Genomic DNA, 80,998 nt, shown 5'->3' with positions numbered 1-80,998 from the left:
CCGACCTGTTGGGGCCGGTGCTGTCGGGGGGCGCGAGCGCGCCTCCCGCTTCCGCGCCAGTCGTCACCGCTGCCTGACTATGCACATAGGGCTGAAGCCGAGGCAGTGTACCCACAGTTGTCGACGCGTCTGCCGTCGGCTTGGCACTCGATGCGTGAGCCTGCTCCCTCGCGCTCGTGCGGATCATTCCATCGGAGGGCCGGTCACGAACGATTCTTCGTTGTCGCGACACAGTCTCAGATGTCCTCTGTGGGTCTGACCTCTGGTCCCCGAAGAGCGATGACACGGTCGCACCCGGTGTCAAGACGGTCGCCGCGCTGCGCGGGTTTCTGAGCGCCAGATGCACTTTTCCTTCCATTGATGCGAGTGACAGCCGCTCCGCCTCGTGGGGAGCCACCTCCAGGGTGACGACGGTCGGCGGGGTGCGCGAGGCCTTCCGGCCTGAGAGAAGCGACTCCTCCTCTTTGCCGGTCGACGCATCCAGTCCGGTCGACAGCACCATAATGTCGGCTAACACCAACTTCGTGGTCGGTTCACCGCCGTTGAGCACTCGAGACATGGTGGTTAGAACGTCCACGCGGTCGCCAGGTTTCAAAATCCCTCCGACTCCCGTGACATCATCCACTTTGATGGCCATGGCACGCTTCTCGGGATGGGTGACGGCCGCGATGCCGCCGGTCGTGACGTCGGTAGGCGCGAGTTTCGAGACAAGAATAGGTTCCTGCGAGGTAAGCGGCGTCAACAGCACGCGACCGATCAGTTCATCGCTCGACGGGAAGGTCCCATCAGGGACGCTCTCGGAGGGAAAAGACACCACACGGACGGCATCACTGGACAGCACGGTTCCCCAGGGAAGCGCGTGGGCAGCCACGGCGACGGACGTCATTCGATTGTTCGCGCTGAGCTCGGTTCGCGTCTCATCCAGTAGTTGCTGGACATAGCCATATGCGAGTAGGCTGCTCACCGCTCCGATCGTTCCCCCCAGCCCGATCACAAGGAGTGCCCGTTGCCGAGATGTCAGCGCCATATATATGCTCCTCGCGATACAACGTTGCCGCCTGCTGAATCCCGGAACATGCGCTCTCCCAGATTGCCGCTGCGATGTTCATCCGGCTTTCGCCCGACCGGGAAGGTGACAGGGTGCCACCGTCTCCCGGCTATTCATGCGATCCGTCAAGAGATCAACGACAGATCTCCTCGCCACCACAGTGTCAGTGCCGTCCCGAGCGCGATCACGATACCGTACCGGAGCAACGGTTCTGGAGCGGTCGACGTTGCAGAGGGCGCCGGACAACCGGTGAGCGCGATCGTCAGACACCCTGCATAGACGGACCGCAGCATCGTCCGCCATCCCCGGTGCCGGCAACTGACGCCCAGTGCATAGAGCCCGCCGAACAGGGCGATGGCCACGGCGGCCTGCATCACGCCGAACGGTCCTAAGCAGCTTCCGACCGCGCCAAGAAGTTTCACGTCTCCGGCCCCCATTCCTCCGCACGCATAGAACCCGATCAGCAGAGCGATGCCGACACAGTACCCGGCCAGACTACCGACCAGGCCACTCAGGCCATCGTGTGCGGTCTGTAAGGTGATGCCACCGCTCACACCTGCCATCGTGAGCCAATTCGGAATCAGGCCCCTGGCCGCGTCGCTGACCGCCCCGAGGATCACCACGACCAGAACGAATAGCATCATGTCCATCGTCACCTCGAAGGGAGATCCGACAAAGCCATGGGTTCAGCGAATCAGGCCGGCCAATCGCGTGAACATGTTCCTGATATTGCCGCCGAGCGTAAACGCTGCCGTGGCGATGACCACAGCGATCGCAGATGCGATCAATGCATACTCAATGGCCGCCGCACCGTCTTCGTCGTCGAAAAATCGTCGCATGACATTCAGCATGACCACTTTCTCCTTATTAGAAAGAACCGGAGTTCGCGGGCAGGTCCTCGGTGCCTGCCCCTTCCGATGACTGTATCGGAAGAATACCTGCAACACTTTAGCCCCGCCGCTCTGTTTTCGATGAGCGTCAGTCCCAGCTATAGATTGCCTCCACACAATTGCCGGCGCCATGGAATGTCACCGTCTGACACAGTGCCCGGACGAGCGCGATCCCGCGGCCGAACAGCGACTTGTTCGTGGACAAGGGGGCGGCCGGTTGGATCACATCGAATCCCGCTCCGCTGTCTTCGACACGCACGGTCAATCGGGCGCCGCTCGCAGATGGAGTATGCGTTAAGGAAATCTGTACGTAGCCGTCCTGCAATGCGGCCAGGCGCCGGTCTCGCTCCTGGTAATAGGCGTCGAATCCATCGGACGACGTTTTCAGACTCGATTGTATTCCCAGTACGCCATGGTCGATTGCATTCGAGAGAAGTTCCGTCAACACGGTGAAGAAGCGCTCCCGGTGTCGAGCATGACCGGGTAGCAGGCTCACCAGTTGCATCAAGTCCGGTAGCGGATCCTCCGCCCGCATCGCATCAGGCCCCAATCGGACCTCGATGTGCCAAGGAAGCTGCCATGAACGCTCCTGTGAGGGCGGCTGAGCCCGCACTACGGATCGCTCGAGAACGATATCGCACGGCACATCGACGACCGTAATATCGTCTTCTTGGACGCCTCCCTTGGCGAAGGCAGTGAGCGCGGCGACGAGTTCCTCGAAGACATGCGACGCTGGCCCTTGCGTGACAGCCTGGTGGACCCGAGGTTCGCCGAATAGCTCACCCGATGGGCTGCGTGTTTCAATCACGCCGTCCGTATACAGAATCGTTCGGTCGCCCGGCTGTAGGTCATACGTTTCTAGATTCGGCATGAACGCTTGGGCGTGCAGCACCCCTAGGGGAGGATGCTGCGACGCCCATTGCAACCGAACCCCGGCACTCGGATTGACGACCAGGACCGGTGGAAGTCCGCCGTTCCACACCGATGCCTGGCATCGGATCGGATTGATTTCGATGGCGCTGGCTGCACAGAAGATGCCGACCGGCATCGTGTGGTTCAATTTGCGGTTGATTTCACGAAGAATATCCTGTAACGCGTGTCCTCGTTCAGTCATTCGATAGAACACGTCGGCCACCGGGATGGCGCCGATTGCGGAGGACAAGCCATGGCCCGTGAAGTCGCCCACGAGGACATGGAGGATGCCGGTCGGAGTGGTCCCGGCTAATACGACATCGCCGCCAAGGGTGGTCGCAGGTGCCACATGGTAGTTGATGCCCATTCGCTCCATGCAGGGGTTTTTCAGGATTCTCGTGCAAATTTCATTGGCCACATCGATTTCATGGAGCGAGCGGTCACGGTACGCTTCAAGTTCCTCCTTCTGTTCCGTAACCCGCGCGTGGAGTTCCTGCACGCGCGACCAGGCCGAGAGCTTCGCCCGCAGGAGGGGAAGACTATACGGTTTTGTGAGCACGTCGTCTCCCCCGGAGGCAAGACATTCGGTCAGACCTGTTTCATCGGTCACGGCCGTCAAGAAAACAACCGGTACGAAGCGCGCGCCGGTTCGCTGTTTGATCAGCGACGCTGCCTCTCTGCCGTCCATCTCCGGCATCATCAAGTCCATAATGACCAATTCCGGCTGTTCCTTTTCAAACTGCGCGACAGCTTGTTTCCCGTTCTCAGCCAACACCACGCTGTGACCGTCCTTGCGCAGTAAGGCTTGCAAAATCTGCCTATTCACAACCGTATCGTCTGCGACAAGGACTTTCATAGGATGGTCACCAGCGATTGAAAATTTGCGATGGAGAGAATGCTTTTAATTTGCGGGGAACACCTCAGGAGATGGATACGGGCTTTTCCACCACCGGCAAACTCACGTAATTTCAACAGCATGCCCAGTCCTGTGCTATCGATATACTCCGTTTGAGCAAAGTCAACCACGTAATGACTCGACGGGACAGGCCGCGTTGTGTAGGCTTCCAGGAAAGTACGATGCATTCTAGCGTCAAAGCGTCCAACCGGTATGATCGTGAGCGTCGCTCCGTCGGCCGATTCCTCAATCTTGAACATGGCTCCCCCGTTTTGTATCAAAGGTCGTCTCCGGTATCGGTCATCTCTTCAGAAATCTGAAGAAAACAGTGCGGATGAGTTTAATTTCCTGTAGTTTGAGAAAGCGCGCGACGCGGCGTGACGCATCGGAGCTAAGGTTTTGGTTCCGGCAGACCGAAAGAAGAACCGGCAAACACACACAACGGTGAGAGACCGTTCCTTATGGCGATGATCGTTTCAATCGGCTCAGGCAAGGGTGGTGTAGGAAAAAGCGTGCTCGCTGCCAATCTGTCTATGTTGTTGGCCAAACAAGGCAAGCGGGTGGTTTTGGCGGATCTGGACGTGGGTGGCGCGGATGCCCATATTTTGTTCGGCATGCTCAACCCTCCCCGCACCTTGACGGATTTCATTGAACGAAGGGTTGAACGCCTGGACGATGTTCTTCAGCCGGTCTCGGCACACCCTTTTCTCCAGTTGATCCCCGGCACAGGCGATACGCTGGCCACGCGGATCCCACAAAAACGAGGGCATAAAAAAACCTTCGTTCCCGCAGGGGAACAAGAGGTCACATGCCAATAAGGCAGGAGAGCTCCTCCGTTACCACGCGGAGAATTGCAGACAAAATGTACGCACGCAACGCCTCGCTGCTGAATCAGATAGCAGACCAAATGGAAACCATGACTGGAGGTTCTGGCGTCGTTGCTCGTTTTGAAATTCCACAACCCACCATTCACACTGGAAATACGGTGCACAACATCAGAGTAGATAACAGCGTCATCGGAGCCATTAACACGGGGCAGATTAAAAGCCTGAATGTGGCGCTCGACAACGTTCAAAATGCTGGTTCACCTGAACTCGCCAACACTCTTCACGTACTCAGTGAAGCTGTACTCGCATCGTCAGACCTGTCACCGGAAAAGTAGAAAGCAGCCATCGAGCACTTGTCTCACCTTGCAAATCAGGCTGCTCTGCCAAGGAAAAAGCGCCAGGCCGCAATCGGCGTGACGATCCTTGAAGGTTTTGAGCGGATCATCAGCGCATCTTCTGGCTCGCTGGCAATCTGGGACACAGCCAAGTCACTCCTTCAAGCCCTCTTCTGATCCTTCACAATCCATAGCCTACTTATGTGGCTAAATTGTGGCAGGACTACCTTGCCAGATCGAGTCAGAGCGGTTCCTCTCCTGCCTCTGCCTCTACTGTAAGTGATTGAGAACGGTACGATGAGATAAGGTGTCAACTTACCAGTCTCGGGTGCTGTAGGGGTTTCAAATCTCACCCCCTTTGCCTGTCCCACCGAAGACTTGAGCCTGCTACCGTTTTGCTACCATAGCACCCTGCTCTAGCCTAACGAGCACCACCTATTCGAGGTCATGATTCGTTATTTTGCATAAGGATACATCATCCTCGTTCGTCACTTCGTTGGTTTGTAAACCGCCGGTTGGGGGTTCGATTCCTCTCGCCAGCTCCATAAATTCCACTGACGAATCAACCGGTTGGCGGCTTACAGAGCCACTACTCTCCCCTCGCAGTTCTGCGAGTGTAACCGTAAGTGTAACCGTCTGACGCTCAAAGTACGCAGAGAGTGAACGCGCTGCCTGTTCGAGGTCCCGCTCGTTCACAATGTTGTACCGATCAAACACGCTTCTGGTCTTGTGGCCGGAAATGGACATCGCCACCTTCTCTGGCACTCCGGCTCGCACCATGTTGCGGACAGCAGTGCGACGGAAGTCATGTGGGATTCTACCTACCCATACCAGATACTTTTTCTTCTCATCTTTCACCATCCCTCCGAGGCCGACCCTCTCGCATGCCTTCCGCCAAGAATGCTTCAAACTCTGTAGGCGAATCCCCCCACGGTGGCAGATCCAGGGACAACCAGGCCATTTGAGGTCGCAGCGAGTCTTCCAAGCCAAAAGCACCCGGTAAAGATCACCCGTCAGGTATAAAACCCTGGGCGTGTTGGTTTTAGTGTCCTGTGCTTGCAGAAACAGCTTCCCCTCCGTCCAATTGATTTGCCGCCATTGCAACGAACAGACCTCCCCCATTCGCATTCCGCTGTAGTAAGCAAGCGTTGCAGCTACCTGGGCATAGTCAGGTAAAGCACCCCGAAGGGCGAGAAAATCCTCGTGTTCGAAGAATCCTGATCGAATGTTGTATTCCTTGAGCTGGGGAATATGGGGAACCCGAGCGACCAGCTGGGGTGTTTGTTGAAAGCCCATTCGAAACATCCGCTTCAGAAATCCAGTTTCCCGATTGATGGTACCATTGGCCGCGCCTTCCCCTTGACGTTTCACGATATAGGCTTTGATTCGCTCAGTCGTAATGGCCGATATCCGCATCTTTCTGAAGTATGGCTCTAAATGGTGCTGATACTCACTGACCCGACGTCCAGTCTTACGCTTATTCAATTCGTAATCTTGTCTCACGAGCTCGGCCAGGTCCTCATAGTGTGTTCTGTCGATATTGGGCCCACGATATAGCCCTGCAGCGATCTCCCCTTCCTTAATTTTAAGAATCCGTTTTGCTCGGTCCTTATCACTCGTCCTTGTGCTTTCCTGGAACGGTCTGCCCTCAACGTAATACTTCATCCAATATGGGCCCTGTTCGGCCAAAGTCCCTGTCGTCGGATCGCGTTTCTTGCGTCGATAAATCATCCCCATGATGCCCCTCCCGCTTATTGTTCTCGATAAACCGGTCCATATCGTAAATATCGAATAGGACCCGCCGTCCCTGCCGCACACAGGGCAGTTTGCTGGACCAATTGAGGTGCCGGACTGCCCACTGGCTGATACCGAGGTATCGAGCCGCCTCTCTAACCGAATACAGCCGTTTGAATACTTCCTCTGACATTTCCATCACCCCCCTTCATTTAGAACTGGTTGTTTTCACACTGACGCCCGATCACGCCGCTAGGGTTTTAGTTTGGATTTCTTAAGATCAGGCGGATTCATGATTACTCCAAGGCCCTTTAACGCCTCCCCAGTCATTTTCTTCCATCCCTTCATCGCCTGATCCAGTTTTCCCGCTTTTGCCTGTTCCAACATCGTGGCCATATGTTCGAGAATTGGCTGCTGTTCGCTTAGGAGATCACGAATAATTTCAGCCCGTGGTTTTTCCATTGCAGCCGAAACGCGCGAGATCGTCTCGTAGAGATCGGTGGGCAACGACAACAGGACTCGATGTGGCGTATTTTTAGGTTTGGGACTCATTTATAGCCCTCCGTTATAGTAATTTGTTTATAGCGACCTGTTATATCAAAGTCAATCCTCAAACGGTTGTGAACTCCCGTTAACCACTACACTGTATGCTGAGGCTGGGAACTATCAGATGGCGCTCACACCCAGGCAAAGCGCGCTCCAGGCTCTTGCATCCCAGACCTTCTCACCATTCGAGTCACGGGCCTTTAGGAATAAACAGGTGACCTATGGTGGCGCCCCCCCTGATTTCTGTTTCCTCACAGATACCCACAGCGCGTCGGATAAGACCTACATACTCAAGCCCTCCCTCGATAGCAGAGTGCCTTCCCCCCTCCGACTACTAGTTGCCTTGATGCCGCTCGCAGTAGTCTCTTGCCAGCTTTGGAGGAGGGCTAGTTATGTTCACCATACGGTCTCTGAGTGGAGTTGTGTTGGTTCTCACGCTGGCATGGTCGGTACCTATTGCCTGCGCAGAAGACAACGGTCTCACACCTCAAGTCGATCCTTATATCGCACTGTTCGGCGGGATAACGTTGCCGTCGAAAACCGATGGGAAAGTCAATAATGCCGGAATGAATCTTACGGTCTTGGATCAAGACTTCGGCAGCTCAAAATCCTTGGGAGGAAAAGTCGGTGTCTGGTTTCCTGGACTGCGACGTTCCACCGGTCTGGATTTTGGTGTGGAGTTGGATGTCACGAATTATCAGCCAGACGTAAAGGCTGGGCGGTTCCAGGCAAACGGCACACTCAATGGAATTCCGATTATCGGAACAGCTAGCCGGAGTAGCAACATGGATGTGAATGCCACTATCGTTGCCACCAACCTCTTACTCCGTCTGCCGCTATATGTATCAGCTGAGTTTCCTCAGGGTCGGCTTTATCCATATCTCGGAGGAGGGCCAGGCGTTCAAAAATCGTCGTTCGGCTCCGACGGAAAATCAGACTATGATCTGGCACTTCAAGCCGTCGCCGGCATGCACGTCTTCCTTGCCAAACGCGTCTCCTTGTTCGCGGAGTATAAGTTTACGCACTCCACCCAAACCTTCGGCTTCACAAGCTCTACCGGTGCCACCCAGGATGAGCGATATACCTTCAATGTCAGTCATGTCGTGGGTGGGCTTGCCGTCCACTTTGGAAACTGACCCGCCTTGCAGAGAAATTATGAAAACATCAAGCACATTGATTCTCATCGGAGGCCCTATGAAACATTGGTCCACATTGTGCGCAATCCTTGTTCTTGGAGCTGCGTTGATGACCGGTTGTACGTCGGTCGGAAACTTAGGCATCGTCACGAAACCTTCGGCCAATAATGCAGACAGGCTTAAATCGGGTGTGAGTTTTGAGGAACTTGGGCCGGTGGAAGGATCTGGTTGTCGGCACTTCATCCTTGCCATCATTCCATTCGGTGATTCCAGTTTTTCAAAAGCTGTGGACGAAGCACTCAGTCAAAAAGGTGGTGATGCATTGATCAACGTGACCGTCTCCAGCAGCTTGTATGGTTTCATCCCGATCTACAATGTCTATAGCTTCACCTGCACATCAGTGAGCGGCATCGCCGTGAAATACAAATAAATGAAACACCTACTGCGAAAGGCCATAGAACGATGTTCCGCATGCGACTCACTCCGATACTAGCCGCCCTGACTCTTGTGCTCTTAGCAGGCTGTAGCACGCCTCGGCTGCCTGCACCATCTGAAGCCATTGCTGATCTAACAGCGAATGCCAAGGTGGCAGTGGTTCATTATGATCCTGAACAGTTTATGATTTGGACGGGAGAACCGAAAACACGCACGACTGCTTTAAGCATGTTTGGACTGATCGGTGCTGCTATCGAGGGTGGGATGCAGCAGACGGACGCCAAGGAGGTCGGAGCGAAATTCATCTCGTCAACTCAACTTCTCGACCCCATCACGCAAGTAGAAAATCGGTTCGTAGCGGCATGGCAACGAGAGCTAAAACTCACGGCAGTGGGGACATCCCATCTCGTGAAAAATGACAGCTCGCAGAAGCTTCGTCAGCAATTTGGCGAAGGTTACGTGATCGACTTCAAAACGGAACGATGGAGCGTCGATCCGATCATTGTAGGTGGATTTTCCTTTGAAACGATTACCTATCGCCCATCCTACACTGGACGGGCTCGATTGATCCGACTTGACGATCAAAAAACTCTTTGGCAAGGGACCTGCGAATATACGAAGGACGATTCCTTGACTCCAAAGTTGACTCATGCCGACATTCTTGGAGATGACCACGGTGTAGCCGTGAAAGCGGGAATACAGACTTTGGCAGATGCCTGCGCCGACTATCTGTGGAGACAGTTCTTTGGTCGGGAGTCTGGTCCTGACTTCCCATCAACCACCGTGGCGGAAGAGACCAAGTAGGCGACGGACCGCTCCGGGGGGAGTCTCCGACACCCCCCATACCCTCAGCTGAGTGCGTCCGCGCTTCTGCAAGCGCCGACGCAGTGAGTCACGGGCTCGGAGTAATCGGCACCGGTTCAGGCTTTCCTGTAACCCATCGTATCGAGCTATCTTCAAACCCCGCCATCCAACCATAAGTGCCCGATCCACCCATCCATTCCGTAAGACGGCAGCAGACGCCGACGCGACGCAAGGCTTCTTGCCGAATGAGGCTGTACATTTTCCTTTCCACATCCGTTGCCCTTCGGTCTAGCACAAACTCATGCTTTTCCGTGGGCACCTTGACGCCTAAGGAGCAAAAGTATCGGTGTTCCTCAAACTCACGCGGCATGTTGTCAAAATCCTTGCTGATGTATTTCGACAGGTAGCGGGCAAGTTTCACCGGTGAACTGCCGGGACGAGGCCCTCTGACATTGACTTGTCCCTGGCCATTGCCGACGATCTTATACCAGCATCGTCGTAAGAGCCGAACATCCCGAAAGCCTTTTACGGCGAGATGGGGATGCAGCGCCCCACGTTGCTGCCGTTCCAGGACCGCCACATAGGGCATAGAGCAGCCGGAACGTGAGAGCGCACGTCGTAACCGTCCCAGATCGTGTAATACGCGCTCTCGATCCTCCACATTCGCTCGATAGGTCAAGGTCACGAGATGGTCGGCTCCGATAGTCAGACATTTCTTGCGAATTGTGCCTTTGGCCCGTCCTCGTGCCCGCGCCTCGTTCATCTTTCTATTCCGCGATGCGCCTTTCTCTCCTCTCTTGCCTTGAACCGGGTCTAACCTCCCCCATGACAGTTCGACCCATTGTTTTCCGAAATCATGAATCGTGACGGACCAGACATTCCCTGCGGGAGGTAGTGTGATGTGTGGCCAGGTGTGTTCGCCGAGAAATGTCCTCCTGTCAAGTTTAGGAGATGCCGCTGGCGCGGCTCCCGTGCGCGGGTGGCTCGCGCCACCCCGCGCACCGGCATCACCGGCCGAGCGGGACAGCCTCGATTGCTGCGTTGGTTCTTTCTCTGTCCTGTCCACGCTCGACCTCACCTCAAAAAGTGTAACCGTAAGTGTAACCGTAACGGCCCTTTTTATCCTTTTCGATGGCAACTCCACGCAACATGGCACTATCGCCTAACCCAATGGTGGATCAGGCGATTCTATTGGTTCTGATGCTGTAGAGTGATGGGATGAAAGAGGCTCAGGACTGGTTTGTAAACCGCCGGTTGGGGGTTCGATTCCTCTCGCCAGCTCCACAAATTCCACTGACGAATCTGTTAAGTACGTGAGAGCTCGCGAATTTACTCCTCGCGTCTCGGGTTCTTTCATTCTTCCTATTGTAATTCAGATTAGTCCGGAAGCTAGTCGAGCTCTCGTCGCTTCATGCCACAATGATCATAGAAGCAGAGCCGCAGTAAGATGCGCTAGTACACGTCTCAACCGGTTCCCCAGGACTCCAGAGCCATATAGAACCGCAACGATCAAGAATGAACGTCTTAACAGAGCCCTCCTAAAGAGTTACCGATTCTGAGGACTAGGCCTCCCACGAACCTTCGAATATAGTTGAGAACAAGAGTGACTCAACTTACCCGTGCCGGTCCCAGGGAGAGGCAAAGGAGGCGCGATGAAAAATCGATATAGCCAACGAGTATCAGTAGATTGTTCCGTCATGTTTGCCGGAGAAAACATGGTTGCCGAAGGACGGATTCTCGACCTCTCCCTACCGGGATGCCTCATGGAAAGCTCGAAAACACTGGCCGCCGGTGAGTATATCCAACTGCGGCTATTTCTGCCGGACCGGCAGGCTCCTCTGCATGTCGAACTTGCAGCCATCAGATGGGCCGAAGACTCGAAAGTTGGCATCGAGTTCATCCGCACATCCAAATATGAACAGCATCGACTCGAACAATTTGTGCGCCGGACCTCGGGACGCGATGTTTCCTCGACGCTGAACGATGAGGGTGTCTTTGCTGGAACAGCACGGAATGAGAAACAGTTGTAGCAATTTCCGCAGATTAATCCCTCGTGAAGTACTTGCCATGCCGAAACACTTCAAACTTCGTACTTACCAGAGAGCCATGATTTGCGGAATAGGATACTATCTCTCAGAAGATTTTCTAGGCAAAGGCACCGTTTGGGATATGTCGTTGGGAGGATGGCGAATCCAAGGGGACCATCAAGTCAAGATTGGCATGAGACTCACACTGCGGATGGACCTGACTGATGAACAGGTTCCATTGGAAATCGAACAGGCCGTCGTTCAGTGGGTCGGCGGACAGGACTTCGGAGTTCATATCGAGAGAATTCATCGCTCAGCGGCAATCAAGCTGGAACGTTTTATCGGACGCCATCTGTGCATACTTCCCCAGGTTGAGCACTAGGCATCCTTGACCTCCTCTGTTACTTCTTCCAAGTCACTCAACTCAAAATCCGAACGTTCTTTCAGCATGGACGGATGTAATCCATACTTTTTCAGCATCTTATAGAAATCTGCGCGATATCTGCCGGCAAATTGCGCCGCGCGAGAGATATTCCCACCTGTCATTTGAAGGACATTGCGCAAATAGGTCCGCTCAAAATCCTCCTTGGCCTCAGTCAATGGTTTCAGGCCAATGTCTGAGGTCGCCCCCGCCGTCGGAAGGAATTCTGGCAACACCATATCTTGCCGAGACATTACGACAGCTTTTTCGACAGCATTTTCAAGTTCTCGCACGTTACCCGGCCATGGATACACCATGAGGCGATGCATGGCTGCAGGGGTAAATCCACGAACATCCTTATTCGAACGTTTAGCGCTTTGTTTCAAAAAATGCTGCGCAAGAAGCGGAATATCGTCTTTTCGCTCCCGCAGCGGAGGGAGAGCTAGGGGGACAACGGATACTCGGTAGTAGAGGTCATGACGGAAGGTTCCGGCTTTTACGCTTTCTGCGAGATCCTTGTTCGTTGCTGCAATGATACGCACGTCTACCTTGGTTGCGTACTCCGCCCCCACCTCCCGCACTTCCCGCTCCTGTACCGCACGTAGAAGTTTCACCTGCATGGGCAAGGACATTTCGGCAATCTCGTCGAGAAAGAGAGTGCCCCCATTTGCACTTTGGAAGAGACCCCGCTTGGCCGCTACCGCATTGGTGAAGGCGCCGCGAATATGTCCGAACAATTCACTTTCAAAGAGAGTCTCGCTGATCGCCGCACAATTCAAGGCCACAAATGGACCTTTTGAACGACGACTATTGGCATGAAGTACGCGCGCGAGCACTTCTTTCCCAGTACCAGTCTCTCCAGTTAACAGAATGGTCGCATCTGAATCCGCAATCTGCGCAACTTGCTGGAACAATCGCTGCATTGCGGGACTTCTGGCAATGACGTTCTCCAGTCCGTACAACTCCTTCACTAAAGATTTGAGGCGCTGAATCTCACGCGTCATGCGTAGCTGAATTAAGGCCTTGTCGAGGGTCGCCTTGAGTTCTTTATCATCGAACGGTTTCGTCAGGTACCCGAAAGCTCCGCGTTGCATCGCTTCGACAGCATTGGGAATGCTTCCGTGGGCCGTGAGAATAATGACTGGCAGACCTGGCTGGATCTGCATGAGCTCCTCAGTCAAGGCCAACCCATCTTCAGCTCGCAACCTCAAGTCAGTAATCGCGATGTCAAACGTTTCCTGCCGAGCAGCCGTGAGCGCATCGCGACCACCAGTGCACGGCGTCACAGAAAACCCAAGCGCCGACAGCCGCATCCTCAACAGATGCAACAATCCTTCGTCATCATCTACAACAAGAATGCGTTCCTGCTCCATGACGGCCCCTAAGGTTTGGACGACTCCGGCTGTTGAGGCGAAAAGACATTCGACGGAGGTTTGATTGGGCGGGTCTTTCCCCTCATTTCCTGATCAATGCGTTTGAGGGCTTCCAATTGACTTGTGAGCTCCTCAATTTTTCTATCTCGATCACTGACTTGCCGTTGCAAGCTTTGGAGCGTAGCCGGCTCGACCGACATCCGCGGGTGTTCTCTTCTGGAATTAAACAATTCCGCCTTTCGCTCCTGGTCTTGAAGTTCTCGTTGCAACGCTTCGAGCGACTGAGCCTCACTGTCCTGCAGTGCCCGTAGTTGCTGAATTGTGAGTTCGCGATCAAGTAAGTCGTGTACGGTCCGCTCAATTGCCTGGGACAGAAGCCTCTGCGTATGTGCAGTAGCTGGAGCATTCCAGATGGAACGGATCCAGGACTGATCGCCAGGCACTTCTGCTGACTGCAACAATTGCAGCCACAGGCGACTTGACGCTGCCAGTTCACTCTTCGGCGCGACGGCAATGACTTTCTCAAAATACTGGCTTGCTGATTCACGACTTTCATACAAAGACGCCAAGGCGCGCGTGAAGAATACATGATCACAGGTATTTTTACTAGCGCATTTGGGCACTAGCTGGCTTTCTTTACGTATAATGGCCTGCAATGCCTTTCCGTCGCTACCATCACCATAAAAATAGGGGGTCTCGCCGGGGGGAGGAGACACAGTGCTGCAGGCTGACAAGAGGCCGAATCCCAACAGTACTGCCATGTTCCGCAGCTGCCACACTATGCCAGTATCCCCGGTTTTGTCAGACACAACATGAACCGCACAGTCGTTCCTTTTCCGACTTCACTGTCGACCCAGATACGTCCGCCATGGGCTTCCACTACCTTTTTGGCCAAGGCCAGCCCCAACCCACTGCCCACCGAGACATGTCGTGTCTTGGTGCGGCCCTGATAAAATCGTTCAAAAATATGCGGGACTTCCTCTGTTGGTATCCCCGGTCCGCAGTCTGTCACGTCGACAAACATCAACCCTTCATCGCGGCGCGGCTCCATATGCAACTTCACAGCGGCCCCCTCCGGGCTGTACTTCAACGCATTCGAGAGCAGATTGTCCAGCACTTGTTCGATGCGAGCGCTGTCAGCTCTCACCCAGTGGCGTTCGACCGGAGCTTCGACCAGGAGTCGCACTTGTTTCGCATCCGCCAACAACCTGATTTTATTGACTGAGATGTCAGCAACCCGCCTCAGGTCGGTCGGAGCAAATCGATATTCCATCATGCCGGACTCCATTTTCGACAGGTCGAGAATCGTCGAAATCAGGTACATCAATCGCCGGCTACTGTCGGACATGATCCGTAATGTCGTCCGCTGGTCCTGCGTCAGGGGGCCTGGGATTTCATCCAGGAGAAGATGGGTCCCCTCTTGGATCGAAGCCATCGGCGTGCGAAGCTCATGGGACACATGGGCAAGAAACTCGCTTTTAATATCGTCGAGTTGCTGCAGCCTGGCCCCCATCCACTTCACTGTATCACCTAATTCTCGAAGTTCACGGGGTGCCTGACCATCCATTGTTGCCCGGAAATTTCCCTGCCCCATTTCCTGAATCGTCGACTGCAGCCGGCGCAGCGGTCGCAGGATGTTGTAACTCGCCACCGCAGCCATACCGAGCCCGAACATCAATGCCACCAACACTAATTGCCGTGTGACCGCTTCCGCATGAACCGAGCTCGCATGAGACTCATTCACTCCCACCGCGATACGCGCCTCATGAAGCCCGATGTACTGCTGCAGAGTCGAGGCCATCTTCCCGGCTAGGGCGTCTCTTCGTTCATCATAGGCTGCGCTCAACTCCGGAAGTTGTCCAACACCCTCCGCAAGTTGCGCATGAAAAAGAGCCAAATGCGCCTGCTGGAGCCGCTCCACTTCTCGTACCAACCGGATCTCAGGCTCAGAGGTGTCTCGCGTGAGCAAGCCATGCAAGACCAGTTGAAAATCCTTGCTTTCGGCGTCGAAGTGCTCGAGAAACGTGGCCGCCGGTACCGCCACATACTTTTTCTCGCTCTGAATTTGCTCGTAAAACGAGCTCAGCAGCCGCTTTGCCGACTCAATTTCAGGATGATGATGGGAGCCAACCTCGGTATTGAGGCCGGCCAATGTTCGAATTTGCAGCAAAGCATAGATATTAACGGCTGTCATCACCGCAATGATGACCACATACGTCAGAATCAGTCGCCAGAAAATCGAGAGGCGCACGACGGCGCATCCTCCCCGGTGAACCGCGCGAGAACCAAGGCAATCGACAGTGCAGGTTAAGCCATACACCACTTCGTGCACACCCTCAACAAGTTCTCCATATTGTGCAACGCACAGGGATGGATGCTGGATGGCTGGTGCGCCTCCTATCGAGCGGAGTCGTGAAACTGCGATTGGTACAAACGCTGTCGTCTGGAGGTTGCGGAGAGGGCGACAAACAGGTGGCCGCGAAAGATCAGCATGCCGACCATGAGCGGTGGGGTCAGCAGCAGCGCGATCATGCCGGTCAATTCCGCCGAGATTCCGAAATCTGTGAGCCAGGCGCTCAGTACGGTAAACGGGACAAACACCAGTTGGATAAAATCCAACCCCGCCCCCCGCCCCAGCTGACTGGAGAGTTTAAAGAAAAGAGAGAGTCCAAGAGGCGCCAGGACCAACGCCATGGGCAGGAACCATTCAATCCAGTTGTCGAGCACGAAATCGTAACTTCGCTTCAGGACATCCAGGGGCGAATCATGCCGGGTCAAATAGATCACTTCCGGCGCAGGGTTCAGGAGAATGAACACCAACAGCAGGCAAGCGGTGACGAGAAACTGACTGTCAGGGTTCGCACGCAGGCTCGTATCCAGGAGCATGGTGGGAATCCACAACACAAACCCCACGCTGATGACGTCCCAGAAATAGTGCCCCATGCTCTCGATCACGTCGCCAATGGTGATGGCCCGCATGCCCTTAATCGCCTGTTCGATCACGCTGAGGGTAGCCCCGATCAAGCAGGCATTGACCGCGCCCAGCAGAAAGCCACCCAGCATCCCCAGGGGGCGGGCGATCTGGTACGCCAACAGCATGAGCAGCGTAAATACTATGACGGCGGGTATCGCCATCCATCCACGGATCAGGGAACGGCTGGTCGCGTGCAGGGCCTCCCGATAGAGATGCAGGGTGGAAGTGACGACTGTCAGCATGGATCACTCGAAAGGAGGTCAATGTTCATATCGGAATGCCTTCGCCCCGAGACGTGTACCAGCTATCGGAGGCGGACAATAAGCCGGATACACCCGAGAGGTCAAGCCGTATGCAAAGCCATAGCCCAGGTAGTATCGAGCTATCCACCCCGCCACGCGCTATTGACTTGCGCATCGATATGATTATGTTCTTTCACTAGATACACTCACCAAGGAGTCAGCCACATGGATATGAACCGGATGACCGTCAAGCTACAAGAGGCGTTGCAGAGCGCATCCGCCCTTGCCATGCGCCGGGGGCACCAGGGCATTGATGTCGAACACCTGCTCCTTGCCCTGATGGAGCAAGAAGGAGGGATAGCCGGATCCTTGCTGGAACAGGCCGGGGTGTCTCCCGCTGCTGTTCGCCAGGCCGCGGAGCAGGCCCTGACCAAAGTGGCTCAAGTTCACGGGCCGGGCGCCGCTCCCGGGCAGATCCATCTCACGCCCCGCTTGGGCTCGCTGCTGACGAAAGCCGAAGAGCGGATGAAGGAACTCCATGACGATTTCGTGAGCGTCGAGCACATTATCTTGGCCATGGTGGAGGAAGGCGGTGTCTTTCGCCGGCTCAATCTCACACGCGAGCGCCTGCTGACGGCCCTGCAGCAGGTACGAGGAAATCAGCGAGTGACCAGTCAAGACCCTGAAGGCACCTATCAGGCGTTGGAAAAATACGGGCGGGACCTCACGAAACTCGCCGGGCAAGGCAAGTTGGATCCGGTCATCGGGCGCGACGACGAAATCCGACGGACCATTCAGATTCTCTCACGTCGCACCAAGAACAATCCCGTCCTCATCGGTGAGCCGGGTGTCGGTAAAACGGCCATCGTGGAGGGACTTGCACAACGCATCGTCAAGGGAGATGTCCCGGAAGGGCTCAAGCAAAAGCGCGTGGTCGTCCTTGATATGGGCGCGCTCGTCGCCGGAGCCAAGTTTCGCGGTGAATTCGAAGAACGATTAAAAGCCGTCCTCAAGGAAATCCAGTCGGCGCAAGGGCAGGTGTTACTGTTCATCGACGAACTTCATACCGTGGTGGGAGCCGGCGCGGCGGAAGGTGCCATGGATGCCGCGAATCTGCTCAAGCCCATGCTGGCCAGAGGCGAGATGCACCTCATTGGCGCCACAACCCTCGACGAGTACCGTAAACACATCGAGAAAGACGCCGCGTTGGAACGCCGCTTTCAAACGGTCCTCGTGGACCAACCGACCGTCGAAGACACCATTTCAATCCTCCGCGGCTTGAAAGAACGCTACGAAGTGCACCACGGGGTGCGGATCAAGGATGCGGCGCTGGTTGCGGCAGCCAAATTGTCGAACCGCTATATCGGCGACCGGTTTCTGCCTGACAAAGCCATCGACCTGGTCGACGAGTCTGCCGCACGCCTTCGAACGGAGATCGACAGCTTGCCGGCCGAGTTGGACGAAGTCTCGCGCAAGGTGCTTCAGCTTGAGATCGAACGGGAAGCGCTGAAAAAGGAAACGGATGCGGGCAGCAAGGCACGGCTGCACTCGATTGAAAAAGAACTGACCGAGAAAAATCGCGATCTCCAGGCGCTCAAGACGCGCTGGGAATCCGAGAAAAACTCGGTCAGTAAGCTCAGAAAAATCCGTCAGCAGATCGAAGAGGTCAAACAAAAAATCGAGCAGTCCGAACGCGCGTACGACTTGAATAAGGTGGCTGAACTGCGCTACGGCGAGCTGCCGAGGCTCGAACGGGAACTCGAACTGGAGCAGCAACACCTCGGCAAGAAACAAAACGAAAGCCGTCTCCTCAAGGAAGAAGTGGATGAAGAAGATATCGCCGCCGTCGTCAGTCGATGGACCGGTATCCCTGTCACCCGTCTGGTCGAAGGCGAAATGGAAAAACTCCTGAAGCTGGACGAACTTTTGCACCGGCGCGTAGTAGGACAGGAACAAGCCGTCACTGCAGTGGCAGATGCCGTACTCCGCGCACGCTCCGGCATCAAGGATCCCAATCGCCCCATCGGATCGTTTTTGTTCCTCGGGCCCACCGGCGTCGGCAAAACAGAACTGGCGCGGGCGCTTTCGGTCACGCTGTTCGATGATGAGTCGAACCTCATCCGCATCGACATGTCAGAGTATATGGAGAAACACACGGTCGCGCGACTGATCGGCGCTCCTCCCGGCTATGTCGGATACGAAGAAGGCGGCCAGCTGACCGAAGCCGTACGACGGCATCCGTTCTCCGTCATTCTCTTCGACGAAATCGAAAAGGCACACCACGACGTCTTCAACATTCTCTTGCAGGTCCTCGACGACGGACGGCTGACTGATTCCCAGGGCCGAACCGTGGACTTCAAAAACACCGTGCTGATCATGACGTCGAATATCGGGAGCCAGCATATCCTGGAGGCCCAACAGGCCGGCGCCTCGTATGAGACGATGAAGGCTCAAGTGACCGGCGAACTACGGGCACACTTCCGGCCTGAATTCCTGAACCGGGTCGATGAGATTGTGGTTTTCCATGCCTTGGGCAATGAACACCTGGCGAAGATCGTGGAGATCCAGCTGGAGCGGTTGCGCGCACGGCTGGTGGAACGACGGATTACCCTGACGGTGACGCCGGACGCTCTGCAGAACCTCGGGCGGCGCGGTTACGACCCCGTATACGGAGCGAGACCGCTGAAGCGGCTCATTCAGCAGGAAATCGAAACCCCTATGGCGCGCCAGCTGATCAAAGGAGAGCTACGCGACGGAGATACGGCAGTAGTGGATCTTAAGGACGGACACATTGCCATTGTACCGACAATCGCGCCGTAGATAACGACCGCACAAGTGCAGAGGGGCGGAACGCCGGGACTGCGCTACCCGATGAAGACCGCCCCTCCTTTTGTGTCCGTATCTTTGCCGCTAAAGCGTTTCTTGTCGATTCGCCATTCGGTTTGCGACACGTCCAGGCGATGCCCCTTGATCGTGTGGAAGGAACCCCGGCTGAACACCACCCGGTTCCCCTCTTTCAACTCCAATGCAAACACTACCGTCCCCGAATCTTCGTGCTTCAACGACACACTCGTCGGGCTCTTGGCGAGCTGATAGGCCCGCCGCTCATTGAAGATCAGATTGCTATCGACCACCTTGGCCATCATGCGGCCCACATCGTCGAACAGCGCGAAGTTCACGAGCAATGCGCGCGCCGGTTCCTTGATGGCCACTTCAAATTGCGGCACCCCTTCGATATCGATGATGCCGTTGGAATTCCGATACAGATTGGAACCGACTTCAATATCCATCGCCGCGACTCCTTTATCCTGCACGACACCGGAAGGTGCCCGTTATGCCTTCTTGATCCGGTCCAAAATCAACGCGATACAACCGCCTAACAATCCACCGCCCAGAATCGTCGTCAACAACTCGACCAGCTTGAGCTCCCACACCGATCCTTGAGCCTGGAGCGCCTCGCGGATCCCACCCTGCAGCAAGATCACCGCCAACGCCATGGTCGCACCGACAATGAACCACCAAGCGAAGACTCGCGCCGTATGGATGACAGGAGATTCCTTCACAACTCGACTCGTCGATCAAAACTCCGGTACTGAATCGCTTCGGCCAGATGCGCGGGAGCGATACTACCAGACTCGGCCAGGTCGGCAATAGTACGCGCCACGCGGAGGATACGTCCATGGGCTCGGGCAGAAAACCCCAACCGGGTCATGGCCTGCTCCAGCAGCTCACGGCTCTGCAGATCCAATGCACAATACTGCTTCAGGTGACGCGGTTTCAATTGGGCATTGGTGTAAATGCCATCACCACGATACCGCTCCGCCTGCCGCGCCCGCGCAGCCATCACCCTCGCGCGGATCACAGCGGAAGAATCGCTGGTAGCCATGTCGTCTCCAAGCGCGCGAATCGGGACAGCCGGCACTTCAATCTGCAGATCAAGACGATCCAGCAACGGGCCGGACAAGCGCCCCCGGTACCGTCGCACTTGCGCGGCGCTGCACACACAATCCTTGGTCCGATCTCCATAGTAGCCACAGGGACAGGGGTTCATTGCAGCCACCAGCATAAACCGGGCAGGAAACCGCAGGGAACCACTGACGCGCGTCACGGTCACATGCCCATCCTCAAGCGGTTGCCTCAGTCCGTCCAGCGTCGCACGTCCGAACTCACCGGCCTCATCCAGGAACAGCACGCCGTTGTGGGCCAACGAGACTTCTCCCGGTCGTGGTATCGTTCCACCACCGATCAGGCCGGCCTCGGAAATACTGTGATGCGGGGCCCGAAAGGGCCGGCGTCGCATGAGCGGCTGCTCTTGGGATAGTTGCCCGACTACGCTATGAATGCGACTGGTCTCCAGCGCCTCCTCCTGAGCCAGTAGCGGCAATATTCCCGGCAGACGACGAGCCAGCATCGTCTTGCCTGCGCCCGGAGGTCCCATCATGAGCAGGTTATGCCCGCCGGCTGCAGCCACCTCGATCGCCCGTTTCGCATGGGCCTGCCCCTTCACGTCGGCGAAATCTTCGTCTTCCGGAAGTCCGGAAGAGGCCGAACCATCCTGCGAGACCGATACTTTAGCGATGGTCAACGTACCGCGCAAGAATTCCACGGCCTGCGGCAACGTATGAATCGGGAACACTTCTGCGCCCTCGACTAGAGCCGCCTCCCCCGCGTTCTCGGCCGAGATCAGCACTGGATGACGACGTCGGCAGACAGCACCGATCGAAAGCGCGCCGGGGATAGGCTTCAGGCGACCGTCCAGCGAGAGTTCCCCCACAAACACAAAATCCTTCACCGCTTCAGGCGGAATGAGATCTTCTGCCGCCAGAATGCCCAGCGCAATGGCCAAATCCAGGCCGGCCCCTTCCTTCTTGATATTCGCGGGCGCCAGATTGACCGTGACTTTTTTCACAGGAAAGTGGAAGCCACTATTTTTGAGGGCGGCACGGACCCGGTCACGACTCTCACGCACCGTCGCATCGGGCAGTCCGACGATGGAGAACTGAGGAAGACCGGAAGAGATATCGACTTCCACGTCAACCAGATGCGCATCGACGCCCACAATCGCCGCACTTAACACGTTGGCCAGCACAGTCCCCCCGGGTATGCGTCGTTCGACTCGAACAGTGCACAACAGGAAATCAGCCGCAAACCGGCTCCAGTGGCCGAATTATAGGCAGTCGATTCGACTGAATTCAATTCCCGCCTTCCAGTCCTGTCTGTTCGCCATCCCTGCTGTAGCGTGCCCTGCATCTGTTCTGTATAATGCGCCATGCCAACAGCACGTCATTGTCGGCGCAGTACAGCCCGTCCATCCAGCATGATCGGACATTCGGAAAGCAGTCAGGCGAAGGCATTTGGAGGCTCACACCGACCGTACCTTCTCCTGACTGCACTGTCACTGGCGCTTCTTTCTCCTGCCGTCGCTCTGAGTCAGCCCGTGAGCTACAAACCGGGTTCCACCATGCAGCCCGTCGCCCAGCCGTCACGCACGTCGTCGGTGTATATCGGATCCGTCATGGCCCTGCTTGCCACGTTTGAAGACGCCGGCATTCTGCCTCCGGAAGGCACGCCTCAGGCCAATGGCATCATCAAGGCCGTCATTCAGTTTCAATCGGCGTTCTTAAAAAGTACTCATCCCGCAATCCGGCAATTCTTTACCGATGCTCATCGCGTCACACTCGGCCCCCGCGCCGAGGAGGTTGAGACCGCCTTTCGACAGACTGGCTGGTCGGCGGACACCTTCGACGCAGTGATGACCGCCGGTCACACCGACAATGTCTGGAATACCGAGGGATTGAGTGAGGGATTCCGTGAATTCAATATCGGCAAGCCGGACTTCGATATTCTTGCGCGCCTGTATGAACAGAGCAGCGCCGCATTCTCCACACAGGGCAAGACCTTTCAGCAGGTCTATACCCAACGTCGCCGGGAAATGCCCGGCGCAAAGTCGGAATGACCGTCCGTCAGTAGCGAGTGCCGGCGATATCGATCGCACTTTTTCTCACGATGTGTAGCCCGAGGAGGCATCATGGCAACGAAAGCGTACATTCTCATCAAGGTCAAGGCAGGCAAAGGCAAACCGGTGCTCAGCGCCCTGAAAAGCATTGCCGGCGTGGAACAAATTCACGCTTGTTTCGGCCAACCCGACATTTTTGTCTTCATCAATGTGGCGGACGAACGGGCGCTCTCGGATGTCGTGATTACACGCATTCACGCGATCGAGGGCGTGGAAGAAACCGACACGCACATCGTGGCGGAAACGTAGGTTACTCGTACTCGACCGGCACAACCCGGCCACCCTGCCTGGCCGAAGCGTAACAGGCCTCAGCAATTTCCACCGCGCGCTTGCCGTCTTCGATCGTCACCGGAGGCGGCAAGCCGGTGCGCACGGATCTCACAAAGGCGCGGAGCGTCCCGAGCACGGTCGGCTCCGCAATGCTCGACCAGTTGCCGGCCCCATGCCTGGCAGAGACCTGCGCCACTCGCTGCCCGCACCAGTCCGCCGATAACTGCCCTTCGCTTCCGATCAACTCGACTCGCCCGACCCGTCCGGACGACACCCGCGACACATCCACAAGGCACACCAGACCGCTAAGAGTCGTCAAACGGCCGAGAACCCGACGCTCTGCGGCAACCGGCGGCACCACGTCCATCTCACAAGACACCGTATGAATCTCGTCTCCAGTTAAGACACGAGCCAGGTCCAAGAGATGAATGCCGGTCTCGAGCAAACAGCCGCGTCCGCCGAATCCCCGCCCGTCTTCACTCATCCCATGAGGCTCCATGCGACTGGCCAGGCTCAGATATTGGAGGGCGCCGATCTGTGCCTGTCGCTCACGCAGCAGCCCCACGGCGACATCAAACCGTAACGTCTGCGCAGTCATCATGATCTGCCCGCTTTTCAGCGCGGCCTGTGCAATGACACGGGCGTCGGTTGCCGATATCGCCAACGGCTTCTCAACCAACAGGGCTTTCTGCGCCTGTACCACAGCCAGGCAGATCTCCCGATTGAGTTCCGGCGGAGTCACGACGACCACAGCCGCCACCTGAGGATCCGCGATCAACTCGTGATAGTCGTGGTAACAGGGCACGGCCGGCGCGGATGCCAGACCATGCCCCCCGGCGGTTCGACGACGGCTGACCGCCGCCAGACGTGCTTCGGGCAAGTCCTGCAGAAGATGCTTGGCGTAGCGGCTGCCATGATGACCGACGCCGATCAGTCCGATTCCAAGGGGTACATCCGGTTTGTGAGACATCGTTGTGGCGCACTCTACCGACCGTCCGGCGACGGGTCAATATGCCTCGCAGCCCAAGCTCTCGCCTCGATTGACAACGCCCAAATACGCTCCCTATAGTACCGGAGGAATTCGCCCAAGCCGACGTCAATCGAGAAAGGATTTCATCGCCCATGACTACTCAGGCAGCACCCTTTTCACTGGACCAGATCGGAACCGGCACGGCTCGCTTCCCGAGTGGTATGGCAATTCCCACCGCGACGGATGCCATGGTGGATCCGTACATCCGCACGCGCGTAAGCAAAGACGTGCAGGTGGAATGTATCGAGTTCTGGCCGCAAGATAAGACCGCCTACCCTGGTATCGTGCTGTTGCATGACTGGTGGGGCCTGAACTCTCAGATCACAGACCTCGGCGCCAGATTGGCCTGCGAAGGCTACGGGGTGATCATTCCCAAGTTATACGGGCGGCTGGGCGGGATGGTCACGGCCAACAACGAGGTGGCCGAAGCACTCATGGCCAAGTGCAATGAAAAGCTGCTGCTGCAGGACATCAACACCTGCTGCGAATATCTTAATACCACCCAACACATCAAGCGCAATATCCATGGCGTCGTCGGATTCGGGATGGGTGCCAGTCTGGCAATCCGGTTCGCCTGCCAACGCAAGCGGCTGCGAGCCGCCGTCGCCTATTACGGAAAGGTCACCGCTCCCGACCAGCTTCCAAATATGATGAGTCCGTTGCTCTATCACCAAGCCGAACAGGACACCTGGGCGACGCAGCAGGATGTCGATCATCTCCGGGCCGCCGCAAGCCAAGGGAAGCGCATCGAGATCAAGACCTACCCCGGGGCCTCTCACGCCTTCTGTGACGAGACACGTCCGGCCGGCTACCAGGCAGAGGCCACGGCGCAGGCATGGGACGCCACCGTCGCATTTCTCAAATCGTCATTTCAGGGAACATAGCGGACACTGATGGGCCAGGCACGCCGGTCATGGATGGCCGCCGCACAGTGCCTCTCGCCCGCTGCTCCGCACGCACGGAAAGTATTTGCACTCATGCCGAATCATTCAGTTCGCACCCTGCTGATTGCCTGTTGTGTCACCGCCTTGCTGACGGCGTCAGTCGTTGCCGAAGCCGACGAACCGCCGCCACAAGCCAAACCGACTCTGGTCAATCGCCTACCCGCCTTTGACGACCTGGTGCGGGCCGATGCCGCATCGCTGGCGGCCCTCCCGACACAGGGCGATTCGTTAAACCTGTTTAAAACGGTCGTCGGGCCTCAACTGGGGTTGAACGACGTTGCCATGACCCTCGGAGCCAAGGGTCTCACGCCCGCCATGAGCCAGGAGCTCCTGATCTCCGATCTCACGAAGTCGGCCAATGAACTCGTGCGGGGACTTGCCGCATGGCAACTGACACAAGCCGCCAAAGATGCCGATCCCTCCGCGGGACCAGAACAACGAGAAACCCTTCAGAGACAAATCGAATCCCAGATGACCTGGTTGACTGAAGGCACGACCATTGAGACGCCTCTGCGCCGGCTGTTGATGCTGCTCAAAGAATCCCCGGCACAGGAAGCAGCCGCCCCCCTACAGGGAACGATCGCCCAAATCGAAATATGGGCTATCGATACCGTACATCGGGAATGGTTCCGTCTGTACAATTGGAAAGATCAGGTCCGTCAGCAGCGTGGCCTCACGCGATTGTGCGGCACGTGGCAATGGTCGATTCACAATCATCAGAATCATCGGGAGGAAAAGACGGCCGTGATCTTCGCCCCCGCAGGAATCGCCTCGTCGACCAGTCCTGCGGAAATTACCGTCCTTGGCGACAGCGTCTATTTGCGATGGGAAACCAGGGCGGGGGTGCAGGAAGACAGTCTGCTATTTTCCGGAGAAGGCCAACGCCTGGAAGGAACATTTGTGAATACGGCAGGCGGATGGGGATCGATTACCGGTAAACGTACCGCGACTTGCGTAACGGACGGAGGGGGAAAACCTGCGCCGTCACCCCGTCGCCAGCATCACTGAACACGTCCCGCTCGCCAGGCGGTCCAGGCCACACAGGCCCATCCGGAAATAAAGGAGACACCGCCGAGGGGAGTCAACGCCCCCATCCACTTGATTCCCGCCAGCGCTACGATATACAAACTGCCGCTGAACAGGAGAATTCCGGTGCAAAAGAGCCAACCGGCCTTCACCGCCAGCGAATCGTCCGTCTCACGAACCAGCCAGGCTACGACAAACAGGCCGAGAGCATGGTACATTTGGTAGCGTGCCGCCGTTTCATAGACGGCAAGCATGGAGGGATCCAGAATCGACTTGAGCGCATGGGCGCCGAAGGCACCTGCGGCCACGGATGTTGCAGCAAACAGGCCGCCGAGACACACAAACCTGAACGAGCGCGCCGACACGGCCATACGATCCTCCTAAGCAGCCACGGCCCTTGGCAAAGGCACGGCGCGCGATTCTAACACGACTCTCGCTGAAAAATGGGCACACCTACCCCGCTTGAATGTCCCCGTTGCTTAATGGCGAATCCTGACGCCGTTCAATATTGCGAATGCGGCTATGACTTTACGCCGCACTTCCAGGGATTCCCCATAAAACCCGCTTCCGACACGACGGCTCGCAAACGCCTGTTCCCGGACGAAATGGGACGCGGCAGTTTTCTACTCGGTATTCTGCTGATCTGGCTGGCCCTCTCTGTCGGCGAGCTCTATCGCATACGCATCGAACTGCCGCGCCGCCCGAAGATGGAATTAGGGCTCAGCAGTCTGATGGTCGGCATGACCGATCTTGCCGCCGCGCTCGTCGTCGGGGCGATCGGTTGGGCCTGCGTGTGGATTGTGCTGGCAGCTCAGAGCAAGCGGGACGGAAGTCTCTGCCCGAAGCGCACCACGTTCGTCGTCACGTTGGTGGCTGCCGGCGTGCTCTTCGTGACTCGAACGATCGACCCGAGCGTGCTTGTCCAACACGTGATGCAAATTCTGTTCGTCCTGGCTATTGCGATTGCATCGTATTATGCAGGGTGTCGAAACTGGCTAGGGAAATGGTGATCGATCTCCGGCCGATGTGGCTTCCGATGACCGAACCTGCATCGCGGAGAGACGTTGCCGCGGAGACGCGAGGAAGATCGAATCGTATCGACTGCGACCGCGTTACTTTTGGCAAAAATAGAGATAGAAGTCGGCGAATTCCTCAGCAGGAATGCCCAAATGAACTCGTTTCGTCGTATTGCCGCACAGCAAGCTCCACTCCGCGGCAATCTTTGCCAGTTGCTCATCGTTCACACCGTGCGTGCTCCACAGATTGACCGACGCAGAACTGAGCACAACGGTGATCGTCTGCAGTGACGGCCCATAGCTGAACTTGAACTCATACCCGCCTCGAAACAAGAGGATCACACCTTCACGGGATCGAAACCCTCGATGCCTGCACTGCGTGCACACCAGTACGTCCAACCCGGTATAAGGATCGTAACCGGAGGCGTCGGTGCTCAGGAGCCCGTTGCATTTGTGGGTCGGACAGCGGAGAGGGGTCGGACCGTTCGATGCGATCAGGTCAGGACCAGGAACTGCTCCTGCGGGTGGTTCCTGGGGATCTGTCGGCCCTGAAGAATTATCGTGCGGCACAGTGACCTCGGCGGTGCGTTGTACCATCCCTGAATCTCCCGCAAGAGCGCGTCAAAAGTACGATGCCACGGTCAACTATGGCAAGTATATCAGACATCGTCATATGCCCAGGACGCGGAATACACCGGCAAATACCCTTCTGAAAACGGTCCGAAACCTAGAAGATCGATGAGTGCACAGCCCCACTCTAGCACGTTGAGTTTCTTCATAAAGGCTTTTGACGGGGCTCAATGTGTGCAGAGAATGGTTCGCACATCGCACCGGCTCAAATTGCAAGCTGGCAGGTCCTGTGACCCTCTCAATCACCATTGACAGAAACAGTCTGCTCATGTATCCATTGGATACATGAGCCCTGAAGAATTCAAACGCGCCAGATTGGCTCTCGGTCTCACCCAACAAGCCCTTGCGGACCAGCTCAAACGCAAGCGGCTCGCCATTGCTCGCTATGAAGGCGGGACACGCACAATCCCCGGCGTCGTCGAAGTGGCGCTGCAATCCTTCGCACAGTCATCCCGGATTCCGCTCGTCGGGGTTGTGGCTGCAGGCGATCCCGTCGAACCCATCCCTCAAACCGAACGCATTGAGGTCCCCAAGAGCATGCTCGGGCGAGGAGAAACCTTTGCTTTGCGGGTCAAGGGAACCTCCATGCGCGACGACGGCATTCTCCCCGGCGATGTGGTCGTCGTACAGAAACAAGATGTGGCTCGAAACGGCCAAACCGTGATTGCCCTTTTGAACGGCGAGGCCACGATCAAGACCTATCACCGTACAGCAGGCGTAATCGAGTTGCACCCGGCCAACGAAGCCATGACGCCTATCCTGGTGCACGAAACCGACACGTTTCACATTGAGGGCATTGTCGTCGGCGTGATCCGGCATCTGAAACGCTAGGTGCGCTCATCAGACCGCGTGAGCGAAGACCATGGATCGTCAGATTGTCTGCTTTGCCATCCCCTCTCTGCAAATCGCGCTGGCGCGGTTGAGCCAGCCATTACTCAGAACCCGTCCGCTCGCGATCGCCACGATCGACACTCCTCGTGCGCTTCTTCGTGAGATCTCCACCGAGGCGGAACAAGACGGCCTCCACGTCGGCATGACACTCGACCGAGCGCGCCGCCTCTGCCCGTCCCTGCACGTTCGTCCCCCGAATCCTCGCCAGGTTGCCACAGCCAACCATTCGATCCTCGGTGTGATCCAGCGGTATGCTCCGACCTGGGAGCCCTTTCTTCCCGGTTCTCTCCTGATGGACCTCACCGGGACCACACGCCTCTTCGGGTCAGCCTGTGATGTGGCGGCCACAATTCAAGCGGAGGTGCTCACACAGTTTCATCTCGAAGGCGTGGCCGGCGTGGGAAGCAATAAACTCGTCGCCCAGACAGCCGCGACCCTGGTGGAACCCTCCGAACTCTACGATGTCCGATCGGGATCGGAGCGCTTCTTTATGTCCCCTCTGTCGATTCGAGCCTTGCCCGGCGTGCATCGCCCCTGCATGCGCACGGTACTGAAGCGATTGCACGATCTCAACCTCCGCTCGTTGGGAGACGTGGCAGACAGCCCTCTAGACGCCCTCGAAGCGGCACTGGGCAACTATGCCGGACAACTATCCCGATGGGCACAGGGCATCGACCCAACGCCGGTCCTTCCGCCGGTCGCCCATCCGGTCCTGAACGACACCGTCACCCTTAACCCCGATGAGGTGGACGATGCACGGCTCCAGGGACGACTGGCAGATAGCCTGCAAAGACTCTGTCGCACCCTCCGTAGCCAACACCGGATGTGTGGCGGGCTCTCCTTGACCCTTCGCCACAGCGATCAGCGCGAGGTCACCTCGAAGGCGCGGGTGATTCCGGAGACCTGCTGGGAGATCGATCTCTCCGGACTGCTCCAGGGGCTCTTTCAGCGCGCCTTCCGGCGGCGTATCCGTCTTCGCGTGATGACGGTCACGTTGACCGACCTCACCGGCTTTGCTGAGCAGGGATCGCTGTTCGAAGAACGGCCACCGGAGGAGCAATGGGCTCGTAACCAGAGTCGGCGACTCGCCGTCGCCCTCGACCACCTGCATCAACGGTTCGGTGAACAGGCGATCCGTTATGGGAGAACGCAGTGAATGTCGTCCGGCTTCGTGCATCTCCACACCCATTCATCCTATTCGCCCATGTGGGGCATCCCGACGCTTGAAGCCCTCTGTCAGGCCGCTCGAACACAGGGGCAGAACAGGCTTGCCCTCACCGATACCAACGGTCTGTATGGAGCCATCCGGTTTTTAGAGGTCGCGCAGCACGAAGGGTTGAAACCGATCCTTGGGGCTGAACTCGTTCATGAGGCACACCGGGCCGTGCTGCTGGCCAAAACGCCGGCTGGTTATGCCAATCTCTGCCGACTTCTCTCCGCTCGTCACGAGGAGAGCACCTTCGATTTCATCTTTGCGGTGGCAGGCTATCGAGCCGGGTTGATCATTCTGTCCGACGACCTGTCAGCATTAAAAGCTTGGCGCAAGGATTCCCCGAAAGATTTGTATGTCGAACTTTCTCCGGGATCGGATATCCAGGAGGCGCTCACCTTCAGCCGGGACAACAGGCTGCCGCCGGTGGCCACCACCCGCGCCGCCTGCCTTCATCCCACAGACTTCGAGGCGCATCGCCTGCTGCGCGCCATCGCCGACAACACGACATTGTCCCGGCTCCGGCCGGAGCACTGTTGTGCGCCATCCCACTGGCTCATGCCGCCGACAGTCATTGAGCGGTATCTGCCGCATGTGTCCGAAGCGCTTACCAACAGCCGGCGTATTGCCGACGACTGTTTCACCGACTGGACCTTCAAAGAAACGATCTTCCCCTCGTTCCGTCAACTTTCGACAGAAGCTGCATTTGAGTCGCTGCGCACGAAGACCTACGAGGGCGCACAGCGGCGCTATGGCGCCCTATCCGAGACGGTGCGGCACCGGATCGAAGCAGAGTTGGCGGTGATTCGAGAAAAACGCTATGCCGACTACTTTCTGGTGGTCGATGAGATTGTCCGGGAAGCGCCTCGTACCTGTGGACGAGGATCCGCAGCCGCCTCAATCGTCTCTTATTGTCTGGGCATCACCCATGTCGATCCGATTCGGCACAATCTGCTGTTCGAGCGCTTCCTGAACCCAGGCCGGCATGACCCGCCGGATATCGACATCGACTTTCCATGGGACGAACGTTCGAAGATTCTCGAACGGGTGTTTGCGCGCTATGGGGCAAAACAAGCGGCGATGGTCGCCAATCAAAATACCCTTGCCCCGCGTGCAGCCATGCGTGAGATTGCCAAGGTCTACGGCCTACCGGCCGCTGAGATCGGCAAGGCGCTGGATCTGCTTCATCGACGCGCCGATTTCGTGAATGTGACCGAGGATTCGGCCTTACAAACCTGGGCAAACGAAGTCTGTCGCGCCCTGCAATTGCGCCCACCCTGGCCGGACATTCTCTTCCGGGCCGGACAACTGCAGGGACATTTCCGCCATCTCAGCCTCCACCCCGGCGGAGTGGTCTTGGTTCCCGATGAGATCCGCCGGTATGTTCCGGTGGAAACCTCTGCTTCCGGTTGGCCCGTCATTCAATGGGAAAAAGACCAGACTGAGGATGCGGGGCTGGTCAAAATCGACCTGCTCGGCAATCGTTCCCTCGCCGTCATTCGTGATGCCCTGGTTGCCGTCCACCGCAACACCGGCCATCTGATCGACTACGAACTCTGGGATCCGATCAGCGATCCGGTCACGCAGGAATTGATCCGCCGCGGGGATACAATGGGCTGCTTCTATGTCGAGTCTCCGGCAACCAGGCTCCTGCTCAAAAAGCTGTGGACGACCATGCCGAAGGCACGCCGGGCCCACGCGGATGTCTTTGAATATCTGGTGGTCGTGTCTTCCATCATCCGTCCCGCCGCCAATGTCTATGCCGATGACTTTGTCCGCCGATCCCACGGCCATCCCTACCGCTCGTGGCATCCCTTGCTGGATGAGGTCTTGGCTGAGACGCACGGGATCATGGTCTACCAGGAAGATGTGATGAAGGTGGCGGTGGCCTTGGGCGGATTCTCCGCACACGACGGCGATCAGCTGCGCAAGATCCTCAGCAAGAAGCATAAGGAACGGCAGCTGCGAGACTATCAGCGACAGTTCTACGAAGGGGCTGCGGCACGAGACGTTCACCGATCGACGACCGGCAAGATCTGGGCCATGATCATGAGCTTTTCAGGCTATAGCTTTTGTAAGTCGCACAGTGCGAGCTACGCCCAGGTGTCCTTCAAATCGGCCTACTTGCGGGCACATTATCCGGCCGAGTTCCTGGCCGCCGTCATCAGTAACCAAGGCGGGTATTATTCGGCCTTCGCGTATCTGTCGGAGGGACGGCGCATGGGGCTCACAATCCTTCCACCGGACATCAACGCCAGCGACTGGCCCTATCGTGGATCGGACCAGGCCGTCCGGGTTGGCCTGATGCAGCTCAAAGCCTTACGCAAAGAGTTCGCTCAGAGGATTGTTGTGGAGCGGCAGAATCACGGTGCCTATCGCTCGCTACAAGATTTTCTCGTCCGAGTGAATCCTGAGATCGCCCAGGCCACGCTGCTCATCAAATCGGGCTGCTTCGATTCCATCGCCGGAGAACTGACCCGACCGGCGCTGATCTGGAGGCTCTTCGCCGCCCAGTCAGGGAAGCCTGCCGGTTATCTGCCGATTCCACCGGAGTACTCGGCTCAGCAGAAGCTCGACCATGAGCTGGAGCTGTTCGGCTTTCCCCTGAGCGGACATCCACTGGAGCTCTTTACAAACGTGGTCGCGGGCCTGTCGCATCTCCCGGCACGGGACCTGGCACAACATGTCGGGAAGCACGTGACCCTCCTCGGTTGGATGGTAACGGAGAAAATCGTGTCCACGAAGCAAGGCGAGCCGATGGAGTTTGTCACCTTTGAAGATCAGACCGGCCTGTATGATGCCACCTTTTTTCCCGACATCTACCGGCGGTGCTGCCACCTCCTCGCCTCAGATCAGGCCTACCTCGTCACCGGTGTGGTGGAAGAACATTTTGCGACCGTGACGGTCACAGTCACACGACTTCGCCCCTTATCCGCTCCCGACGCAGAGGATACCATCGTACTTGAGGAGGACGCGGGAGAACCGTACACTGAGCGGCATGACACTCTCTCCCCTGATCCGCTTCGGCACCTCCACCTGGACCTATGAAGGCTGGAAGGGGCAGATCTATACTCGCACCTATACGAAAACCGGCTTCACACGCGACTGTCTCGGGGAATTCTGCCAATATCTCTACAAAGGCGAGCCACTCTTTCGCACCGTGGGGAATGATGCGACATTTTACCGGCCTACCATGGTCAACCAGCTCATCCGTTATCTAGGTCAGATTCCGGAAGACTTCGAGATGTGCGCCAAGGTCTGGGAAGAAATCACCATCCCCACCTATGCCACACATGCCAGGTACGGGATCAAAGCCGGACAGCGGAATCCGAACTTTCTCAACGCGGACGCCTTCATCAAGCTGGTTTTACAGCCCTATCGGGACGCACGATTCGGCCCGCACGCAGGGCCGTTCCTATTCGAATTTCAACGCCACGGACTGTCCGTCCAAGAATTCTGCAGCGGATTAGACGGGTTCTTCGCACGCCTGCCGAAAGACTTTCGGTATGCCGTTGAAATCCGGAATGCGGGGATGCTGGGCCATCAGTACCACGAGGTGCTCAGGCGACATGGCGTGGCGCATGTTTACAATCACTGGACCTTCATGCCGTCCCTCGCCGAACAGCATCAACGGATGGGGACCTTTACCGCACCGTTCAGTGTGTTTCGTCTCCAGACCCCGCTCAAGATGACTCACGAGGCGGCAAAGACACGTGCCGAACCGTACAACAGGATTGTTGGTGAGTTGCCGGAAATGCGACAGGACACGGTACGGCTCGTTCGACAAGCAGCCAGCGAAAATCGAACCACCTATGTGCTGGTCAACAACCGGGCGGAAGGCAATGCGCCCCTGACGATTCAAGCCCTCGTAGAATCACTGCGCGAGTAAGGGCACCTTCTGACAGTATGATGTTGGCCCATAACCTGCTTCCCACGCAGGCGCCCGCCAATTCGACCCGGCTATCCCCGCTCTGAGTGCTCGATCACCACGCGCCACCGGACAATCCAGCCCAGGGCTCATTCGACAAGCCCATACCATTATCCCGCTCGTCTCCGTCTTTAGGTGCATAGCGCAGACTCCTGATCGCGACTATTCTTCATCAAGAGCGTTTCACAACGAATACCGAGCCGAGGTGGGAATCTCCTACCACCTTCAGGGGGTCTATATGAGTCCTGTTGCCTCTCCACCTACACCGCCGCTCCAACTCATCACCATCGATCGCCGCGCAGAAGACCATCACAGCTCCTGCAAAGTTCCCGCTCCAAGCACACAGGGGCCGACAAAACGCCATACCTACCGCATGATGGCGTTAGCCTCGGTGCATGCCTACATCGCGTTTCACCTTATTTCATGGCATGTCTTCGGGATCGAACTGTGGGGCAAGACGGCCATGATGGGTGTGCCCTCCTTGGCCAAAGGAACCATCAACGCGGCCTCGATCATGGTCCTGCTGATCCTGGGTTCCATCCTGATCTGGGGGCGTGGATTCTGTGGCTGGGCCTGCCACATGCGCGGCGCGATCGAATTTGCCGATTGGATTCTTCGTAAGTTGAAGGTCCGCCGGTATCTCGCCCTCCGAGAGAAGAATATTCTGGTCAACACCCCTCACCGCTGGCTCCTGAGAATCGGGGCTCTGTTCGTCCTCCTCCTGCCGGTCATCATTCTGATTCACAACGTCGGATTCACGCCCAAAGTCAATGTGATGACTCCACCGCCTATTGCAGACTTGCCAGGGTACGAAGGTAAGGCATTCGCCAAGGCCGCCTTCTTCAATTTCGAAATCAAGCCGACATGGAATGATTTTCTGCTGGCCTTCGGGTTGGCGGTCTTTATTCAGTTCACCATGAGCGTCCTGTTGAATCTGCGCTACGGCCAAGGCGCATTCTGCCGAATTCTCTGCCCCTATGCCACGATGATGGTCCCGCTCATGAACATCTCCCCGGTTCAAAAAAAGATCACACGCGTGGCTCAGTGCACCGGCTGCCGGGATTGCAGCAACGCCTGCCCCCAGGGTATCGATGTCAGCCGCGAAATTTTTCATTTCAACGGCAAGGTGGTGAACACGGAATGCATCAAGTGCTACGCCTGCATCGATGCCTGCGATGACAACGTGCTTCAGGATACGGCGGCGCCGGGCATGCCGCAAACCGATCGCTTAAAGCCGTATGAAAAACGCCCCTGGCAGCAGGAATTGATTCGAAAAGACGGGCTGCTTACCAATGCCAGACACATGCAGGTGTTCGAACCCCTCGGACCCGTTGCTGATTTCTCATCGATGATCGTGGCGTTGATTTGCGGAGGCATCACGTCCCGCTTCGGAGGCTTCTGGTTTTACCCCGGAGCCATTATCTCGTTTATTGTATTCCGGGAATGTTGTTTGCGCGTGCAGCGATGGCGGGCTGCGGAGAGAATCCAGACATCCATCGTATCCGTCAAATCGTGATGTGTCGACCGACAGTCGGTTCAAGATAGGTTCTCATCAATCGTTTACAAGGAGGCTCATATGAATACAGTCGCACGAGTGAGAGACTACTCAGGCCTGGTTGCAGAGTTTACGATCTACTTGAAGGAGAAAAAGTCTTACTGGCTGGCGCCGATCATTTTCGTCTTGATGGCCCTGAGTGCGCTCGCGTTCTTCCTCGAGGGAAGCGTATTGGCGCCCGCCATCTACTCCGTGTTCTAATTCTTGTACGCGCGCCCGCCACTAAAGCGGGCGCGCGCCGCTTGCCTCCGTGCTACGGCCGGCATCCCCGATGGCCTCACTCCCAACACCTGTAAGTATAAACTCTTCTGCGGGGCTCACGGCCTTTCCCCAATGACAATTGCGTGCCCCTACCCCTCACTGGGCTCACGCGTATTCATCGTGATCGGGCGGTGAGATGTGCTTGTCGTTTTATGTAAGAAGTTGTATGGTGCGGCCATCTACTCATGACGTGCTCAGGTACGAGCGCGACCATCATAATTCAAAGGAGGTTTCCGATGGCAAAACAACCAAGCGGGCGCGGATCCGTGAAGTTAAGCACTGCGGCAAGTGCGATCAAGAAACGGCTGAAAGGTGTCAAAGTGATTGATTGGCACGAAGTCGGCACGCCGCATCCGGAAGTCGTGATCGGCACCGTGCAGACGGGTGTGGCGAACTTCAAGACCAACCTTGGCACGCTGGCCAAATTGAAGGAGCTGCGTGATCTCCATATTCTCATCAACGGCACGCCGCGGCCGGACATCGCCCAAATCAAGTTCACGTTGCGAGGCTAGGTACCGGTCGTGCAAGGACCAGCCGGACAGTACCCGACATTGCAGGTCCATCCGGGCCGACGATGCAACCTGCAATGCTTGCATTGTTACTCCGATTCGGGACCGGCGGTGACTGAACAGTTGGAGATCGATCTGCTGGAGCAAGTGGTCGCCGATGCGGCCGCCATCGGATACAGGGTCATGTCGGTGTCTGGCGGCGAGCCCCTACTGTATCCCGGACTCGCCCGACTCCTACGTGCAGCCCATGCCTCCGGCCTCGTGACCACCGTCACGACGAACGGCATGCTTCTCGATCAACGCCAATTGAACGTCCTGGAGGCTGATTGCGACCTGGTCGCGATCAGCCTCGACGGCATCCCGGAATCTCACAACTTCATGCGGAACTCCGCGCGCGCATTCGACGACATGTGCGCGCGTTTGGCGGCACTCCGCACCTCCGGCATCCCCTTCGGGTTTATCTTCACGCTCACGTTTCACAACGTACACGAGTTGGAGTGGGTCGCAGATTTTGCCGTCGAGCAGGGCGCCTCCCTTCTGCAGCTCCATCCGCTTGAACCTGTCGGCAGAGCCACCTGCAGGCTGGGCGAATCCTATCCTGACGGCGAAGAGAATGCGGCAGCCCTCTGCGAGGCCGGACGTATCCGCGAGTTGTACGAGGGCAAGCTGGAAGTGCAAATCGATCTCGCGACAGTTCCGGCCATGCGGGAACATCCCACGCGCGTCTTCGTGAGGGAAGCCACATTGTGTGGTGCACAGACCGTGGCCGACGTCATTGCCCCGCTGGTGATCGAAACCAGCGGCCTCGTCTCACCGTTGCAGTATGGATTTCCTCGCGCCTGGGCCTGGGGAAACATCAAGGACCGATCGTTGCCGGATCTTGCCGCAGACTGGCTCGCCCGCGACTACGCAGCCTTCCTCACGCTCTGCCGCCTCGTCTATGAACAGGCGGTGCGCAAGGACGATGAGCCGGTCTTGAATTGGTACGAACAAGTCTATGCCGCGGCCCTGCAATTTTCTCCCGCGCAGGCGCGCGACCACCTGATGCAGACCTGTACATCCGAAAGAAGCAGTCAGTAGCAGGCAGGGTGCATCCCTCCCTCTCACAAAGCCCACCTCGGAAGATCCCCGCAGTTCCCTCCTTGCCACTCGCCGTCTTTGTATTCCTTCAACACGATCCCGGCAATTCGCTCGAGTTGACCGGAGGTCTTGGTATCGGTCGGATCCTTCTCGTTCACGAAGCTCCCCTGCCCGGAATCCCAACGGTAGACCTTGGTTTCTTTACCCGGTTCATTGGGGACAAAATGGAGAGAGTGACACTGGTCATCGTAATGAATCTTGTGTGTTTTTCCCCACATACCCTGGGTATGATCGACGATGTTCGGCGGCATCGGCGTCAAGGAAGAGGTACGACCGGGAACGACGGCCGAGGCCGGCTCTCCCTTGAGCGAACCGATTCCTTCCACATCCAACGTCTCCTCCCGTCCGCACATGTTCATCACGGTCATCTCCGAGGTGGTGATCTCAAGAATTCTCCATTGGTTCGCCAACCAGAAATCGTGGTGTTTCTGGTCACCGAACTCGCAGTCCGGCTTGCCCTCCAGCTGATGGTCTGCTCGAAAGATGCCCGTGAGGTTTCTATTGTTCCTATCATGCACCTGGGCGAAACAGCATTCCGGTCGCTGGGGGCAGTAAATCGCTCCGAGCAGAAACAGATCCGCCACGCGGGTGTCGCAATCCGGCTCGGGCAGTCCCACGGGTGGCGATGAGGCTGGTCCTTCTTCCGACACCTCAAGTCCTGAACGTTGCAGCAAGCCGTTACGCCCCGATGTGGGTGCCGCCCTGTCCTGTTGCACCACGTGCGCCAGTTCGTGGCCGAGCAGCGGCAGGGTGTCCCCACTCCTGAGACCGGCCGCGCCCGCCCCTAACACAATCTCATGCCCGACCGTGTAAGCCCTGGCCTGAACCGCCGCAGCCGAAGCCGCCGACTTGCCATCGTGATGCACACGCACCTTCCCAAAGTCATGTCCGAAACGCGACTCCATCTGTACGCGGAGTCCGCCTTCCAGCGGTTCCCCCGGCGACGCAAGCACCTCATGGACGAGGGGTGGGAGGGCGCCGGTCCAAATGTGCGGGAGTCTGTCTGTCACCTGCCTGGCTCGACAATCCTGACAGGTGTTGCCGCATGAGCAGGATCGTTCGCCGCGCCGCCCGTCCGGTAGGACAGCACGTCTGCTGAAGGAACTTCCAGAAGGACGTGAGCGGGTTTGCAACCTTCGTGTCATCATTGGCCTCCTGTCGGTCCTCCCACCTGACCTGCCGTCCAGGATCACTGCTGCATAAAGCTGAACTGTTCTGCGTACCACCTCAGGTACGAACCTGGAAGGTTCTCTTGCATCATGAGCGTGATGCGCTCCTGTTCCAGCCCGGCGTCATCGAGTCGATCATACTCACGGAGTTGATCATCCGTGACATCGTGCAGTCTCTCAAAAGTCAGTCTGTCCTCGCCTGCGATCTCAACGAAATACCGATCGATGGTCGCATCATACCCATACTTCACGGAATTCCAGCTCCCTTCTGGCGTCTGGAAATGAATCCACTTTCTGACGCCTCCGACAAGCTTCCCGAGCCGGACTGTATCCTCCTCAGCCGCTGCGAGGTCCGCGAGCGAAGGATGTCGATAACCAGGCTCATTCGCCACACCCGGGTGCACATGGGAGATGGTCAACCACCTGACTCCCGGTGTATTTCCCGGATAGACCACGCCGTTCCTTGAGCCGACCACGACCGCATAGGTCCCGGCCGGATACTCACCCGTTCCAGAAATCGCCTTGAGTATCGCCACCTCGACTTGATCCGCGCCACGATTCGTGGCCCATGCCGTGTAACGTTCCAGCAGTGATGCTCTATCCGCAGCCTTCGCCACGATCGTTCCTGGTGACACTGGGCCCGGCGTCGGTACCAGCGCGGTGCAGTTGGTCGGGTTCTCTGAGAACCGGCACCAGGTCCCATTAGGTTGCTCTTTCCACCTGTGGCCGTTCCTCAGATCGACCTCGTTGATGTACTTTCCGTCACCGCCGCTGATCGAAACCCTCTCCGCACGTTTCACGATGTCGAGTTCTTGAGCGGCCAGGTCCGGTGGCAGCGCTCCGGGAAACTCTTCCATATTTCCGGTTCTCGCCAAGAGCGCCATCTCTTCCGACGAGAGATGGGGAAGCCCGTGCGGGACTTGTCCTGACACCGGAAGCCCGTCAGGAGAAAGTGTCTCACTGAGAGTATGGCCGACCGGCACCTCGTCCGGAATGAGTCTCGACGACATCGAGGGGCCTTCGGGAAGATTAGGGAACACCAGCGCTAGGTCGTGGACCATGCCCGCCATACGTGGAACCTGTTTCATCGCCGCCAATGATTTTTGGAGCATCGCCACCGGACCGATCTCGATGCCGACCAGCGCAAGCAGGAGTTCCACAATCGTCGGACCGATTAACTTGCCGACCTCATAGGCAAAAATCGGCAGGCTCTCCTGGACCATGGCATTCAGGGTGGCCGCCTGGTTTCGTCCGAACTCTTCGCCCAGTGCAGCGGCCAGATCCTCCCCGTCCGGATCATTCAACGTCAGAATCGTCTCGCGCGCCGCCGCTTCGATGGCCGCCCACTGTTGCGGATTCAGCAATTGCACGAGGTCGAGCATTTCATCGACCACCCCACGGACGGCCCCGATCGCAAACGGCGTCGGGAAGATCATATTGAGAGCCGCCATGCGACGCAGTTTTGCCGACAAGGCCTCGAAGTCGGCTGCCTCCAACCCCACGAGCATGGCATCGAAGAAGGCCGAGGCGTTCTGGAATTTCGACACCAGCGGGTCCTCGAATTCTCCGCCGGTGTGAGAAAACAACCGGCCTGCTCCGGGAGGTGACAGCACCCCGCCGTCCTCCGTCACAAATGCCTCGACTTCCGGGCGCCCCTGCACATTGGAGACGGAATAGTTTCCCGGTTCGTTCGTGCCTGCGTGGAAAATCGTTTCTGCGTTGGTAAAACGGGAGTACCGGCCGGAGAGTCCTTCCCATTCCAGCCGGTACAGACAGAGGCGACCATATTCATGCAGGATCACGATCGGCTCCCGCCGCGCGATCGCCTCAACGATGGCGTGGCTGCGTTGTGCCTCGCGCACACTCACATCCAGTCGCTCGCGTGCGATCAAGGTGGCTGGCCAGGAACTCCCCCAGATCCCCACCTCCTGCCCCGCAAATAGCGGAGGCCGTTCCGCCAGAAACTCGTCCGAACCTGGTTCCTCGTCGGTGTAGAACATCGGCGCAAGGGTCGGATGGGTCTGCACCTGAATAGAGGCACCGGCCTCGAACAGGCGTGCGGCACGACCGGCTTCAGCCTCCGCCGGATCGCGATGGGAAGCCAGTCCCCGCCGGTCAGTGACGGGTGATGCAGCCTGACGATATTGCAGGATGTGCGCAACTTCGTGCGCCACGAGACGCGGGGAAGGATCCGGTGACGCGAAGACCAGCGTTTCAGGCCAGGCAGCGGCTGGAGCACCGGAGCCTGTCAGGAGAGCGGAGGCCCCATAGTAAGCCCGTACACCTGTCAGATCGGCGGAGAAAGCTCGCTCCATGCCGGCGCGGTAAGGAACCGGGCCTGACCGCCCACTTGGATAAATGGTGAACCGGCCGGGATGGTGCGTAAACTGAGGTGAGAGCGAACCGGACGCTATGGCGCCTGGTTGAGAAGTCTCGTCGAGCGCAGGCCCGGCCGGCGAGACATTCCGGCGCAGCGTCGACACGCCTTCCTGCTGCGCGGTCGCTGCTCTTGCCAGATTGACCCGCTCCATCGATGTTTCAGACGCGGACGGCCACAGCCGTTACTTGCGCCGTCCCCTCCCCCGAGTCGGGCGCGGCGGTGTCGGTTGCTCCCCGAATCGCTTCTTGTCTTCCTCGATCAATTTCTCCAATGACGTAATTTCCGCCTGGTATCCGGCGAGTTGTTGATCGATCTGGCGAGTGAATGAAGCTTTCGCCTCCGCAAGATTGGCCAGCCTCGTCTTCAGTTCCGCCACTGTGGCTTCCCTGGCTGCAATCGTCGCGGTCTGGGTCGGCGGTTTCTTAAATGCCGCCTCCAGGGACGCTCTGGCCTCGCCGATCACTTTCGTCTGTTCTGCCACAATCTGATTCAAGGTCGCCATCTCTGTTCTCCTTTAGCCGCACATGACTAGGGTCGATTGAAGCCGGAGACCGGAGAGGGAATCCCCCCGAAATTCACCGGATTGGCTTGAGCCAGGTTACCCATGTAAACCGCCTCCTTCATGCCGTGGAAATCTACGGACGGGATCGGCACATTCGTCTTAATGTGGTTGCCCATCACAATCGCACTTCTCGCCGAAAGCGACACTGTTGCGGTCCCCTGGGCGGCCACGCTGGCGTGCCAACAGAAATTATTGCTGAAGAAGAGCCGCTCGAAGCGGCGGAACAACGTGTCGCTCAGATTCTGCTGGGCGACCTCGACCAACGCCGTGCGACCAGGCCCGAGGAATTTGTTGTCCAGGATCTGCGCGCTGAATCCGAAGACCACCTGGCCCGCACCGAACGTGATCACCTGCTCCAGCCAACCACGCATCCAGAGCGCGCGGTGCTCCTGATTGGCATCCAAGAGAGCCGCGTTCGCATAGGTGACCAGGTTGCTCTGCACACGCGCCTCCAGAATCAAATCAGCGATGATTCCCCAGGAGAGCGCACTGATGGTCGTATTATCCGGCGAGACTCCGGTATTCATCACCTCGCAGGACTCCACGCACAACTCCCCGAGCTGCAGGGAGGCGCCGATGCCGATGGACGGGGCCTGCTGATAGCCACAGTTCAAGACCCGGTTCTCAGTGAGAGCACATTTGGCAAACCCGACCAGGCTCAGAATGCCCCAATGGCGCATATCTTCGACGCGATTCTGACTGCACGTCAGCGAGGTATGAAACACCGCGGTGATCCCGCCGCCGCCTCGCACCAGGTTGTTGTCCGCAAGGACGTTGGCCGTGCCGCCGCTGGCCGCGACCGGCCAGGCGGTATTGGTGACGCGATTCCCCTGCACACGGACACGACTGGACGCCGCCAGCAGCACGCCGAACCCGGCCTCCTGCCCTTCGCTCTCTACCCGATTATCGAGCAACTCGGCCCCCTCATTGCCGATCACGACGATGCCTTCCTGGACCCCGAGTACCAGATTCCCCGCTATTCTCCCGCCGAATGTTCCAAGGCTGCCGTTGCCGCCGAACCTGGCCAGCAGCAGCGCGATAGGGCGAACCGCTCCGGCTTCTTTCAACAGGGAGCGGAGTTGATTGCGTTCAACCACGGTATTTCGCCCGCTCACGGCGATGCCTCCGTATTCGGGCGAATTGTAGAGCAGGATATTGTCGCTGATGACACAGCCATCGGCGGCCACATCGATGCCGAACGCCTTCAGCGTCCCCGGGTCCACTTCTGCTCCCAGCCGCACGATATAGTTCCCGGCAATGGTGGAACCGGCGGCCAGCGAAAACGGCGTGCCGGTCAGCGCTCCATTGTTCAGGACAATGCCGAAGACAAACCCCAAAAGGCGATTGTCCTCGATGCGAGCCGGGAAGGACACGTCCTGCAACAGAAGCCCCACCAGGCCTCCGTCGCTTTTCCGCTTGTTCGCGGCATCGAAACTGTTGCCGACGATGACGAGGCCCGTCGTATCGGCAAGTGTCCAGACTCCGTATTGCACATTGTCGACGACACAGCCCGTCACGCGTACATCGGTGCTGCGGCTGATGACGACACCGGCGATCTGAGTCGGCACCTGCGCATGCAACAGACATCGCTCGAGCACGGCTTCGCGGCAACGGTCCATCGCCACCATGGCCTGTAGGCCCTGCCCCTGTTGCCCCTTGTTCTCAAGCAGCAACGACAACCCTGAGACGGTCACATGCTCCAACAGCACCCCGTCGGGATGCCCGATGTGAAGGAGCTCCGTCCCGCTCTTCCGGACGACACGCGCGCCCAAGGTTTCCCCGTGCAACGACACGTTGGACTGTTCGATCCGAATCGGCGCCTCAATCTCGTGCTCGCCCACCTTGAGGCAGACGCACCCGCCTTCTTCCGGCAGCGAGTCGATCGCGGCCTGGATATCTTCTCCAGGCTGTACCACCACCGTGCAGCAGCCAGGCGTGAGCTCCGTGAGCGGCGGAAATACGGTTCGACAGTCATGAATCTTGCCGTCCGCTTCGATGATGGCGAGGTGACAGTAATGATGATGGATACCGAGCGGCGGCGCCTGGTTCAATCGTTCGATGTCGGCATCCGCCGTCCTCGCGGCAAAACACCAGTAATCGCCGCCATGCGCCCGGCCGCCGGAAAGGATGGTCAGGGTGGCTTGCACGCCGTGCTCCAGCACAAATCCGGGGTTCGCCACCGACAACTCGATCAACCCGTCCGCAGTGAGATCCAGGTTCACCAGTTGCGAACCATCCGGCTTGCGCACGATGCCGGATTGGTCCCAGCGGATGACCCGCACGTGCTTGGCTGCATCGGGTACGCCTTGCGGAAAATCGGCGATCGGCAGGGCCGGACTGAACGTCAACGTCTTGTTGGTGTCATCCACCGTCACCTTGCGCATCTCGCCGGGCAGCCCGTCGAACTCACGCTGGTCGTTCGTGAACTCGACCCAGTCGCCGGTCTTAAAACGCAGCACGTCGTCGCGACCCAGGCTCTCCACCCGCACAATCGTCCGGCCGGCTAGAATTTCGGCAATCGTCGTCGCCACGTGCGCATTCTCACGCGACCACTTCACCTTCACCGTACTCGCCGTCTCGCTGTGCACCTCGATCCGGTACAAATGGTTTTCCAGACCGCGATAGCCGCCGGTCGGCGGCACCAGACAGGGGTTAGGCTCCGTCGTGACCGCCACCGTGGTGGTGGTCAACCGCGCCGCGGAGGGGTTATTGCCGACCGGCCAACCCGGGATGTCGGCCAGCGGGGTCTCGCAATTCACCTCCGGCGGAATGTTTCCCAGCAACCGCACTTGCCATGCCGTCTGCAGTCGGGTCGTGGAATCGACGTTAACGGCCGGTTCGATCAGTCCAGGCTCCAGCACATGCGTCACCTCGCGTCGCCAGACGTTCAGATAGACCAGCGACCGCACCTGCGGCGGAACGGGGAGCGGCCCGCCATAGGGCTGATTCTTCACCGGCAATGCGGCGGAACCATACTGTTCTTCGATCGTGGCATCGAAGGCGGGGGCCGTGCCGTGGTTTTCGGCAACGTATCCGTCGACGTACATCCGTCCCTGACCGACCGTAAGTTCCCCTCCGCTCAGCTCGATCTTGAAGCCGTCCGGCGTTTCGCTCGGCACGCCGCAGCGTCCCACGACGTCGATGGTCTCAGCCCGCCACCGGCGGTCCTGGAGGTCTACGTACTCGTTCCAGTCGGCATCGAGGTCAACCCGCCCCTGCTGCCGCAGTACGCCCTGGTAATGTTTCTCAGGGTTAAATCGTTTCCGGCTGTAATCGCCACTCATGTGCGCTCTCCTAATAAATTAAACGGTTCACTCACTGGTTCCGGCCACGGTTCCTCACGAGGCGTGAAACACTCCTGCCTCCAGGCCGAACCGCAGATACTCGTGCAATCGAATCTTGAGATTGTCCTCCCGCTGCGGCGCGAAGACATCGTGGAACACCCCCATCTCAGACTCGTCGTCGGCTCCGCGACGAATCTCTTCAGGGCAGTGATCGGCGAGCCGACCGTAGGGGGCTTGTCCGTAGCGCCGCGCGGCAAAGGCCGGCCGCACGCGGGCCTGTGTCGCCAGAGTGATCGCCAGTTTTTCAGGATCGGTGAGGCTGCCCTTCGGCTGATCGGCTTCCAGCAGCGCCAGCTCGACGGCCAGTTCCGGCTGGCAGCGGTAGCGACGCGGCACAATGGCATTCAGCGGCACGAACGAAAACCGGCAGCAGCCCTGCTGATTCTGATCGGACCACAGGGGATGGGACCAACTGTCGCCTGTGCCAAGGGCCGCGGCAAAAATCGTGTTCGAGGCCAGATCCAGGCGCTTTGTATGCACCTTGCCGATGACGGTCGAGTTGACGATCGTCATCGTCCCGCCGCCGGAGAGCCCATCCGGCGCTGAGAAGGCGACCCTCGTCGGGCCCGTGCCATCGACCAGTGTGTGGCTGATCGACAGGTCGGCGCCGTCCACACAAGCAATACCCCCGAGCAGCCCATGGTCGATCTCCACCTGCGTCCCAGGCTGTTCCACGACCAGCGAAGGCACGGCGGGCGACAGGGGCTCGCCGTCCCGCGCGACTGCCAGGCCAGGCACCAATGTGCAATGGCGCAGCCGTAGAATCCTCGTGCCGGGACCGCCGGCTGCGGCCACTCGGATCCGTCCGCCCGTAATCAGCAATCCGTTCAAGGTCAGTTCTGTGCCCGGTGCCAGCGTCACCGTCCAGTCGCCGCCAAGCACGAGGGTCGGGCGATGTTCGTTGGCCGCTCGCAGTTCCACCTTCGCCGTCGGCGGCAGTGTGAGGCTGAGTGTTTCCTCATACCGTCCGCTGTCGCCGATCTCGACGACCCCTCCGGCCTGGGCTGCCGTGAGCGCCGTTTGAAGGCTCTGCCCCTGCGTCACCGAGGCGAATCCGCCGCCGAGCGCGAAGGTCTTGCTGCGCTCATACTCTCCCCCTCCGGTCGGCATGCTAAACCCGTAGTGGCAGGTGACGCGCAGGTTGACCGGGGGCGTACCGGGAGGGACGGCAATTCGTCCAAGCACCGGATCGATGGTCACCTTGCTCACCGGCAGGTGCGCCCAGGTCGCTCCCTGGTCGGAGAGGTTACAGACCGTCACGTTGCCGATCGACGTGTCGAGATTGTCCGCCTCCACAAACAGACTCAGTTGTGGACCATAGTATCGGGCCGGCGACTGGTGCAGGACTCTCCGGCTGATCGGTTCCGGAACATTGATCGGCTCAGCCAGGTGCGAGATGTCGGCTTCCGACTCGGGCCTGGTGAGCAGCTGCGTATCGTTTCCCAAGGGACTGAAGAGATACCGCTCGTCGTCGACTCGACACGCGGGAGAACCGGTCAGGGAAAAGGCGTCCAACCGCCACAGAAAAAGGCCGATGTTGGGAATGTTGTACCGTCCCCGTTGCGTCTCAATACGCCGCACATCCACCGAGTGTGCCAGGCTGTTGAAGGCCGTATCGCGCCGCTCCAGCGCCTCCCAGTTCCGCAGGTCGGGCGTGGCTCGATTGGCCGGACGGATGTGGTTCATGTACTGGCTGGTCTCAAGCCAGTGGAAAAATTCTACGACCCGCGCATTCCACCCCGTCACGTCCCGTGCCAATTGTTCAAGCACCGTCGCCGTTCCCTTGCGACGCCGATAGGCAATCGTATTGGCAACCTCGGCGCGGGCGCTTCTCGTCCGGTCGGTCACTCCATGCAGGGTACGGTAGCCGATCAGGTCTCCGATATAGGGAGCCACCCAGTCGGCGCAGGTCTCGATAAACTGGTCATCATAGAGTTGATCGAGATTCTCGCGCAGCACCGCAATGTCTTCGGCCAGCACCTCGCACAATGCACGCAAGGGGCCACCCTGTTCGGTATCACGAATGCGATAGAGCGCCGGAAGGAGCTGATAGAGCTTGTCTGCTTCTGGATTCATGGCATCGCCTTCAGTTGAGTCAAAGACGCGGGATCGAGTAACAACAGTTCCGCCGCCGGCACGACCCCGTCCGCGCCCATGGCCGGGCTGTCGGCGATCAACCGAGCTTGAATCGCCGGCAGCGATTGGTCTGTGCGCGAGAACCGGTCCAGATCCACCGCAACTACACCGGGGACGGCCTGGATCGCGGCGATCACGTCGCTCAGCGCGACCGGCTGGCCGAAGCTCCTGGCCTCAAAGGCATACCGTTGCCGCAACGTCTCCGCCACCGCCGTCATGACGGTCTCCGTCACGTGGTCCAGATGCACCGTAACGATCCCCGCGAGTTCAAACCAGGCCTGCCGGTAACTCCTGACCGTGAAGGGCACATACGGATCGCCATAGGCGCGGAGCGCCTCCTTGAGTTTCGCCATCACGGAGCCGTCCTCATCCGGCACCTCCCCGTTCGGACCGGCCACAGTCAGGAAGATGCTGCGCTTGCGTCCGTCCCACACCCACACGGCCTGAGCCTTGGCGACGCCGGAAAAGGTTCTGGCGAAATCTTCGTAATCCTGCAGCGACACCGCGCGATCCAGTGCCAGGACGGTGAGTGGGGCATTCCTGCGCGCATCGTCCCTCGACTCCGGCTCCTCGGCCCCCTGCGCAGCCTCAGAATTGACCACGCCTTTCAATCCCAACGGCCGGCTCATCAGGAGATTCAGCTGACCGGCCCGCACCAGCCCGCCAAGGCCCGTGCCCTTCCGGTACTCCGCACGCACGTTGTTCTGGCCGGTAGGCAACCGCGCCCCCGTGATGCCGTCACCGAAGCGGATCGTCGTGCGCCCCCCGTCATCCTGCCTCGTGATATAGATCCGCTCGGTGGAGCCATGACCGTAGAAAAACGGCACCTCCTGCCACAGGACCTCGTTCACGTAGACCTTGAGCGTCGAGGCCGATCCACTCGGCGTTGTCGCCCCCACGTAGGTCACCGGCGGTTGCCGTAGCGTGAAGGCCTGATAGGGCACGGCCGCATCACCGCTGCCCAACGGTTCCTTTACGCTTTCGCCATGGGTGGCTGCGGCGACATTGGCGTTGATGCGCACCGTCGTCCGCTCGTACACGTTGGCCAACGACGTCGTGAGTTGAACGGTCGTGCGATCGCGATCCTGGATGATGCTGGTCCCGATCGCTTCGTCGATGAACACGATCTCGCTGACCGCGTCATCTTTTTCGGACGGAGCCACCAGCTCGATGGCCCCGGCGCTGATATTGACGTACCCGCTTTTTCCGTCTCGATCCATGACCTGGAGACGGAGCATCGATGGAGCGGAGTCACTCAGCACCGCGCCGAACTCCGGTGGAGCAAGGGCGCTGAAGATGGAACCGGCAATGGTCATGGGAGGCGCGAGCAGGGAAAGAATGTCTCCGACAGTGAGAAGGACAAACCCACCAGAGTCAAACATGAGGATGGGCGGCAGCTCGATATCTGGCACATCCGGCAGGTCCGGCGGACTTGGAACATCGCCGGGAAAATCGACAGGAAGGCGTCTTCGGTTTGACGTGCGAGGAACGGCGGTAACACGGATGCGCTGACGTGTTCCGCTTACTGCAAGCGGGCGACCCGGCATCAAGCCATCAACCAGTTGGTCGAAGGATAGTTCCTCGCCATAGACCGGATAGAATAAGGGTGTCTTGGTCAACGGGAGTGCTTCACTTTGAGCTGCAACGGTAATTTGTCGAAGTGCGGCAAGATCCGCCCCTTCCGTCACCCACACCTCTTTATCGAATGAGAGCTTGGTAACACTGCCTGCCATGCCGTACTTCGCCATCGACTGATGGGTCACACCAGTGACTTTCGCAAAGGTCCAGACACGGCTTCCCGGAACGAAGTTGTTCTCACGCTCGACGGCAGCCCAGCTATCGACCAAAATCCTGTCTTGACGGGAACTGAGTCCGAGAACTCCTTCGGTCTCACCATCAAGATCCCATTCGTCATAGGTGTACGCGTTATTCGCATACGTGGCTTGCAACGGCGCATTGTGTCCGAACGGCGACGCAATCGTCCGCATGACGTAGACGCCCGGCTGAGTCGCAGCGATACTTCCCGCACTGGTCGAAATGTCCGCCAACCAGACCCGGGTGCTCCGCAGGTCGATATCCGGCTCAATGTGCGTCACCCGCCGCAACGAAGCTTCGAACGCGAGGCCGTTGTCGGCCACGATGAGGAACGTATCGCCGACCGTTAAGGTCAATGAGGTTCCGTCGAGCCAAATCGACGTCATATTCCAGGCGAGGGCCTGCGTCTCCGTCAATTGCGCCCTGAGCGCATTCCATTCCGCTCGCGCGTCGATGGCCTCAACCGTCTCGAAGGTTTGCGGTTGTTCATCCGGCCCCGGAACACTTTGCACCTTGGTCCCGACCGCCAACGTGACCGGCCGGGCGGCCTGTTTCGGCAGACCGGGGTTCTCTTCCAGCGTAAAGGCCAGGTGGGTCGCAGCGGCCAAGCCGGGGCCAAGCTGATACCCTAGCAACCGAGATTGTTCCAGGATAGACAGCCGTTCCGTCGCGGTGCGGAGATAGGACTCGTTGGCAATTCGTTCCTGATAGAACGTCAGGATGTCGCCGGTGACCGCCCAGGCGTCCAACAGCGCCAAGGTGAAATCATCGTCGTCGCGTGTCCTCAATCCGCGCAGCACCGGCCAACGGCCGTCGCACAGTCTCGCTTGCAGGCTCCGCTTGAAGCTTTGATAGGCTCCGACTCGATAGGCGATCGCCGAGAGGCCCGGCCGGTTGAAGAGCAGGGCGGGAGTTTCGGCAGCGATGCCGGCGCAGCAACCGCATTCGTTCTCTGGCGATGGACTCATTTCCCGCCTCCCAGGCTGATCGTCAGGCGCCCGTGCTCCGCAAAATTCCGGTCGTTGTCCAGCCGCGCAATCTCCAGCCGCCCGATCTCCAATCGGCCGCTGTCGAGCGCCGCACTTTCCGGACGGCCCTGCCGCTGAAACGTGCGCACCTCCACCGACTCGACACCCGTCACCTGATGGGCCGCCGCATAGATGGCACTGAGGTAGACCGGCTGTCCGAACGTGAAGTTGTCCGGATGAAACAGGCCGCGACGGCCGTCGGGCAGATCGCGATTGCTGAACAGGTCGAGCAGTTCACGTTCGACGTCACTGCGGAAATGTTCGGCCGCCACACACACGTGGAGATCGATCTCCAGCGAAACGAACTGCGGGCCGTCGACCTCCAGATCGTGACCGGCCATGCGGTAACGCTCGACATGCCCACGGATCTCTTCCTCATACTCACCGGAGAGCGGGCCCCCGCCCCCACGATCGACGGTGACGAACACCGTGTGCCAACTGCCTGTCCAGCGAAAGGAGGCGGCGGCCCGCTGGACGTCGGCCCGGCGTTCCGTCACCTCGGCATAATCCGCCGGTGTCACGGCACGCTCCTGAACGCGGTAGGCCACCGGAGCGCGTTGCCTGACATCCTGCAGCGATTCAGGATCCTGTCCTCCCACGGCGGGCAACGGATTGCGGACCAGCATGATCTCCGGTACCGTCAACGCAATGTGCACCAGCGCATCCGCCCCGATGTTCCCGGCGCGTCCGTTCCCGATCCGATAACGCGCGGTAAAGACGGTGCCGGATTCTGGCCGCCGGCCATGCACGTCGTCGCCGAAACGAATCCTGCCGCTCCCGTCGTTCTCCACCTCCAGCACATACTCATCGGCCGCGGCGCCGCTGTTGAGCAGGTCGCGACGGGCCGTCCATGTCCTCGACTCGCTGCCCTTGGTGCCGGTCAGCGTGACGGCCGGCTGGACGTCACGCAGCGCCCACTGTAAGGCGGTACGCGCCGACATGACATGGTCATAGGCAGGCCCCGCATGGGTCAGCGGCGCCTTGCTGAGGCGAGGCCTAAATCGCGGCAGCACCCTCGATGAGGTCAGCGGTGCGCAACGATCTCCGTCTTTCGGTCTCGGCATGGACAGGAAAGAGTCCGGCACCTGGCCCAGCGACTCGCCCTTCCGCGTCACCCCATGGTCCGCCAGGACCAGGTTGCCGCGCGCTACGCTGACGGCATCGCGATACCCCTGCTCTGTGGCGGCAGAGAGGCAGAAGGGAAAGGGCAACGCGTCTTCTTCATGCCACGAGATGTCCGTGATGAACTGGCCGGTGACCGGATCGGTCAACGGTGTCCCGCCGGCCTTCGTGGCAACCACACGATCCAGCCTAATGACATGTCGCCGCGTCGGATCCGCATCGGATGGCGAGCCACTTTCCGGACCGATCACCTCTTCGAACAGCAGAATCGTCCCCGGTGTGAGGTTCGGATGGTGTCCGACGAGCGTGGCCGAGCGCACGCCACTGGGCAAACAGCACCGCTGATTGCTCCAGGTGTAGAACCGTAATTCGTTGTGTCCGGCATAGAGAGACTGGAGAGATTCCATCGCTTCGAAGATGATCTGGGCACGCTCGTAGACGCGCGGATCGTCGGCAATGGCGGTGGGCTGCCCCGGGATGCGCGTCGTGAACTTCGTACCGGCCGGAACCGCCGGATCGGCGGGATCGGCTCGTAGCACGTCGGCGGATACCTCCAGCTGGATCCAGGTCCTGGCGTTGCACCCCTCGCTCATGAAGTAGTCCATAAGACGGGCATGGCGCCGGACCGAGATCCGCCGTCGCGCCGTCCCCAGGTAGGCCTCCGTCGCCACGGCATCCTGCTGATAACTCAATTGGTCGGCGGTATAGGCCAAGGCCTCGACCAACATCACGCCCAGATCGGCAGCGTTGCGTTCCTTCCATTGCGGCATGATGGCCGCCATCCGGTCGAGCATGACGCGGCGGAAACTCGCATAGTCTTTGGCCAGATAATCGATCACCGGGGCCGGGCCCGTCTCCTCCGGGCACCGATGCTGCGGCGCGCAATCGAATGGGCTCGAGCATTCCACCTTGAACGAAAACTCGATGGCTGCCAGCTGCGGATCGAAACCGGGAGGGACACTGTCATCAAGCGCGCTTGTCACCAGACGGAGCGTATACAGCGAAAAATCGCCCGCTTGCTCCACTTCGACGGTCAACACCTCCACCGACGTTCCGGTTCCGACGCTGACCCCGAGCACACGAATGGGCGTGATGCGCTCGCCGCCGTCGATCCGAATGTTGACCGCCTTCGGGGCGGGCGTGGCCAAAGGTTTCACGAAGTGGACCTCGAGTTTCCGTTGGCGCTCGGCTTCCGTGGGCGCGGCGCGATCGATCACTTCGAGGAAATCGATCCCGTTCAGCGTCGGATGGTCTCGAACGGCCTGACGCCGCAGTTCGTCGCAGCAGGAATAGGTCACACTCCGCCTCCTTGCGTAAAGCTCCCGGTGACGCGGTCGCCGGTCTGCCGGATGACATATTGCACGGTCACCCGAAGGGTTGAGTCCACCGCTTCAACCCGGACGGCCTCCACCAGGATCCATTCGCCCAGCCACCGTTGCAGCGCGCTCTGCACGAGCACCTGCGTCGTAGCCGCCAACACCTCGCTATTGGGTGCGAACACCACCTGTAAGAGGCCGCTCCCGAAGTCCGGCCGCATCACGCGTTCGCCGGGACTCGTGAAGAGCACCTGCTCGATCAGGTCGCGAATATGGTCGGCCTCATCCGTCCCGGAGGTTCGGCCGCGCGCATCAAACCGATAGGGAAAATCGACGTGCATCATCGTCAGACTCCCGTAACCCTGGTTTGCGTGACGGTCGCAATCAACGGCGTCCCTGAAGGCGTGCAGATCGCTTGACTATCGATCAGCAGCAGCGGCACACCGTTGCTGGTGATCCTGGTAGCCCCTGTGGTGTATTGCGCCGTGACGCAGGGGCCGTTTGCCGCGGTAGGCGGCGGCAAGGTGCAGCCGGCGACGGCATAGAGACTGGTCATCGCTACGGTCGGTTGCCCGCTCACGAGCACGCGCGGATTCGGCGCCACCGGCGTCGCCTGCCCGGCGTGACTGCACAGGACCGTCGCCCCGAGATGTAGTAAGAATCCTGGCATTGGCTCACCCTCCCTGAATGGTTCGCAGGCCGCACGAAACTATGCACTCACACAGGCCACGATGATTCGCTTCCGGCCGGAAGCTGGACATCCTTCCGCATGATGCTCAAAACGGCTGTCCAGCAAGGCCGCAGTCAGTGAAGGCCCGCTTGCGGTACGTTGAGGGCCCGAACGCAACGAGAACGCCGCTGGCAGGCGTTTTCAGCATCATGCTAGACGATGGTGAGCGCGCCATTGTTGATCGTCACCGCCGGCCCCACCAGGGTGACCATGGCGCCTTTACCGTTCTGGATATAAATGCCGGTGTCGTTGACGATCAGCGTGGCGCCGGTCGCGCTCTTGAGCATAATGCCGCCGGTCGGACCCGGCACGTCGCTGATCACGATGGCATTTTGAGCCGCCGTCTGAATCACCATGTTGGGGCTGACCGGAATGCCCGCCAACCCCAGAGCCGGAACCTCGGCCACGCTGCCGTACCAGCAGCCGCTCCAGATCGGATAGTCCGGATTCCCCTGCTCGAACTCCACCCAGACCCCCGCGCCGATCTGCGGCAGCATGTAGACTCCCATCTGTTTGCCGCTGGCGGGAAAGCAGGGCATGGCCCACGACGTCGGAATCAATCCCGCCACATCCGGCACCTGAACTTGTAGCCGCCCCATCTGCATGGGATCGATATTGTTCAGAACCGTGCCGCGATACTTGCCGTAGTATTGTTGTGCGTCATTCATACCGGCACCATGGGCGTGATGGAGACGAGCCCGTTGCGCGTGAGGCGAAAGTTCTGCTTGCAGGATCCGCGTTTGATGGTCGTGGTCACGTTGTCCACATAGTACAGACCGTCAAAGGCCAGGCCTGCGCCGCGTACCCCCACCAGGCCGCGCGCCTTCAGGAGCCGGCCGTACCGACCCACATCGAGCGACCCGCTGCCGGTCACCGCCTCCATCGACTCACTCGCCGCGGTCAGCCCCTCACTGAGTGCTTCGGGCGGGGAGAGTTTCCCTGTCGCCTTGAGCATCGTCAGTTTGGTCACCGGCGGTCCGACCAGACCCAGCGGCGGTTGCAAGGGGTTGATGTCGGGAATCGGGATGGGTATGGGCATCTTCGTCAGCGCGTTGTGAATCATCACGATCGGCAGATCCTTTTTGCTCGAGTTAAATTGGAAGTTGAGCGACTCCACGTTGCGATCGAAGTCCATATCGACATTCAGCGCCGGCTGCGGAATTCCCACCTTGATCTGTGGGCCCCAATAGGCAGTATTGGTGCCCGGCGCCGGTCCCGGCTCAACATAAAAGACATACCCGGATTTCCTGGCCAGCTCGAGGATGTAGTTGAGGTCGGTGCCTTGCTGAGAGGGAATCCGCATCGTCGGAATCGGCACATCGAAGGCGATGGGCGGGATCACGAGCGGAATCATACCGAAGACCGCATACTTTGCCAGGATCGTCATCACGCGCACATTGTCGGGCATGGCCGGATAAGGCAGACCGTCGAATGCCTGCAGATCCATGACCTTGGTCAGGTCCTCGCCGGTGATCGTGAGCGTCGACTCGCCCGGCTGTTCGCCGGAGCTGATTTCCTGGGTGGTGATCACCCCGTCCATCAGCACGTGGGGAATGAGGTTGATCGTCGCCACCAGGATCACGCGCATAAGCGGCATTTGAGTCGCCGCGACCAGGAAGGCCTGCTGCAACGGCGACTTATTCTGGATCGTGAACCGCAGTTGGAACCCTCCGGCGGTTCCGGTGGCGCTCGTCACTTCGACCTCGGTCAACGCCTCCAGGACCGGCTGAGGCACCGGAAAAGGCACCACCGGCCCGGCGAGCAATGTCAGGTGAATGCCTTTAAGCACCGGGCACTCCTGTCGTTCCTTCCGGCAGTGCAATGTCGATGGCGCGGTTCAAGGTCTCCGTGAGTTCGTCGGGCCGCACCGCGTCGTTCGCGTCGCACAACCGCCAATACTGCTCCGGATCGCCCACATAGGTCGCCGCCAAATGGTCCAGCCGCTCCCCTGCCGACACCCGATGTTGCTGCACCACGGTGAATCGCTCGCTCCCCGGAACGAAGCGTCGCCGCAAGTACACCAACATGGTGCCGTCGGCGGTGAGCAGCGAGGCGGTCTTCACGTTGTAATAGCGGCTGGTGGGCGGAAAGGAATTGGCCTTCAGTGCGCTGTCGAGTAAGGCCTGTAACGGATCGCTCATCTCTGCTCCCTCCTCTCGTCCTGGCCCGCTCTCAAGAAATGCCCGTGAGACCGAGGGCCCCCAGGTGACCGCCCTGGGCCTTCGCGCGCAGGCCTTCCTTCTGCTGGAGATAACTCATGAACAAACTGCCCGCCTTGTGCGTAAAACCCACGTCGTCGATGGACAGCACCCTCATGCCGAGGCTGACCTTCGCTCGAATCGGATTCAAATTGGGGTCGAACGCCTCTTCGGTCACGCTGAACTCGGTGACCCGAACCGGAATGACGCGGTTCTGTCCAAACACGAACAGCGGCAACGCCGTTTCCATCGGAAGAATTTCCAGGGTGCCGAAACTGGACAGGGTGTGGTTCGTCGTCAATTGTCCCGAACTCGGATAAAGCAAGGTCTCCAATGCGGCCAATTGGGGGGCAATCCCCGCCTCACCGACGACCGCCCCCCCCTGTTCCATCTCGTCCGTCGCATCGATTTCCGCCTCGAGCTTGATCGTCTCCACCGCCGGCCCTTTCAGTCGCAACGCCTCCGAACGGTCCCCTCCCTCGCCGGCACCCTGCACTTGCAGCGTGCGGCTCAGGGACTCCGGGTTGTATTGCAACGCGATGATCCGCAGCACCTGCGCCGTGGCAGGATCGATCAGGACAATGCCGCCCTTCAGCAATTTGGGAGAACCGGGAAAGCTGCTCATCATCAACCGGCCTTTCGTCTCATCGTCGTCCCCGCCATCTGTGCGATTCCACGGTCCGTTCCAACGGCGTTCACGGTCTGACCATCCCGCTGCCCGTGGCCACCGCGCGGATCACGGCCTGCGACACCTGGAACATGACTCCCTTCCCTTCGAGATCCTTCGGACAGGCGGTGCCGACGCAAAAAGGTACCGTTCCCTTCACTCCCGTGAGTTTGCGGATCTCGGAAAAGACGCCGTTGTCGAGTGTCTTGACGCACCCGCTGCTGACGGCGTCGCGCGGATTGCCGCCGTGCAGGTAGAACCCGTCCCGCCGTTTTCGCACCCCCTCCGGCGTGGTAACGGTCTTCGACCCCTGGATCTTGATCCTCATCGGCCCCCAGCAATCCTGAGGCGTATAACACTGCTGCGCCGGGTTGTCGGCCGTGGCACAGGGCACGTTGCAGTAGTGCGCACCGTCGCAGGGACTCTTGTCGGTGCTGGTGATCTCCTGGTAGCCGCTGGCAATTGCATTCGCCCCGCACACGCCGCTTTGAAGGTTGGAGACGGCGGCCCTGGTAACCTGCGGTTGAATGGCATAGGTGCCGGTCGGAATGGGCCCGACACTGGGCTCATTCTCGCCATGGCCTGGATGACCCGACACCGCCGGTGCGACATAGCTGGGAGTTCCGGCATTCAACACGATGACACGGCCGCTCTGCCCACCTGTGTAGCCGACCAGATCATCCTTGTGCCGTTGGATGGTGGACGCAGGCCGGCCGCCTTGCTGAATCACATGAGTCAGTTCATGGGCGAGGAGCCGCCGCCCTGCGGTCGTATCCGGTGCATACTGCCCGGCCCCGAACACCACATCCCGTCCCACGGTATAGGCCAGGGCATGGACCGAACGTGCCGACTCAGCGGCCTTGGCATCGGCATGTACCCTGACCTGCCCGAAGTCGTACCCGAACCGGGACTCAAAAAAACTCCTTGTCGGTCGATCCAGCTGCCGCCCGGGAGCCCCCAACACGTCCTGCACCGATGGCGGCGCACCGACCGGACCGGACGGGCCGGAGGCCACTCGGCGCTGCACCGTCGCCGAAGGCGCGCCCGGCGGATGCGGCGCCGACGACTTGGCGCTTTTGCATTCTCGTTTGGTGAGGACGAGAAACCCGTCCGGACAGTGGTAATCGTAAAAACACAGGGGTGTCGCGGCCGGCGGGGTTTCTGTGGAGATTTGTCCTGGTCCCATGCCGACCACGATATCGGTTGCGCGGACGATGACCCTGACCACCAGCCCGTCGCTGAAATGCACGAAACATCCATAGTTGCCGTTGGCGACCGGCGGCTCGCAGGTGATTTTCTCCACCCTCGCCTGTGAAGTCGGCGTGATATCGTGCTGCACATAGGTTTCCGCCGCCCGTTTGCTGATGCTCTCCGGATCACGACGCCAGCTCGGGCAACGGCTGCCGCCCTCGTCGGGCGCACCATCTTTCGGCGCCGCTCCGTCAGCTCCTGGCGGCTCCCCGACCGGTGCCGGTTCTTCGCCGGCGGCACGACTCAACAACCCACCTTCTCCGGAGAGGCGCCGTTGAACAAGTCGCTCCGAAGTCCCTTGGCTGGAAGCGGCCTCATCGATGGGCGTTCGCATCACCTGGTCCGCCACCTGGTCGGCCTCCTGCTCGTACTCATCGCCTGGCTCATTGATGCGTAACTTCGCCTGCACCGACACGCCGGTCAATTTTTTCTTCTCACATTCCTCGCAGGTGCCCGACAACCCACCCGACCCGCCGCAGGCGCAGGCCCGCTGCAAAAAGCCTGGATGGCCTCCTCCCTCGACTTCCCCACCGATGCTCGGGTGAACGATCTGTGCCCTCATGTTCCCTACGGTATGTCCTTGATTCGGCAGAACTTGCGTTTATGGATGATTCCGTTGACGAGCTCGTATTCAGTGTTGTTCGGCATAGACGTCAGATTCGTGGGAGATAACAAGATCACCTCATCCCCTACCCTGTACCTTCCTCCCAATGTAACGCCGTGTTTGCGCAGCCAGTCGTTCAACAGCTTCACGTCCGTCGTATCCGGCCCCGCCTTCGGCAAGGGCTGACTCTTCAACCAGGCAGACAGGCTGCTGTTGGCCTGTTCCGCAGGACTCCCCGGTGCGCCCAACCGTCCGCCGGAGGGCTTGATCATCCACTCACCGGTGGCTCTGCCTGGAATGGGTCGCTTGTTGTAGTGATTGAGTTCCTCCAACACAGCAATCCCCTCGAAACGCGACGGATCGCCCTTGCCCGGCCCCCCCGGCCCCGCCGTTCCGCCCTTGCCGGTTCTGATGTACCAGGCCTGTGGTCCGCCTTCCAATGTATCCACAATGCCGAGCTGTCTTCCGCTATAGGAATATGTGCCCCACTCTTTCGCGGCAAAGAGGGGAATTTTTTGAGTCGTGATCTGATCTTGAAGATCCCGGTCGGTCACCTCGATCTCGGTCGTATAGTCATCGTCAACCGTGTGGCTACTGGCATGCATGACGATTTCGTAATGACCGGACTGCGCCTTTCGCTTGGCGCTGAATTGTTTGATCCAGCGATACTTTTTCTTGAGCGGCACCAGCGACGCGAGGAGGGTCGGAACAGCGCTGTCCCTCGCATCGTGCGCTTCGGCGATGGCTCGCGCCGCGCCCAGCGCGAACGGCAATTGAGCGGACTTTTCCCGCCCGTCTGCCCCATCAGGCTTGTCGAGCTTCCGCTCGGGCGTCTTGCGATCGGGCACGAGTTTTTCCAGTTTGACAAGCAGGCCTTCGATGATCTTGGCTAGTTTGCCCCCGACCTTGCCCAGTTTGCCCACCCACTTGACCACGTTGGCGATCGCGGCGGTAAAGACGGCCATCGCGACTTCAGCCAGGATGTACCCGATGACCGCCCCTCGAAAATGCCATTTGCGGTAGGGATCGGGATCCTTCATCCAGCGATACAGAAAATCCTCGACGGATTTCGACAGGAGGCCGCCGATTGCCGTCAACAACTCCCCGGCCAACTGTTTGACATCGTCCGCTGACATCTCCTTGATCAGGGCGATCAGGTCGGAGGCGGCCTTGAGCATCTCGCCGTTCACCAGGCTCAGCATGCCGTTGAAGGTACCGGACACAATATCGTAGACCCCGATGAACACGTCGAGGACCGACTGCACGAAGCCTTCCACCACGCCCACCGAAAAGCCGGCGATCCCTTTCCCCGTTTCAACCGCGCTGTTCATCCAATCGGGACGGGACGGCAGGATGTCTGCCTGTTTCAACTGTTCCACATAGCTGATGCCCGGCAGCCAGATCCGTTCTCCCGCAACCAACTCGATCGAATCGAAGAGGTCTTGTGTCCCTGCTCGATAGGGATCGATCCGTTCGATCAGGTCGACGCCTTCCTGTGCCTTCTTGAATTTCTGTTCGTTGATCCGGACGCCCTTTGTGGTCTCCGGGTTGCCCTGGCTCGCGAGGTACACCGCCATGGCCAGCGACCGGGCATCATCCCCCACCTTGATGGGATAAGCCTTGTATTGGCAGTGGTTCTGCACCACCTTGCTTAACGGGTCTTTCCCTTGAACCGAGTAGAGGACCGCCTCGGTGTCGGGAAGCGGCGTCTTCCACCACACGTAGTCATCGGAGACGTATCCGAACGTGCCGACATGACCGGCCCGCCCGCAGCTCTTGTCGAACGCATCGCCGACCACGCTCACTGCTAACCAATGACTGTGGGGGTTGCGGCTGAGGACGTGAACTTTGGTATTCTGCGGCAGTCTGGCGAGGGGCGATCCCGCAGTGCCTGCCTCGTCACGAAGATTCACCCCGCTTTCCTGGTAGACGATGCCCAGCCTGTTCACGGCCGCCCAGCCCGCTCGGGTGAACTCCGGGCCTTCGGCCTCGGTCGGCTTTCTCGCAACCGGCGCGGCTGCGGAAACTGCCCCCGCCGCTTGCCTCGTGGAATGCTGCTGCACAACATGCGTGAGTTCATGAGCCATCAACTGGCGACCCGCTTGCGTCCCGGGAGCGAATCGCCCGGCACCGAAGACGATGTTGTGCCCGGCCGTGTACGCTTGGGCATCGATCGCTCGCGCCGATACGCCGGCCTTGTCGTCCGCATGGACCCGGACATGACTGAAGTCATGTCCGAAACGAGGCTCAAAAAAGGCGCGCGTCGCGAGGTCGAGCGGTTGACCCGGCGCCCCCAGCACTTCCTGCACGACGGGAGGGGCCGTCAAGGTCGCCGAGCCGCCTGAACCGACTACTCGCGGCTGTGCAACCGGCACGGTGGATCTCACCGGTCGGTGCATCACGTGATCGGCCACCCGATCGGCCTCCCGCTCGTATTCGTCACCCGGCTGGCTGACCACCGGCTTGAGCTGCATGGACTGACCAAGGGATGACTTCATCCGGCATTCCTCGCAGTTCCCGGCTAGAACGGCCGACCCGCCGCAGGCACATTGGCGCTGCACCATGGGCGAGAGGGAAACCGCTGAGTGCCGTCGCATCATCGGGCTCGGCATGACCGGGAGACTGCGCGTGGTCATGGGTTCACCTGGGCCTGCCGTTCACGTACTACGACATGGCTCATGGGGCCTGTTGTCCGTGCATACAGTCGGAAGACCTCACCAGTTTGCCCGCCGGTCATCTGGGCGGCCGTTTCATGCAGGACGGGAGATTTCGAGGGACTCGGCTTGGACGCCCATAACTCGCCACCCGCAGTGCGGAATGCAATATGAGAGGGCCCGTCCATGGGGCCGCTGAATCCTCGGCCGTAGAGTGCCAGGTTCGCTTCCCCCTCACTCTCAGTCGGCACCGCTTGAAACTGCGTGGCCATGTAGTAATCCCAAAGGGCTCCCGCCTCGGATTGCCCTTTCTTCACCTGCTGCATGTAGCTCTCCAATGGAGACCGGCGCTCTCGCACCGATCGGCCTATCGAGTCGAGATATTGCCGTGCGAGCCCCCATACCTGGTCCGGTGGATCTATGAGGCCGTAGTTGCCGAGCGCCCAACCCAGGCAATTCCCACCGATGTCGCACAGCACCCCGTCCCGCTGTCTGACGATGAGCGCCCACACACCGTTTCCTAGATTGGGATAGGCACCGAGGTAGTCCTGCGCACTGTCGCGGTATCGCCATGCCGGGCTCTCGGGAGTCACGGCGGCAGGGATCGACACGAGGTTGAAGGGTTCTCCGCTGATGACGATCTCATGACTGGCATCGAATCCCCCGGAAAGGGAACGGTGCGTTTGTTCATCTGCGTTCCCCGACTGAGAGGGTCCACTCCGTTGCAGCATCTCCCGGGGGCCGCTCGAACCTTGCTGCACGACATGGGTCAACTCGTGAGCCAGGAGCCTCCGGCCTTCCCCGGTCGACTGGTGGTAGCGTCCGGAAGCGAAGACGATATCGCGGCCCACCGTATAGGCGGAGGCATGCACGACACGGGCCGATTCCGCGGCACGCTCGTCGGCATGGACCCGCACATTCCCAAAATCGTGACCAAACCGCGGTTCGAAGAAGGCGCGCGTGGCCCCGTCCAGTGGTTGTCCGGGTGAGGCCAGCACCTCCTGCAGGATCGGTTGCGCAGCGCCCCCTTTTGCCCCTTCCGATCCACTCAGATGGCGTTGAATCACGGGTGGAGTCGACGATTGTGCTGTGACCTGACCGCGGACTCCCGGTAGTGACATCACCTCCCGGGCGACCCGATCGGCCTCCTGCTCACACACGTCGCCGATGCTGCCGTGGCGCAGGAGACGGCCACCCGTGAGACCGGTTTGCCCCCGGAGAACTCGATTCGGTTCACCTGTGAAGGTTCGAGTTATCATCGCGTTGCGCCTGACGCTCCCGAATCCGGCCACTGCAAAATCGGCATGCGGGACTGGATGAAGTCCAAAAAGATTCCGCGGGTGGTGTCGGACCAACCGGTGCTGGTGAACTCGAACGTGTCGCGCACAAAGGCATCCGCATCCGCACAATCGCAGTGGCATCGCAACGTCGTGAGGATACCGGTGATGCTCTCGTATTGACTGAACAGGGCGTCGTGGTAGGCGGATTGCAAGTTGTCGAGTAAGGCTCCGTAGTCGCCTGCAGGGCTACGTCGGCGAACCGAAGCAAAAGTCGGTTCGAACTCGGCCAGAATGGCGCTCAGTTCGCTCAAGTAAAAGTCGAGGGGGTATTCGGTTCCGTTGGCGGCCCGATACAGCGGGGTCGAGCGTGTACAGGATCCGCCCAAGTCCGGATGAGCGGTGGTGTCGTACCGGATATGCTGGGCCTCGTGGACGAGCATTTCCCGTACCCATTGAAGCCAGGCCGCGCGTGGATACCCTCCGACCAGGCGCGGCGGGGGAGAAGCCGCTGCCTCCCCGGTCAGCCGCTCCATGTCCTCAGGTACGAACATACAGTAGGCATCACGAGGGCCGGCGAAAGGCGGTACGGCTCCAGCGAGGCTCGCGCAGGGCCCTGCGGCTGCCCCGGTAGACGCACCCATGTCGCGATCGATGAGGACGCCGTAGAAGGCAGAGAGATCGATACCCTCAGCGGCGGCGAAGGCCTCGACATGCATGGCACGGCTCCCATGTCCGGAAGCTACGACCGCCCCTGGATCTCGCCTGGCTTCCTCTGCGCGCGCGGTGCGGTCGGACTCTTCCGCCGCGTATTCCGAGGCATTGAACCGCCCGGGGTCACCGGAGATCGGCTGGGTACAGGCCCTCCCTGTGACGCATTGACGGTGAATCGTCGAGGCCGCCTGGGTCCCGCCTTGCTGGATCACATGCGCGAGTTCATGGGCCAGGAGTTGCCGCCCGCCGTTTCCGTGGGGCGCGTACTGCCCCCGCGCGAATACGATATGGCGGCCGCTCGTGTAGGCCAGGGCCGTCACCGCATCCGCAGACCGTGCCGCCTCGTCGTCGTGATGCACCCGGACCTGCCCGAAGTCATGTCCGAACCGTGGTTCGAAGAATGCCCTGGTGGCTCCATCCAGCGGACGACCCGGCAACGCGAGCACCTCCTGCACGATCGGGGGGGCCGGTCCCGCGCCTGTTCCATCAAAACCGTCCACCCGGCGTCGCACGATCGGCGCCGGCTCACGCTGTTCCGCCTCTGTCGTCGCGTGAGGGTGCGGCATGCGCATCACCTGGGCTGCCACGTGGTCGGCTTCCTGTTCGAACTCATCCTCAGCGTTGCCGATCACAAGCTTCTTCTGTAGCGGCCTCCCCAACAATTTTCGACTCCTGCATTCCTCGCACTCACCGCTCAATCCTGCCGATCCGCCGCACGCGCATTGTCGCTGGATGAGCGAGCCGGACGGCGCGCTACCCGGAGCCTTGGCGGCGGATTGAACGGTGGCCGTTGCACTCATCGCTCCATGACCTTTCCAATCCCGTCGGCCGCATCACTACCCACCTGTCGTGGAGTCGCCTCGCCCGTGGTGGAGATCGAATCGACCCGCAGGCGCGGAACATCGCCCAGGCTCACAAGCCGCTCCGCCATGCCTGGTTCCGCGAACAGCGCCGTCAGCTGTTCCTGCAACCCCTGGGCGACGGCATGGCGGTCTTCATGGCGCACGCCCTTCAACGTCAGGCGATCGATCGTCACGATCACGCGTCTCATACCCACCCCCGGGTCTCTGCATCCGACAGGGGCCGGTCCCGCTTTGCCGCCTCGCTCTGTGCCGCCTGCAGGAGATGTCCCATGCGCAGCGGCTGCCTGGCCTGCGCCGCGAGGAAGGCGGCGTTGAGGGCGATGTTCCTGATGTTCCCGCCGGCCATGTGCAGCCGCGCCAGCTTGGTGTAATCGAGCCCTTCGACCGGTGCCGATGCTGGAAACATGGTGCGCCAAATGGATTCCCGCTGCGCGGCATCCGGAAAGGGAAAGTGGACCACAAAGCGCAACCGCCGGTGAAAGGCCTGGTCGAGCGACGCCTTCATATTTGTGGTCAGGATCGCCAACCCCCGATAGGCCTCCATGCGCTGGAGCAAATAACTCACTTCAATGTTAGCGTAGCGATCGTGGCTGTCCTTCACCTCGCTCCGTTTGCCGAACAGCGCGTCGGCTTCGTCGAACAGGAGAATGGCTCCGCTTTCATCCGCCGCATCAAACAGGCGCCGCAGATTTCGTTCCGTCTCGCCGATGTACTTGCTGACGACGGCCGAGAGGTCGATGCGGTAGAGATCGAGATTCAGCTCGTTGGCCAACACTTCGGCCGCCATGGTCTTTCCGGTTCCGCTCTCGCCGGCGAAGAGGGCCGTAATGCCGAGCCCCCTCGTACCGTGACTGCCGAACCCCCAGTCCTGATACACGGTCAACCGATGCCGTACCTGGGCCGCCATTGCCCGCAGAGTCGTCTGTTGCGGCACCGACACGATCAGCGCCTCCCAATCGGCGACCGGCTCGATCCGTTGCGCGAGGTCATCGAGTTTGGACCGGCCTGCCGTCCGGCAGGCACGCCAGAGCAGTCCCTCCGGTCGCTCGTCCCCTGCCAGTCGTTTGCGTACCTGCGCGCCCGTGGTCGCGATCGTGCCGGCACTCAGGCGAAACTGCCAGGAGACTCCGTCGAGCGAGCCATTGACCAGCGCGGCATCCTGACCAAGCGCCTGCTCCCACAGGGCCCGCTGCTCCACCGCCTGAGGCCGGTTCACGACCTGTGGAACTGCCGGCCGCGCGAGCGAGGGCAACTCCTGGCCGATCACGAACACCAGACCGCCGAGTTGGTCGACGAAGCTACCCGCCTGTTTCGGCACCTCATGCTCCGCGCACTCCACCAGCAACGCCGCATGAAGCAGAAACGATTCTCGCTGCCATAACACCGCCAGCGCCTCGATCTCCGAGGCGCTGGCCGGCACGAGCGCCGCAGGAAGCACATACAGCTGCAGGCCGAGTTCCGATGCCACGGAGGCCGCCACATCTCCCTGGCCTTGCAGATCGTCGCCCGTCAGGAGAACGAGGCCCGACGAGGATCGGCCGGCTTCGACCGCGGAGAGAATTGTCGCGGCGGTCTGTCGATGGGCGACGGCCAGCAATTCACCCGGTTGTCTGATACGCAGGAGAGGGCGCAACCGTGGATCGAGATAATTCACGCCTGCCAGATAGTGCAACACGCGCTCGTCGATACGGAGGCGCGCATTCGCCACGCCCGGACTCTCATCCAGTTCCACGAGCCTCCAGCGGCGCAACGGCCCGACCGGGGTCAACGCGCTCCAATGCGGCGCCTCGAGGGCAGCCAGGGCCAAGCCGAAGGTGACGGACGGCCGATGGCCGGACGCCAGCGCCTCGCCGCAGACACGCGCCAACTCCGAATTCATTTCGACACCTGCGCAGAGCAACAGCACATCGCGTTCGAAGCGGCTGAGGCCGAACAGCGTAGTGAGGACATCAATGGCGGCAGGGGCCGGTCCATCCGCATCGATCTCGTCGTTAGTGTGGCCGGCGGTCTTCGCAGACTGCCCACCGGCGAGCCTGGCTTTCAGACGGTCGAACTCAGCCACCAAACATCGTTGGTTGGCATGAACCCAAGTGTCATACGCCACGCGGTCGCTCATGTGATCGTCACCCGATAGTTGAAGAACACCGGCGGTTCGGCCGCACGATCGATCAACGGACTGTCGATCCCGTCCACGCGCAACCGCGCCAAATGATCACCGACCGGCGCCTGTTCGAGGATGAACGTAAAGGAGTTCGCCGGACTGGACCACGGTTCAGCCAGGACCTCCCGGCTGCCGAGCAAGAGCGAGACCGATTGTCCGGCTCGAACGTCCGGCGCACAGCCCAGCGTGATGGTCGCCCTGCCGCCTCCATCTCTGGGCACCGTCAGGGGAAGCGCAGCCGTGATGAGAGGACCGACGATCAGCCCCAGCTGGTTGCTGATTCGTGCCTCGGTCTCCGTCGGACGAACGAGTCGCACCGACACCTGGTAGAAACCGACGGCCAACGAGGGCGGCACGATCACTTGCAGTTGCGAGGCCGAGTCGCCGGCCAAGGCCGCCACTTCGAGAACGAGGTCGAATCGAGCATTCGAAAACACCACGGTTCGATTGGTGCCATTCAGGTGATGTCCGGTCAGTTCGACGGTCGCCCCCACCGCGACGGCCGGTTGCCCATCGATCGCCTGCACCGTCTGGATGGTCGGAAACGGCGGCAGGAGATCGGCCTGGACCACCACGCCTCGCTCCCGTTTCGTCACCGGATCGACGGGCCCGCGGGTGAGCACCGGCAATGTCGGCTTCGTCGGCTTCGAGGACTCGATCAACACTACAGTCGCCACATAGGCCGCGGTGGGCCGGTAATGGGATTGCACGGCGGTCCAGAGTTTGGACATCTCTTCGGTGCTGAGGGGATCCGGCACCAGCTTGATCTGTTCCACTTGATCCGCCAGGCCACATTCGGCCAGGGCCCGCAAGGCCGGCGGCAACGTCGTCTCTACCGGCGGAGAAGGATTCAGCGCGGTCGTGATGGCCTTCCGATCCAATACCGGAGTCTCATGCAGCAGTTGCATCGCGTACCCGAGCAGGATTTCACTCCCCAATTCCTCGGCGCTGTAGGCGCTGACGAGGTAGTGAAGATCCAGGGCCAGCGGCGGATTGCTGAGCCGGTGGGCTCCTGATCCATCGCGGGACGGTAACGCATGATTCCGCCAGCCCGTATTGAACGTGACTTGATGGAGGAAGAGATTCAGCTGGGTGCTTTCAGCGCCATTGGCGGGAACCACCCGATCCGGCGGGACGGCGCTCACCGTCACGGTACTCCCGAGCAGGCCGCTGACGTTGTGGTTGATCAAGCCGTCGTTGAGGAGGTCTCGAAGCACGGCTGTGACTCCGGCAATGGCCAACGCGCTGCTCACGCGCCCCTCCCCTGGCGGCGAGCCAAATAGTCCGCCAACGACATCGATGGAGGACGTGCGGAAGATTTCCGCCCGGGTGGCGAGGACGGGGGCAGGGCGGTGACCTCGATCCGTCCGATCGTCACATGAACGGGAGGTTCTGGAGACGTTGCCCCTGCAGCGTCACCGCGTTGCCCCTGCTGTCCCGTGGATAGCAACGAAGGCAGAGTGACGCGTGCCGCCATCGGCGTCGCCTGTTGCGCCTCGATCAACCGTGGCGGAGGTACGACCGCTCTCTCTAGCCAAGCCGGCGCCTCACTGAGCCGTTCCTCCGGCCTTGCATTGTTGCTGGGGAACAACCGCGCTGCATACCGGTTCGATTCCAGGATCTGATTGCGCAGGGATACCGTCGTCCCTTCCCCCGGGGCGGTACGTGGAACAGCCGTCGCCTTGACGCGGGGCGATTCGTGCGACGACTCCGCCGCGCGCGCGCCTGTTTCCGGCAGAGCGACAGACGGCCCCTCGACAGGGGCTTCGATGCGTCGTTGCACATGGAAAGCGGTCGGCACCGGATGCATCGAAGCAATCGAATGGCGCGGCGCTTCGGCCGGTTGGCGCGGCGCATCAGACGAGGCCACTCGGTCGATCACCGGAAGATCAGATATCGGCTGATCCGGCTGTTTCATCGCGGGGTCAAACATAGAACGGGTACGCGGTTGAATCGTGGCAAGCGTGCCGGTCTGTCGCTGGACGAGTCGGGTCAGAAAATCGCTCATGAGAGTGCCATCCCTACATACAGGCTGCGCCGTTGATCGGTCATGCCCAGGATTTCACCTTCCGTCCAGCCATAGGTGCGCGCCAGCAGATCAATTTCCTGCAACACCCGCCTGCTTCGCACATAAATCTCATTCCAGAAAAACTCCGCGATATCGAAGACGCTCTGCCATGCGTGCCCGCAGGCAGCGCATCTCAAGTCGATGAGGATTTCGGCCAACGGATCGACCTCGCTCAGCCGTGCCGCCAGAGCCGCCTGCAATTCGTCCGTCCATTCAGATTCATCCACCGTGTCGGTTCCGCTGCGCAGGCAACGCGAGAGAATCACGCGGCGCGCCCGATCTAAGTCCGGGGCGGCCGCGGCGGCGGCAAGATCCCGGCTGTTCGGCCCGCGCATGTTCCACGAGCGCCTTGCCTGCTCCACCCTGTGCCAGGTCGCACCCGTCGTCGATGCCGATCCTGATATACCCTCGCAGGACAGTTCGAATTCGAGTCCGTTGCAGCAGGCAGGACATTCTGCATACCCGTCGATGCGATCGCCGAAGGTGTTTCGACGGGACTCCAACAACCGCCTATCGCGCTCCCCCATCGTCCACTCGCACAGGGTTTCGAACGGCTCGTCGGGACAGGCATACCGCAACAGCAACAACGCCCGGTCGAGGGGATGCCGGCCGGCCCCCTGCTCCCAGATGTCGATGAGCGCCGCTGCGGAGAGTCCTGACTGAGATCTGTGCGCCATCGTCACGGCTCCGTAAAGGTCGGCTCCGACGGTTCTGTCACTTCGTAGTCGCGTTCCCAGCCTTCGTTTTCGAGTTTGAGCGTCTGTATCGCCACGGCGTTGGCATTGGCATCGAGGTCGGGCTGAGACTGATATTCCGACACCCAACAACGGAAGACCTTGTAGGCAATGGCCAGTTGTCCCGCCTCGTTGTACAACTCGATGATGATGTCTTTCCGGAAATCCTTGAGCGACACTTCTGCGCCCAACCCGGACCCGAAGTTCCAGACCTTGTTCGCCCATTGCTCGAAGGCGGTGTCGTGGGTCACCCCCCGCTCCAGCGTAATGGCTTCATACTTGGTGCGGCCGGGGGACTTGCGGCTGGTGCTGGGGTCCCCGCCCTCGCGGTGCTCGACCACTTCGGTGGAACGTTTCAAGGAACCGACCTTGCTGACCCCCGCGACGTAACGCCCGTCCCATTTCACCCGGAACTTGAAATTCTTGTAGGGATCGAACCGATGCGTGTTGACGGTAAACTGCGCCATGTTTTCCTCCTCCTAGGTCGCGATCTGGCCGGCCATCTGCTGGAGCTTGATGATGACGAACTCTGCAGGTTTGAGCGGAGCGAATCCGACGACGATGTTGACGATGCCGAGATTGATATCGTTTTGTGTGGTCGTTTCCTTGTCGCACTTCACGAAGTAGGCGTCCCGCGGAGCGGTGCCCTGAAATGCACCCTGCCGAAACAGGTTGTGCATGAACGCGCCCAGGTTCAGCCTGATCTGCGCCCAGAGGGGCTCATCGTTCGGTTCGAACACCACCCACTGCGTGCCGCGATAGAGGCTTTCTTCGAGGAACAGGGCCAGCCGACGAACCGGCACATACTTGTACTCATCCGCCGCCGCATCCGCACCCCGCATGGTCCGGGAACCCCATACCACTCGACCGTGGACCGGGAATGTCCGGAGACAGTTGATACCCAGCGGATTCAGGAGACCGTTCTCCGCATCCGTCATATCGAGCTGCAGACCGGCCACGCCGCTCAACGAGGCGTCGAGCCCCGCCGGCGCCTTCCACACTCCGCGTCGGCTGTCCGTTCTCGCCATCACGCCGGCAATCACACCACAGGGCACGAAGGTCTCCACTTGCCCCCCGAGCTGTGAATCGGCCTGCTTGATGCGAGGAAAGTAGATCGCCGCGTTACGCGCCATGTCGCCGTTCAGATTCATCCCGGGGACTCCCGACTGTGCGGCGCTCACCGTCGCCCAAGCCGCCTTCGGATCGACGATCAGCATGGCCCGCCGCTTGACACAGTAGCTGAGCGCCTCCTGATACACGTCATCCGGCACATCCCCGCCGCGCGCGTCGGGCAGGATACAGAGCAGGTTGAAGAGATCGACTTTTTCCAGCTGATAGAGTCCGGTTTTACCGGTTTGGCTTCCTTTGTACGCGGCCGCATCGAGCACGGCGCTATCGACGGCAATGTCTGCCGGAGCGGCATTCTTCGCGGCCGTGGACTTCGTGCCGGCCGTCCAGACGTCAGCGTCGGCCAGACTGCCGGCATGGGCGGACGGCGACGAGTTCGATGGCAACGCGGCCGTGACACGGACGAAACTCGACTCGGCCGCCAGCACGCGATCGGCGCGCCGCGCGCTGTCCTTGGTGGTGAGGTTGAGAAAGGTTTCCGTGATGCCGGTGCTGCCGTCGCGCACAATCAAGTCGAACAGATCGGCCGGTTGCACGCCAAGCCGGGTAGCGACGGCGATCAGATTCGGATCGGTCGAAGCCTTTTTCTCAACCCGCGCGCGAACCAGCATGCCCCACGCGCCTTCCGATGCAGCCTGCAGCGTCAGGTTCGGCACTTCAAAGGTCGCCTTCGCAGCACTTCCCGCGGTGGCCTTGTAAAGACGCACGATCACGGCTTGCCCGCCGCCGTTCAGAAAAAAATCACGCACGGCATAGCTCAAGGTCATATCGCGATGCAGCCCGCCGAAGACCCGCTCGTAATCCGCAAAACTCGTGATCGTCACCGGTTGATCGGCCGGGCCGCGCACGGCCTTGCCTACAAACCCTGTGATCGACGTGGCGACTCCGGTGATCGTGCGCACCCCGCTCGGCAGCTCCTCGATGTACACACCCGGATAGGTTGGTTGCACTGGCATGCTGATCCTCCTCGGCTTAGGACGTTCACCTCTCGTTTCCGTCCTGTGTCAGAAATGTTCGTATCTCCTTCAGGTGCGCATGATTCAGGCTATAGATCGGCTGATTCGACGTGTCCCGTTTCAGGACCCAGCCTTGCGCAACCAGCTTCTCCAACGCCTCGATCGCGAGACGTTCGGCGCCTTCATCCAGGCACGGTGCAGCGATCCACCAATTCAGCACCCCTTTCTGCGTGTCTTTCGCGCCAGGATGATGAACCAGGTAGTCGAGAATACTGCGCCTGAACTCTGCATCGTGCTCTTCCATCCGGCCTGATCCCCGGAGCCTCACTTCATCACGGCACTCCTGCGTGAGTGAGCAAGAGCAATGCCATTAGGGAGAATCCCGTTTCCTGCGTTTTAAAGGGAATCGAACAGGTGCAACGGGATGGCGCGGCAATATTGCCGCAGTATTGAGACGATGCAAACTTTTAAACAGGCTTGAAAATCAAGGCGATGATCTGTGCGGCAAAACTGCCGCGGTGGTGAGGAACTCAGGCGCGGCCGTCGAACGGTGTCTGGAAGGGCGACGGACAATCGCGCGAGGGATCGGTCGGATCGTTCTGATACGCTTCGCGATCGATCCCGTATTTTCGAAGGAGTCGTTGAAAACTGCGGCGTTCTTTGCCCGCCGCTTTGGCCGCATGCGTCACATTTCCCCGGAAGGTCACCAGCGTTTTCACGAGATAGGCCCGCTCGACGTCCATGGTCGCGGAGGTTTTCGCCGCGCGAAGCGAGCCGTCCAGACAGAGGGTTTTGGATGCCTCCCCCGCACACTCGATATCCTGCGCCTGAATCGTCGCGCACCCGCACATGACGACGGCCCGTTGGAGCGTACTCTCCAACTCCCGCACATTCCCCGGCCAGGCATACGCGATCAATTTCCGGATGGCCTCGTCGGACAACCGTCGCGGGCCTTGTCCATCCGTTCGCCGGAAGCGCTGGAGAAACCGGTTGGCCAGCAACGGAATGTCTTCCACACGCTCCCGCAAAGGCGGCACCACCATCGACAACACATTGAGCCGGTGGAAGAGATCCTCGCGAAACTGCCGCTCCGTCACGGCTTGCCGGAGATCGTGATTGGATGCCGCGATGATCCGCACGTTCGCGAGCTTCGTGCGCGAACAGCCCAACGGCCGATACTCCCGGTATTGCACGAAGCGCAGCAGCTTCGCCTGAGCGTACGGGTTCAGCGCATCGACCTCGTCGAGGAACAACGTCCCGCCCTCGGCCTCGAGGACGAGCCCGCCCTGTTCGCTGGCCGCGCTCGTATAGGCGCCCTTCGCATGCCCGAACAGTTCATTTTCAAACAACTGATCGGGCAGTGCCGCACAATTGATCGGAATGAACGCATGGTCCTTCCTGGCGCTGGAATAGTGAATTGCGCGAGCAAACACTTCCTTCCCAGTCCCGGTTTCACCCTGCAGCAGCACCGTCGCATCTACATCGGCAAAGAGAGGAATTTTTTCAACCTGTGCCTGAAAGATCAAGCTCTCCCCCACAAGTGAATCGATCCTCACGCGCTGGGACCGACCCATTCCATAGGGTGTTGAACTCCGCCCGGCGATGAAGATTCGCCCGATTCGCAGGGCCAACTCGTCTCCATCCACCGGGCACAACACAAAGTCGTTCAACTCCGTCGGAACTCCGTTCACGAACTGTGGCCGGCGGCCATGCTCCGCCGCAAACAACCCTAGTATCGGCACGTCCGGCCAACGGCCGGCCACATCGGCAAGCCGCTGTGTCGATGAAGGCGCCGCAGGCTGATGGTCAAGCAGCAGCACGTGCGGGGAGCGAGGACAGGGTACGGAAGGATTCGAGACCCGGTCGAACTCTATGGTCACTCCGGGCAAGACACGTTGCAACACGTGTACAAGGTGAGCCTCATCGAACCAGGCCTGATACTCATTGTCCGAAGTGACCAAGAGGATTCTGATGAAGTCCTTCATCCGACTCACCCTTTGCTGCGAAAAGCGTATCGATGTTCGGTCGATGAACGACCGGTAGGAATAAAACGCCTTTCTACGTAAATGTGCACCATTCGTACCATCCGATGTGCACGATGCCAACCCATGTATCAGAACGAGACATCATCGACAAACCCCGCTCGATGTCAATGTTCTGAATGCACCGGGTTGCAAGGACGTGGGGCTTCAATCGCACATGGCCACCCTTCTCCCTGTTCCTGTATGCGATTCGATACAGTCACCGGTAGTTTTAGATACAGTCCGCGACACCGGCCAGCATCGCGCGCTCTTATAACACAGGACGCCGAACCTGGCCATGCATCCACGGGATAGACCGCTCGATTCTCCACGCGTAGAATGCACGCTCGCACGGGTGATGAACGGGTCAACTCCATCTACGTATTCGCAATCGTCTCCATCACGACAACGGAGCACCGCATGCCTATGGCAGAGGATTCAGAGATGTCGCACATATCACGAGGAGCTACCACGGCAGCGTTCAGACCGCATCGGTCCTGGTCCTTCTTCCTTATCCTCCTCCTATTATGCGGAGGCTGTTCGGAAGTGCGGGACAGTCATGAACTGCTGCACAGCCTGCTCTGGATGCACACGTCTGCTGAATACCACGTCCTTAGTGTCATGACCTATCGACAAGCGGGGGACGCGCTGGACCGCGCGTTGATCGACAGGCGCTCAACGGCCAGTCTCGAACAGACCGGAGACTTTCAACACCTGCCTCCCGCCGTGATCCTGGATCTCGACGAAACCGTGCTGGACAACAGCCCCTTCGAGGCACGATTGATGGCACAGCGCACCACTTTCAACCAGCCGATGTGGGAACAATGGGTACAGGAAGCCTCCGCGCAGGCGATGCCGGGAGCCCTGGAATTTATCGCCGAGGCTCGAAAGAAAGGCGTCACGGTGTTCTTCGTCTCGAACCGCAGGGCTCACCAGGAATCCTCAACCAGGCGCAACCTCGAGAAACTCGGCATTCCCCTTCCGACCGATCTCGATACCCTGCTGCTCGAAGGTGAACCGCCCTTTCGATGGCCGCCGAACAAATCGAACCGGAGACGCTACTTGGCCGAGCGGTACCGGATCCTGCTCCTCATCGGGGACGATCTGGGAGATTTTGTCGATGGGGCACGGGACAAGCCGGGGCATCGAATCGCACTGGCCGGACAACACGACCATCGGTGGGGAAGGTCGTGGTTTCTCCTTCCGAATCCGATGTACGGAACCTGGGAAACATCGCTCACTCCACCCGGTCTCACGGAGGCCGAGAAACTGTTATTTAAATTGCAGTTGCTTCACAACGCGCAGTAAGCAGGGCGACGGCGGATATTTTTGTGGCTCGCTTCGGGATCCCCCATCACCAATAACTACGTATATGGACGCGGGTCGTCGATGCCGCTCACGTGATCTAATCTGACACAGTGCGATCGTCCCCAAAGAAAACTCTCCGGAAGGGTTGACAGTGACTCGCCCAATCATGTGTACTCCGTCTTGGTCACGAATTCCTACATCATCGGGCCCCGAGTGACCAGAACAATACGGGCTCTCAGCATGCTCCAATTTCCGCATCGTCTCCGCGCGGATAGTGGCCATCCTGACAGTCGATTCACACATCCCATGCTCGCCACTCCCGCGATGAATGTCGCGTGGGGCCGGCGTAGATGTGAACGCTCTGAGGATCTGCAGCGCTATGACCTTGCACGGCGAGGGCAACGCCCACATGGATCGGTGTCGCAGCGGACTCGCGGCATGACTCGCAGCGCTCAACCGACGCCGTTTTCGTCGCCCAATCTGGACCTCCTCCGGGCGACCGCAGTGCTGCTCGTCTATTTTTTTCATCTCTTCATCACAACGAACATCCGGTTGCCTGATTATCTCGGCCAGTTCGGCGTGCTGCTCTTCTTCGTCCATACCAGTCTCGTGTTGATGTTCTCGCTGGAACGGATCGAAACTAAGGGGGGCAGCTTCTTTTTAACCTTTTATCTCCGCCGGTTGTTTCGCATCTATCCCCTCAGCATCGTCTGCGTCTCTGTAATCATTCTCTTTCAACTGCCCCGCGCTCCCTGGTGGCCCTGGTCAGACCCGGACCTGTCGACCATCCTGGCCAATCTGTTTCTCTACACGGAGTTCATGTACAAACCCGTGGTCACCTCCGTCCTCTGGAGTCTCCCTTATGAGGTGGCCATGTACATGGTGCTGCCGTTCCTCTATCTCGCCGGGAAGGCCTATGGCGTCCGTGGAATTTTCGTACTCTGGTGCGTCGCTGTCGTTGGTGCGATTGCCCAGCCTTACGTGTCAAGCCGCCTCGGGGTGGCCCAATATGCGCCCTGCTTCATCGCCGGCGTGGCAGCTACTTCCTGGGGTTCGGGATGCAACGATTCCGGCTCCCGTTTATCGGTTGGCCTCTCACTCTGCTCATAGCCGGCGCTATCCTGGGGTATGGAAATCACTCCGAACATGAGATCACCGCCCAGTGGGCCCTGTGCATGCTGATTGGTGTGACCGCGCCGTTCTTTGCCGAGCTCCAGCTACCGGCAATGCGCAAGGCCTGTGCCCTGATTGCGCGATACTCGTATGGCATCTACCTCACGCATTTACATGCCCAGTGGACCGCGTTTGTCTTGCTGAAGGACTCCCCCTCGGCGGTACGTTATTCGGTGCTCGTCGTCCTGAGCGTCGGTCTGCCGGTTGCCCTCTATCACCTGATCGAAGCCCCGATGGTCAGGATGGGAGCCAGGTTGGCCCAGCGGTTACCAAGAACTTCCGCACAATCCTCCAAGCCGACCCCCGCTCAACCGGCATTGCCCTTCCCGCCAACCGCCGCCCCGCACACAACCCTACACGCGGCAACGCGGCCGCGCGCAGCCCACGCGCCCGATCACCGTCACTCCAACACCGCACCTGCCCGTGTCTCCGCAAGTTGACCGGTTTCTCGCAGCCGAACGCTTCGGCGCATCGACCGGATGAGCCTGCAACAGATGACGGCAAACCGATTCATCGCCGCCCCACGCCTTTTCCTCGCTCGATTCAACGTTCCAGGGCAAGATAGGGCAAGAATGGAGACTATCTATTTGGGACAGCTGCCTGAATGACCCCATAAACCATTCTCCCCATCATCGTCGTTCCTCTCCAATCGAGCGCGTCGTGCGCATGTATCGCAAAGTTGGCCGACGAGCAAGCAGACTGATCTGGAAACAACACCCGACTTCTCAGCATTCTCCCGTTCACATCCCAGTTCCCCCTGCTCTGCTGTCAGCCTCGTTTCGGGCAGCGTAATACTTGCATTTCTCCCTGCGCCCCAACGAATCTCTTGCCTCATTTTTCCGGTTATGGGATAAGCGCAAGCAGTTCGCGGCGGCCACGAGTCGAACCGCCGTCGCTCGTCACTCGTGAAGCGTATCTCGTTTCAACTTCGCTCATCTCAAGCTTCACGAGACACGGGCGACGAGCTAGAAGATCACATGAATCGATTGCGCTCGGTCTGACGAGCGAAGTGGGGGCACATCATGGCGCACAAAAAATCCGGCACAGTGAGCTGGTCGACATCAGAAGGCTGGGACGTTCGAGCGGCGGAGCAGGCTCGTGGAGGGCGTCGAGCAGCGGGCGAGGTACCTGACCCCTTCGTGGCCAACCTCACCGCCACCAAGCGCTGGGAAGTCGAGCAAACCCTCACCGCGACGCCGAAGGCCCGACGAGGCGAGGCGGCTCCGGCTCCCCTCACCCTGGATGTCGAAGGCGCTCCTGACGACGCGTACATCGTGATGACGCGATACGCCTCCGGAGCCATCCGCTTCCACATGCCGACGGAACCGGCTCGACGCGGCATTCGACGAGGCGGGAAGAGAATCTATCGGTTCTCGATCCCGGTGCCGGCCGCGCCCATCGCCGAAGCAGGCGGCCGCCGCGGATTCATCAGCGCGGCGATCAAGGCCGTGGTGCTGAAAGTCGCCGGGAAGATTGCCGACTTTGCGCTCTCGAAACTCGCGTTGCTGTGGGAAACCGCCACGTGGAAACTGAAAAAACAACGGGAGGGATGGCTGTCCATAACTGCCGACGGTCTCGGCGGAGAACCGAGCCTGCCTGCTGCAGACGTCCAGACGTTAAGCGCATCGGAGCGGAATCTTTTGTTCATCCACGGGACCTTTTCCAGCACCAAAGCAGCCTTTCGCTCGCTGGCGCAAACCCGGGGCAGCAACGGCAGGACTTTCTTTGAAGAACTACAGCCGGTGTATGGCAATCGCATCTATGGATTTGATCACTTCACCCTGAGTCGCACACCGCAAGAAAACGTACAGATGCTGCTGGAAGCGCTCCCCTCCCGCCCGACGACCTTCGACGTGATCACCCATTCGCGCGGAGGCCTGGTCCTGCGGCATTTGGTGGAGCGTCGAGAGCTGTTCGGCTCGCTGGCGGACCGATTCGTGATCGGCCGTGCCGTGCTGGTTGCCAGCCCGAATGAAGGCACCCCCCTGGCTTCACCAGACCATGTCACCCAGTACACCAGCTGGTTATCCAACGTCCTGGAATTATTTCCCGACAATCCGTTCACCACCGGCGTCGAATTTGTCAGCGAAGCCCTGTCCTGGATCGCGCGTCGCCTCGTGGGCGGATTACCGGGCCTGGCCTCGATGGACAATAAGGGTGACATCATCCAGGCGTTGCAGGCCACCCCCAACCCTCCCAACGAGGCCTACTCGGCTCTGGTCGCCAATTACGAACCGGACGCGGGGGTGCTGCAGCGAATCATCGATGCGGGAGCCGACTTATTCTTTCCGACGGCAAACGATCTGGTCGTGCCGACCGAAGGCGGCTGGCGGGTGGACGTCGGAAGTGGTGGGACGGTGACGATTCCAGGCACCCGCGTCGGCTGCTTTGGATTAGGTGGAAACCTGACGCAGCAGAAGGCGGTGAACCATGTGAACTTCTTCGACGATCCGGGTACGGTAGACTTTTTGGTCCGCGCCCTGCGCGGGGAGGCCCAGCCTGCCGCACCGATCGACATCGAGCACGACCTGCCATCCGGCAAGCGGCGGGGCGCCGTTCGCACCGAAGCGCGGCCCACCATCGCGGCCGGTCCTGCACTTCAGCAACCGGCGATAATTTCCCCGGCTGTGGCTGCGATTCCTGCCTTCAAGGCAGTTCCGCCGCTTGTATCCCTGACGCAGAGCCCCGAGCCTGACGACGTGTTCCAACTCGCCCTCATCGATCCGGACCCGCGTGATGCGGTCGCGACGCTCATCGCCACCTTCCGCAATGCGCGGGTGATGGAGACCGTGCACATCGGGACGGGCAAACGGACAGGCACAGGCCGCGCCAAGAATGAACAGACATCGACGCAGTGGCAAGACATCGATGCCATGCAACAGCACATCCACGGCTACATCGACGGCGATCCGCGCTATCCTCAACTGCCCGGCGAGAAAGACCTCCAGCAATTCGGCGGCGCATTGTTCAATACGCTCTTTCCTGACCAGGTCCGCCGTCTCTACGATGCCGCCCGGTCTGAACAGGTCACGCAACGGCTCAACCTGATCTTTACTTCGGACAATCATTGGCTCGCCAGACAGGCGTGGGAATTCATCTACGATCCCGATCGCAGAACCTTCCTGGCGCTCGAGGAGGTGAATTTCACACGCAACGTGCTCACATCCATTCCCGCCGAACGCATACCGGCTCGAACCGGCCCTATGCGCATCCTGGTGGTCGTCGCACAGCCGTTGGGATTGGGTGCCTTGTCCGTCGAGGAAGAAACAGACGTGATTCGCAGCGGATTCCGGCGCCTTCTCGACGCGAAACTGGCGGACGTGGAACTCCTGCTCGATGCCACGCCTGAGCTGTTACATCGAACGCTCGAAGGCGCCGCCGCGCCGTTCGACATCCTGCACTTCATCGGACATGGCGAATATCGGGAGCAGGACGATTGCGGTTATCTCCTCTTTGAAAATGCCGACGGCGGCGTGCATGAACTGGATTCAACCACGCTCCGGCAGATCGTGTGCCGGCGCGGCATTCGTCTGGTGTGTCTGAACGCCTGCGAGACCGGACAGGGGGGGCGCGAAGACTTCAGCCGCGGGGTGGCGCAGGCCCTGATCGCCGGCGGTGTCCCGGCCGTCGTCGCCAACCAATATCCTGTGCTGGACGTGTCGGCGACATCTTTTTCCCGTCACTTCTATTGGGCGCTGGCCATGGGCCAGTCCATCGGCGATGCGGCGCGTGAAGCGCGGGTGGCGGTCAATTATTCGATTTCCGGAGAAGCCATCGATTGGGCCGTGCCGGTCGTGTTTGCGCGTAACCCGGCCCAGCGCATTTGTGTTCCCAGACCGGCCGCCGAGTATGAACGCACCCGTACCGCCTCGGAACGACAGCGCAGACGCGCCATGCAGGACCGGATCAAGATCGGCATGTGGAACGCGCATCGCATGATTCCCCACCTCCCCGAGATTTGCGATCGTCTGACAAAAATGCAGGATGTCTATTCCTTTGAAACCGTCTCGTTCCCTGCGCCGATCGGCACCTGGCGGCGTGAACAGGACGAAGATCAGGCCTACGTGGTCGCCGAAACCCTCTATGAGCGGCTGAACAACAAGCCACGAGAACTGGGCCTGGACCGGCTTGTCTGCATGATCAACTTCCCACTCAAGAGCGGGAAGAAGAAAAATCTCTACTATTGGCCGCTCGAACCGGGAAAGGGCGAGCGTCTCTCCATCGTGTCCACGTTCGACCTGCTCGACCAGTTGACGGGTCCTGAATTTACGGTCGAACGGATGATGGCCCACCTGGCGGCTGCCGTGGTGGCGGACCTCATCCCCCATCTCCCCGGCGTGGGACCGGCCGACTGCCCGTTTTTTTACAACAGGGAGCGCGACATCCGCTCGATTGCCGGTCGCCTGCGGTTCTGCGCGGCTTGTCGGCGACAGTGCAAGAAGCAGGAGGATCAGGAACGCCTCAGCATCGCCGAGCGGCTCCTGGCGGCCTATCCGTAAGTGTCACAGTTATTGTTCGGGCGGGTTGAACTGGCGCACCGCTTTGGCAAGATCTTCCGGCGTGCCGATATCGATGTAGGTATCGTGAGGGAAGATCACGCTCTGCAACAACAGCCCCGCTTTCAAAGCGGCCTGCAGTACCACCCCTACGGCTAAATCCCCGCCCAGATCATGGGCGGTATTGGCCAATTGCGCCAAATTGCGGTGAGTCTCCTCTGCACGCAGAAAGCGGTGGAGAAAGTCCGAGAAAGCCGGCGTCCAGACCGCGCAGCACCAGCCGTACGTCAACGTCGTCGTCACCGGTTTCATCACGATGTTCCGCACGAGGCCGTCGGCGTCGCAATCCACCATGTCCCAGACGCGATGGTCATACACCCGATGCAGCCCCAAGACCACATCCGCTCCGGTTCGCGCTTGCGCCGCGATCAGCTGCCGATAGGCATCGTCCGGGCCGAAGAGAATATCGGGAAAGCCGAACGCCACACGCTTCCGTTCCAGAAAGGGATAGGCGCGGTCGATGGTATCCGGCGGTCCCAGCGAGCCGGCGATCACGATGTAGGCGAGCGACAACCCCACCACTCCGCCCTCGCGAAAGTAATTCGGAATGTCCCATTTGCCGTCTCGAATCACCAGATAGGCCTTTGTAATCCCGGCAGCGCTGAACTTCTCCAACAGATAATGCGCCGCGACTTTCGGACGAGGCCTCCCGGTTTGCTGATCCAACACGAAGCCGACCGGGTAGACCTCCTTGCTGCAGGGGAAGGGTTGTAGACGTTTCGCCAGCCCGGCGGCGGGCACCAGCCCCACCACTTCCTGTACGGTCGAGGAAGAAGAATCAGGCCGGTTGGTTGCCGAGGTCATCGCAAGAGCTCCTTCCCGCCGACCGGCTGTTCCCTGGTGATTTCCCGATAGTAGGTCTCCAACACGGCAGCGCGGGCCGGCTCAATCAGGACCAATTGACGCTGGTCGAAGGTGTTGGCGCAATACAGATACACGAATGCTCCTGCCCGCCCCCATTCGACATGCAACTGCCGGCCATCCGGCTCTGTCCTGGTGACCTGAGCGGTCACCTGTTTCGCCGGCAATGAGCGCCATCCCTGTTCCGCCGAAGTCTGATGATTTTCATACAGCGGCTGGTCGCCTTGCGCCCGAACGGAGCGGAGCGAGTCCACATCGAGCGGCGGCGGTCCATCCGCTTCCGGCGATTCATCCCACCCGCATGCCTGCTCCCGGGGAACGGCTCCCATTACATACAAGGGACCGTCGTCCGTGACCTCCTCCACCGATCGATAGCGCACCGGCTCCGGCGGCGCGAGCAAGCGCAGGCCGCGAGCGGCAAGTGCGCGCTGAAATGGAACGCGACGGGCGAGTTGTCTGGCTTTTTCGAAGACCACCATGCGGCCGGCCGGAGTCAGGCCGGCACGAAGTCGATCCAGCCTGGCGTCCAGGCCGGTCCGTTGTTCAAATCCTCGCTGAGCCTGCGCATCTGCTGATCGCGCGAACGTGCTCCAGTCGCAACTGGGCAGGCCCGGCTCCTGCTCAGCTTGCAGCAACGTATGGGTGGCAACGATCAGGTCAAAACGTCCGGCAGGATCCTGTTGATCCAGATCACAGCATTCGAAGCGCACATTGGTCAGCCCCAGGTCCTGCGCCCGCTGCCGGGCAAGGTCAATGGAGGCCGGCGAGCGGTCGATACCGACAATGGTCGATGCCCAGCACCGTTTGGCGTAAAAAGTCGTCAGGATACCGATGCCGCAGCCGACATCGAGAATGGTCAAGGCATCGCCGAGATGCCCGGCTACCCGAGCGCCGACCTCCAGATAATATTCATACCGCTGGCTGTAGAGCGCGGGAACGGAGCGGGGCTGAGCGGTCAGATCGTAGAACGCAATTTCAGCAGCAGAACCGTCTGTGGCCTGCCGTTTGGCTTCGATGTGCCGGTGAAGTGCAGCGAGCTCTTGCGGGGAGAACACGTCTCGCTGCCAGGCAAAGTAGGCCGCATCGGATTCGACGTGCCGAAGTCCCCACCAGGCTAAGTGCTCGCGCAGGTTCGCTCGTATCTCGTCATTCGTGTCGCCGGCCACCGGGTCCTCTT

At 59.6% G+C, this 80,998-nt stretch carries 72 protein-coding genes (1 of these 72 only partly in view); 25 read left to right on the top strand and 47 right to left on the bottom strand.

Features of this window, described 5'->3' with window-relative positions:
- The 5 genes from cpaB to H8K11_13335 form a co-directional block, all read right to left on the bottom strand.
- The coding region (gene cpaB / locus H8K11_13355) for a Flp pilus assembly protein CpaB (protein MCS6264735.1) at window positions 1-1,027 on the bottom strand (1,027 nt) is incomplete at its 3' end.
- A 146-nt stretch (window positions 1,028-1,173) separates the two neighbouring features.
- Window positions 1,174-1,692, bottom strand: coding sequence for a prepilin peptidase (locus tag H8K11_13350; GenBank protein MCS6264734.1), 519 nt, complete (start codon window positions 1,690-1,692; stop codon window positions 1,174-1,176).
- Window positions 1,693-1,734: 42 nt separating this feature from the next.
- Window positions 1,735-1,899 (bottom strand): Flp family type IVb pilin, encoded by a 165-nt coding sequence (locus H8K11_13345; GenBank protein MCS6264733.1) that lies wholly within the window; start codon window positions 1,897-1,899, stop codon window positions 1,735-1,737.
- Window positions 1,900-2,026: 127 nt separating this feature from the next.
- Window positions 2,027-3,706, bottom strand: coding sequence for a fused response regulator/phosphatase (locus H8K11_13340; GenBank protein MCS6264732.1), 1,680 nt, complete (start codon window positions 3,704-3,706; stop codon window positions 2,027-2,029).
- Window positions 3,703-4,005 (bottom strand): STAS domain-containing protein, encoded by a 303-nt coding sequence (locus H8K11_13335; protein MCS6264731.1) that lies wholly within the window; start codon window positions 4,003-4,005, stop codon window positions 3,703-3,705. Before H8K11_13335 ends, H8K11_13340 begins: the two co-directional genes overlap by 4 nt.
- Window positions 4,006-4,206: 201 nt before the next feature.
- On the opposite strand from H8K11_13335, the gene H8K11_13330 reads away from it, so the two are divergent.
- Both H8K11_13330 and H8K11_13325 read left to right on the top strand, forming a co-directional pair.
- Entirely contained in the window at window positions 4,207-4,563 is a 357-nt protein-coding gene (locus H8K11_13330; GenBank protein ID MCS6264730.1) for a P-loop NTPase, read from the top strand.
- A gap of 44 nt (window positions 4,564-4,607) precedes the next feature.
- On the top strand, window positions 4,608-4,907 hold the full coding sequence (locus H8K11_13325) for a hypothetical protein (protein ID MCS6264729.1): 300 nt from the start codon (window positions 4,608-4,610) through the stop codon (window positions 4,905-4,907).
- A 435-nt stretch (window positions 4,908-5,342) separates the two neighbouring features.
- Here H8K11_13325 and H8K11_13320 read toward each other — a convergent pair whose 3' ends face one another.
- Genes H8K11_13320 through H8K11_13310 form a run of 3 tightly spaced genes read right to left on the bottom strand, consistent with a single transcriptional unit; the run spans window position 5,343 to window position 7,193 of the window.
- Window positions 5,343-6,644, bottom strand: coding sequence for a site-specific integrase (locus H8K11_13320; GenBank protein ID MCS6264728.1), 1,302 nt, complete (start codon window positions 6,642-6,644; stop codon window positions 5,343-5,345).
- On the bottom strand, window positions 6,556-6,840 hold the full coding sequence (locus tag H8K11_13315; protein ID MCS6264727.1) for a helix-turn-helix domain-containing protein: 285 nt from the start codon (window positions 6,838-6,840) through the stop codon (window positions 6,556-6,558). Before H8K11_13315 ends, H8K11_13320 begins: the two co-directional genes overlap by 89 nt.
- A gap of 53 nt (window positions 6,841-6,893) precedes the next feature.
- Window positions 6,894-7,193 (bottom strand): hypothetical protein, encoded by a 300-nt coding sequence (locus H8K11_13310; protein MCS6264726.1) that lies wholly within the window; start codon window positions 7,191-7,193, stop codon window positions 6,894-6,896.
- Window positions 7,194-7,579: 386 nt separating this feature from the next.
- Here H8K11_13310 and H8K11_13305 point away from each other — a divergent pair, with 386 nt between their 5' ends.
- Genes H8K11_13305 through H8K11_13295 form a run of 3 tightly spaced genes read left to right on the top strand, consistent with a single transcriptional unit; the run spans window position 7,580 to window position 9,562 of the window.
- Complete coding sequence (locus H8K11_13305; protein ID MCS6264725.1) at window positions 7,580-8,323, top strand: outer membrane beta-barrel protein; 744 nt, start codon at window positions 7,580-7,582, stop codon at window positions 8,321-8,323.
- Window positions 8,324-8,381: 58 nt separating this feature from the next.
- Window positions 8,382-8,753, top strand: a complete 372-nt coding sequence (locus H8K11_13300; GenBank protein ID MCS6264724.1) for a hypothetical protein — start codon at window positions 8,382-8,384, stop codon at window positions 8,751-8,753.
- Between the two features lie 41 nt (window positions 8,754-8,794).
- Entirely contained in the window at window positions 8,795-9,562 is a 768-nt protein-coding gene (locus tag H8K11_13295; GenBank protein ID MCS6264723.1) for a hypothetical protein, read from the top strand.
- Between the two features lie 88 nt (window positions 9,563-9,650).
- Here H8K11_13295 and H8K11_13290 read toward each other — a convergent pair whose 3' ends face one another.
- The gene (locus H8K11_13290; GenBank protein ID MCS6264722.1) at window positions 9,651-10,325 is read right to left on the bottom strand and encodes a hypothetical protein; all 675 of its coding nucleotides are present in this window, start codon (window positions 10,323-10,325) and stop codon (window positions 9,651-9,653) included.
- Window positions 10,326-11,214: 889 nt separating this feature from the next.
- Here H8K11_13290 and H8K11_13285 point away from each other — a divergent pair.
- The gene (locus H8K11_13285) at window positions 11,215-11,592 is read left to right on the top strand and encodes a PilZ domain-containing protein (protein MCS6264721.1); all 378 of its coding nucleotides are present in this window, start codon (window positions 11,215-11,217) and stop codon (window positions 11,590-11,592) included.
- A gap of 37 nt (window positions 11,593-11,629) precedes the next feature.
- Entirely contained in the window at window positions 11,630-11,971 is a 342-nt protein-coding gene (locus H8K11_13280) for a PilZ domain-containing protein (GenBank protein MCS6264720.1), read from the top strand.
- On the opposite strand, the gene H8K11_13275 is transcribed toward H8K11_13280, so the two are convergent.
- The 4 genes from H8K11_13275 to H8K11_13260 form a co-directional block, all read right to left on the bottom strand.
- Window positions 11,968-13,383, bottom strand: coding sequence for a sigma-54-dependent Fis family transcriptional regulator (locus H8K11_13275; protein ID MCS6264719.1), 1,416 nt, complete (start codon window positions 13,381-13,383; stop codon window positions 11,968-11,970). The two genes, H8K11_13280 and H8K11_13275, sit on opposite strands and share 4 nt — an antisense overlap.
- Window positions 13,384-13,391: 8 nt before the next feature.
- The gene (locus H8K11_13270; GenBank protein ID MCS6264718.1) at window positions 13,392-14,144 is read right to left on the bottom strand and encodes a hypothetical protein; all 753 of its coding nucleotides are present in this window, start codon (window positions 14,142-14,144) and stop codon (window positions 13,392-13,394) included.
- Between the two features lie 17 nt (window positions 14,145-14,161).
- A complete protein-coding gene (locus H8K11_13265) occupies window positions 14,162-15,634 on the bottom strand; it encodes a HAMP domain-containing histidine kinase (protein MCS6264717.1) in 1,473 nt (490 codons plus the stop codon).
- Window positions 15,635-15,780: 146 nt separating this feature from the next.
- Entirely contained in the window at window positions 15,781-16,599 is an 819-nt protein-coding gene (locus H8K11_13260; protein MCS6264716.1) for a hypothetical protein, read from the bottom strand.
- A gap of 225 nt (window positions 16,600-16,824) precedes the next feature.
- Here H8K11_13260 and clpB point away from each other — a divergent pair, with 225 nt between their 5' ends.
- On the top strand, window positions 16,825-19,419 hold the full coding sequence (gene clpB, locus H8K11_13255; protein ID MCS6264715.1) for an ATP-dependent chaperone ClpB: 2,595 nt from the start codon (window positions 16,825-16,827) through the stop codon (window positions 19,417-19,419).
- Between the two features lie 44 nt (window positions 19,420-19,463).
- On the opposite strand, the gene H8K11_13250 is transcribed toward clpB, so the two are convergent.
- The 3 genes from H8K11_13250 to H8K11_13240 are packed head-to-tail and all read right to left on the bottom strand — an operon-like array spanning window position 19,464 to window position 21,688.
- The gene (locus H8K11_13250; GenBank protein MCS6264714.1) at window positions 19,464-19,889 is read right to left on the bottom strand and encodes a hypothetical protein; all 426 of its coding nucleotides are present in this window, start codon (window positions 19,887-19,889) and stop codon (window positions 19,464-19,466) included.
- Window positions 19,890-19,931: 42 nt separating this feature from the next.
- Window positions 19,932-20,162: a hypothetical protein gene (locus tag H8K11_13245; GenBank protein MCS6264713.1), complete on the bottom strand. Its 231-nt coding sequence runs from the start codon at window positions 20,160-20,162 to the stop codon at window positions 19,932-19,934.
- On the bottom strand, window positions 20,159-21,688 hold the full coding sequence (locus tag H8K11_13240; protein ID MCS6264712.1) for a YifB family Mg chelatase-like AAA ATPase: 1,530 nt from the start codon (window positions 21,686-21,688) through the stop codon (window positions 20,159-20,161). Before H8K11_13240 ends, H8K11_13245 begins: the two co-directional genes overlap by 4 nt.
- A gap of 348 nt (window positions 21,689-22,036) precedes the next feature.
- Here H8K11_13240 and H8K11_13235 point away from each other — a divergent pair, with 348 nt between their 5' ends.
- Both H8K11_13235 and H8K11_13230 read left to right on the top strand, forming a co-directional pair.
- Window positions 22,037-22,555 (top strand): hypothetical protein, encoded by a 519-nt coding sequence (locus tag H8K11_13235; protein ID MCS6264711.1) that lies wholly within the window; start codon window positions 22,037-22,039, stop codon window positions 22,553-22,555.
- Between the two features lie 72 nt (window positions 22,556-22,627).
- The gene (locus H8K11_13230) at window positions 22,628-22,864 is read left to right on the top strand and encodes an Lrp/AsnC ligand binding domain-containing protein (GenBank protein MCS6264710.1); all 237 of its coding nucleotides are present in this window, start codon (window positions 22,628-22,630) and stop codon (window positions 22,862-22,864) included.
- Window position 22,865: 1 nt separating this feature from the next.
- Here H8K11_13230 and H8K11_13225 read toward each other — a convergent pair whose 3' ends face one another.
- Window positions 22,866-23,855 carry a Gfo/Idh/MocA family oxidoreductase gene (locus tag H8K11_13225; protein ID MCS6264709.1) on the bottom strand — a complete coding sequence of 330 codons (990 nt, stop codon included), beginning with the start codon at window positions 23,853-23,855 and terminating at the stop codon, window positions 22,866-22,868.
- A 152-nt stretch (window positions 23,856-24,007) separates the two neighbouring features.
- Here H8K11_13225 and H8K11_13220 point away from each other — a divergent pair, with 152 nt between their 5' ends.
- Window positions 24,008-24,799: a dienelactone hydrolase family protein gene (locus H8K11_13220; protein MCS6264708.1), complete on the top strand. Its 792-nt coding sequence runs from the start codon at window positions 24,008-24,010 to the stop codon at window positions 24,797-24,799.
- A 93-nt stretch (window positions 24,800-24,892) separates the two neighbouring features.
- Window positions 24,893-25,867 (top strand): hypothetical protein, encoded by a 975-nt coding sequence (locus tag H8K11_13215; GenBank protein ID MCS6264707.1) that lies wholly within the window; start codon window positions 24,893-24,895, stop codon window positions 25,865-25,867.
- Here H8K11_13215 and H8K11_13210 read toward each other — a convergent pair.
- Entirely contained in the window at window positions 25,861-26,256 is a 396-nt protein-coding gene (locus tag H8K11_13210; GenBank protein ID MCS6264706.1) for a DUF423 domain-containing protein, read from the bottom strand. The genes H8K11_13215 and H8K11_13210 overlap by 7 nt on opposite strands.
- A gap of 111 nt (window positions 26,257-26,367) precedes the next feature.
- On the opposite strand from H8K11_13210, the gene H8K11_13205 reads away from it, so the two are divergent.
- Window positions 26,368-26,895 (top strand): hypothetical protein, encoded by a 528-nt coding sequence (locus H8K11_13205; protein MCS6264705.1) that lies wholly within the window; start codon window positions 26,368-26,370, stop codon window positions 26,893-26,895.
- 102 nt (window positions 26,896-26,997) lie between these two features.
- Here H8K11_13205 and H8K11_13200 read toward each other — a convergent pair whose 3' ends face one another.
- Complete coding sequence (locus tag H8K11_13200) at window positions 26,998-27,498, bottom strand: hypothetical protein (GenBank protein ID MCS6264704.1); 501 nt, start codon at window positions 27,496-27,498, stop codon at window positions 26,998-27,000.
- Between the two features lie 318 nt (window positions 27,499-27,816).
- Between H8K11_13200 and lexA the strand changes: the two genes are divergently transcribed.
- From lexA to H8K11_13160, 8 genes are all read left to right on the top strand, one after another.
- On the top strand, window positions 27,817-28,362 hold the full coding sequence (lexA, locus tag H8K11_13195; protein ID MCS6264703.1) for a repressor LexA: 546 nt from the start codon (window positions 27,817-27,819) through the stop codon (window positions 28,360-28,362).
- 31 nt (window positions 28,363-28,393) lie between these two features.
- The gene (locus tag H8K11_13190) at window positions 28,394-29,578 is read left to right on the top strand and encodes a hypothetical protein (GenBank protein ID MCS6264702.1); all 1,185 of its coding nucleotides are present in this window, start codon (window positions 28,394-28,396) and stop codon (window positions 29,576-29,578) included.
- Window positions 29,579-32,680, top strand: a complete 3,102-nt coding sequence (locus H8K11_13185) for a DNA polymerase III subunit alpha (protein MCS6264701.1) — start codon at window positions 29,579-29,581, stop codon at window positions 32,678-32,680.
- Window positions 32,631-33,521: a DUF72 domain-containing protein gene (locus H8K11_13180; GenBank protein MCS6264700.1), complete on the top strand. Its 891-nt coding sequence runs from the start codon at window positions 32,631-32,633 to the stop codon at window positions 33,519-33,521. Before H8K11_13185 ends, H8K11_13180 begins: the two co-directional genes overlap by 50 nt.
- A 277-nt stretch (window positions 33,522-33,798) precedes the next feature.
- On the top strand, window positions 33,799-35,076 hold the full coding sequence (locus H8K11_13175; protein ID MCS6264699.1) for a 4Fe-4S binding protein: 1,278 nt from the start codon (window positions 33,799-33,801) through the stop codon (window positions 35,074-35,076).
- Between the two features lie 60 nt (window positions 35,077-35,136).
- Window positions 35,137-35,316 (top strand): hypothetical protein, encoded by a 180-nt coding sequence (locus H8K11_13170; protein ID MCS6264698.1) that lies wholly within the window; start codon window positions 35,137-35,139, stop codon window positions 35,314-35,316.
- Window positions 35,317-35,612: 296 nt separating this feature from the next.
- Entirely contained in the window at window positions 35,613-35,888 is a 276-nt protein-coding gene (locus H8K11_13165; protein ID MCS6264697.1) for a hypothetical protein, read from the top strand.
- A 9-nt stretch (window positions 35,889-35,897) separates the two neighbouring features.
- Entirely contained in the window at window positions 35,898-36,965 is a 1,068-nt protein-coding gene (locus tag H8K11_13160) for a radical SAM protein (GenBank protein ID MCS6264696.1), read from the top strand.
- 23 nt (window positions 36,966-36,988) lie between these two features.
- Here H8K11_13160 and H8K11_13155 read toward each other — a convergent pair whose 3' ends face one another.
- The 26 genes from H8K11_13155 to H8K11_13030 form a co-directional block, all read right to left on the bottom strand.
- Complete coding sequence (locus H8K11_13155) at window positions 36,989-38,035, bottom strand: DUF4157 domain-containing protein (protein ID MCS6264695.1); 1,047 nt, start codon at window positions 38,033-38,035, stop codon at window positions 36,989-36,991.
- A gap of 179 nt (window positions 38,036-38,214) precedes the next feature.
- A complete protein-coding gene (locus H8K11_13150; GenBank protein ID MCS6264694.1) occupies window positions 38,215-40,725 on the bottom strand; it encodes a DUF4157 domain-containing protein in 2,511 nt (836 codons plus the stop codon).
- Between the two features lie 30 nt (window positions 40,726-40,755).
- A complete protein-coding gene (locus H8K11_13145) occupies window positions 40,756-41,076 on the bottom strand; it encodes a hypothetical protein (GenBank protein ID MCS6264693.1) in 321 nt (106 codons plus the stop codon).
- Between the two features lie 26 nt (window positions 41,077-41,102).
- On the bottom strand, window positions 41,103-44,420 hold the full coding sequence (locus H8K11_13140; GenBank protein ID MCS6264692.1) for a right-handed parallel beta-helix repeat-containing protein: 3,318 nt from the start codon (window positions 44,418-44,420) through the stop codon (window positions 41,103-41,105).
- A gap of 54 nt (window positions 44,421-44,474) precedes the next feature.
- Window positions 44,475-46,556: a hypothetical protein gene (locus H8K11_13135; GenBank protein MCS6264691.1), complete on the bottom strand. Its 2,082-nt coding sequence runs from the start codon at window positions 46,554-46,556 to the stop codon at window positions 44,475-44,477.
- Window positions 46,553-49,399: a putative baseplate assembly protein gene (locus H8K11_13130; protein MCS6264690.1), complete on the bottom strand. Its 2,847-nt coding sequence runs from the start codon at window positions 49,397-49,399 to the stop codon at window positions 46,553-46,555. Before H8K11_13130 ends, H8K11_13135 begins: the two co-directional genes overlap by 4 nt.
- Window positions 49,396-51,879, bottom strand: a complete 2,484-nt coding sequence (locus tag H8K11_13125; GenBank protein ID MCS6264689.1) for a putative baseplate assembly protein — start codon at window positions 51,877-51,879, stop codon at window positions 49,396-49,398. Before H8K11_13125 ends, H8K11_13130 begins: the two co-directional genes overlap by 4 nt.
- Complete coding sequence (locus H8K11_13120) at window positions 51,876-52,238, bottom strand: GPW/gp25 family protein (protein ID MCS6264688.1); 363 nt, start codon at window positions 52,236-52,238, stop codon at window positions 51,876-51,878. Before H8K11_13120 ends, H8K11_13125 begins: the two co-directional genes overlap by 4 nt.
- Before the next feature lie 5 nt (window positions 52,239-52,243).
- On the bottom strand, window positions 52,244-52,567 hold the full coding sequence (locus H8K11_13115; protein ID MCS6264687.1) for a hypothetical protein: 324 nt from the start codon (window positions 52,565-52,567) through the stop codon (window positions 52,244-52,246).
- 212 nt (window positions 52,568-52,779) lie between these two features.
- Window positions 52,780-53,295: a baseplate assembly protein gene (locus tag H8K11_13110; GenBank protein ID MCS6264686.1), complete on the bottom strand. Its 516-nt coding sequence runs from the start codon at window positions 53,293-53,295 to the stop codon at window positions 52,780-52,782.
- Window positions 53,292-54,416: a hypothetical protein gene (locus H8K11_13105; GenBank protein ID MCS6264685.1), complete on the bottom strand. Its 1,125-nt coding sequence runs from the start codon at window positions 54,414-54,416 to the stop codon at window positions 53,292-53,294. The genes H8K11_13110 and H8K11_13105 overlap by 4 nt, the downstream gene beginning before the upstream one ends.
- Window positions 54,409-54,768, bottom strand: coding sequence for a LysM domain-containing protein (locus H8K11_13100; protein ID MCS6264684.1), 360 nt, complete (start codon window positions 54,766-54,768; stop codon window positions 54,409-54,411). Before H8K11_13100 ends, H8K11_13105 begins: the two co-directional genes overlap by 8 nt.
- A gap of 31 nt (window positions 54,769-54,799) precedes the next feature.
- The gene (locus H8K11_13095) at window positions 54,800-55,450 is read right to left on the bottom strand and encodes a hypothetical protein (protein ID MCS6264683.1); all 651 of its coding nucleotides are present in this window, start codon (window positions 55,448-55,450) and stop codon (window positions 54,800-54,802) included.
- Window positions 55,451-55,520: 70 nt separating this feature from the next.
- Window positions 55,521-56,678 carry a DUF4157 domain-containing protein gene (locus H8K11_13090; GenBank protein MCS6264682.1) on the bottom strand — a complete coding sequence of 386 codons (1,158 nt, stop codon included), beginning with the start codon at window positions 56,676-56,678 and terminating at the stop codon, window positions 55,521-55,523.
- Between the two features lie 632 nt (window positions 56,679-57,310).
- Window positions 57,311-59,959 carry a DUF4157 domain-containing protein gene (locus H8K11_13085; protein MCS6264681.1) on the bottom strand — a complete coding sequence of 883 codons (2,649 nt, stop codon included), beginning with the start codon at window positions 59,957-59,959 and terminating at the stop codon, window positions 57,311-57,313.
- Window positions 59,960-59,979: 20 nt separating this feature from the next.
- Entirely contained in the window at window positions 59,980-61,122 is a 1,143-nt protein-coding gene (locus tag H8K11_13080) for a DUF4157 domain-containing protein (GenBank protein MCS6264680.1), read from the bottom strand.
- 134 nt (window positions 61,123-61,256) lie between these two features.
- On the bottom strand, window positions 61,257-62,564 hold the full coding sequence (locus H8K11_13075) for a DUF4157 domain-containing protein (GenBank protein MCS6264679.1): 1,308 nt from the start codon (window positions 62,562-62,564) through the stop codon (window positions 61,257-61,259).
- 224 nt (window positions 62,565-62,788) lie between these two features.
- Entirely contained in the window at window positions 62,789-63,043 is a 255-nt protein-coding gene (locus tag H8K11_13070; GenBank protein MCS6264678.1) for a hypothetical protein, read from the bottom strand.
- A complete protein-coding gene (locus tag H8K11_13065; GenBank protein MCS6264677.1) occupies window positions 63,040-64,971 on the bottom strand; it encodes an ATP-binding protein in 1,932 nt (643 codons plus the stop codon). Before H8K11_13065 ends, H8K11_13070 begins: the two co-directional genes overlap by 4 nt.
- Window positions 64,968-66,269, bottom strand: coding sequence for a DUF4255 domain-containing protein (locus tag H8K11_13060; GenBank protein MCS6264676.1), 1,302 nt, complete (start codon window positions 66,267-66,269; stop codon window positions 64,968-64,970). The genes H8K11_13065 and H8K11_13060 overlap by 4 nt, the downstream gene beginning before the upstream one ends.
- Window positions 66,266-67,024, bottom strand: a complete 759-nt coding sequence (locus H8K11_13055) for a hypothetical protein (protein MCS6264675.1) — start codon at window positions 67,022-67,024, stop codon at window positions 66,266-66,268. Before H8K11_13055 ends, H8K11_13060 begins: the two co-directional genes overlap by 4 nt.
- Window positions 67,021-67,761, bottom strand: coding sequence for a phage baseplate protein (locus H8K11_13050; protein ID MCS6264674.1), 741 nt, complete (start codon window positions 67,759-67,761; stop codon window positions 67,021-67,023). Before H8K11_13050 ends, H8K11_13055 begins: the two co-directional genes overlap by 4 nt.
- A gap of 2 nt (window positions 67,762-67,763) precedes the next feature.
- A complete protein-coding gene (locus tag H8K11_13045; protein ID MCS6264673.1) occupies window positions 67,764-68,285 on the bottom strand; it encodes a phage tail protein in 522 nt (173 codons plus the stop codon).
- A 12-nt stretch (window positions 68,286-68,297) separates the two neighbouring features.
- Window positions 68,298-69,902 carry a phage tail sheath family protein gene (locus tag H8K11_13040; protein ID MCS6264672.1) on the bottom strand — a complete coding sequence of 535 codons (1,605 nt, stop codon included), beginning with the start codon at window positions 69,900-69,902 and terminating at the stop codon, window positions 68,298-68,300.
- A gap of 25 nt (window positions 69,903-69,927) precedes the next feature.
- The gene (locus H8K11_13035) at window positions 69,928-70,206 is read right to left on the bottom strand and encodes a hypothetical protein (protein ID MCS6264671.1); all 279 of its coding nucleotides are present in this window, start codon (window positions 70,204-70,206) and stop codon (window positions 69,928-69,930) included.
- A gap of 226 nt (window positions 70,207-70,432) precedes the next feature.
- A complete protein-coding gene (locus H8K11_13030) occupies window positions 70,433-71,887 on the bottom strand; it encodes a sigma-54-dependent Fis family transcriptional regulator (protein MCS6264670.1) in 1,455 nt (484 codons plus the stop codon).
- A 582-nt stretch (window positions 71,888-72,469) separates the two neighbouring features.
- Here H8K11_13030 and H8K11_13025 point away from each other — a divergent pair.
- The 4 genes from H8K11_13025 (at window position 72,470) to H8K11_13010 (ending at window position 78,903) form a co-directional block, all read left to right on the top strand.
- Entirely contained in the window at window positions 72,470-73,231 is a 762-nt protein-coding gene (locus tag H8K11_13025) for a hypothetical protein (GenBank protein ID MCS6264669.1), read from the top strand.
- A gap of 438 nt (window positions 73,232-73,669) precedes the next feature.
- The gene (locus tag H8K11_13020) at window positions 73,670-74,341 is read left to right on the top strand and encodes an acyltransferase (GenBank protein MCS6264668.1); all 672 of its coding nucleotides are present in this window, start codon (window positions 73,670-73,672) and stop codon (window positions 74,339-74,341) included.
- Window positions 74,290-74,844 (top strand): hypothetical protein, encoded by a 555-nt coding sequence (locus tag H8K11_13015; protein MCS6264667.1) that lies wholly within the window; start codon window positions 74,290-74,292, stop codon window positions 74,842-74,844. Before H8K11_13020 ends, H8K11_13015 begins: the two co-directional genes overlap by 52 nt.
- A 582-nt stretch (window positions 74,845-75,426) precedes the next feature.
- The gene (locus H8K11_13010; protein ID MCS6264666.1) at window positions 75,427-78,903 is read left to right on the top strand and encodes a CHAT domain-containing protein; all 3,477 of its coding nucleotides are present in this window, start codon (window positions 75,427-75,429) and stop codon (window positions 78,901-78,903) included.
- Window positions 78,904-78,912: 9 nt separating this feature from the next.
- Here H8K11_13010 and H8K11_13005 read toward each other — a convergent pair whose 3' ends face one another.
- The gene (locus H8K11_13005) at window positions 78,913-79,764 is read right to left on the bottom strand and encodes a dTDP-glucose pyrophosphorylase (GenBank protein MCS6264665.1); all 852 of its coding nucleotides are present in this window, start codon (window positions 79,762-79,764) and stop codon (window positions 78,913-78,915) included.
- Window positions 79,761-80,998, bottom strand: partial view of a methyltransferase domain-containing protein gene (locus H8K11_13000; GenBank protein MCS6264664.1) — the 3' portion only. Its footprint extends 16 nt past the window's final position; only the last 1,238 of its 1,254 coding nucleotides appear in the window; its start codon lies off the right edge, out of view; it ends in the stop codon at window positions 79,761-79,763. Before H8K11_13000 ends, H8K11_13005 begins: the two co-directional genes overlap by 4 nt.

Source organism: Nitrospira sp., assembly GCA_024998565.1.
Lineage (GTDB): Bacteria > Nitrospirota > Nitrospiria > Nitrospirales > Nitrospiraceae > Nitrospira_A.
This window is presented reverse-complemented; position numbering and strand designations above follow the sequence as displayed.

What these genes read in the sequence shown, in the direction of transcription:
- H8K11_13350 (MCS6264734.1), bottom strand. Translation starts at nt 1,692, where the DNA reads ATGATGCTATTCGTTCTGGTCGTGGTGATCCTCGGGGCGGTCAGCGAC.
- H8K11_13345 (MCS6264733.1), bottom strand. Translation starts at nt 1,899, where the DNA reads ATGCTGAATGTCATGCGACGATTTTTCGACGACGAAGACGGTGCGGCG.
- H8K11_13340 (MCS6264732.1), bottom strand. Translation starts at nt 3,706, where the DNA reads ATGAAAGTCCTTGTCGCAGACGATACGGTTGTGAATAGGCAGATTTTG.
- H8K11_13335 (MCS6264731.1), bottom strand. Translation starts at nt 4,005, where the DNA reads ATGTTCAAGATTGAGGAATCGGCCGACGGAGCGACGCTCACGATCATA.
- H8K11_13330 (MCS6264730.1), top strand. Translation starts at nt 4,207, where the DNA reads ATGGCGATGATCGTTTCAATCGGCTCAGGCAAGGGTGGTGTAGGAAAA.
- H8K11_13325 (MCS6264729.1), top strand. Translation starts at nt 4,608, where the DNA reads ATGTACGCACGCAACGCCTCGCTGCTGAATCAGATAGCAGACCAAATG.
- H8K11_13320 (MCS6264728.1), bottom strand. Translation starts at nt 6,644, where the DNA reads ATGGGGATGATTTATCGACGCAAGAAACGCGATCCGACGACAGGGACT.
- H8K11_13315 (MCS6264727.1), bottom strand. Translation starts at nt 6,840, where the DNA reads ATGGAAATGTCAGAGGAAGTATTCAAACGGCTGTATTCGGTTAGAGAG.
- H8K11_13310 (MCS6264726.1), bottom strand. Translation starts at nt 7,193, where the DNA reads ATGAGTCCCAAACCTAAAAATACGCCACATCGAGTCCTGTTGTCGTTG.
- H8K11_13305 (MCS6264725.1), top strand. Translation starts at nt 7,580, where the DNA reads ATGTTCACCATACGGTCTCTGAGTGGAGTTGTGTTGGTTCTCACGCTG.
- H8K11_13300 (MCS6264724.1), top strand. Translation starts at nt 8,382, where the DNA reads ATGAAACATTGGTCCACATTGTGCGCAATCCTTGTTCTTGGAGCTGCG.
- H8K11_13295 (MCS6264723.1), top strand. Translation starts at nt 8,795, where the DNA reads ATGCGACTCACTCCGATACTAGCCGCCCTGACTCTTGTGCTCTTAGCA.
- H8K11_13290 (MCS6264722.1), bottom strand. Translation starts at nt 10,325, where the DNA reads ATGAACGAGGCGCGGGCACGAGGACGGGCCAAAGGCACAATTCGCAAG.
- H8K11_13285 (MCS6264721.1), top strand. Translation starts at nt 11,215, where the DNA reads ATGAAAAATCGATATAGCCAACGAGTATCAGTAGATTGTTCCGTCATG.
- H8K11_13280 (MCS6264720.1), top strand. Translation starts at nt 11,630, where the DNA reads ATGCCGAAACACTTCAAACTTCGTACTTACCAGAGAGCCATGATTTGC.
- H8K11_13275 (MCS6264719.1), bottom strand. Translation starts at nt 13,383, where the DNA reads ATGGAGCAGGAACGCATTCTTGTTGTAGATGATGACGAAGGATTGTTG.
- H8K11_13270 (MCS6264718.1), bottom strand. Translation starts at nt 14,144, where the DNA reads ATGGCAGTACTGTTGGGATTCGGCCTCTTGTCAGCCTGCAGCACTGTG.
- H8K11_13260 (MCS6264716.1), bottom strand. Translation starts at nt 16,599, where the DNA reads ATGCTGACAGTCGTCACTTCCACCCTGCATCTCTATCGGGAGGCCCTG.
- clpB (MCS6264715.1), top strand. Translation starts at nt 16,825, where the DNA reads ATGGATATGAACCGGATGACCGTCAAGCTACAAGAGGCGTTGCAGAGC.
- H8K11_13250 (MCS6264714.1), bottom strand. Translation starts at nt 19,889, where the DNA reads ATGGATATTGAAGTCGGTTCCAATCTGTATCGGAATTCCAACGGCATC.
- H8K11_13230 (MCS6264710.1), top strand. Translation starts at nt 22,628, where the DNA reads ATGGCAACGAAAGCGTACATTCTCATCAAGGTCAAGGCAGGCAAAGGC.
- H8K11_13225 (MCS6264709.1), bottom strand. Translation starts at nt 23,855, where the DNA reads ATGTCTCACAAACCGGATGTACCCCTTGGAATCGGACTGATCGGCGTC.
- H8K11_13220 (MCS6264708.1), top strand. Translation starts at nt 24,008, where the DNA reads ATGACTACTCAGGCAGCACCCTTTTCACTGGACCAGATCGGAACCGGC.
- H8K11_13215 (MCS6264707.1), top strand. Translation starts at nt 24,893, where the DNA reads ATGCCGAATCATTCAGTTCGCACCCTGCTGATTGCCTGTTGTGTCACC.
- H8K11_13210 (MCS6264706.1), bottom strand. Translation starts at nt 26,256, where the DNA reads ATGGCCGTGTCGGCGCGCTCGTTCAGGTTTGTGTGTCTCGGCGGCCTG.
- H8K11_13205 (MCS6264705.1), top strand. Translation starts at nt 26,368, where the DNA reads ATGGCGAATCCTGACGCCGTTCAATATTGCGAATGCGGCTATGACTTT.
- H8K11_13200 (MCS6264704.1), bottom strand. Translation starts at nt 27,498, where the DNA reads ATGGTACAACGCACCGCCGAGGTCACTGTGCCGCACGATAATTCTTCA.
- lexA (MCS6264703.1), top strand. Translation starts at nt 27,817, where the DNA reads ATGAGCCCTGAAGAATTCAAACGCGCCAGATTGGCTCTCGGTCTCACC.
- H8K11_13190 (MCS6264702.1), top strand. Translation starts at nt 28,394, where the DNA reads ATGGATCGTCAGATTGTCTGCTTTGCCATCCCCTCTCTGCAAATCGCG.
- H8K11_13185 (MCS6264701.1), top strand. Translation starts at nt 29,579, where the DNA reads ATGTCGTCCGGCTTCGTGCATCTCCACACCCATTCATCCTATTCGCCC.
- H8K11_13180 (MCS6264700.1), top strand. Translation starts at nt 32,631, where the DNA reads ATGACACTCTCTCCCCTGATCCGCTTCGGCACCTCCACCTGGACCTAT.
- H8K11_13175 (MCS6264699.1), top strand. Translation starts at nt 33,799, where the DNA reads ATGAGTCCTGTTGCCTCTCCACCTACACCGCCGCTCCAACTCATCACC.
- H8K11_13170 (MCS6264698.1), top strand. Translation starts at nt 35,137, where the DNA reads ATGAATACAGTCGCACGAGTGAGAGACTACTCAGGCCTGGTTGCAGAG.
- H8K11_13165 (MCS6264697.1), top strand. Translation starts at nt 35,613, where the DNA reads ATGGCAAAACAACCAAGCGGGCGCGGATCCGTGAAGTTAAGCACTGCG.
- H8K11_13150 (MCS6264694.1), bottom strand. Translation starts at nt 40,725, where the DNA reads ATGGAGCGGGTCAATCTGGCAAGAGCAGCGACCGCGCAGCAGGAAGGC.
- H8K11_13145 (MCS6264693.1), bottom strand. Translation starts at nt 41,076, where the DNA reads ATGGCGACCTTGAATCAGATTGTGGCAGAACAGACGAAAGTGATCGGC.
- H8K11_13140 (MCS6264692.1), bottom strand. Translation starts at nt 44,420, where the DNA reads ATGAGTGGCGATTACAGCCGGAAACGATTTAACCCTGAGAAACATTAC.
- H8K11_13135 (MCS6264691.1), bottom strand. Translation starts at nt 46,556, where the DNA reads ATGAATCCAGAAGCAGACAAGCTCTATCAGCTCCTTCCGGCGCTCTAT.
- H8K11_13130 (MCS6264690.1), bottom strand. Translation starts at nt 49,399, where the DNA reads ATGAGTCCATCGCCAGAGAACGAATGCGGTTGCTGCGCCGGCATCGCT.
- H8K11_13120 (MCS6264688.1), bottom strand. Translation starts at nt 52,238, where the DNA reads ATGCACGTCGATTTTCCCTATCGGTTTGATGCGCGCGGCCGAACCTCC.
- H8K11_13115 (MCS6264687.1), bottom strand. Translation starts at nt 52,567, where the DNA reads ATGCCAGGATTCTTACTACATCTCGGGGCGACGGTCCTGTGCAGTCAC.
- H8K11_13110 (MCS6264686.1), bottom strand. Translation starts at nt 53,295, where the DNA reads ATGAATGACGCACAACAATACTACGGCAAGTATCGCGGCACGGTTCTG.
- H8K11_13100 (MCS6264684.1), bottom strand. Translation starts at nt 54,768, where the DNA reads ATGAGCGATCCGTTACAGGCCTTACTCGACAGCGCACTGAAGGCCAAT.
- H8K11_13095 (MCS6264683.1), bottom strand. Translation starts at nt 55,450, where the DNA reads ATGAGCAGCTTTCCCGGTTCTCCCAAATTGCTGAAGGGCGGCATTGTC.
- H8K11_13090 (MCS6264682.1), bottom strand. Translation starts at nt 56,678, where the DNA reads ATGGGACCAGGACAAATCTCCACAGAAACCCCGCCGGCCGCGACACCC.
- H8K11_13085 (MCS6264681.1), bottom strand. Translation starts at nt 59,959, where the DNA reads ATGCCGAGCCCGATGATGCGACGGCACTCAGCGGTTTCCCTCTCGCCC.
- H8K11_13080 (MCS6264680.1), bottom strand. Translation starts at nt 61,122, where the DNA reads ATGTCACTACCGGGAGTCCGCGGTCAGGTCACAGCACAATCGTCGACT.
- H8K11_13075 (MCS6264679.1), bottom strand. Translation starts at nt 62,564, where the DNA reads ATGCGCATGCCGCACCCTCACGCGACGACAGAGGCGGAACAGCGTGAG.
- H8K11_13070 (MCS6264678.1), bottom strand. Translation starts at nt 63,043, where the DNA reads ATGAGACGCGTGATCGTGACGATCGATCGCCTGACGTTGAAGGGCGTG.
- H8K11_13065 (MCS6264677.1), bottom strand. Translation starts at nt 64,971, where the DNA reads ATGAGCGACCGCGTGGCGTATGACACTTGGGTTCATGCCAACCAACGA.
- H8K11_13055 (MCS6264675.1), bottom strand. Translation starts at nt 67,024, where the DNA reads ATGAGCGATTTTCTGACCCGACTCGTCCAGCGACAGACCGGCACGCTT.
- H8K11_13050 (MCS6264674.1), bottom strand. Translation starts at nt 67,761, where the DNA reads ATGGCGCACAGATCTCAGTCAGGACTCTCCGCAGCGGCGCTCATCGAC.
- H8K11_13045 (MCS6264673.1), bottom strand. Translation starts at nt 68,285, where the DNA reads ATGGCGCAGTTTACCGTCAACACGCATCGGTTCGATCCCTACAAGAAT.
- H8K11_13040 (MCS6264672.1), bottom strand. Translation starts at nt 69,902, where the DNA reads ATGCCAGTGCAACCAACCTATCCGGGTGTGTACATCGAGGAGCTGCCG.
- H8K11_13035 (MCS6264671.1), bottom strand. Translation starts at nt 70,206, where the DNA reads ATGGAAGAGCACGATGCAGAGTTCAGGCGCAGTATTCTCGACTACCTG.
- H8K11_13030 (MCS6264670.1), bottom strand. Translation starts at nt 71,887, where the DNA reads ATGAAGGACTTCATCAGAATCCTCTTGGTCACTTCGGACAATGAGTAT.
- H8K11_13020 (MCS6264668.1), top strand. Translation starts at nt 73,670, where the DNA reads ATGACTCGCAGCGCTCAACCGACGCCGTTTTCGTCGCCCAATCTGGAC.
- H8K11_13015 (MCS6264667.1), top strand. Translation starts at nt 74,290, where the DNA reads ATGCAACGATTCCGGCTCCCGTTTATCGGTTGGCCTCTCACTCTGCTC.
- H8K11_13010 (MCS6264666.1), top strand. Translation starts at nt 75,427, where the DNA reads ATGGCGCACAAAAAATCCGGCACAGTGAGCTGGTCGACATCAGAAGGC.
- H8K11_13005 (MCS6264665.1), bottom strand. Translation starts at nt 79,764, where the DNA reads ATGACCTCGGCAACCAACCGGCCTGATTCTTCTTCCTCGACCGTACAG.